The organism is Streptomyces sp. NPDC048258, from assembly GCF_043201995.1.
In the GTDB taxonomy this organism is placed as follows: domain Bacteria; phylum Actinomycetota; class Actinomycetes; order Streptomycetales; family Streptomycetaceae; genus Streptomyces.
The window spans coordinates 225,606-337,218 of record NZ_JBICZH010000004.1 but is presented as its reverse complement, the minus strand read 5'-3'; the positions used below and the strand labels follow the sequence as shown (position 1 = coordinate 337,218).

Below are 111,613 nucleotides of genomic sequence, written 5' to 3'. Positions count from 1 at the left end.
GGCTGTCCAACCAGGAGATCGCAGGCCATCTGGTGCTGGCGGAGCAGACGGTCAAGACGCACATCGGGCGGGTGCTGGGCAAGCTCGACCTGCGGGACCGGGCCCAGGCCGTGATCTTCGCGTACGAGGCGGGGCTGGTCCGCCCGGGCGACGCCGGCTGACCCTCTTCTCCTCCACCCCCTACCGGGGTATGACGTCCGGGTTGGCTCCCCGGTCCGACGTCTCCGCGGGTACCTCCTTCCTACCTTCCTCCTCGTCACGAGGAGAGGAGAAGGGGCATGCGCCGCTTCGGAAGGACGATGGTCACGGCCGCGCTGGCGCTGGCCGTCGTCGGGGGGACCGCGGGATGGGCCTCCGGCGACAGCCAGCGGGCGGTCACCGGGCCGCCGCCCGGCACCGCCGCCTGGCGGGCCGATACGGCGTCCGGCCGGGCGCTGCCCGACCCGGCGAGCGCGACACCGCGCGAGGTGGCCCGGTTCTTCGCCGGGCTGGACGAGGCCGCGCGGCGGGAACTCGTACGCTCCCACCCGCTGGTCGTGGGCAACCTGGACGGGGCGCCGCTCCGCCTGCGGTACGAGGCCAACCGGATCGCCGTCGCCGCCACGGGTGAGGCCCGCTACGCCTCGCTCGGTGCGCCGGACCGGCAGATCCTGGCCTTCGACCCGCGCGGCCGGGGCCAGGTCGCCGAGGTGTTCGGGGAACTGGAGCACGCGGCGCACGTCTCCGTGATCGTGCCGGGCTCGGACAACGACGCCACCCACCACGACGCCCGGCGCAAGCCCGCCACCGGTCCGGCCGGGATGGCCCGGGCGCTGCGCGCCGCGGCCGGCGACTCCACCGCGGTGATCGCCTGGACCGGATACACCACCCCGGTCGGGGTCGGCCTGGACGCGGCCGACGGCCGGCTGGCCGAGGCCGGGGCGGTCCGCCTGGCCCGGTTCACCGCGGGGCTCGACGCGGTCGGCGCGCCCGATCCGGTGCTGTTCTGCCACAGCTACGGCTCGGTGGTCTGCGGGCTGGCGGCCCGGCACACGGACGCCGTCGACGTCGTGGCCTTCGGCTCCCCCGGCATGCGCGCCGGCACCGCGGCCGGGCTGCGCACCGGTGCCCGGGTGTGGGCGGCCCGGGGGCCCTCCGACTGGATCGCCGACGTGCCGAACGTCGAGTTCGCCGGGATCGGCCACGGCGCCGACCCCACCTCCGCGGCATTCGGCGCCCGCCGGGTGCCCGCCGCCGACGTGCAGGGCCACACCGGCTACTTCGCGCCCGGCACCCGGTCCCTGGCGGCCTTCGCCGCGATCGCGAACGGAGAGCTCCGATGACGATGCCGCGCACGCTCACGACGCTGAAGCGGACCGCCGACCGGATCGAGCGGCAGACCCCCGCCCACCGCGACCGCGCGGTCGACGGGCTGCGCGCCCTGGCGCTGCTGGCCGTGCCGACCGGACACTGGCTGCTCGGCGGGTTCACCCTCGACTCCGACGGCGGCCTGCACAACGCCAGCCCGCTGTCGGCCTTCGGCGGGCTGGCCCCGGCGAGCTGGGTGCTCCAGATGCTCGGCATCTTCTTCCTGGTCGGCGGGTACGCCTCGGTGCTCTCCTTCCAGCGCCGCAAGGGGTCGGTGGGCACGTGGCTGAAGGGCCGCGTCGTGCGGCTGGGGCGGCCCGTGCTCGGGGTGACGGCGGTGTGGGCGCTGGCCGCGCCGGTGCTGTACGCGGCCGGGGTGCCGGAGGCGACGCTGCGGACCGGGGCGACGCTGGTGATCCAGCCGCTGTGGTTCGTCGGGGTGTACGTGGTGGTCACCGCGCTGACCCCGTACTGCGTGAAGGCGGCGCGCCGCCTCGGTGGCTGGGCGGCGGCTCCGCTGATCGGGTCGGTCTCCGTGGTGGACTTCCTGCGGTACGGACCACTCGCCGACTCGGTGCCGTCGTGGCTGTCCCTGCTCAACATCCTGCCGGGGTGGCTGTTCGCGTACCAGCTGGGCGTGAGCTGGGGCGAGGGGCGGATCGGGCGGCGCGGAGCCCGGCTGCTGCTGGTCGGCGGGACGGTGCTGTTCGCGGCGCTGTTGGTGGTCTTCCACTATCCGGCGTCGATGGTGGGTGTGCCGGGTGCGGCGCGGACCAACTCCCACCCGCCGTCGCTGCTCGTACTGGCCCTGGCGGCGGCCCAGTCGGGCGCGGCGATCCTGCTGCGCGACCGGCTGGCGCGGCTGCTGGCCCGGCCTGCTCTCTGGGCGCCGGTGGTCGTGATCAACCTGTGTGCGATGACGATCCTGTGCTGGCACCAGACGGCCATGCTGGCCGCGGCCGTTCCCGGCTCGTTCGTGGGTGAGCTGGCGGGGCTGACGACGGCGCCGGACAGTCTGGGCTGGATCGCGGCGCGGCTGGCGTGGATGCCGGTGTTCGCGGCGCTGCTGGTGGGCATCGCCCGGTACGCGCGGCGGTTCGAGGGTCCGCCGGTGGAGGGCCGCAGGGCCACGGCGGTGCGGCGGACCGTGGCGGGGCTGCTCGCGGCGGGGTTCGCGGTGTTCGCGCTGGGCCTGGCGTAAGCACCGGAGTACGACGAGAGCGCCGCTCCCCGGTGGGAGCGGCGCTCTCGTCGCGTACGGGCGCCAGGCCGGTCAGGACCTCAGGCGATCGAGGCCGCCACGATCGCGGCCACGGCGAGGTTGCAGGAGGCGGTGACCCAGACCGCGGGGTGGGGCTCCGGGTCGACGACGATCGCGCCAAGCTTGCCCGGGGTCACCAGGTCGAGCACCAGGAAGGCCACCGCCATCAGGACCAGGCCGAGCACCCCGAAGGCCGCGGTGGAGAGCAGGCCCTTGCCGAAGTCGTCGTAGGTGGTCCAGATCGAGGTGAAGACGATGCCGCCAATGCCGAGCAGCGCGGAACTGAGCAGGAGGGCGGCATTGCGGTTGCGCTCCTCCCAGATCTGCTTCGGAAGCTTCCCGGGCGTCAGCACGTCCACGAGGACGATGCCGAGGATGAGCAGCACCAGGCCGAGGGCGCCGAAGGCGCTGGTGCGGCCAAGACCGTTGATGATGTCGCTCATTGAGAAGCCTGTCTCCGCGTGGGTGGGAAAGGATGTGCCGTGGGGAGGCCGAATCTATCTCACGGCTTTGGCGCAGACCATGGGGAGGCCAGGAAATGGCAAAGGTCAGGGCCGCGCGGCCAGCCGAGGCGGAGGCGTTGACGGCGCTGGTGATGCGGTCCAAGGCGTACTGGGGGTACGGGCCGGAGTTCCTGGCCTCCTGCGCGGAGGAACTGCGGATCCGACCCGGTGACGTGACGGCCCGCCGGATCGTGGTGGCCGAGGACGGGCGGGGGACGGTGCTCGGGCTCGCCTCCCTGGACGGTTCCGCCCCGCTCGCCTCACTGGGGCTGCTGTTCGTGGAACCCTCGGCCATCGGCCGGGGTGTGGGGCGGCTGCTGTACCGGGACGCGCTGCGCCGGGCCGTGGAGCTGGGGGTGCGACGGCTGGTGATCGAGGCCGATCCGCACGCCGCCGGGTTCTACCGGGCGATGGGGGCTGTGGCGGGGGTGGCAGGGGTGTCAGGGGTGTCAGGGGTGGCCGCGCCGGGTGGCCCCGAGGCGCTGGTGCGATTCGAGGTGGCTCCCGTCCCGCTCGCCGGCTGGGCGCGGGCGTGGACCGGGGGCGGGCGGGCCGTGCACGTGGGCAACGTCGCCGAGTTCAACGCGCAGTTCGCCGACGCCTCCCTGGACCGGGAGCAGCGGGCCGCGCACGACTACGCCTGTCTGGCCGCCTTCTACAGCCCGGAACCGGCGGTGCTGGTGCTGCCCCGGGCGGTGCCGCGGGGCTGGACCGAGCTGGTCTGCCGCCAGCTCGGCTGGGCGGAGGTGGAGGTGTACGACGGCCTGGTGGAGCGGGGACCGGGCCTGTCGGATGCCGTACGGGCCCGGCCGGCGCTGGCCGCGCTGCTGACCGGGGCCGGGCTGCCCCTCGTACCGTGGGGGCGGACGCGGCCGTTCGGACTGCTGGCGGACCGGCCGTGGCGGGAAGGGGAGCTGCGGTACGAGTCGAAGTCCGCGGCGCACGAGCTGTTCGCCCGGATCCTGGCGGGCGGCGGCCATCCCGGGATCGTGCTGCCCGCGCAGTGGCGGGCCGGCTCCCGGTGGGCGGCGGTCCGCCTCGTCGCGGCCCGGGCCAAGGCGGGCGAGAGCACGGTTCTGAAATCGGAGCACGGTGTCGGGGGTTCGGGCACCACCGTGCTCACGCCCGGTGAGGTCCGGGCGGCGGGCGGGGCCCGCGCCGTCCTGCGGCGGCTGCCGCGCGGGCCGCTGCTGGTGGAGGAGTTCATCGGCAGCCCCGCGGACGGCCACGACCCGGCGGGGGACGACGGCCCGCGGGACCTCACGTACGACGGGTTCGTGGACGCCGAGGGCCGGTTGCACGAGGCCGGCGCGGCGCTCATGGACGTGCGGGACGGCTGCTACCGGGGGGCGACGGCGGGCCCCGGGGCGGTGCCCGGGTGGGCCGAGAAGCCGCTGCTGGCCTTCGGGGAGGCGGTGGGCCGGGAGTTGGCGGCCTCCGGCTACCGGGGCTGGTTCGACGTGGACTTCGTCACCGACGGCACGGGGCGGCTCGCGCCGACCGAGACGAACCTGCGGCTCACCGGGCCGTCGATCGCCTTCATGGTGGCGGCCCGGCTCGACGCGCTGCGCGGCGCGGGTCACCTCGTACGGATCGCCGACCGGGTGGAGCTGGGCGCCCGCCTGCCCGAGGCGCAACTGGACGAGCTGTGCGCGGCCCTGGCCCGGGACTGCGCGGAGCTCGGGGCGGTGTTCGTCCCCGCGATCCCGACGGGCGCCTTCGATCCGGCGCCCTGGCTGGGCGTGCTGGTGGGTGCGCACAGCAGGGAGGTGCTGGACGCGGCCGAGGCGCTGGTGCGGGCGCGGGCCCTGGCGGTCGGGGCCGGGTTCGGCCCGCCGGAGCCCGAGCCGGAGCGTCGGCCCGAGCGCGGACCGGTCAGTCGTGGAAGTCGAAGGGATCGGCCGGTTTGCTGACGACGTAGGCGGCGGCGATGACGCCCGCGATCATCAGGGGGATGTTGAAGGCGTAGACGAGCGCGGCCTGCCGCGGCCAGTCCTGTTTGGCGGCCAGCCGGTAGAAGTTGTCCTGCGGCCACCAGGCCAACAGCAGGTAGGCCACCGCCAGATGGGCGGCCGCGGTGAGGCGGCGGTCCCGGCGCTGGCGCAGCATCCGGGCGCGGCCGCCGAACAGGAAGACCACCCCGACGCCGAAGGCGACGCACTCGAACAGGTAGAGGACGGAGAAGAGGAACGCCCAGGGCTGCGGCACGCCGGAGACGTCGGTCGATCCGGGCCAGAGGAGGTTCGTGAGGATCAGGGCGACGAAGCCCAGTGCCACTCCCCCGCAGCCGCCCGCGCAGGAGGCCGGGACTTCGCCGCTGCCCGTGGCGGCCCCGTACTTGCCGGACCCGGACTTGCTCCCGGCGCGACGCGCCGCGGCGGAGACGGGCAGGATGGGCAGCGGCAGCGCGGCCCGGTCCTCCTGGCCCGCCCGGTTGCGGGGCAGGGTGCGCAGCCGGATCACGGTGCGCGGAGTCTCCTCCTTGAGCACCTTCCCCGCCAGGTGGTCGCGCAGCTCCTCGATGTCCGGCAGCGAAGCGCCCGGGGGCCACGACGGTCCGCCGGGCGGCGGTGCCACGTACGCGACGAGCCGCCGCGGTCCGCGGAGGTCGTCGACCCCGTTCACGATCACCGCGCCGACGCCCTCGTGGCCGCGGATCGCGGATTCGATGGCGTACGGGTCGATCGTGCGGCCGTCGGACAGGGTGATCCGGTCCCGCATCCGGCCGTCGAACTCCAGCAGCCCGTCCTCGCGGAGCAGGCCGAGATCGCCGGTGGGTATCGCGTCACCGCCGTCCTGCGGGACGAGGCGGATCTCCCGGTCGCGCACCTCTACGCGGCAGCCGGGAAACGGGGTGCCGAGCAGGGAGACCTCTTCCGGGTCGTCGAGCGGGCCGGGCAGCTGCGGCAGTTCGAACCAGGTGCCGGTGCCCGCGGTTTCCGCGAGGCCGTAGACGTTGAGTACCCGCGCACCGGGCCGGAGCCGGATCTGCAGGGTCGCCTGCTCGTCGAGGTAGAGCCGGTCGCCCGAGACGGCGAGCAGCCGCAGCGACCGGAACGCGGGGTCTGTCGCGCGGCGCGCCTTCGGGATGCCGGCCCGCGGCTCCGCGTCCGGGGTCAGCAGACCGACGGCGCCGGCCGGATCGGTGTGCAGGACGGTGACGCGCTCGGTCTCGACCGCCGCGGGAATGTCCTCCGCCGTCCAGGGGGAGCGCGGGGAGAGGACGAGGGCGCCGCCCGAGCACAAGGCCCGGGTCCAGCCCGCGGCGAAGGCGGTGACATCCGGCCTGGCCGTGATCAGGTGCCGGTCCTGCGGGGTCAGCCGGGCCACCTCGGCCCAGCCCTCGTAGGCGGCGAGCAGCAGACCGTGGCCGACGCGGACGGCACGCGGCTCGGCCGCCCCGGTGAACAGGACGGCCGCGGTGCGGCCGGGTGCCGGGGCCGTCGGCGGCTCGGCGGGCTGTTCGGCGATCGCGGCGGCCTCCGCACCGAGCCGGATCACCCGCAGGCCGCTGCCGTTGTCGAGGGCCGCCTGGTGGGCGCCGTGGGTGAGCAGGACGAAGGGCTGGGCCGCGGTGAGCTGCCGCTGCCCGGTGCGCGGGGTCTCGACGTCGATGACGGTGTAGACCCCGCCGGCTTTGAGGACGGCGAGGAGGGCGACGACCAACTCGGCCTGCCGGGCGGTGCCGACGGCGACGAGGCCGCCGGGCGGCAGTCCGGAGGCGAGCAGACGGTGCGCCAGCCGGTTGGCCCGCGTGTCGAGTTGCCCGTAGGTGAGGCTCTCCGAGCCGAGGACGAGCGCGGGGGCCCCTGGGGTGTCGCGCGCCCACTGCTCGAAGCGGTGCAGGACGGTGTCGGTGGTGCTCTTGCCGAAGCGTACGGACTCGGATCCCTGCGTCATGGACCGATGATGCCACCGGGCACCGACAGTGGACGAGAGACGTGAAAATCCCTCATATGGACGGGAGTTGGAGACCGGGAGAGCGGGGTCCGACCGAAAGCTTGACCTCGACCTTGGTTGAGGTCCTAGCGTTTCGGCCATGGACATGGAAGTCACCGCTTGGACATCGCTGCACAGCGCGATCAACGCGCAGCAGGACCGTCGCCCGATCTCCCGGGCGAGCCTGCGCCGGGTCGCCGCCTTCGCCCGCCCGCACCGCCGCGGGCTCACCCTCTTCCTGCTGCTCAGCGTGGTCACCGCGCTGCTGGCGGTGGCCACCCCGGTGCTCGCCAGCCGTGTCGTCGACGCCATCGTGGGCGGCCGGGACAGCGGCACGGTCACCCGTCTCGCCCTCCTCATCGCGCTGATCGCGGTCGCCGAGGCGGGCCTGGGACTGCTGACCCGCCGGCTGTCGGCCACCCTCGGGGAGGGGCTGATCCTCGACCTGCGGACGGCGGTCTTCGACCACGTGCAGCGGATGCCGGTCGCCTTCTTCACCCGGACCCGGACCGGGGCCCTGGTCAGCCGCCTCAACAACGATGTGATCGGCGCCCAGCGGGCGTTCAGCAACACCCTGTCCGGGGTGGCCGCCAACACCGTGACCCTGCTGCTGACCCTCGCCGTGATGCTGAGCATCTCCTGGCAGATCACCCTGCTGGCGCTGGTGCTGCTGCCGGTGTTCGTCCTGCCGGCCCGCCGGATGGGGGCGCGGATGGCGGCCATGCAGCGGGAGGCCTCGGCGCTGAACGCCGCGATGGGGACCCAGATGACCGAGCGGTTCTCCGCTCCCGGCGCGACCCTGGTCAAGCTGTTCGGGCGGCCCGCCGACGAGTCCGCGGAGTTCGCGGCCCGGGCGGCCCGGGTGCGGGACATCGGGATCCGCACGGCGATGGCCCAGTCGGCCTTCATCACCGCCCTCACCCTGGTCTCGGCGCTGGCCCTCGCCCTGGTCTACGGGCTCGGCGGGTACTACGCCCTGCGCGGGACCCTGGACGCCGGCTCCGTCGTCGCCCTCGCTCTCCTCCTGACCCGGCTCTACGCTCCGCTGACCGCGCTCGCCGGCGCCCGCGTCGAGGTGATGAGCGCGCTGGTGAGCTTCGAGCGGGTCTTCGAGATCCTCGACCTGAAGCCGCTCATCACGCAGAAGCCCGACGCCCGCACGGTGCCGGACGGGCCGGTGTCCGTGGAGTTCGACCGGGTCTCCTTCGGCTACCCGTCCGCCGACAAGGTCTCGCTCGCCTCCCTGGAGGAGGTCGCCGCCCTCGACGCCCGGGGCGGAACGCAGGTGCTGCACGAGGTGTCGTTCCGCGCCGAGCCCGGCCGGATGATCGCGCTGGTCGGCTCGTCCGGCGCCGGCAAGTCGACCATCGCGCAGCTGCTGCCGCGGCTGTACGACGCCGACGCGGGCGCCGTCCGGATCGGCGGGGTCGACGTACGGGACCTCACGGCCGACTCGATCCGCGAGACGCTCGGCATGGTCACCCAGGACGGGCACCTCTTCCACGAGTCGGTCCGCGCCAACCTGCTGCTGGCCCGGCCCGGAGCCTCCGAGGAGGAGATCTGGGAGGCCTTGCGACGGTCCCGTCTGGACGGTCTCGTCGCCTCGCTGCCGGACGGGCTGGACACGGTCGTCGGGGAGCGCGGCTACCGCCTGTCGGGCGGGGAGCGGCAGCGGCTGACCATCGCGCGGCTGTTGCTGGCCCGGCAGCGGGTGGTGATCCTCGACGAGGCCACCGCGCACCTGGACTCCACCTCGGAGGCCGCGGTGCAGGAGGCGCTGGGAGAAGCCCTGGCGGGGCGGACCGCGGTGGTGATCGCGCACCGGCTGTCGACCGTACAGGCGGCGGATCTGATCCTGGTGGTCGAGGACGGCCGGATCGTGGAACGCGGCACGCACACCGAGCTGCTGGCGGCGGGCGGCCGGTACGAGGAGCTGTACCGCACCCAGTTCGCGGCGGCGGACACGCCCGCCGACGTGGCGTCGGGCGGCGCGGCCCCGGTGTCGGGAGCATGATGCTGTGATGGACATCAAGCTGGAACTCGTCGCCGTCCCCGTCACCGATGTCGACCGGGCCAAGGCCTTCTACGAGAAGCTCGGCTTCAACGCCGACCACGACGTCACCGTCAGCGAGGACATCCGCTTCGTCCAGCTGACCCCGCCGGGATCGGCCTGTTCGATCGCGATCGGCAAGGGGCTGACCCGGATGACCCCGGGATCGCTGGACAACATGCAGGTCGTCGTCACCGACATCGAGGAGGCGTACGAGGACCTGCGCGGCCGGGGCGTCGAGGTGACGGAGATCCAGGACCTCCCCTGGGGCTCCTTCGTCTACTTCTCCGACCCGGACGGCAACGGCTGGGCGGTCCAGCAGACCACGCCCCGCAAGGCGGCCGACTAGCTTGTTGACCTTCAAGTGGGATGAAAGTCGACAATCACACGCATGGACGGCACATCTGAACCTGAACTGATGAGCATCAGCGCGTTCGCCCGGCGGGTCGGACTCGCGCCGAGCGCCCTGCGCTTCTACGACGACTGCCGCGTGCTCCTGCCCGCTCACGTGGACGGCGCCACCGGCTACCGCTTCTACTCCCCCGCGCAGGAGCCGCGGGCCGGGCTCCTGCGCGGTCTGCGGGAGGCGGGGCTGTCCCTGGCGGACGTGGTCGCCGTACTCGACGGGCCGCCGGACCGGGCCCGGGAGGTACTGGAGCGGCACCGGGCGGCGGCCCGCGAGCGCGGCCGGGCCGCCGACGCGGCGATCGGGGCGGTGCTCGGCTCGCTGCCGGGAGGGCCGCCCGTCACCGAGTTCACCCTCGGCGGGGCCGAACTGGCCGGCGCGGTCCGGCAGGTCGCACCCGCCGCCGGGCGCGATCCCGACCACCCCGTACTGGGCTGTGTACTCGTGGAGTTCGAGGAGGACGAGGTCCGGTTCGTGGCCACCGACCGCTACCGGCTCTCGCTGCGCACCCTGCGGCCCGCCGCCCTGACCGGCCCCGCGGGCCGGCTGCTGATCGACGCGGACACGCTGGTCGGCCTCGGGCCGTGGGCCGCCCGGGCCGCCGAGGTGACATTGGTCGCGGGGCCCGCCGGTACCCCGCTCACGCTGCGGCACCCGGGCGGCGCCCGCGAAGTGGCGGTGACCGCCGGGGAGTACCCCGCCTACCGGGACATGCTCGGCGCGATGACGGCTCCCCGGCACCGGGTGGTCGTGGACCGGGCCGCGCTGCTCGCCGCCCTGGACCGCTGCGGGGACACCCCGGCCGTCGCCGTCGAACTGGGCCGGGACCGGCTGCTGGTGGCGGACACCGCCCTGCCCGCGCTGCGCGCGGAGGACGAGCCGGTGCGCATCGGCTTCGACCCGGCGGTGCTCGCCCCCGCCCTGGAGGCGAGCGTCGGGCCCGACGTCCTGCTGGAGGTCTCGGCGCCGCCGCAGCCGGTCCTGGTCCGCTCCGCCGACCAGGGCAGCTTCACCACACTCGTCATGCCCGTCGCGCTCCCGCCCGCGCACCGATCCTGAAGGACACCCACCGTGAATCCGGACCAGAACGTCGTCCAGCTGTGCACCCAGGGCATGGCCGCCGAGACCGAGGGGCGGAACGCCGAAGCCATGGGCCTCTTCCGCCAGGCGTGGGACACCGCGGGCGACGACTACGAGGCCTGCGTCGCCGCGCACTACCTCGCCCGGCACCAGCCGACGCCCGAGGCCACCCTCCGGTGGAACCTGACCTGCCTGGAACTCGCCGACCGGGTGGGCGACGAGAGGGTACGCGGCTTCTACCCCTCCCTGCACGGCACGATCGGCCGCGCCCATCTCGGCCTCGGGCGGCCGGCCGAAGCCCGGCCCCACTTCGAGGCGGCCGCCGACCGGCTGGCCGACGTACCGCCCGGCCCGTACGCCGACTGGCTGCGGCTGTGCGTCGCGCGCGGCCTGCGCGCCACCGACCCGGAGCCCGGCTCCGACGCCGACCCCCTGCGGCCGCTGCTGGCCCGCCTGTGCGAACGGGCCGATCTGGAGGCCCTGAGCCTGCTGCTGCCCCCGTACACCGGCAACCTCCGCCGTCCCGAGGACGAGGAGCGGCTCACCGCCGCCCTGCGCATGCTGCACGCCGAGCGGCGTCTCCCCGATGCCGATCAGGCGGTCCTGAGCGAGGTGATCGGCCTGCGGGCGAAGGCCTGACCCCGCGCCGCTCAGCTCTCCACGGCGACGGTGGCGGCGGCCGCGTGGTGGTGGTCGAGCTCCCAGGAGTGGTGCTTGAACTCGTGGCGGAAGTCGGCGTGGTCCTCCCACTGGCGGGCGATGCCGCGCAGGACGTCCCAGTTGTGCTCCACCGACTGGTCGATGACGCGGCGCGTGGCCGGCTCGGCCGACTCCCGCTTCTCGATGAGGCCCTTGACGGCGGAGGCCTCCAGGACGGCGTTGCGCAGCGCGCGCAGCGCACGGGAGGTGTCGTCCATCCCGAAGCCGTACTCGCTGCCCGTCTCCGCGTCGAACAGCGGGGTGAGCCGCGCCTCGATGAAGGCGGTGATCCGCTCGAAGTGCTGCGCGTCCATCGGGGGCTCCTTCTCCTGCCGGACCACGATGCGGTACCCGGCGTCTCCAGTGCTTCAGCTGTGCACCGCCATTATCCAGCAGCCCCTTGTCCACGTCGGGACCGGCGTGGGACACCGGGACAGCGGCCCCAACTCCCCGCTCACCGTGGCGTTTTCCCGATGATCTATGTTGAGGGCCGCCACGGGGAAGGGATGTGACAGGTGGACGACAGTTCATGGCTGACGGAACGCTTCGAGGAGCACCGCTCCCATCTGAGAGCGGTGTCCTACCGGATGCTCGGCTCGCTCAGCGAGGCCGATGACGCCGTCCAGGAAGCGTGGCTGCGCCTCAACCGCTCGGACACCGGCGACATCGAGAACCTCGGAGGCTGGCTGACCACGGTCGTGGCGCGCGTGTGCCTGAACATGCTGCGCGCCCGCGAGTCCCGGCGCGAGGACTCCATGGAGACGTATGCCACCGACCCGGTCGTCAGCCGCGAGGACACCGTCGACCCCGAGCAGGAGGCCGTGCTGGCCGACTCGGTCGGGCTGGCACTGCTGGTGGTGCTCGACAAGCTGACGCCGGCCGAGCGGCTCGCGTTCGTGCTGCACGACCTGTTCGCGGTGCCGTTCGACGAGATCGCCCCGATGATCGACCGCTCCCCGGCCGCGACCCGGCAGCTCGCGAGCCGTGCCCGCCGCCGGGTGAAGGGGACGCCGCTGGTACCCCAAGCCGATCTGAGCCGCCAGCGCCGCGTCGTGGACGCCTTCCTGGCCGCGACCCGCGGCGGGAACTTCGACGCGCTGGTCGCGCTGCTCGACCCGGACGTGGTGCTGCGGGCCGACAAGGCCGTCGTACCCACCCCCGCCCCCCTCCTCATCACCGGCGCCGTCACCGTCGCCAAGGGCGCGATGGCGGCCATGCAGCGGGCGCGGTCCACGCAGCCGGCTCTGGTCGACGGCGTCGTGGGCCTGGCGATGGCTCCGCTGGGACGGCTGTTCCTGGTGCTCTCCTTCACGATCGAGGACGGACTGATCACCGGGATCGACGTGATCGCGGAACCGGATCGCCTGAGCGAGCTCGAGATCGCCGCTCTCGACGCCTGACCGGTCGAGGACCATCGCGGTGTCCGCCTCCGCCCTTGAGGCACGAGGCGGGCACCGCCCGCCGCCCGCCGCCCGCCGCCTGCGGCTTGCGGCTTGCCGCCGGCCGTGCCTACGGGGCGAGTACGTCCAGCTCCTCCAGGGCGCCCACCGCGATCTGCCGGGTCAGCGCCTCGGCGCGGGCCGCGTCGCCCTCCCGTACCGCCTCGGCCACCTGGACATGCAGGGTGACCGCCGCCGGGTCGGGATCGTGGAACATCACCGCGTGCTCGGTACGCCCGGTCAGCACCTCGGCGACCACGTCCCCGAGGCGGGCGAACATCTCGTTGCCGGAGGCGTTCAGTACGACGCGGTGGAAGGCGATGTCGTGGCGCAGATAGCCGTCGAGCTGGTGGCCCCGTGAGGTGCTGACCATGCCGAGGGCCGTCTCGGTGAGCTCGGCGCACTGCTCGGGGGTGGCCCGGACCGCCGCGAGCCCGGCCGCGACCGGCTCGATCGCGGACCTCAGCACGGTGAGGGAGCGCAGCTGGCGGGGACGGTCCGCGCCGGCCAGCCGCCAGCGGATGACACGCGGGTCGTAGACGTTCCACTCGTCGGTGGGGCGCACGGTGACCCCGACCCGCCGACGGGACTCGACCAGGTGCATCGACTCCAGCACGCGGACGACCTCGCGCACCACCGTGCGGGAGGCGTCGAAGCGTTCGGCGATCTCGTCCGTGCGCAGCACGCTGCCCGGCGGGTACTCCCCCGCCGTGATCGCGAGCCCGAGGGTGTCCAGCACGTGGGAGTGGAGCCCCTGTCCAGGACTGCCGTCGGTGGTCATGGCGTAAGCGTACGGTGACGCCCAGGCGAACAAAAGATGCGACGTTTCCCGCCAAGCCCTTGAATAAGTACTACTTAATGCGCTTCAGTGGTGCCCGCACGGACCGACGTCGACGAGGACAGCGAGGTAGGCGTGAGCACCCAGCGCGTCATTGTGGTGATGGGCGTGGCCGGCACGGGCAAGACGACCGTGGGGCGGCTGCTCGCGGAGGCGCTGACCCTTCCGTACGCCGAGGGCGACTTCTACCATCCCGCGGCCAACGTCGCGAAGATGTCGGCCGGCATCCCGCTGGACGACGCGGACCGGTGGCCGTGGCTCGACGCCGTCGGCGACTGGATCCGCGGCCGGGCCGGGCTCGGCGGCGGCGTGGTCTCGGCCTCGGCGCTCAAGCGCGTCTACCGCGACCGGCTGCGCGCCGCGGCCCCCAGGGCGGTGTTCGTCCACCTGACCGGTGAACGCCCGCTGATCGAGCGGCGGATGGCGGAGCGCACGGGCCACTTCATGCCCGCCACCCTGCTGGACTCGCAGTTCGCCACGCTGGAACCGCTCCAGGAGGACGAGGCCGGCGTCGTCGTCGACGTGTCCGGTTCCCCCGGAGAAATCACCGAACGGGCGCTGATCGCCCTGCGTCGGCTCCCCATACCCGAGACACCCGAGAACTGAGGAAACGTCACCGTGACCAGTCTCAGCGCCGAGACTCTGGCAGCGGCCGGCACCGGACCGATCACCTCGGCCGGAAACGCCCAGCTGGGGATCGCCGTCCTCGCGGGCATCGCCGTCATCGTCCTGCTCATCACCCGCCTCAAGCTGCACGCCTTCCTGGCGCTGACGGTCGGCTCGCTGGCCCTGGGGGTCTTCGCCGGCGCGCCCCCGGCCAAGACGATCTCCAGCTTCACCGCCGGACTCGGCGCCACGGTCGCCGGTGTGGGCGTACTCATCGCGCTCGGTGCCATCCTCGGCAGACTGCTGGCGGACTCGGGCGGCGCGGACGAGATCGTCGACACGATCCTCGCCCGGGCCAAGGGCCGGGCCATGCCGTGGGCCATGGTGCTGATCGCCTCCGTGATCGGGCTGCCGCTCTTCTTCGAGGTCGGCATCGTCCTGCTGATCCCGGTGGTGCTGCTGGTGGCCAAGCGCGGCAACTACTCCCTGATGCGGATCGGCATCCCGGCGCTGGCAGGCCTGTCCGTGATGCACGGACTGATCCCGCCCCACCCCGGGCCGCTCGTCGCCATCGACGCGCTCCACGCGAACCTGGGCGTCACCCTCGCCCTCGGTGTGCTCGTCGCCGTCCCGACCGTGATCATCGCCGGGCCGCTGTTCTCCAGGTACGCGGCGCGGTGGGTGGACATCCCGGCACCCGAGAACATGATCGTGCAGCAGCCTCCGGCGGGGCCGGAGCACCGTCCCCGGTTCGGGGCCACCGTCTTCACCGTGCTGCTGCCGGTGGTGCTGATGCTGGTCAAGGCCTTGGTCGACATCGTTGTCAACGACCCCGCCGACCCGGTGCAGCGCGTCACCGACGTCGCGGGCTCCCCGCTGATCGCGCTGCTCGCGGCGGTGCTGGTGGGCATGTTCACCCTGGGCCGGGCGGCGGGCTTCACCAAGGAGCGCCTGTCCACGACGGTCGAGAAGTCCCTGGCCCCGATCGCCGGCATCCTGCTGATCGTCGGTGCGGGAGGCGGCTTCAAGCAGACCCTGATCGACGCCGGTGTCGGCCAGATGATCCTGGAGGTGTCGAAGGACTGGGCCGTTCCCACCCTGTTGCTGGCCTGGCTGATCGCCGTCGCCATCCGCCTCGCCACGGGCTCGGCGACGGTGGCGACGATCTCGGCGGCCGGACTGGTGACCCCGCTGGCCGCCGGCATGTCCACCACCGGGACGGCACTGCTGGTCCTCGCCATCGGAGCGGGCTCGCTGTTCTTCAGCCACGTCAACGACGCCGGATTCTGGCTCGTCAAGGAGTACTTCGGAATGACCGTCGGCCAGACCCTGAAGACCTGGTCGGTGATGGAGACCATCATCTCGGTGGTCGGCCTGGGCTTCGTCCTGCTGCTGTCACTGGTCCTGTAGGTCGACGGCCCTGTACGTCAACAGTCGACGGCCATGTACGTCGACGGCCTGCAGGTCAGCGCTCGTCGCCGAGCTGCGCCGCCGCCAGGGCGAGGCCGGTCGCCGCGGTGGCGCAGCGCCCGGCGAGGGTCGCCACCTCGGCGCGCAGGGCTTCGGACCGGGGCCCCCGCCAGGCCGGTGCGGCGGTCGTCGCGCGCAGCCGTACCGCGTGGGAGCGCAGCGCCGTGGCGTGGCCTCGCAGAGTGGCGGCCCGGTGCGGGTGGGCGTGCGGGCGGACGTGCGGGTGCGGCGCCCACGGCCGGAGCGCCGGCCGACGTTGAACGCGAGGAACGGACTGCGGCGCCTTCCCCGCGTCGCCGGCGGGCAGTCCCGGCCCGCGGTCGCAGAAGGCCCAGAAGGCGGCGCCCAGTCCGAGGAGAGGTTCGGCCGGCACGGCCCGGCCGGTGGCGACCTGCCAGCCGGCGTGGTCGTTGAACGGATTCGCGTCGGTCAGGGCCTTCCACGCCAGGATGTCGGCGAAGGCCGGGGCCAGCAGGGAGAAGGCGTGCTCGGCTCCCCGGTCGCGCATGATTCCGCGGAACAGGCGGACGGCCTCCGCCTGCCGGCCCTCCTCGACGGCCCTGAGGACCGCGGCCGCGCCGGGATCCCGCAGGAGTTCGGGGCGGGCCGCGCTCGCGGCCCGGATCCGGATCCGGAGCCCGCACACGGCGACGCTGACGGCGAGGCTCTCGCGGCCCGCCAGCATCCCCGCCAGCCGCCCGGCCCGCGCCACTCCCCGGCCGCGCGGGGCCCAGCCGAGGCCCGCCGGGTCCGTGAGCGTACGCAGCAGGGTGCGCCAGCCGACCCGGCGGTGGCCTCCCCGGGTGAGCGCGGCGGCGGGCAGTCGGCCGCCGAGGGCGAGGCCGGAGGCGTAGCGGGCGGCCTCGCCGACCGCGTCGGCGCACGCGGCGAGTTCGCGGCACAGGTCGTCGAGCAGGTCGACGTCCGCGTCGCTCGACGCGGAGGTCGCGGCGTCGGGCATGGCGTCCTCTCGTGTGGGGGGTGTGGGGGGTGTGGGGCGTCAGCGGCGGGTGAGGGTGAGCCGGATGCCGTGCGGGGCCAGCGTCGCGGGCAGCGGTCCCACCGGGTCCAGGACCGGTCGGCCGCTCGCGACCCGGTGGTCCCGCAGCACCTCGGCGCAGAACGCCGCCGTGAGCAACAGGCCCAACTGGTCGCCCGGGCACCGGGAGCCGCCGTGGCCGAAGGGCGCCATGCGGGTGTCCTGGTCCGCGGCCGGGTTCTTCCACCTGCCCGGCACGAACACGTGCGCGGCCGGTACCCGTTCGGGGTCTCGCTGGTGGAACGCGGCGGGCAGCAGTACGGAGGTACCGGCCGGATAGCGCACGCCCCGCCACTCGGTCTCGGTCCGGGTGACCCGGATCAGGTCGGGCACCACCGGGTACAGGCGCAGGGATTCCCGTACGCAGGCCCGCAGCCTGGGCAGTTCGCCCCGGGCCGCGCCCCCGGCCGCTTCGGCGGCGGCGGTGTCCTGTTCGGCCGGGTGCGCTCCCAGCAGGAGCAGGGTCCGCAGCAGTGTGGCGGGGAGGGAGTCCAGGGCCAGCAGCCACTGGTGCGCCTGGCCGGAGGGGTCCGGGACGCCGGCCGGTCCGGCGTGGCGGGCGGCCAGGCCCAGGAGGGTGTGCGCGTCGGCCTGCCGGGCGTACTCCTGGATGCGGCGGCCGGCCCGGGCCCTGCTCTTGGTGCGCGACTGCCCGAGCCAGCCCGCGAGCTCCTCGTCGGCGGCGGCCGCGTCACCGAGGACGATCCGGCGGGCGGCGCGGCCCACGGCGTACCGGGCGCGGGCGAGTTCGAGGGTGCCGGAGGCGGTCAGATGCCGGGCCTCTTCGGCGACGGTCTGCAGGAAGGGCTCGCAGGAGGGGTGTACGGGGACGCCGGCGGCCAGTACGTCGGTGGCGGTCTGCCGCTGCTCCGAGCCGGGTTCGGCGTGGGCGCAGCCGAGGCCGGCGGTCTGCGGCGGGTCCGCCGCGAGGACGCTCAGGGGTTCGGCGTAGAACCGGCACACGTCCGCGGGGGCGAGGAGGACGAGAATCTCCGTGCCGGACCGGTCCCGTACGAGCAGGGGCGCGTCGCCGTGGCGGGCCCGCAGGGCGCGCAGGACGGCGGCGGAGGCGCGCGCCGTGCCGGGGCGGGCCCGGGCGGGGACGAAGCCGCGGACGAGGGCGACGGTGCGCGGAAACGATTCTTTTACGGTGCTCCGCCGGCCGGGAGCTTCCGCGCCGAGGCCTCGCACGCCCGGCCCGCGGTCCGCGAGGGGGGTTCCGCCCCGGGGCGTGCGACCGGATCTCCCGGCGGCCGGGCGGGGCCACGGGTAACCGGCGGTCGGCGCGGCGATCACACGGGCATCGCCCGGCGCGGGACGCACCGGCAGCCCGGTCCGCTCCGCGAGAGCCCGTACCCGGGCCCTGAGCCCGTCGAGGGCGGCCCCTTGGACCGTACGCATCCGGGTACCTCCGCAGCTGGGACGACAACGGTCGGTGACATCGGCTTCACCGTACGTCGCCCCCGCGGACCCCGCGCTCCGAGCGCTACGGCAGGGCGAAGGCGGCGGCGCGGAAGGCGGTGCGCAGGGTGGTGTCGCGGGTGGTCGGGAGGAGGAGGGCCCAGCGGCGGTGGCGCGGGGAGATCCACAGGGCCGGGCCGCCGGGCGCCGGGGCCGGGTGGGTCCAGACGCCGTGCGGGGCCGGGTGCCACAGGAGGCCGCGGGCCGGGGTCAGTTCGCCGGTGCGGATGCGCAGGGACTCGGTGGTCCATGCGCGGGTGATGCCCGCAGGCCCGCCCGGGGCGCCCGGGCCGTCCGGGTCCACCGGGTCCACCGGGTCCACCGGGTCCACCGGGTCCACCGGGGAAAGAAGGTGGCGCAGGAAGCGGACGAGGTCGGCGAGCGGCGCGCGGAGGGTGTCGTCGGCGAACCGGGTGCGGGTCATGCCCAGGGGGTGCCAGACGCGGGTGGCGGCGAATTCGGCGAGGGGGCTGCCGGAGAGGTGCTCGGCGAGGCGGGTGAGGGTGAGGGCGGCCGTCCCGTCTGTGTGCGTGAGCAGGTGGTGGGCGGTGGTCCCGGCGGGGGTTCCGGCGGCGGCCTCGTCCCCGTAGGCGGCGAGCGGTGTGTGCAGCCGCAGCGCGCCCTCCTCGACGAGGCTCCCGATGGCGGGCCACAGGGCGAGGACGGCGACGAGCCCGCCGACGTCGAGGTCCGCGGCTCCGGGGTCCCCCTGGTCCCCGGAGTCCGAGGCCGCCTCGACGCCCTCGGCGCCGCCGACGGCCCAGACCGCCCCGGGATCGGCGGACCCCACGAGGGCCCGGATGTCGTCGGCCTGGTCGCTCAGGAGCGTCATGGTTCCTCACATTAACGAGCCCGCCGCGCCTCCCCCGGCGCGTCGGGCCACAGTCGGCGGGCCCGCCACCCGAATGCCCGGGCCGGTGCCCGGAGGGTCGGGCTTGAGACGCCCGAAAGGGCGGGGCGCTCCGTCCTGCGCCCCGCCCCCTCGACCGGCCGGCTAGTTCTTGTCGGGGCGGTCGGTCACGCGCAGGGTGTTCAGCAGGGGCTTGCCGAATCCGGTGTGCGTGACGAAGCGGACGTTGAGCACCCCGTCCGTCACCGTGACCGTGTATGTACGGGTCAGGGCCGTGTACGTGCCCGCCTCCAGCGAGATGTCCAGGGAGGGCAGGACCTGCGTGCCCTCGGCCAGGACGTCGAAGACGCGCTTGTTCGGCTTGGTGGAGGAGAGCTCCGCGAAGCCCAGCTCCACCGTGTACGTCCCGTTGGGCACGTTGTCGAAGCGGTACTCGTACATGCCCTCACGGGCGTTGCGCAGCAGCCTCTGGTCGTCCGTACCGGCGATGGTGCGGCCGGTGGACTGGACGGACGTGTTGCCCTGGTAGCCGTAGGAGCCGGCCGTGTACTTGCGGTCCGGGGACCAGCCGTCGCCCAGCGTGTCCGTGCTCGCGTATCCGGAGCCCGCGTCCAGGGCGACCTGGTAGCGCGGGACGACCAACTTGACCGGGACGGTGAGCACGGGGGTCCGGCCGCTCGCCGACGAGATCTTCAGGTCCGCGGTCAGGACCGTCCCCGGGGTCAGTCCGGCCGTGTCCACCGCGAGGGTGAGAGAGGTCCTGCCCCCTGTCGGAAGACTGCCGCTCCCCGGTGTGGCCGTCAGCCAGGCCGCGTCCTCGGCCACCGTGAAGGCCGTACCGAGTCCGGGGTTGGTCAGGTCCAGGGTCCGGGTCCGCTGCTGGTCCGCCGGGAGGACGACCTCCACGGAGGGCCGCGAGGCCGTGACCCTGCCGGTGCGCAGCGACTGCGTCACCGTCGTGACGTCGGCCGCCTTGACGTCGACCGTCGCCTGCGCGGATTCATAACTCGGAGCGGCGAGGGAGACGGCCCGCGAGCCGGACGGGCTCTGGACCACGTAGCCGCCGTCCGCCGCGGTGGTCGCGGAGACCGCCGTGTCGCCCGTGCCGACGGTCACCGTGGCGCCCGCGACGCCGTTGCCGTCGTTGGCGTCGAGGACCCGGCCCGCCACCACACCGCTCCTGGTGGTGCGGAAGGCGATGGACAGGCCGTCCGTGATGACCGGGGTGTTGAAGGAGTACTTGAAGGCGTCGGTGCCGGTGGCGTTCTCCACGCCGACCGTGGCCGTGGAACCGCCCTTGATGCCGGTGCCGCCCGTCCCCTTGTAGGAGTACGAGACGGTGCCGTCCTCGCCGATCGCCGCCGCGAAGGAGAACTTCTCGGCCTGCGCCGACCAGTGGGACACCTCGCGCCACTCGATCACGTAGGCGCGGTGCGGGGCGGTGCCGGTGACCGCGGTGAAGACGCCGGATCCGCTGCCCGCCGCGCCGACGACCAGGTCGTCCCAGAAGGGGTAGAGCGCGGCGTTGGGGGTGGCCGCGCTCGGCAGGTCCCCGTTGACGTCGGCGGTGTTGTTGCCGCCGAAGCTGACGGTGCCGTTCGTGCCGATCCAGGCCTGGCCGTACGTCTTGCCGTACAGCGGCAGCGGGAAGGGGAGGTCGACGCGCTCGGTGGTGTTGTCGCCGGTCAGCGCGAGCTGCCGGGTGCCCTGGGTGTACGGGCGGCCGTTCGCGGTGGCGCAGGCGTAGCCGTAGCCGTCGGTGCGCTCGGGCAGGGTGACGGCGACGGTGGTGTCGCCGGCGACGGTGGCCTTGGCCGTGCCGCCGGTGACGCAGCGGGAGGCGTGGGTGGCGTTCACGTCGTAGGTGCCGTGCGGCAGGGTGACCTCGAAGCGGCCCTGCGCGTCGGTGGTCGCGGTCACCGGGGTGTCCGCGATGGTGACGGAGGCGCCCGCGGCGGGTCCGGTGGCGGCGGAGACCGTACCGGTGAGCTTGCCGGAAGGGGCCTGGGTGAGGGTGAAGTCGCCGGTGGCGGTGGCGTTCTCGGTGACCGCCACGGTCGCGCTCTGCGGCCCGTAGCCGAACTTGGCGGCGGTCAGGCTGTAGTCGCCCACCGACAGGGCGGCGAACTTGTAGGTGCCGTCGGCCGCGGTGGTCGTCGTACGGTCGATCGGGCCGTCGGCGGTCACCTTGGCGCCCGCGACGGGCTCGCCGCCGGAGCGGACGGTGCCGGCGAGCGCGCCGATCGCGCCGCGCGGGGCGGCGTTCACGGCGGCGAGCGCGTCGAGCCTGCCCTCGCCGAAGACGTTGTTGTCGGCGGCGCTGCCGCCGCACTGGCCGCTGTCGGTGTCCTGGGCGGTGCCGTCCAGGAGCGATTCGGTCTGCGCGATGTCGCCTTCGAGGGCGGGCGCGGCGGACCAGAGCAGGGCCACGGCCGCGGCGGTGTGCGGCGAGGCCATGGAGGTGCCGGAGAAGGCCTCGTACCCGCCGCCGGGGACGGAGGAGCGCACGTTCACGCCGGGGGCGGCGATGTTCGGCTTGATGACACCGCCGGGACCGGCGCCGCGCGAGGAGAACGACGCGATGGCGTTGTTGATGTCGAAGGCGCCGGAGCTGTAGGAGCTCGCGTAGTCACCGGGTGAGCCGCTGGTGGCGCAGCCGGGCCCGGAGTTGCCGTTGGAGAAGGCCGGGAAGATGCCGGCGGCCCGCCAGGTGTCGACGATCTGCTGGTACCAGTCGTCGTGCGCGGCGCTGCCCCAGGAGTTGTTCACGATGTGCGGGGCGAGGTCGGGGCGCGGGTTCTGGCCGCTCGGATCGGTCGGGGCGACGATCCACTGGCCGGAGGCGAGCAGGGAGGCCTCGGAGCAGGAGTTGGTCTCGCAGCCCTTGGCGGCGATCCACTTGGCACCCGGGGCGACGCCGATCTTGTTGGCGCCGCCGTCGTCGCCGACCATCGTGCCCATCGTGTGGGTGCCGTGGTCGTTGTTGTCGCAAGGAGCCGCCGCGGGGCAGACTCCCGCCGGGTCGAACCAGTTGTAGGCGTGGGTGTAGGTGCCGTCCGCGTTCTTGCCGCGGTACTGGTTGGTGACGGCCGGGTGGGTGTGGTCCACCCCGCTGTCGATGTTGGCGACGACGATGCCCTCGCCGCGCACTCCGGCCTGCTCCCAGACCTGGGGCGCCTTGATGCGGTCGATGTTCCACTCGACGGCGTCGGCCGCGGCCTGCTCCCGCTTGCCCTCGGCGGGTTTGGGCAGGTCGACCTTGTCGTCGGCGTCGATCCGGGACACCTCGGGGCGCTGCGCGAGGGTGCCGGCGAGCTTCTCGCCGCCGACGACGCGGACGGCGTTCACGATCCAGTACGAGGTGTATTCGGCCTTGGCGCCGTCGAGGGCCTTGACCAGCTCGGCCTGGCTGCGCGCGGCGTGGTCCTTCTTGGCCTTCAGCACCGTCTCGGCCTTGGCGGCGCGGGTCTGCTGCTTCGCCGCGGCGCTGAGGTCGGCGGCGCTGTCGAGGTAGACCCAGAAGACGGCCTTGGCGGAGTCGTCGAGCTGGCCGCGGAGCTTCGGTTCGATCTTGCGCTCGGCCGCGCTCGGGGTGGGGCCGGGGTCGGGCGCGGCGGCGGCGACGCCCGCGCCGAGGGGGAGTAGCAGGACCGAGGTGAGGGCGGCGAGCGCCGCGCGTAAGGGTCGCCTGTCGGGTTGGGCCACGTGTTGTCTCCTCGTACACCGGGTGCGGGTTGTGCGGGAAAGACGTGCGGGATGTGCGCGGGTCATGGTGATTCAGTGCCATGTTCATTACAAGAGGGCCTAATGAGCCGCGCACCGGGCCGCGCCCCGCGTCCGCTGGCCCTTCCCCGCCGCCGGGGCCAGCCTGAAGGCATGACCACACCCGCCGAACCGCCCGAGCCGGGCGTCCCGCTCGCGTCCGCGCGGGGCCGCTGGATCCTGCTGACCACCGTGCTCGGGTCGAGCATGGCCCTGTTGGACTCGACGGTGGTCAATGTCGCCCTCCCGCGCATCGGGGAGGACCTGGGCGCCGATCTCGCCGTGCTCCAGTGGACGGTGAACGCCTATCTGCTGACCCTGGCCGGACTGATCCTGGTCGGCGGCGCGCTCGGCGACCGCTTCGGGCGCCGGCGGGTCTTCGTGATCGGCGTCGTGTGGTTCGCGGTGGGCTCGCTGCTGTGCGGAATCGCGCCCAACGCCGGAGTCCTGATCGGCGCCCGGGCCCTGCAGGGCATCGGCGGGGCCCTGCTGACCCCCGGCTCCCTCGCGCTGATCCAGGGCTCGATCCGCGCCGGCGACCGGGGCCGGGCGGTGGGCCTGTGGTCGGGGCTGGGCGGGGTCGGGGCGGCCGTGGGGCCGTTCCTCGGCGGCTGGCTGGTGGACGGGCCCGGCTGGCGCTGGGTGTTCCTGCTGAACGTGCCGCTGGCCGCGCTGTGCGTCCCGGTCGCGCTGCGCCACGTACCCGAGTCCCGGGACCCGCACGCGCGCGGACGGTTCGACGTGCTCGGCGCGGTGCTGGGCGCGGGGTCGCTGGCGCTGCTCACGTACGCGCTGATCGAAGCGGGGTCGGCTGCCGCGCCGGTGACCGCCGTGGGCGGCGTACTGCTGGGCGTCGCGTTCGTCTACGTCGAGCGGCGGCGGGCCGATCCGATGGTGCCGCCGTCGATCTTCGCCTCGCGGCAGTTCACGGCCGTCAATCTGGTCACCCTGTGCGTCTACGCGGCCTTCTCCGGCTTCTTCTTCCTCGTCGTGCTCCAGCTCCAGGTGGTGTCCGGGTACTCCGCGCTGGCCGCCGGGGCCGCGCTGCTGCCGACGACCGTGCTGATGCTGCTGCTGTCGGCCCGCTCGGGGGAGTTCGGGGAGCGGATCGGCCCGAGGATCCCGCTGACGGTGGGGCCGTTGCTGTGCGCCGCCGGGACGCTGCTGACGCTGCGCGTGGGGCCGAACGCCTCGTACGCGGCGGACGTGCTGCCCGCGATGGTGGTGATGGGCATGGGCATGGTGACCCTCGTGGCCCCGCTGACGGCGACCGTACTGGCCTCGGTGGACCCGGGCCGGGCGGGGCTGGCGAGCGGCATCAACAACGCCGCGGCGCGGGCGGCCGGGCTGCTCGCGGTGGCGGCGCTGCCGCTGCTGGCCGGGATGGGGCCCGAGGCCTACCGCTCGGCGGAAGAGTTCGACGCGGCCTTCGACCGGGCCATGCCCTGGTGCGCGGGGGTGCTGGTGGTCGGGGCGGCCTTGGCCTGGGCGACCGTACGGACCCCCGTGCCCGGCGCGCCGCACCCGCAGTGCCGCACCCAGTGCGCGATGACCTCTCCGCCGCTCGAACCCCCGCGGGAGGAGAGCACACCTTGACTGAAAATTCAGTCAATGCCACAGTGCCGTCACCTCTCCTTCCCCCTCCTTCGGAGGTTCGCATGAATCCCAGCCGCAGAACGGTGCTGCGATCGGCGGGTGCCGGCGCCGCCGGACTGGCCCTCGGGACCCTCGCGCCACCTCCCACGCAGGCCGCCGCCCGACGGATGACCGTGCCGCCCGACGACGTGCGGCACGTGCGGACCTGGATGGCCTGGCCCTCCAGCCGCGCGATCTGGGGCCGCGACCTCGCCGGGGTCCAGCAGGACATCGCCCTGATCGCCCGCACCGTCGCCCGCTACGAGCCGGTGCTGATGTGCGCGGCGGACGAGAGCTCGGCCGCCACCGCCCGGGCACGCTGCGGCTCCGCCGTCACCGTCATCTCCTCGATCCCGGTCGACGACCTCTGGATGCGGGACACCGGCGCGGTCTTCCGCCGCGACGGCGCCGGGGCGGTGGACTCGATCGGCCTGAACTTCAACGGCTGGGGCGCCAAGCAGACCCACCGCAAGGACGCCGAGGTGGCCCGGCTGCTCGCCGCCCACGAGTCCCTGCCCTTCACCGTCGCCGATTTCGTGGGCGAGGGCGGCGCCGTGGAGACCGACGGCGACGGGACCCTGATGGCCACCGAGAGCAGCCTGGTCAACAAGAACCGCAATCCCGGACTGAGCCGCGCCCAGGTCGAGGCCGAGGTGCTCGCCGCCTACGGCGCGGACAAGATGATCTGGGCACCCGGGATCAAGGGCCAGGACATCACCGACGACCACATCGACGTGACCTCCCGCTTCGTGCGCCCCGGCGTCGTGATGGTCCAGGTGCCGCCCGCCGACCGCACCGACATCTGGGCGAAGGACGCCCGCGAGCAGCTCGCCATCCTGTCCGCGACCACCGACGCCAAGGGGCGCCGGCTCCAGGTCATCCGGGTGGACGGACCGCGGACCCTGCGCTCGGACAACCCCGACTTCGTCGACTCGTACCTGAACTTCCACCTCGTCAACGGCGCTGTGATCACTTCCCAGTTCGGCGACGAGGCCAGGGACGCGGGAGCCCGGCAGGCGCTGGCCGCCGCGTTTCCCGGGCGCGCCGTCGTGCAGCTCGACGTGGACCGCCTGATGGGCGGCGGCGGGGGCATCCACTGCTCGACGATGCAGCAGCCGGCCGCGCGGTGACGTAACGCCATGTGCTGGAGCGCCACGGCCGACCTGACGGCGGGCACGGTCGTCACCGCCGTCGGACTCGTGTGCGTGGTGCTCGCGGCACGCGCGCGGCGGGCCCGCGACCTGCCCGTCGCCGTGCTGCCCCTGCTGCTGGGCGCGCACCAGCTGATGGAGGCCGCCGCCTGGAATTCGGGCGGCGGCTGCTCCCCCGCCGCCACCGCCTGGGCGGTGATCGCCCTGCCCCTGCCGGCCGTGTGGGTGCCGGTCGGGGTGCTGTGCGCGGCCGCGCCCGCGGTCCGGCGCCGTCTGTGGGCGCCGGTGGCCGTCGGCCTCGCCACCGGCGCGGTCCTCTCGTACGCCCTCGCGACCCGGCCGGTCACCGCGGAGCTCCGCGGACGCACGGTCGGCTACGGCGTGGACGTCCCGTACGCGCCGCTCGTCGTGGCGGGCTACCTCTTCGCCACCCTCGGCGCCCTGCTGCTCGCGGGCGACCGGCGGCTGCGGCTGCTCGGGGCCGTGATGGCCGCCGGGGCCGTGCTCTGCGCGGCGCTCTGGAGGCTTGAATTCGCCTCCACCTGGTGCGCGTTCGCCGCCGTCGCATCCTTGCTGATCCTGGGCTGGGCGGGCCGCCCGGAGGCCGCGGGCTCTGTGACGCGACCGGCTTGAAGTTACCAAGTTACCTAGAGGTATGTAGTGACTTCACACGCACGTAGCAGTAGAACTCGTTCTCATTCAGCCAAGAGTGAGGAACGTCACATGAGTGAGAACGGCGTGCCCAGCAACGGTCCCAATGGATTCTCCCGTCGCGGATTCCTCGCAAGAACAGGTTCTATTATGGGGGCGGTGGCCCTCTCCGCTCACGTCACCTCCGCTTCCGCGGCACAGGCCGCCACCACCACCGCCCCGATCGGCGACGGAGCCCGCGTCCCGGTCCTGGTGATCGGCACCGGATACGGCGGATCCGTCGCCGCCCTGCGCCTGGCCCAGGCCGGCGTCGACGTGCACATGGTCGAGATGGGCATGGCCTGGGACACCCCCGGCAGCGACGGCAAGATCTTCGCCCACACCACCAATCCGGACTACCGCTCCTACTGGCTGCGCACCAAGACCAAGGCGCCGCTCAGCAACTTCCTCGGATTCCCGATCGACAAGACCGTCCCCAAGTACACGGGCATCCTCGACGCCGAGGAGATGGGCGGCATCATCGTCTACCAGGGCCGCGGGGTCGGCGGCGGCTCGCTCGTCAACGGCGGCATGGCCGTCACCCCGAAGCGGCAGAACTTCAGCTCCGTACTGCCCTCGGTGAACGCCGACGAGATGTACGACACCTACTACCCCCGGGCCAATGCCGGACTCGGCGTCGGCCTCATCGATCCGGCCTGGTTCGACACCGTCGCCTGCTACCAGTACGCCCGCGTCGGCCGCAAGCACGCCCAGCGCTCCGGCTTCCCCTTCGTCTTCGTCCCCGATGTATACGACTGGGACTACATGAAGCAGGAGGCGGCCGGCACCGTCCCCAAGTCCGCGGTCGACGGCGAGATCCTCTACGGGAACAACTACGGCAAGAAATCGCTCCAGCAGACCTACATCGCGGCGGCCAGGGCCACCGGCAAGGTCACCATCTCCCCCCTCCACCAGGTCACCTCGGTCGCCCCGGCATCCGGCGGCGGCTACACCGTCAGCATCAGCCAGCTCACCACCGACGGCGCCGTCACGGCGACCAAGACCGTCACCTCCGACCGGGTGTTCTTCGCGGCCGGCAGCGTCGGCACCAGCAAGCTGCTCGTCAGACTGAAGGCCACCGGCGTCCTGCCGCTCCTGAACGACGAGATCGGCAAGGGCTGGGGCGACAACGGCAACGTCATGTGCGGCCGCGCCAACCACATGTGGGACGCGACGGGCAAGGTGCAGGCCTCGATCCCCTGCGGCGGCATCGACAACTGGGACGCGGGCGGCGCCTTCGCCGAGGTGGCGCCGCTCCCGACGGGGATCGAGACCTACGCGTCCTTCTACCTCTCCATCACGAAGAACCCGCACCGCGCCCGGTTCTCCTGGAACGCGGCGGCCGGCAAGGTCGAACTCGACTGGCAGACGGCGTGGAAGCAGCCGTCCATCGACATGGCCAAGACCATCTTCGACAAGATCAACTCGAAGGAGGGGACGATCTACCGGACCGACCTCTTCGGCACCAACAAGATCTGGGGCGACCACCTCACCTACCACCCGCTCGGCGGCGCCGTGCTGAACAAGGCCACCGACAACTACGGGCGCCTGCACGGCTACACCGGCCTGTACGTGATCGACGGCGCGCTCATCCCCGGCAACACCAGCGTCAACCCGTTCGTCACCATCACGGCCCTCGCCGAGCGCAACATCGAGAAGATCATCGCCACCGACCTCTAGTGCTGTGACCGGCAAGGTTCACCGGGTCGCGGCGCCCAGCACGGCACCTCGCCGCGTTGTCGGACCGCGCAAGTACGTCCAGTACGAGCCGCGGCCCTCCGCCTTGCGATGCACCGCACCTGGGGGCACCTCCCAGCGGTAGCTGGGGGAGCCGCGCCCCGGCAAACCTTTCCGGCCACAGCACCAGGTCGGCACACCGAAGCCGGGGCCGATCGGATCCACCGAGCGGCCCCGGGTCCATGTCAGTGACCCGGCAGCACGCACACGCTGTCGAGGCCGAGCACGTGGTTGAGCCGGCCGAAGGCCAGCCAGGACCCGATGCTCATCGTCAGTTCCACGATCTCCAACTGGCTGTAGTGCGCGGTCATCCGGTCCCAGAACTCGTCGTCGAGTCCGTGGTGGTCGAGGGTGTACCGCTCGGCGTACTCCGCCGCCAGCCGGGTGCGGTCGTCGAAGGCTTTCGTCGTGCGCCACTCGGTGACCGCGTCGGAGAACTCCTCCTCGACCTTCTCCCCCTCCCGTTCGGTGCGCCAGTCCAGGCAGAAGACGCACCCGTTGATCTGCGCGACGCGCAGCCGGGCGGCCTCGAACTCGCGCAGGCCGAGGGTGGTGTGGGCGTACACCGACAGGGAGAAGTTGGCGGCGGCCATGCCGATGCCGGGGACCATGTCGCCCCACACGTACTCGATCGGGTGCTGGCCTTCGGGGATGTCGATCCTCATGACTGTTTCCTTCCGAGTTTGCCTACGGCGGGGCGCAGCGGGATGTCGAGGGCGTCGTAGAGGCCGGGTTCCGCCTCGGTCAGCCAGTCGATGGCGCTCACCAGGCGCCCGACGGCGGTGGCGTTGCCGCCGGCGGAGCGGTTCTCGCCCTCGTCGGTGGCCTCGATGGTGACCTCGATGCGGGGGCGGCCTTCGATGACGACCCGGTGGGCGCCGTCGCCGCCGACGGGCGGCGACGGCCAGTCCGGAGCGCAGGAGGCGTGGATGCGGGTGACGTGCTCGATGACGATGCGGGGCTCGCCCTCGACGATGCCCTGCACCTCGAAGCGGATCGCCCCCTGCGTGCCGGCCTCGAACGCGCCCATCGTCCTGGTGGTCACGGTGGTGTCGAGCGCGCGCCGGTCCGACGTCTCGCGGATCTCGTCGAGTTCGACGCCGAGGGCCCGGGCCATCATGCGGATCTGGCCGCCCCACACCATGGTCGGGACCGAGGGCATGAGCATCATCGGCTCGTAGTCCATGGGATGGCCCATGCCGACGAGGTGGCGGACGGAGTCCGGCTGGTCGTAGGTGGAGTAGTCGAAGATCTCCTGGCAGCGGATGACGTCGACGGTGGTGCCGAGTCCGCTGAGCAGGAGCGGGAGTACGTCGTTGCCCCAGCCGGGGTCGACGCCGGAGGCGAACAGCGAGCCGCCGCCCTCCGCGATGGCGGCCAGCACCGGATCACGGAACTCCGGCGGGGCGCTGCGGTGGTCGTACAGCGGGTACAGCGCGGGGCTGACGACGACCGCGCCGGACCGGATCGCCCGGGTGATGTCGATGAGGGCGTCGTCGGGGCGGACGTCCCCGGAGGCCGCGTACACCACGGCCTGCGGGCGGGCGGCCAGTACGGCCTCGATGTCGTCGGTGGCCTCGACCCCCAACGGATGGCCGAGACGGCCGAGTTCACCCGCGTCGCGGCCGACCTTGGCTGGATTGTGGACGATGACTGCGGCGAGCTTCAGCGCGGGATGGGCCTCGACGGCGCGGATGGCCAAACGGCCGACGTTGCCGGTACCCCAGACAACCGTGGAAATCATGCGCGGAGGGTAGCTACAGGACCTGCACCTTTCCAGAGTCGTGCGGCCCGGAAGGTTACTGGTTGTCGGCGCCCAGCACGAACAGGAGGTAGACGAAGAAGGCGAAGAGGTGGCCGACGAACAAGTAGGCGATCAGCCGGATCACCAGACCGCGCGGGAACTTCGATTCGATGCGCGCCCGGATGGTCACGGGGTTCTCTCCTTGGGACATGCGTACCGCTCCTCTGCTATCGGTGGTGCGTGGAGGTGGTGGTTCCGCCCAGACACAGCCCGGCGAGGCTGCTCTGCAGCAGGGTGTGGACGAACAGCAGGTCGGCTCCGCCCCCGGAGGCCGCACCGATCCGGTGCGGGGTGAGCGAGTCGAAGTGCGCGCTGTCCCCCGGCTCCAGCAGGTACTCGGCATCCCCCAGGTGCAGCCGCAGCCGCCCGCCCAGGACGTACAGCCACTCCTCGCCGGGATGTACGCGGACCAGCTCGCCCTGACTGCGGCCCTGCGGGACGTGCACGCGCAGCGCCTGCATCCCGCGCCCGGAGCCCCCCGCCTGCCAGTACGTCCACCCGTCGGCCTCCCGGGCGCCCGGACCCCCGGCCCGTACGATGGGATCGGCCACGGCGGGGGTCTCGCCGAGCAGCTCGGAGACGGTCGTACCGTAGGTGCGGGCGAGCGCGAGCAGCAGCGGCAGCGAGGGCTGACGCCGGCCGGTCTCCAGCCGGGACAGGTGGGCGGGCGAGAGCCGGGCCCGGGCCGCGGCGGCCTCCAGGGTGAGTCCGGCGCGGCGGCGCAGGTCCCGCAGTTGCGGAGCCACGGCGGGCAGCTCGTCGGCGGGGACGGCTTCGGGGTGAGCCGCGTCTTCGGGGCCGGGGGCAGGACCGGGTTTCATGCCCCGATTGAGTCAGAATCTTGCCTTCGTGGCAATGCGTCTTGCCTCTGAGGCAAATTCATCCTGAGCCGCCCTGTTCCAGCACCGTCTCCACCGTGTCGGCCTGGTCCGCGCTCTTGTCCGGGCGGTGCCTGAGCACCCGCGCGAAGCGCAGCGCGATCCCGGCCGGGTAGCGCGGGGAGCGCTGCAGGCCGTCGTACGCGATCTCCACGACCAGTTCCGGCCGTACCCGGACGGTGAAGCCGTCGTCCGAGGTCGCGAGCGCGCGCAGCGCCTCGGTCTGCCAGCGCAGCATCTCGTCGGTGAGCCCCTTGAAGGTCTTGCCGAGCATGGCGTACGTCCCGTCGGCGGCCCGCGCTCCCAGGTGCAGGTTGGACAGCAGCCCGGTGCGCCGTCCGTGGCCCCATTCGGCGGCGAGGACGACCAGGTCCAGGGTGTGCACGGGCTTCACCTTGAGCCAATTCTTGCCGCGCCGGCCGGCCGCGTAGGCGGAGCCGAGGCCCTTGACCAGCACCCCCTCGTGGCCGCGGCGCAGGGCCTCGGCCCAGAACTCCTCGGCCTCGGCGGCCTGCGCCCGCACGTCCTCGACCGCGAGTCGGCGGACCCGGGCGTGCTCGGGCACGAGTGCGGCGAGGGCCTCGTACCGCTCGCGGACCGGGAGGTCGAGCAGGACGTGGTCACCGGTGACCAGGACGTCGAAAAAATAGGGGACCACCGCGAGCGTCCGCCGGGCGGCCTCCACGTCGACGCGGGAGCCGACCCGGCTCGCGATCTCCTGGAAGGGGACCGGGCGGCCGTCCGCGGCCCGGCCGATGACCTCTCCGTCGAGGATGAACCGTTCCCCCGGCAGCGACCGGGCCAGCTCGGCCACTTCCGGCAGCCGGTCGGTGATCTCGTCCAGGGAGCGCGTGTACACCCGTACCTCGTCCCCCTCGCGGTGGACCTGGACCCGGATCCCGTCGAGCTTCTCCTCCACCGCGCAGGGGCCGAGCGCGGCCAGGGCCTCGGCGACCGACTTGGCCGTGGCCGCCAGCATGGGCTGCACGGGCTGCCCGACGCGCAAGGTGACGTCCCGCAGCACCTGCGCCCCCTCGGCGAGGACGGCAGCGGCCACCCGGGGCAGCGACCCGTCGAGCATCACGGCCCGGCGCAGGTCGGCGGCCGGTACTCCGGCGGCCGCGGCCACGCCTTCCAGGGCCACCGCGTCGAGGGCTCCCTGGCGCACCTCCCCGGACAGCAGGCTGCGCAGGAACCGCTGCTCGGCCCCGGTCGCCGCGCCGAGCAGCCCGTGCAGGATCCGGCGGCGGCGCTCCTGCGATCCCGCGCCCGCGACGGTCGCCAGCTCCGTGACCGCCTCGTCGACGGCGCGGACGGTCAGGGTGGGCTCCGGCGCCGGTTCCACGTCCTGCGCGAGGGCGCGCCAGCCGATGCCCGGACGGCCCTGCGGGAGGCGCCCGGCCAGGTAGGAGATCACCAGCGCGGCCTCCTCCGGGGGCGCGGCGGCGAAGAGCTCCGCGAGCAGGGCGGTCTTCCGGGACCGGGCGGAGGTGTCGGCGACCTCCCGGGACACGCGCGCGACCTCGGCCAGCAGCATGCCGCCATCCTCCCGCCGGGCGGCCCGCCCCGCAGATCGGGAGGGCCTGCCCGCCGCGGACGGCGGGTGCGTCGGGCCGCCGCATACAGCGGGTGCGGTACGGGGGGCGGCCCGTGTACTCCTCGGGAAGGTGGTGACATCCCCCTGCGGGCGCTCGGGCGCGGGGCACCTGGCGATTAGGGTTCCCGTATGAAGCTCCGACTGCCCAGGCGCCGCCGGGACCGGCTGCTCGCCGGCGCCGCCGCGCTCGTCGTCGTCGCGGGAGCCGGGCCGTCGTTGGCGGCGGCCGCGGCCGTCGCCGGCGACGCGCCGACCGTGCACCGCCAGGACACCGTGCTGGACATGCCCGACGCCGCGATCGACACCTCTTACTTCACGGCCGGCGGTGGGGACGGCGGGGGGAAGAAACGTCCCGCTGTGCTCCTCGGGCACGGTTTCGGCGGCAGCAAGGACGATGTGCGCGCGCAGGCCGAGCGGTTGGCCCGCGACGGGTACGCCGTCCTGACCTGGTCGGCGCGCGGCTTCGGCCGCTCCGGGGGCCGAGTCGGGCTGAACGACCCGGAGTACGAGGTCAAGGACGTCTCCCGGCTCATCGACTGGCTCGCCACCCGGCCCGAGGTGCAGCTCGACGCGGACGGCGATCCGCGCGTCGGCGTGTCCGGCGCCTCCTACGGCGGCGCGGTCTCCCTGCTCGCCGCCGGGTACGACCGGCGGGTGGACGCGATCGCACCGCAGATCACCTACTGGAACCTGGCCGACTCCCTCTTCCCGAACGGTGTCTTCAAGAAGCTCTGGGCGGGTGTCTTCTTCACCACCGGCTCCGCCGGCGGCATGCAGCCCGCCCCGCGGGAACCGCAGGCTCCCGATCCGCTCGCCGCCCCCGGCTGCGGGCGGTTCCAGCCCGAGCTCTGCTCCATGTACGAGCGGGTCGCGGTCGCCGGGAAGCCCGACGCCGAGGCCCGCGCACTGCTGGAGCAGCGCAGTCCGTCGGCCGTCGGGGCCCGCATCAAGGTGCCGGCCCTCATCGTGCAGGGCCAGGACGACTCCCTCTTCCCGCTCGACCAGGCCGACGCCATGGCCAAGGCGATCGCGGCGAACGGCGCGCCCGTGTCCGTGGACTGGGCAGCCGGCGGGCACGACGGCGGCATGCGCGAGGCAGGCCGGGCCGAGGCCCGGGTCACGTCCTGGTTCGACCGCTACCTCAAGGGGGACGAGGGCGCGGACACCGGCCCGGCGTTCCGCGTCTCGCGCTCCGGCGGCATCGACTCCACCGACGGCCAGGTGCAGCTGCGCGGCGCGAGCGGCGAGCGGTACCCCGGACTCACCTCCGGCCCGGAGCGGTTCGCGCTGACCGGGCGCGAGCAGACCTTCGCCAATCCGGCGGGCGGCGCACCCCCCGCCCTGTCCTCGCTGCCCGGCATCGGCGGACAGCTCGCCGCCCTCGGAGCCGGGCTCTCGCTGGACTTCCCGGGGCAGAACGCCCGCTTCGAGTCGCAGCCGCTGGCCGAGGACCTACGGATCACCGGGACGCCGACCGTCACCCTGAAGGTGAGGTCGACGGCTGCGGACGGTTCGGCCGTGCTGTTCGGCAAGGTGTACGACGTCGGGCCCGACGGCCGCCAGCAGGTGCTGCCGAGTCAGCTGGTCGCCCCGGTGCGGGTGGAGGACGCGCAGCAGGGCAGGTCCGTCGAACTGAGGCTGCCCGCGATCGACCACTCCGTCGAGGCCGGGCACCGGCTGCGGCTGGTGGTCGCGGCGACCGATCTCGGCTACGCGACCCCGGCCGCGCCGGCCACCTACACCGTCTCGGCGGAGAGCCCCCTGGCCGTCCCCGTCGCCGCGGACGTACGCACCGCCTCGGCCGGGCTGCCCGCCTGGACGTGGTGGCTGCCGCTGGGCGCGGCGGCGCTGGCCGCGGCGCTGCTGGGGATCCGGCGGACCGGCCGGGGGCCCGTGGGGGTGCGGGGCGGCGTACCGGAGCCGGAGGCCGCGCTGGCCGACGTACCGCTGGAGATCACCGGACTGACGAAGCGGTACGCGAAGGCGGAGGACCGGTACGCGGTGCGGGACCTGTCGTTCCGGGTGGAGAAGGGGCAGGTGCTCGGGCTGCTCGGGCCCAACGGCGCCGGGAAGACCACCACCCTGCGGATGCTGATGGGGCTGATCTCGCCGGACGCCGGGGAGATCCGGGTGTTCGGGCACGCGGTGCGGGCCGGGGCGCCGGTGCTGTCGCGGGTCGGGGCCTTCGTGGAGGGCGCGGGATTCCTGCCGCACCTGACGGGCCGGGCGAACCTGGAGCTGTACTGGCAGGCCACCGGCCGACCGGCCGGGGACTCGCACATGGCGGAGGCCCTGGAGATCGCTGGGCTCGGCGACGCGCTGGAGCGCGCGGTGCGCACGTACTCGCAGGGCATGCGGCAGCGCCTGGCGATCGCGCAGGCCATGCTCGGGATGCCGGACCTGCTGATCCTCGACGAGCCGACGAACGGTCTGGACCCGCCGCAGATCCGGGAGATGCGGGACGTGATGATCCGCTACGCGGCGGGCGGGCGGACGGTCATCGTCTCCAGCCACCTGCTGTCGGAGGTGGAGCAGTCCTGTACGCACCTGGTGGTCATGGACCGCGGCAGGCTGGTGCAGGCGGGCGAGGTCGCGGAGATCACAGGCGGCGGGGACACCCTGCTGGTGACGCTCGCGGAGCCGGTGGACGAGACGGCCGTCGAGAAGGTCGCGGCGCTGGAGGGAGTGGGTTCCGTGGTGGCCGCCGATGACGGGCTCCTCGTACGGCTCGAAGGCGCGACGGCCGCCGGGCTGATCGCCGAACTCGTACGGCTGGAGGTGCCGGTGGCCGGAGTGGGACCGCACCGCCGGCTCGAGGACGCGTTCCTCACCCTGATCGGAGGTTCGGCATGAGCACGGTGAAGGCGGACGTCGTACAGGGGGGCGCGGGCGCGCAGGAGGTGGCCGCGGGCTACCGGGCGAGCCGTACGCTGCCGCTGCGCGTGGAGGCGCTGCGGCAGTGGCGCCGACGGCGGACGCTGGTGATGGGCGGGGTGCTGGCCGCGCTGCCCTTCATCCTGATCATCGCGTTCGCGGTGGGCGGCGGGCCCGGCAGCCGCAGCGGCGGAGACGGCCGGATCACCCTCATCGACACGGCGACGGCCTCGGGCGCGAACTTCGCCGCCACGTGTCTGTTCGTCTCCGCGGGCTTCCTGCTGGTGGTGCCGGTGGCGCTGTTCTGCGGGGACACGGTCGCCTCGGAGGCGAGCTGGTCCTCGCTGCGCTATCTGCTGGCCTCGCCGGTACCGCGGGCGCGGTTGCTGTGGAGCAAGCTGGTGGTGGCGCTCGGCTTCAGCCTGGCGGCGATGGTGCTGCTGCCGGTGGTCGCGCTGGCGGCGGGCACGGCCGCGTACGGGTGGGGGCCGCTGAAGCTTCCGACGGGTGGCGCGCTGCCCGTCGCGGACACGGTGCCGCGGCTCGCGCTGGCGGTCGCCTTCGTCTTCGTGTCGCAGCTGGTGACGGCGGGGCTGGCGTTCTGGCTGTCCACGCGGACGGACGCGCCGCTGGGCGCGGTGGGCGGCGCGGTGGGGCTGACGATCGTCGGGAACGTGCTGGACGCGGTCACCGCGCTCGGGTCGTGGCGCGAGTTCCTGCCGGCGCACTGGCAGTTCGCGTGGGCGGACGCCTTGCAGCCTCAGCTGGAGTGGGGCGGGATGGTCAAGGGGGCGGCGGTGTCGGTGTCGTACGCGCTGGTGCTGTTCGCCCTCGCCTTCCGGGGGTTCTCCCGCAAGGACATCACCTCCTGAGCGGAGACGCTCCGAGCGGAAGAACCCCGGAAGGGTTCAGGACAGTACACGGACGGGTGAGCCGTCGAGGAACGCCTGGATGTCCTCGACGGCTTCGCCGTAGTACGTGGCGTAGTTGGCCCGGGTCACGTAGCCGAGGTGCGGGGTCGCCAGCAGGCGCGGGGCGGTGCGCAGGGGGTGCGCAGCGGGCAGCGGCTCGACGTCGAACACGTCGATGCCCGCGCCCGCGATCCGGCCCGCGTGCAGGGCTTCGAGGAGCGCCGGCTGGTCAACGATCGCCGCTCGGGAGGTGTTGACCAGGTAGGCGGTCGGCCGCATCAGGGCCAGCTCGGCGGCGCCGATCAGGCCGCGGGTGCGCTCGCCGAGGGCGAGGTGGACGGAGACGAAGTCGCTGCTCGCCAGCAGCTCCTCCTTGGACGGCGCGAGCAGTACTCCGGCCGCTTCGGCCCGCTCCTTGGTGAGGTTCCGGCTGCAGGCCACGACCTCCATGCCGAAGGCGAGTCCGATCTGGGCGACCCGGCTGCCGATCTTTCCGAGGCCGAGCAGGCCGAGACGGCGCCCGTGCAGGTCGGCGCCGACGGTCTGCTGCCAAGGGCCGCCGTCGCGCAGGGCGGTGCTCTCCTGGACGAGGCCGCGCGCCAGGCCCAGCAGCAGGGCCCAGGTCAGTTCCACGGGCGGGGTGGAGGAGCTCGCGGTGCCGCAGACGGTGACGCCGTTGCGGGTGGCCGCGGCGTAATCGATGACCGAGTTGCGCATGCCGGAGGCGACGAGGAGGCGCAGGCGGGGCAGCCGGTCGAGGAGCGAGGCGGGGAACGGGACCCGCTCGCGCAGGGTGATGACGATGTCGAAGTCGGCCAGGCGTGCGGCGAGTACGTCCTCGTCGTCGGTGTGGTCGGGGAAGCTCACGACCTCGACCCGGCCGGCGAGGGGCGACCAGTCGGCGGCGGTCGGGCCCGCGCCCTGGAAGTCGTCGAGGAGGGCGCAGCGCAGCAGTTCACCGGTCACGTGCTCACCGGTGACGCGTTCACCGGTTACGGGCTCACCGGTGACGCGTTCACCGGTTACGGGCTCACCGGCTGCGGGCTCACCGGTCACGCTTGCACCGCTCGTGCTGTCACCGGTCATGCGGCGACGCCCGGTGCGATCGCGTCGATCTCGGCGAGGAGTTCGGCCTCCAGCGGGCGGTCGGCGACGGCCGCGTTGGCGCGTACCTGTTCGGCCGAGGTGGCTCCCGCGATGACGGAGGCGCAGCCGGGCTGGGCGGAGAGCCAGCCGATGGCGAGTTCGAGGACGCTGCGGCCGTGCTTCTCGGCGAGGGCGGCCAGCGCTTCGACCACGTCGAGCCGTTCCTCGGTGAGGTACGCGGCGCGGCCTTCGAGGCGGGAGCCGGGCGGGACGGGTGCGCCCCGGCGGATCTTGCCGGTCAGGAGGCCGTTGGCGAGCGGGAAGTACGGGAGCACCCCGACGCCGTAGTGCAGGGCGGCCGGAACGAGCTCGCGCTCGGCCGACCGCTCCAGCAGCGACCACTGGTTCTGCGCGGACACGAAGGGCACCGAGCCGGTCTCGCGGGCGACGTGGGCGGCTTCGGCGAGCTGCCAGCCGGTGAGGTTGGAGTGGCCGATGTAGCGGACCTTGCCCTCGGCGACGAGCTCGGTGAGCGCGGCCAGGGTCTCGGCGATGGGGGTGGCCGGGTCGGGGCTGTGCAGCTGGTAGAGGTCGATGTGGTCGGTGCCGAGGCGGCGCAGGGACTCCTCGACGGCGCGCCGGATGTAGGCGCGGCCGCCGCGGGAGCCGGCGGCGGGCCCGTACTTCATGTCCATGCCGGCGAAACCGAACTTGGTGGCGAGGACGACCTGGTCCCGGCGGCCCTTGAGGGCCTGCCCGAGGTGGCTCTCGGAGCCGCCGAGGCCGCCGTAGATGTCGGCGGTGTCGAGGAGGGTGATGCCCGCGTCGAGGGCGGCGTCGACGACGGCCCGGGTGGCCTGGGCGTCGAGCCGGCCGCCGAAGTTGTTGCAGCCGAGCCCGACGGCGGAGACCTGAAGACCCGAACTGCCCAGGGAGAGATGGCGCATGCGTTTCCTGCCTCCGCGTTGGTGCGATGCCTGACCGGCCGTCGGATCAGTGTAGAAGGCACCGGCCGGGCGTCGTTCGCGGACGAGGATCCTCCGTCACTGCAGGGTGACGACCGTGGGGCGGCCGAGGTCGGGCTGGTCGCGCAGCGGCAGTTCGGTGCCGGGACGCTCCAGTTCGAGCACGATGATCTCGTTGGTCCCGTTCGCGCCGGTGCGCCAGAGGGGGCCGGGGGCGTAGAGGGTGCGCTGCGGGCCGCGCGGGGTGTCGTGGTGGCCGAGGAGGAAGCCGTTCAGCCAGACCAGGCCGGTGCCCCAGCCGGACATGTCCAGGAATGCGTCGCCCGGTGCGCCGGTGAGGGTGTGCGTGAAGCGGTGGAAGAGCGGGCGGCCCGCGTCGGTCTCGGTGGGGGCTTCAGCGGGGGTTTCGACGGGAGTTGCGGCGGGGGCTGTGGCGGGGGCTTCGCTGGCGTGGGTGTCCGCGGCGAAGTCGAGTCCGGTGAGGTCCGTGAACGGCAGCGGGCGGATCTCCCACTCGAACAGCAACTGGTGGCCGTGGCGTACCCCGCGCCAGATGCCCTTGCGGTCGTCGAGGAGCGGCCCGTAATTCACCCGGCCCTGGGCCCGCACGAGGATGTCGAGGACCACTCCGGCCTCGCCGACGGGCAGGTCCAGCCCCTCGTCGGGGGCGTTGCGGTCGAGGACACCCAGCGGACTTCCGTCGGCGAAGACGTACGCGCGGTCGCCGAGGCCGTCGATCTTGACGGGCATGGCGGGGCGCGGCCCGGTGATGGTGGTGCGGTAGTGGATCATCCCGTGGCTCTGGCCGAGCCGCTCCATCGGCTCGGGAGCGGGGCGCAGCACCAGGGGGCCGCCGAGGAGTTCGAGGGCGGCCAGCAGCGGCGCGGTGCCCGCGGGGGTGGCGAGGGCGGGGGTGATGCGCGGCTGCGGCTCGGGCAGCGGCCCGTCGGGCAGCGGCACGTACTTGCCGATGACCTCGCGGAACGCGTGGAACTTGGGGGTGAGTTCGCCGGCCTCGCCGATGGGCGCGTCGTAGTCGTAGCTGGTGACGGTGGGCTGGTAGCCGGGCTCTCCGGGGCGGGAGCCGGTGTGGTTGGCCCCGGCCCAGAAGCCGAAGTTGGTACCGCCGTGGGCCATGTAGAGGTTGACGGAGGCGCCGGTGGCGAGGAGTTCGTCGAGCGCGTCGGCGGCGTCCTCGACGGCGCGGACGTGGTGGTCCTCGCCCCAGTGGTCGAACCAGCCGATCCAGAACTCCATCGCGGCGAGCGGGCCGGTCCGCTGGTAGCGGCGCAGGACGTCGAGGCGTTCGGCGGGCCGGGCGCCGAAAGTGGCGGTGGCGAGCCGGCCGGGGAGCATGCCGCCCTGGAGCATGGCGTCCTCGGGGCCGTCTGCGGTGAACAGCAGGCAGTCGACGCCGCGTTCGACGAGGGACTGCTCCACGTGGGCCCGGTAGCGGGTGTCGTTGCCGTACGAGCCGTACTCGTTCTCGATCTGTACGGCGACCACCGGGCCGCCGCGGCTCGCCAGCAGGGGCAGCAGTTCGGGGACGACGAGGTCGAACCAGCCGTCCACCTCGGCCTGGAAGCGCGGGTCGGAGCAGCGCAGGTGGAGGCCGTCGACGGCGAGGAGGCGGGCGGGCAGGCCGCCGAAGTCCCATTCGGCGCAGATGTAGGGGCCGGGGCGGACGATGGCGTCGAGGCCGAGGTCCTGGGCGGTGCGCAGGAAGCGGCCGAGGTCGCGCCAGCCGGTGAAGTCGGCCTTGCCGGGGGCGGTCTCGTGGAAGTTCCAGGGAACGTAGGTGTCCACGGTGTTCGCGCCCATCGCGCGCAGCCGCTTCAGCCGGTCCTCCCACAGGTCCGGATGGATCCTGAAGTAGTGCAGGGCCCCCGAGACGATGCGGTGGGGTAGGTCTGCGCGCCGGAATCCGTCCTGGTCGTGCGTGAGCATGCGCTGACTCCCGAGAGAGGTCGAGATGCTGCCGTGAGGTGCGGGACTCCGCCGAATATATGAACGCGTCGACCACGCCGTCAATGACCGGTTGATCGGAATCGATCGAATCGATCGGATCGATTCCCTATGATGGCTCCGCAACGCGTACCAGCAGACCGCACACGCCTACCGCACACGGCCGGACACCGCACATGGCCGGCTACCGCGCACGTCGGCCGCAGACCGGCCCGCAGACCGCAGGGGGACACCTTGAGACCACACGTAGACCAGCGCCAGGCACAGGTGCTCGCGCTCGTCCGGGAGCGGGGCAGCGTGCGCGTGGCGGATCTGGCCCAGGAGCTCGGCGTCTCCCCCGTCACCCTGCGGCGGGACATCGAGGCGATGGCGGCGAGGGGCGAGATCCAGCGGATGCACGGGGTGATCAGCCGGGTGGAGGCGGGACGGACCGCGGCCGGCGGCCGGCCGGGCACGGCCGGGACCGCGACGTCGGGCGGGGCGGGTGCGGGTGCTGCGGCAGGCGGCGGCGGCGAAGGTCTGGTGATCGGGATGGTGGTCCCCACGACCGAGTACTACTACGCCGATGTCGTACGGGGGGCCCGCGCGGCCGTGGAGGCCCGGGGCGCGCGGCTGACGGTGGGGCTGACCCGGTATCTGCCCGGCGAGGACCGGACGCAGGCGGACCGGCTGCTGTCCACCGGCGCGCACGGGCTGCTGCTGACCCCGAACTGGGAGACCGGGGCGCCCGGGCCCGGGGAAGGCGTCTGGACGACGGAACTCCCGGTTCCGACCGTGCTGGTGGAGCGGTGGGCGCCGCCGGGGCATCCGGCGGCGGGGTTGGACCGGGTGTCCTCCGACCACGCGCACGGCGCGGCCCGGGCGGTGCAACACCTGGTGGGGCTGGGGCACCGGCGGATCGCGCTCGCCAGCCGGTCCACGCCGACCACGGCGCGGCTTCGGGCCGGGTACGAGGCCGCCGTGGCCGCGCTCGGGCTGGAGCCCGCGCCTCCGTGGCCGCCGGCCGGGCCGGGCCCGCTCTCGGACGCGGACCTGTTCGCCCGGACGCTGGACTACCTGTGCGACGCGGTGACGGCGGGCGGCGTGACCGCGGCCCTGATCCACAGCGACACCGACGCGATCATGCTGATCCCGCGGCTCCAGGCGCGCGGTGTGCGGGTCCCCGAGGACCTGGCCGTGATCACGTACGACGACGAGGTGGCCGGAATGGCCGATGTGCCGCTGTCGGCAGTCGCACCGGCCAAGCACGAGGTGGGCGCCCGCGCGGCGGCCCTCCTCCTGGACCGCCTGTCGTCCGGGGCCCCGGAGGAGCCCCCGCGACAGCACCTGGACCTGCTCCCCCGCCTGACCATCCGCCCGTAGCAGTCCCAGCGGCCCACCGAACCGATCACTTCGATCGAATGCCGCACTCACCCCTGCCGGGAGGGCGCCGCACAAGACGCGGTGGCCGCCTGCCCGGGCCGCCCGGGCCTAATTCGCCTGAACTGCCGCGGCGCCGGCCGCCACCAGTCGCGCCAAGTACTCGCGGCCCCCTGCGAGCTGACCGGGCAGGTCGGCGGCCTCGGGGTGCCAGCGCTTCTCGTACTCCCAGCACAGCCAGCCGTCGCGCGGTGCGGTGGCCACCGCCTGGGCCAGCGGCAGCACTCCGGCGCCGAGCCCGAGCGGGGTGAGCTCGCGCGCCGACGCCACGTCCTTCACCTGTATGTAGCCCAGGTGCGCGGCCAGGGCCTGCCGCGACCGCTCCGGCGTCTCGCCCCCCAGCCAGGTGTGCAGTACGTCCCACAGCGCGCCCGCGCCCGGATGCGCGACCCGGTCCAGGGCCCGGGCGGCGGCCGCCGCGGTGCCATGGGAGTCGTGGGTCTCCAGCAGGATCCGCACACCGTTCCGCTCGGCGAAGGGCGCCGCGGCCCGGAGCCTGCGCACGGCGTTGGCGTCGGCGTCCGCCTCGGACAGGTCGCCGCCGCCCGGGAAGACCCGTACGTAGGGCGCTCGGAGGTCGGCGGCGAGCCGGACCAGCGCGCGCAGTTCGGCGAGGACCGGCTCGTCCGCACCGGCGGCGGCCACCTTGGCGTAGCCGGCGACTCCGAGGACCGCGACCCCCGCGGCGGTGAGGGTCCGCAAGCCCGCCGCGCGCTCGGCTGCCGGACTGTCGGCGTGCAGTGGCTCCTCGGGATGGGCGCGCAGCTCCAGGCCGTCGAACCCGTGGGCGGCCGCGAGGGCTGCGCTGCGTTCGAGCGGTGTTCCGGGCAGGCCGAGCGTGGAGAAGGCGTACTTCACGGGTGGCTCCCTTCGACCGGGGCCGGTGCGGTGGAGGCGCGCACCATCAGCTCGGTGGGCAGGGTGGTGATGCCGCCCGGAGGCAGCGGCCTGCGCCCGGTGACCAGGTGGGCGGCGAGTATGCCCGCCTCGCGCAGGGGCACCCGGACGGTGGTGAGGGCGGGGGCGGTGTCCGCGCAGAAGGGCAGGTCGTCGAAACCGGCGACGGACACGTCCTCGGGAATCCGTATCCCGGCCTCGCGCAGGGCGGCGGCGACACCGGTGGCGACGGTGTCGTTGGCCGCGGCGATCGCGGTGAAGGGTGCGCCGCGGCGCAGCAGTTCGCGGGTGGCGTCGTAGCCGGCGGAGCGTGCGAAACCGGCGTGAAGGGTGAGGTCGGCGCAGGCCTCGGGCAAGCCGGGGTCGTGCCGCAGCAGCGCGGCGCGGTGCCCGGCGAGCCGCTCGCGGGTGGTGCTCAGGCCGGGAGGGCCCGCGATGTAGGCGATGCGCCGATGCCCGAGCGTCAGCAGGTGCTCGGCGAGGCGGAAGGCGCCGCCGTGGTCGTCGAACATCACGGTGGCGACGGGCAGCGCGGCGGGCAGGGTCAGCGGAGGCCGACCGCACAGGACCACCGGGGCCCCGGTGGCGGCCATCCGCGCGACGCGGGCCGCGAGTGCCGAGGTGTGCTCCGGATCCTCGGCGGCGCCGCCGGTGAGGACGACACCGCCGGCCCGCTGCCCCTCCAGCAGCGCGAGGTAGGCCAGTTCGGCCGCGGGGTCCCCCTCGGTGTTGCAGACGACCGCGAGGCGCCGGGCGTCCCCCCGGCCGGTGGGCGCGAGGGCGCTCTGCAGGGAGCCCGCGAGGATCCCGAAGAAGCTGTCCGCGACGTCGTGCACGAGGACGCCGACGAGGTCGGAGGTGGCGGCCGCGAGTGCGCGGGCGGGGCCGTTGGCGATGTAGCCGAGCTCCTCGACGGCCTGCTCGACACGGGTCCTGGTGCCGCCGGCCACCGGATATCCGCCGTTGAGTACGCGCGAGACCGTGGCGGGCGACACTCCCGCGTGCGCCGCGACCTCGGCGAGAGTCACCGCCATGATGCACCCCTCCTTCTCTTGATCCCGGGTCATCGTCTCATCCGGTGCGTGGACCTCCATACTCCCGGATTGTGAAAGCGCTTTCCATCACCCGAACGGGTGTTGCACCGACGGCGACCGCAGCCCTAGCCTGAATGAAGTGAAAGCGCTTTCTATCGAGCGAGGGGGACACCGTGGAACGCAGGACGATCAAGATCGCCATGAACGGCGTGACCGGACGCATGGGGTACCGCCAGCACCTGGTAAGGTCACTGCTCGCCCTGCGCGAGCAGGGCGGACTTCAGCTGGGAGACGGCACGGCGCTGTGGCCGGAGCCGGTGCTCGTGGGACGCCGGGAGCCGGCCCTGCGGGCCGTCGCCGAACAGCACGGCCTCGAGCACTTCAGCACCGACCTGGCGGCGGTGCTGGCCGATCCGGAGGTCGCGATCTACTTCGACGCCCAGGTCACCGGCGCCCGTGAGGCGGCGGTCCGGCAGGCCATAGCGGCCGGCAAGCACGTGTACTGCGAGAAGCCGACCGCCCTGACCTTCGAGTCCTCGCTGGAGCTGGCCCGGTTGGCCGCGGCAGCCGGGATCAAGCACGGCGTGGTGCAGGACAAGCTGTTCCTGCCCGGGCTGTTGAAGCTGAGACGGCTGATCGAGGGCGGCTTCTTCGGCGAGATCCTCTCCGTGCGCGGGGAGTTCGGGTACTGGGTGTTCGAGGGCGACTGGCAGCCCGCCCAGCGGCCCTCGTGGAACTACCGCACACAGGATGGCGGGGGCATCGTCGCCGACATGTTCCCGCACTGGGAGTACCTGCTCCACGAGCTGTTCGGCCGGGTCCGCTCGGTGCAGGCCCTCACCCGCACCCACATCGCCCGCAGATGGGACGAGCAGGGCAAGCCGTACGAGGCGACGGCCGATGACGCCGCGTACGGAATCTTCGAGCTGGAGGGCGGCGCCGTAGCCCAGATCAACTCTTCGTGGGCGGTGCGCGTCCACCGTGACGAGCTCGTCGAGTTCCAGGTCGACGGTACGCACGGGTCGGCCGTCGCCGGACTGCGGGGCTGTCGCATCCAGCACCGCGGGGCGACGCCCAAACCCGTATGGCATCCGGACCTGCCGCAGACCGGGGAATTCCGCTCCCAGTGGCAGGAGGTACCGGACAACGCCCCCGCCGACAACGGCTTCAAGGCCCAGTGGGAGCTCTTCCTGCGGCATGTCGTCCTGGACGAGCCCTGGCAGTGGGACCTGCTGGCCGGGGCACGCGGGGTGCAGCTCGCCGATCTCGGTCTGCGCTCCTCGGCCGAGGGCCGGCGGCTGCCGGTGCCGGAGGTGGTCCTGTGAGCATCCGGCTTCCCTCGGCGGACGGCGGGTACCGCCTGCACCGGCCGAACACCGATCCGTTCGCACCGCTGAGCTGCGGCCCTGCCCGCAGCCGGAGGTTCTACTCGGCCGCGCATGTCGTCGCCGATCCGCAGGCCCCGCCGGGCGCGGCCGGGCCCGCGGTCGACTGGGAATCCACGCTGGCCTTCCGGCGCCGATTGTGGGCTCAGGGCCTCGGGGTCGCCGAGGCCATGGACACCGCGCAGCGCGGGATGGGCCTGGACTGGCCGACGGCCGCGGAGCTGATCCGCCGTTCGGCGGCCGAGGCCCGGGCGGTGGGCGGCCGGATCGTCTGCGGTGCGGGCACCGACCAGCTGCCCGGCGACGGGACCCGGCACTCCCTTGCCGCGATCACCGCCGCGTACGAGGAACAGCTCGCGCACACCGAGGCGTGCGGGGCGGCGGCGGTCCTGATGGCCTCCCGGGCGCTGGCCGCCTCGGCCCGGAGACCCGATGACTACCTGGAGGTGTACGGGAGCCTGCTCCGGCAGAGCACGCGGCCGGTCGTACTGCACTGGCTCGGGCCGATGTTCGACCCGGAGCTGGCCGGCTACTGGGGCCATCACGACCTCGACGCGGCCGCGGAGGTCTTCTTGAAGATCATCGCCGAATGTCCGGAGAAGGTGGACGGGGTCAAGGTCTCGCTGCTGGACGCGGAGCGGGAGGTGGACATCCGGCGGCGGTTGCCGGCCGGGGTGCGCTGCTACACGGGCGACGACCACCACTACCCGGAACTGATCGCCGGGGACGGCGAGCTGGCCAGCGACGCACTGCTGGGCATCTTCGATCCGATCGCCCCGGTCGCGGCGCGGGCGGCGCTCGCCCTCGACCGGGGGGACCTCGTGGGCTTCCGGGAGCTGTTGGATCCCACGGTCCCCCTGTCGAGACACCTCTTCGCCCCGCCGACCCGCTTCTACAAGACCGGGGTGGTCCTGCTCGCATGGCTGGCCGGGTACCAGGAGCACTTCCGGATGGTGGGCGGCCTGGAGACGGCGCGGTCCGTGCCCCATCTGGCGACCGCGTACGAACTGGCCGACGGGCTGGGGCTGTTCCCGGATCCGGAGCTCGCCGAGGACCGGATGCGCGGACTGCTCGCGACGTACGGGGTGGCGTCATGAGCCCGGCCCCGGTCCCGGTCCCGGCCCCGGTCCCGGCACCCGCAATCGCACTCGCACCCGCACCGACCCCCGCCCCCACCCGGTTCAGCCTCAACCAGGAGACCATCCGCCAGTGGTCGCTGCCCGAGCTGGTCGCCGGGTGCACCGCGGCCGGGGTGGGGGCGGTCGGGCTGTGGCGGGATCCGGTGCGGAACTTCGGGGTGCGGGAGACGGCCGAGCTGGTCTCCGGGGCGGGGCTGCGCGTCAGCTCGCTCTGCCGGGGCGGCTTCTTCACCGCCGCCGACCCGGACGGGCGGGCGGCCGCACTCGACGACAACCGCCGGGCCGTGGAGGAGGCGGCCGAACTGGGCGCGGACACGCTGGTCCTGGTCTCGGGCGGGCTGCCCGACGGCGACCGGGATCTGGCGGGGGCACGTGCGCGGATAGCCGGGGTCCTCGGCGAGCTGACACCGTGGGCCGCCGCCCACGGGGTGCGGCTGGGGATCGAGCCGTTGCATCCGATGTTCGCTTCGGACCGCTGCGTGGTCTCCACCCTCGGCCAGGCCCTGGACCTCGCCGAGCAGTTCCCGGCGGAGCAGGTGGGGGTGGTGGCCGACTCGTACCACCTGTGGTGGGACGAGCGGCTGCCCGCCGATCTGCTCCGGGCCGGTGAGGGCGGGCGCCTCGTGTCCGTCCAGGTGGCCGACTGGGTGACTCCGCTCCCTGAGGGCGTCCTGCTGGGTCGCGGGCAGCTCGGGGACGGCTCCATCGACCTGCGGGGCTTCCGCCGGCAGGCCGACGCGGCCGGCTACCGGGGCCCGGTGGAGGTGGAGATATTCAACCCCGGGCTGTGGGCCCGGGACGGCGCGGAGGTGCTCCGGGAGGTGATCGACCGCTACCGCGAGCACGTCGACTGACAGGTCGGCTCGGCTCAGCCCTCGTAGTCGTACTTCATCCCGATGCCCAGGGTGCCCTGGGTCGGGAGGAGTCCGGCGCCGACGATGTCGAGGACGGGCGGGAGGAGGAGTTCGGCGAGCCGGGCCACTTCCTGCGGGGTCAGCGCGGACCACGGGGCGGCCGCGAGTTCGTCGGTGAGCTTCTCGACGGCCGTGCGCAGCGCCAGCCCCGCCGCGGTGGCCGCGCCGTCCTGGGCCAGCAGACCCCCGGCGGCGAGGCGGTCGCGGGCGGCGCTCCACTCGGCCGCGGGCCACTCGCGGTTCGCGAACGCCTCGGCGGGGGCGGCTCCCGCGCCGGAGTGCAGGACCAGGGACTCGACCGGGTCGAGGTGGTGGGCCTGAAGGGCGGTGATGTGGCCGTCGCCGCGGTGCTCGCGCAGGATCGTGGCGGCGTGCCAGAGCACGGCGTGCGGCGTCTCGGGCCAGGGCAGCGCCGCGTTGGCGGCGGCCAGCGGGCGTCCCGCGGTGTCGGCGGCCTCGGCGGCGCGGCGGGCCAGGCGCGCCGCCTCGGCCAGGTCCGGGGAAGCGGTGCGCTCGCCCAGCAGGGCCTGCAGGGCTCGGTCGATGGCGGCGGCGCGGGCTGCGAGGACCCGGGCCGGCGGGGCGGGCTGCCAGGAGTGGGCTACGTAGCGCCGCACCATGCTCGGGCTGAAGGTGTAGAACAGGGCGTTCACGAGCTCCGCGTCGGCCGGGCCGAGCGGGGCGGCCCGGAAGGCGAAGTACAAGGGCCACCGCTCGTCCGTGGCGTAGCCGAGGCCGGCGGCCTCCTCGTAGCTCTCGGGGGCGAAGTAGACGAGGGCGTGGACGGGTTCCAGCAGCTGCCACAGCTGCCGGACCGTGCCCAGACCGTGCGCACCGCTGTACGTCATGTCGCTTACCCCCAGGGTCAGTTGATGCCGAGCACGGCAGGCGGGTCAGCATAGATCACGAGCCGGTGGGAGGTATGGCCGAAGGGTGACATAACGTGCCCCCATGGATCAGGAGCACATAGCCGGGGATGGCGAAGGCGCAGGCAGGCGGCGGTTTCTCGCGATCGCGACGGGCGCCGCGACGGCGGCCGGGCTCGGGACCGTGGCGGGCTGCGCGAGCGGGGGCGGCGGCAGCGGCGGGCAGGGCGGGAACCCGGCCGACGGGACCGCGGCGGCCGGGAAGCCGTCGGAGGCGGGGCCCGGCGCGTTCGACGTCAAGGCCGAGAACGCCCGGCCCGGTCACGCCGACTGGCCGGTGACCAAGGCCGGACCGGCCCGGGCCATCGAGGGCTTCGCGGACCGGGTCAGCGTCCTGCCCGGCGAGCCCTTCGGGCTGTACGTGTCCACCACCGCACCCCGGTTCACCGTCTCCGCCTACCGGATGGGCTGGTACGGCGGAGCCCGGGCCCGGCTGGTGTGGCGTTCCGAGGCCCTGCCCGGGGCGCGGCAGCCCGAGCACACGGTGGACTCCGGTACGCGGATGGTCCGCACCCGGTGGGCCCGTACCACCACGGTCGACACCAAGGGCTGGCCCGAGGGCTGCTACCTGCTGCGGCTCGACGCGCAGGGCGGCGAGGGCCAGCGCTTCGTGCCGGTCACCGTCCGGTCTGCGGCAACCGCAGGCCGTACGGTCGTGGTCAACGCGGTGGCGACCTGGCAGGCCTACAACCGGTGGGGCGGCTACGGCAGCTACGACGGGCCCAGCGGCGGCTACGCGGCGCGCTCCCTCTCGGTGACCTTCGACCGGCCGTACGAGTACGACGACGGCGCGGGCCTGTTCCTGGTGTACGAGGCCCCGCTGATCGCGCTCGCCGAACGGGTCGGCATACCCCTGGCCTACACGACGACCACCGACGTGGCCCGGGAGAAGCGGCTGCTGGAGGGGGCCGCGGCGGTGCTCTCGCTCGGGCACGACGAGTACTGGTCGCCCGAGCAGCGGGCGCACGTCGCAGCCGCCCGCGACGCGGGCACGAACATCGCGGTCCTGGGCGCGAACTGCTGCTTCCGCCGCATCCGGCTGGAGGCCTCGGAGCTGGGCCCGGACCGCACGGTGGTCTGCTACAAGTCCTCCTACGACCAGGATCCCGGGTTCAAGCGGGGCCATCCGGCGACCGTGGACTTCCGCTCCGCGCCCGGCGCGGACCCGGAGAGCTCGCTGCTCGGCGTGATCTACGACGGCTACCCGGTGGACGCCCCGTACGTGGTGACGAATCCCGGCCACTGGCTCTTCGAGGGCACCGGCGCCAAGGCGGGCGACCGCTTCGAGCACCTGGTGGGGGTGGAGTACGACAAGGTCAACACCGGGTTCCCGACGCCGCGGCCGATCGAGATCCTGGCCCACTCCCCCGTGGTGTGCGAGGGCCGGCCCAGCCACCAGGACACGGCGTACTACACGGTGCCGAGCGGGGCGGGGGTCTTCGCGACCGGCACGATGCGGTGGGTGGAGGCCCTGGACGCGAAGGGTGACGGCCGCGGCGGCGCGAACCACGGCCTGGACGCGCGCTGCGGCGCGCTGACGAATCGGGTGACGGAGAACCTGCTGCGGGTGTTCGCCGCGGGCCCGGCCGGCCGGACGCACCCGGCGCAGGACAACGTCAAGGCGGTGTACGGGGGTTCGTGAGCGTTCGTGAGCGACGGATGCCGGGCGCGCCGACCGGGCGAGGCCGCCGAGGGCGACCTGCGGTCGACGCCCGGTATGCGGTGGACTTCGTCCGGAACCGGTGCTTAGGATCGTGGACGCGGCATCGCGTGTCGGTCACCGGCTGGGTGAGGCATGGAGGTGTCCGCGACGTGCCTTTCGGAGGCATTCACCCATGTCAGTCGCACTGAATCACACGATCGTCCACTCCCGTGACAACCGGGAGTCCGCCGAATTCCTGGCGCACATCCTCGGCCTCGAGATCGGGACCGAATGGGGACCCTTCATCCCCGTCGAGACCGCCAACGGCGTCACCTTGGACTTCGCGACCATCCCGGCCGAGTCCATCACCGTGCAGCACTACGCGTTCCTCCTCTCCGAGGAAGAGTTCGACGTGGCGTTCGGAAAGATCCGGGCGGCGGGGGTCGCGTACTTCGCCGATCCGCACGGGAAGCACCCCGGCGAGATCAACCACAACGACGGCGGCCGCGGTGTCTACTTCACGGACCCGGCCGGCCACGGGATGGAGATCATCACCCGTCCGTACGGCTATCAGGAGGACGGGGCCGAATAGGCCCTCGGTCATGCCCGCCGGGGCGTGACAGCGGAGCGCCCCCCGCGGCAAACAGCGACGCCCAGGTGAGAGCAGAGCTCCCGCCTGGGCGTGCGACCACGCTGTTCGACATGGCAGGGGCGGCAGGATTCGAACCTGCGGCCTTCGGTTTTGGAGACCGGCGCTCTGACCAGCTGAGCTACACCCCTTCGGTGGGACCAACGATGACACGGCTCGGGCCGAAGATCCACCAAATTCTTCGATCAACCGGGTGGAAGTTTCTCGGCCCTGTGGACGCCGGATTCCTGCAGCCAGTCGATCAACGCGTCATTCCTGCTGGTCAGAGCGATATCGAGCGAGGTCGTCCCGCCGCGGCCCCTCCAGTCGACGTCCGTCCCTTGAGACAACCGACATGGGGCGGTGGACAGTTGCCCGCCGCGTCGTCTCGGGGCCGGGCGTGGCGGCGACGGGGAGCGGGGTGGGGCTGCACGGGTGGGGCTGGTGGGTGGCGTCAGGCCGGGGTGGGGAGGATCGTGGACTGGGTGATCGGTGGATCAGGAGGTCTCCCCATGCCCGGAGGCCGAGCACCGGCCCGGGTGCCGCGGCGGCCCCGGCTGCGAGGCGCCCTCGCCACGGTCGCACTCCTCGGCCCCCTGCTCCTGGGCGCGGGGCCCGACGGATCCGGCGAGACCGTCTCCCTCGCCGGAAACGAGCCCGGCCAGCGGCTCGACGTGACCCTGGTACGGGTGGTCGACCCCGCGAGCCCGGCCGACCCAGAGGGCCCGGCGGCCGACGCCTCGACCCGGTTGCTCGCCGCGCGGTTCCGGCTGGAGAACACCGGGACCGTCGAGTACAACGACTCCCCCGCACCGGCCGCCCACCTGCTGGACACCGCCGGGAAGCGGTTCGCCGGCCTCAACACCGCCACGACCGCCGGGCCCTCCTTCCCTGACACCGTGACACTCGGCCCCGGCGGCTCCGCCGAGGGCTTCGTCACCTTCCGGCTCCCGAAGGACGCCGGCCCGGCGGCCGTCCAGTTCGCCCTCAACGGTGGCCTCGCCGACGACGTCGGCCAGTGGAGCCTGCCTTGACGGGTCCGAGTTCCGGCCGCCCCCTTGACCACTCTGGTCCAGACCAATAGTTTCCGGCATGCACCGCGCACGCGCTCACGCCCCGCTCCCGCATCCGTAAAGGAAGCCCATGCGCCGCAGCATGCTCGGCAGGCTGGCCGTCGCCGCCTGCTCCCTCTCCCTGCTGACCGCCTTCGCACCCGCTGCCACCGCCGACGCGGACGCCGATGCGACGGGCGGCCACGGCCGCTCGTACCGGAAGGTCGGCTACTTCACCCAATGGGGCGTCTACGGGCGGGACTTCCAGGTCCAGGACCTTGAGTCGAACGGCTCCGCCGGCAAGCTCACCCACATCAACTACGCCTTCGGCAACGTCAGTCCGGAGGGCAAGTGCTTCGCCGGGAACGTACCCGGAGAGGCCGACGCCTGGGCGGACTACGTCCGGCCCCTCGACGCCGAGAACTCCGTCGACGGGGTCGCCGACACCTGGGACCAGCCGCTCGCCGGCAACTTCAACCAGCTGCGCGAGCTCAAGGCCCGGCACCCCGGCCTCAAGGTGCTGATCTCGCTGGGCGGTTGGAGCTGGTCCACACACTTCTCGGACGCCGCGCTGACCCCCGCCTCCCGCAAGGCCTTCGTCGAGTCCTGCATCGACCTGTACATCAAGGGCAATCTGCCGCAGGACGGCACCCGAGGCGGCGCGGGCGCGGCCGCCGGCCTGTTCGACGGCATCGACCTAGACTGGGAGTGGCCGGGCTCCGCCGGTGACACCGACACGAAGTTCCGGCCCGAGGACAAGCAGAACTTCGCCGCGCTCGTCAAGGAGTTCCGCACGCAGCTCGACGCGTACGCGCGGAGCCAGAACAAGAAGCAGGACAAGGACAAGGACAAGGACAAGGACAAGAAGTCGGCGTACGAGCTGACGGCCTTCGTCCCGACGGCCCCCGCCAAGATCGACGCGGGTTTCGACGTCCGTCGGATCATGCGCGACCTCGACTTCGTGACCCTCCAGGGCTACGACTTCCACGTCTCCGGCGAGCCCACCACCGCCCAGCAGTCCGCGCTCCGCGCCCGGGGCGACTTCAGCGTCGACGGCACGGTGGAGGCCTGGCGGCGGCGCGGCGCGCCCGCGCACAAACTGGTCATGGGCATGCCGTTCTACGGGCAGGGCTGGACGGGCGTCAGCGGCGGCGGGGACGGCATGGGGCAGCCCGCCACGGGCCCCGCGCCCGCCACCTGGTCCGCCGGCTACGAGGACTACAAGGCCCTCAAGAAGCTGGCCGACTCGGGGACCTACACGGTCTACCGCGACCGGCGGGGCGGGCACGCCTGGCTGTTCGACGGCGCTACGCTCTGGACCTACGACGACCCGCAGGTGCTGCGCGCCAAGACCGGCTACATCCGCGAACAGGGCCTGGGCGGCGCGATGTTCTGGTCGCTGGACGCGGACACCGCCGACGGCGAGCTCATGACGGCCGTCGACCGCGGCCTGCGCGGCCGCTGACCGACGCCCCCGCCCCGCCTCGCCCCACCGACCGACGCCCCGCCCGCCCCACCGACCGGCGCCGCCGGGCCGCGGAATTCGACCCGGCCCGGCGGCGCCCTCCACGTACGCTCGCGCCTCATGGACAACTCGACGGTACGGGCGGTCAACCGCCTCACGACGCGCTGGGCCGCGCAGGTCCCGGCCGGGGACGCGGGCACGGTGTTCACCGCGGCCGGGGTCTGGCCGCTGCTCGCCCTGCTCGCGGACGGTTCGGGCGAGCAGGTCCCGGCCGGGGACGCGGGCACGGTGTTCACCGCGGCCGGGGTCTGGCCGCTGCTCGCCCTGCTCGCGGACGGTTCGGGCGGCCCGGCCCGCGCCGAACTGGCGGAGGCCCTGGGCATACCCGCCGAGGCCGCGGCCGAGGGCGCCCGGGACCTGCTGGCCGGGCTGGCCGGCGTACGGGGCCTCGAGGCGGCCACTGGGCTGTGGACCAAGGCCGGGCTCCCGCTCAGGGAGAGCTGGTCGGCGAAACTCCCGGCCGGCGCCCGGGGCCTCCTGACGGGAGACGAGGACACCGACCGCAAGACGCTGGACGGGTGGGCCTCGGACCGGACGGGCGGCCTGATCGACCGCATGCCGGTCGCTCTGCCGCAGGGTGCCGAGGAGGTCAAGCTGGTGCTGGCCTCGGCGCTCGTGCTGAGGCTGCGGTGGGAGGAGCCCTTCCGGGAGGTGCCCGGCCGGGCCGGCCAAGGCCCGTGGTCGGGGCGGAACCTCGGACGGCTGTCGCGCACCACCGCTTCGCTGGACGAGGTCCGCGTGGCTCAGGGCACGGCCGGGGCCGTCACCGTCCTGGAATTGGCCGGCACCGAGGACGTGGACGTGCACCTGCTCCTCGGTGGACCGGCGGCCCCGGCCGGCGGGGTACTGGGGACCGGCATCGCGGCCGTCACCGGTACCGTCCCGTCCGTGACCGGCAGTTCCCTCCCCGACGGAGATCCGGGTCCCGGCCTGACGATCCGCACGGAGGACTCGTTCCGCCCGCAGCCCCTGTTGCGCATCGACACCGTCGCGTTCTCCCTGCGCGCCGAACACGATCTGCTGGACCACGCCCCGCTGTTCGGGCTGGGGACCGCCGGCGACGCGGACTACGGGCATTTCCCCGGCATCAGTCCGCAGCCCCTGGCGATCGGCTCGGCCCAACAGTCCGTGCTGGCCCGCTTCCACGCGGCGGGGTTCGAGGCCGCGGCCGTCACCGCCATCGGGCCGAGAGCCGGTGGCGCCGCGCCCCGCACGAAGTACCGCGCCCGCCGGGCCGAAGTCCGATTCGACCGGCCCTTCGGGTTCCTCGCCGTCCACCGGAGCTCCCGGCTGGTGCTGGCCGCGGGCTGGGTCGCCGAGCCCGATACGGTCGCCGGATGACTTCAGAGACGATCACCGCGGCCGGTGCGGGCACCTGGCAGCTGGGCGACCTGACCATCAACCGGATCGGCTTCGGCGCGATGCGGCTGACGCAGCTCGCCGACGGCTCCCCCAGCGACCGTGAGCGGGTGACCGGTGTGCTGCGCCGTGCCGTCGAACTCGGCGTGAACCACATCGACACCGCCGCCTTCTACTTCTCCCCGCTGCGCTCCGCGAACGAACTGATCAACCGGGCGCTCGCCCCGTACGCCGACGACCTCGTCATCACCACCAAGGTCGGGCCCGGCCGCGACGCGGCCGGGGAGTGGTGGTGGGCCGAGCCGGGCCGGCTGCGCGGGCAGGTGGAGGAGAACCTGCGCCAGCTGGGCCGGGACCACCTGGACGTGGTCAACCTGCGTGTCCCGCGCCGCGAGACGACCGGGTCGATCGCCGAGCACTTCGGGGCGCTCGCCGAGCTCCGCACGGCCGGGCTGATACGGCACCTGGGCATCTCCAACGCCCGGCCCGACCACCTCGCCGAGGCGCAGGCCATCGCTCCCGTGGTGTGCGTGCAGAACCCGTACGGGATCGGGTCCCCGGCCGAGGACCACGCCTTCCTGGACGCGTGCGGGGAGCAGGGCGTCGCCTTCGTGCCGTTCTTCGCGATCGCGGGCGCCGCGAAAGAGGCGGGGGTCACCGCCGAGGACAGCCCCCGGGTACGCGCCGTGGCCGAGGCCCACGGGGTGTCGGCGGCCCAGCTGCGCCTGGCGTGGACGCTGAACCGCGGTCCGCACGTCCTGGCGATCCCGGGCACGGGGAACCCGGACCACCTCGTCGAGAACATCGCCGCGGGGTCCGTGCGTCTCACCGCCGAGGAGATGGCGCTGCTCGACTCCCTGTGATCCGGCGGTGTTCGGCCGCCAGCGCCGCCGTCTCCGTGAAGGCGGGGACGCGCCCGGTGCCCCCGCGGCCGGAGACGGACAGGGAGGCGGCCGCCACGCCGTAGGCCACCGCGTCCGCGAGGCTGTCGCCGAGGGCGAGCCGGGCGGTGGTGGTGCCGGTGAGGCAGTCGCCGGCTCCGGTCGCGTCGACCGGAGCCGGGTTCACGGGCACGGGCTCGTACCGGGCGCCCGTACCGTCGTCCAGCAGCAGCCGGTCGGCGCCCGCCGTGACCACGACCGTAGGGGCGCCGAGCGCGCGGTAGCGGGCGGCGGCGGTGCGCGGGTCGCCGGTGCCGACGAGGGCGAGCGCGTCGGCCGGGCACGAGGTCTTGAGCAGCCCGGTCAGCGGGGCGACGGCGGCCAGCAGTTCCCGGGCACGGTCCCGGCCGGTCAGCCGGGGACGGAAGTTGGGATCGTACGAGAGGTGCCCGCCGGCCACGTGCACTAGGTGCGCGGCGGCCAGTACGGCGTCGTGGCTGCTCGGTGACAGGGCGCCGGTGACGCCGCTGGTGACGAGTGCCGTGGAGGCGGTCAGCAGGTCGTGCCAGGACGCGACGTGCGCGGGCGAGAGGGTGGAGCCGGCGCTCCGGGTGCGCCAGTAGACGAACTCCCGGTCGCCCTCGGTGTCGGCGGACAGCAGGTAGGCGCCGTTGGGGCGCGGGGCGCGGCGTACGTGGGAGACGTCCACGCCGAGTTCGGCGGCGCGGCGCAGCAGCGGGATGCTGAGCTCGTCGTCGCCGACGACCGCGAGCAGGGCGGTGCGGGCTCCGGCCGCGGCGGCGGCCGCCGCCGCGTTCAGGGCGTCGCCGGAGTAGGAGATGCGGGCCGTGGTGCCGTCGGCGGCCTCGCGCAGGGCGGCCGCGGCGTGGATCTCCACCAGCACCTCGCCGAGCACGAGGACGTCGTACCCCCCGGTCACCGCAGGTCCCGCGCGGTGGAGCCGGCGCTGTGGCCGCGGCACGGACGGGCCAGCTCGGCGAATACGGCGGCCAGTTCGGCCGGGTCGGCCGGCAGCCCGCTGCCGATGCCGACGGCGGTCGCGCCGGCGGCGAGCCAGTCGGGGACCTCTCCGGGCCGGATCCCGCCGGTCGGGATGATCAGGCCCTCGGGGAGGACGGCCCTGAGGGAGCGGATGAACCGCGGGCCTCCGACGTGCGCCGGGAACAGCTTGGCGGCGCCGCCGGCCCGGACGGCGGCGGCGATCTCGCCGGGGGTGAACCCGCCCTCGATGAAGATGGCTTCGCGGCGCCCGGCGACCTTGCGCACTTCGGGGGCGGGGTGGGGGGAGACCAGGAATCCGGCGCCCGCGTCCAGGGCGGTCTCGGCCTGCGCGGTGGTGGTCACCGTGCCGACGCCGATGAGGGCGGGGCGGCCGTACGCGTCGGTGAGCGGGGCGGTCCGGGTGACGGCGTCCGCCCAGCCGGGGGTGGAGGTGGTCAGCTCGACCGCGCGGCAGCCGGCGGCGAGCAGGGCGGTGGTGTGGCGGACGGCCTCGTCGGCGTCGGAGTCGCGCAGCACCGGCAGCAGGCGCTGGGCGGCTATCACCGCGTACGGGTGGCAGGACAGGGGACAGGACAAGGGACCCTCCCGTTCGTTCCACGTAGTGGAACGAGGTATCGTGTACCGGAACCGTGTGGTCTAGACCCTATCCGGACCGGGAGTTCTCGTGTCAACGGAAGATGTGGAAGTAGCCCCGAGCGAGGCGTCCGACGGCGCGCGCGGCGGCCGGACCTCCGCCGCCGGATCCGCGCTGGAGAAGTCCCTGCGCATCCTGGAGGCGGTGGCCGCGCCCGGCGGGCCGCACCGGCTCGCCGAGGTGACGGCGGCGGCCGCCGTGCCCAAGTCCAGCACCTTCCGGATCCTCGCCTCGCTGATCGACCAGGGCTTCGTGCGCCAGGAGGCCGACAGCCGGTACGGGGTGGGCCCGCGGCTTCGCGGGCTGTCCGCGCTGGTCAGCGGCGGGGAGCCGGCGAGCATCGGGCGCGTCCTCGACGAGTTGCGGCAGGCGGTCGGCGGGCAGACGGTCCATCTGGCCCTGCACAGCGGGGAGACCATCACCTACATCCGGAAGCTGGAGGGCGAGCAGCCCTACCGGACGGCCTCCCGGGTCGGCATGCGCATGCCGCTGCACACGACCGCGATCGGCAAGAGCATCCTGGCGCACCTGCCCGTCGAGGAGGTGCGGGAGCTGATCGCCGCCACCGGACTGCCGCCCAGGACGCCGAAGTCGGTCACCACCGCACGGGCCCTGCACGCGGAGCTGGCGGCGGCCCGCGCCCGGGGCTTCGCGCTGGACGACGAGGAGAACGAGCCCACGATCCGCTGCATCGGAGCCGCGATCCTCGGAGCGGACGGCCGGCCGGTCGGCGGGGTCAGCGTCACCACCGTCACCTTCCTGGTCTCCCGGGAGGAGATCGAGTCGTACGCGCCCGCCCTGCGCGCGGCTACGGAGGCGCTGGCTCCGCTGCTGTGAACCGCAGCGGAGCCGGCGCCTCCGGTGACCACGCATCCGGTGACCACGCATCCGGTGACCGCGCGCTCCGATGGTCAGCACCCGACGGCGATCAGCACCCCTCGGCTGTCGGCGCCGACAGCGGTCAGCGCCCTGCCGCCGACACGGACTCCCGCGCCGGCTCGGCCCCGGCGGCCGCCCCGCCGCGCAGGGCGAGTGCCACCCCCACCGCCACGGCGACGGCCAGCCCGGCCGCCGCGGTCAGCGTCGCCGCGTCCGGTGAGGTCAGCACCTGCCCCCGCAGGGCCTGCCAGGTGACCAGGGCCACCAGGGCGGCGTAACCCGCCCCCGCCACCAGGACGAGCCGCGTGCGCACCGCCGCGCGGGCCGCCCAGCCGTACCGCCCGGCCGCGAAGGTCAGCGCGAGCGCCAGCAGCGGCAGCACCTGGAGGGCGTGCATCCCGACGAAGTGGGCGATCCGCAGGTCGCCGCCGGTGGCGGCCCAGCCGGTGACCGGCAGGTGCGGCCCGCCGTCCGGGACGCCGACGCTGTGCGCGCCGACGGTGTCGGTGATCTGCGCCGCCAGCTGGGTCTCGGTGGGCTGGACCATCAGGAAGCCGAGCGCGAGCCCGGCGAGCCCGAGGACCGAACCGACCCGAACGGCCCAGGCGGTGGCCCGGTCGGCGAGCGGCTGGCGCCACAGCACCACCGCGATCAGCAGCGTGGCCAGCCACAGCACGACGACCGTCGCCCCCATCACGCCGAACAGGGCGCTGTCGAGCGGGGTTTCCTGGTTGAAGTGGCTGCGCTTCCCCCGCACCACCTGACCGACGATCACCGCCATCTCGATGACGCTCGCCGCCGCGGTCACCGTGCCCGCCCACCAGCCGGTCCGCCGGCCGCGCGTGAGCAGCGAGTGCATCCAGGCCAACGTCAGCCCGTAGAGGGCGAAGGAGACCGAGAACTTGAACGGCTTGTGCCAGATCGGGGATCCGACCAGCACGCGGTCGTCCACGATCAGCCCGACCCCCGAGACCAGCGTGAGCACTCCCATGGCCGCCGCGAAGACGAGCAGCGGCCGGTGCCATCCTTCGATGTGGTTCCGCATCTGCAACCCCCCTGATGGATAGCGGTACTATCCGGTATCCGATAGTGCCACTGTCCATAATCCAGCCCGGCCACGCAAGCCCCTGGACCGAACGAAGGAGAGAATTCACCTTGCGCATGGGAGAGTTGAGCCGGTCGACCGGTGTTCCGGTGCCCACCATCAAGTTCTATCTCCGCGAAGGCCTGCTGCCCGCCGGGAAGTTGACCAGCCCCAATCAGGCCCATTACGGCGAAGAGCACGTCCGGCGCCTGCACTTGATCCGCGCCCTCACCGATGTCGGCGGCCTGCCGCTCGCCTCCGTCGGCAAGGTGGTGGAGGCGGTGGAGGACCGCGGCCGGCCGGTGCACGACCTGCTCGGCGCGGCCGCCAGTACGGTCGACCCCGACTTCACACCGGCCGCCGACCCGGTGAGCGGCGAACGCGCCCGGGCCGTGGTCGAGGACCTGATCGCGCGGCGCGGCTGGCGGGTGCCGGCGGACCACCCCTCGGCGCGCGCCCTGGCCGCCGCCGCGGCCTCCCTGCTGACGGTCGGACACGGGGACTATCTGGACTTCCTGGACGAGTTCGCGGCCGCCGCCGAGCGGATCGCGGACTCCGACCTGACCTTCGTCGCGCGCGGGAAGAGCCCGGAGGACATGGTGGAGCGGGTGGTCGTGGGCACCGTACTGGGAGATGCCATGCTGGCGGCGTTGCGCCGACTGGCCCAGGGTGACTCCTCGGCCAGGCGCTACCCGCGGCCTTCCGTTCCGGAGGAGGCCGCGGAATCCTCTTGCGACAAGAATTCCGGATAAGTGTTATCGAGGCCCCTCTCGACGGTCTCCCAGGCATTGGGCATCATCGACCGCCGGTACGGACAGGGAACATCACATGAGCACTCAGCACACGGCAGCGCTGGTCGCGGCGGCCCGCGCGGGCGATCCCCGCGCGCAGGACGACCTCGTCGGCGCCTATCTGCCGCTCGTCTACAACATCGTCGGGCGGGCCCTGAACGGGTCCTGCGACGTGGACGACGTGGTGCAGGACACGATGCTGCGGGCCCTCGACGGGCTGGGCGGCCTGCGCGCGGACGAAAGCTTCCGGTCCTGGCTGGTGGCGATCGCGATGAACCGCGTACGGGCGCACTGGCAGGCCCGGCAGAGCGGCTTCGGTGAGAGCACCCTGGAGGCGGCCGGTGAGGTCGCGGACCCGGGGGCCGACTTCGTCGACCTCACCGTCGTACGCCTGCAGCTGGCGGGCCAGCGCCGCGAGACGGCCCGCGCCACGCGCTGGCTGGAGCCCGACGACCGGGCGCTGCTGTCGTTGTGGTGGCTGGAGTGCGCCGGGGAGCTGACCCGGGCCGAGGTGGCCGCCGCGCTGGAGCTGCCTCCTCAGCACACCGCCGTTCGGGTGCAGCGGATGAAGGCGCAGCTGGAATCGGCGCGGGTGGTGGAACGGGCCCTGGGCGCCCAGCCGGTGTGCGAGGAGCTGCGGGCGGTCGTGGCGGGCTGGGACGGTCGGCCCTCGGCGCTGTGGCGCAAGCGGATAGCCCGGCACGCGCGTGAATGCGTACGGTGCTCCGGCCTGTGGAGCGGTCTGGTTCCGGCGGAGGGGCTGCTGGCCGGGCTGGCCCTCGTACCCGTCTCGGCGGCCCTGCTGGCAGGGGTGCGCTCGGCCGGGGCGGCCGACTTCGCCCTCGCGGGCTCCGCCCACGCCGATGGCGCCGGCGCGGACTTCTCCGACACGGTGGCCCACCTCGCCGCGGACGGGGCGTCTTCGGCAGGCGGCCGGGGCGCGCTGCGCAGGCGCAAGCAGAGCCGCCGCCGGGTGATCGGCGGCGCCGTGCTCGCCGCCTGCGTCGCGGGCGGCGGGCTGGTGTACCTCGGCACGCTCCCCGGTTCCGGCGGTGCGAAGGCGGACGGCGCCACTCCCCCGCCCCCGCTGGCCGCGCTCTCGGCGACCGAGCCCGCGCTCCCCTCCGAGTCGCCCTCGCCCTCCGCGTCCCCCTCGCCGTCCGCCTCCCCGTCGCCGTCGGCCTCCGCCTCGCCGAGCCCGTCCGCGAGCCCCACGAAGAGCCGCAGCAGCTCACCGACCCCGCGGACCTCCGCGCCGGCGCCGGCCCCCGCCCCGCAGGGCGTCGCGGGCCAGGTCGTGGCCCTGGTCAACACCGAGAGGGCGGCGGCCGGCTGCGGCCCGCTGAAGGAGGACCCGCAGCTGCGGGCTGCCGCCCAGGGGCATTCCGACGACATGGCGAGCCGGGACTTCTTCTCGCACACCAACCCCGACGGCGCGGACCCGGGCGCGCGGACGACCGCTGCCGGGTACCGCTGGTCGACGTACGGGGAGAACATCGCGAAGGGCCAGCAGACTCCGCAGTCGGTCATGGACTCCTGGATGAAGAGCCCGGGACACCGCGCGAACATCCTCAACTGCTCCTTCAAGGACATCGGCGTCGGCATCCACCAGGGCGCGGGCGGTCCCTGGTGGACGCAGAACTTCGGGGCACGGTAGCCGCAGACGCCGCTCGACATCGGCCGGAGCCGCTCCCCGCCTTTCCCGCACCTGCATCAAAATGGGGGCAGGATAGGAGCTGGAGGCAAACCGGCCGATCAGAGGGGTGGGGGTGACGACGCACATGGCGAGGAAGGACCTCCGTCCGCACCAGCGCGAGGCCGTTGACGCCGTGGTGCGCGCACTGGAGCTGCCCGCCGGGGGCCGGGTGCCCGAGAGCGGGCTGCGCACCCAGGTGATCATGGCCACCGGTTCGGGGAAGTCCCTCGTCGCCGTCCGTTCGGCCGAGGAGCTGCGGGCCGGGCGGGTGCTGGTGCTGGTGCCCTCCCTGGACCTGCTGGTGCAGACCGTCGCGGCGTGGCGGGAGGGCGGCCGTAGCGGGCGGTCGCTGGCCGTGTGCTCGCTGCGCGGGGAGGACGCGGGTGTGCCCACGACCACCGATCCGGCCGAACTGGCCCGCTGGGGCGCCCCGTCGGTGGACCGGTTGACGGTGTTCGCCACGTACGCCTCGCTGGGCCTGGGCACCCTCGAGCGCGCGCATCTCGCCGGGCTCCCGGGCTGGGACCTGATCGTGGTCGACGAGGCGCACCGGACGTCGGGCCGGATCGGCAAACCCTGGGCCGTGGTGCACGACAACGCGCGGATCCCCGCCGTGCGCCGGCTCTACCTGACGGCCACGCCCCGCGTCTGGCAGGACGGCGAGGAAACGCCCGACGAGGGTGACGGTCCGCGGCGGCGCGGCGAACTCGTGGCGTCCATGGAGGACGATCCGCGGGGGCCGTTCGGCGCGCGCTGCTACACGCTGTCCCTGTCCGAGGCCATCGACCGCGGCATCTGCGCCCCGTACCGGGTGGTGTGCGTCGACGTCACCGATCCGCAGTTCCGGGCGGCCGTGCTGCTGGGCCGGGACGGCCGTTCGGACGCGGTGCGCGGGGCGCGGCTGGCGGCGCTGCAGACGGCGCTGGTGAAGGCGGCCGCCCACGAGGGGTTCCGGCGCACGCTCGTCTTCCACCACCTGACCAAGGAGGCCGAGGCCTTCGCGGCCGGGCTCCCGGCGGTGGCGACGCGGCTGCGGCTCACGAGCCGCCGGCCGCACCCGGTGTACCCCCGTACCGTCTGGGCGGACTGGCTGTGCGGGCAGCACACGGCGGCCCACCGGCGGCGGGTGCTGGGCGCGTTCGCGGACGGCCGGGTCGCCGAGAAGGCCTTCCTCGGCAGTGTCCGCGTGCTGGGCGAGGGCGTGGACACGAAGGAGTGCGACTCCGTCTACTGGGCCGACGTACGGGGTTCCATGCCCGACCTGGTGCAGGCGGTCGGGCGGGCGCTGCGGATCCGGCCCGGCGAGGGAAAGGTCGCCTCCCTGGTGGTGCCCGTACTGCTGGGACCGGACGAGACGCCGGAGACGATGCTCACCTCGCGGGCGTACGGGGACCTCGCGCGGCTGCTGGAGGCGCTGCGGGCGCACGACTCGCGCCTGGTCGAGTCCCTGGCCCAGCCGCAGGCGCCGAGCCGGGCGGCCGCCCCGGCGGCGGCCTCGGGCGCGCGGACCGGTGCGCAGGCGCTGCTGAGCTTCTCCGCCCCCCGGGATCCGGCGCTGCTGGCCGCGTTCGTCCGGCTGCGCGTGCTGAATCCGGAGCACGAGCACTGGCGGCGCGGTGTCGAGGCCGCCCGGATCTACGCCGCCACGGCCGGGGACCTGAAGGTTCCGTTCGGCTTCAAGGTGCCGGCGGGCGACGGGGCGTGGCCGCCCGGTCTGGCCCGGTTCCCGCTGGGCCAGTGGATCGCGGACGCGCGGCGCACGTACCGCCGGGGCGCGCTCGGCCGCGAGCGGGTGGCGCGGCTCGACGAACTCGGCATGGTGTGGAGCCACTTCGACGTGGCCTTCGAGGAGGGGCTCGCGGTGGCCCGCGCCTGGGCGGCGGAGCACGGCCATCTGCTGCCGCCGGTGGACGCCACCTGGCGCGGCGCCCCGGTCGGGGTGTGGGTCAAGAACCAGCGGGCCGCGGCCCGCCGCGAGGGGCCGGGGGCCCTGTCCGCGGAGCGGCGGGAAGCCCTGGAGGCGATCGACGCGTCCTGGTGTCCCGCCTGGGAGATCTCCTGGCAGCGCGCCTTCCACCTTAACCGGGTCCATCTCGACGCGGGGGGCGGGCTGCCCCTGGCGCCCGGCGAGGTGCTGGTCCAGGGCGAGGACCTGGGCGGGTGGGTCCGTACCCAGCGGCTGAGCTGGGAGCGGCTGTCCTGGGCGCAGCGCTGGCTGCTGGAGCACACCCTCGGGATGACCCCGGCGGCGGAGGCGGAACGTCCGCCGCCGCGCCGCAGCCATGCCGCCGCGTGGGCGGACCACCTGGAGGCGGCCCGGCGGTTCCACGCCCGCGAACGGCACCTCACGGTCCCCCGCACCCATGTGGAACCGGTCGGCGACCAGGAACTGCGCCTGGGTTCCTGGATCGCCAACCAGCGCTCCCGCGCCGCCTCCCTCACCCCCGAGCGGGTCGAGGCCCTGAACGCACTGGACATGCGCTGGTAGGCGGAGCGGGAGCCGCTCAGTGGTGGAAGCCGGACCGGGGTTCGGCGGCGGGCACGGGCGGCGGCGCGGCCGTGAGGTGTTCCACGGCCGTGCGCAGGTCGGCGACGAGCAGGGCGATCTGATCGCGGGTCACGCCGTGCCGGACGAGGACGCGCTGGATGACCGTGTCGTCGCGGTCGGCCGGCAGCGGGTACGAGGGCACCTGCCAGCCGCGCATCCGCAGCCGGTCCGAGAGGTCGTAGAGGCTGAAGCCCGCGCCTGCCGGGTCGGTGAGCGTGTAGGAGACGGCGGGAAGGGCGCCCCGGCCGTCGTAGAGGAGGGTGAAGGGGCCCATCGCGGCGATCTCGGAGGCCAGGTACTGGGCGGTGTCGGCGCAGGCCTGCTGCACGCGGCGGTAGCCGCCCCGGCCGAGGCGCAGGAACAGGTAGTACTGGGCGATGACCTCGCCGCCTGGGCGGGAGAAGTTGAGGGCGAAGGTGGGCATGTCGCCGCCCAGGTAGTCCACGCTGAAGACGAGGTCGGCGGGCAGCAGGTCGGCGGTGCGCCAGACGATCCAGCCGACGCCGAGGGGCGCGAGTCCGTACTTGTGGCCCGAGGTGTTGACGGAGGCGACGCGCGGGAGCCGGAAGTCCCACACCACGTCGGGGTGGAGGAAGGGGGCGACGAAGCCGCCGCTGGCGCCGTCCACGTGGATGGGGACGTCCCAGCCGTGCTCCGCCTGGATCCGGTCCAGTTCGGCGGCGATGTCGGCGACGGGCTCGTAGTCACAGGTGTAGGTGACGCCGAGGATGGCGACGACGCCGATGGTGTTCTCGTCGACGTACTGGGCGAGCTGATGGGGCCGCAGGCCGGTGGCGCCGGGTTCCAGGGGGACCTGACGCAGCTCGACGTCGAAGTAGCGGGCGAACTTGTCCCAGCAGATCTGGACCGGGCCGCACACCAGGTTGGGCCGGTCGGTGGGGAGTCCCTGGGCCTGTCGGCGGGCGCGCCAGCGCCATTTGAGGGCAAGGCCGCCGAGCATGGCGGCCTCGCTGGAGCCGGTGGTGGAGCAGCCGGCCGAGGCGGCGCCGGCGGGGGCGTTCCACAGGTCGGCCAGGATGTGGACGCAGCGGGCCTCGATCTCGGCTGTCTGCGGGTACTCGTCCTTGTCGATCATGTTCTTGTCGAGGCACTCGTTCATCAGGCGGTGCACGCCGTCGTCGGACCACGTGGTGCAGAAGGTGGCCAGGTTCTGCGCGGCGTTTCCGTCCAACAGGAGTTCGTTGTGGATGAGTTGGTAGACGACCTCGGTGGACGAGTGGTCGTCGGGGATCCGGTACTTGGGGAGTACCTGGCCGCTCAGGGCGGACGCGAACACGTCCGTGTCGGCATCGCGGGCGGCTGCGTCCTTCGTCTCATGAAGAGCCATATCGGGACTATAGGGGAGTCACGGACATATACCCCTGATATAGCGCGCAGCTTCCGGCCGACTCCGTGATGTGACCGCCCCCATAGCCATCCGGCCGAACCGGAAGAATTACTGACGGGTAGCATTTACACAGCAAAACTTCCCGCCATGGCCACCGGAGCCGCTCCGGACGAGAAGATCCCCCCATTCGTTCTAAACGAAACTTGTCCACTGATGTCCGGATAGCGGTCAACTGCCCCTGGCGCCCTGATAGTTCTTCGGGCATGAACAAGATCACCCGTCGGCAGGCCTTGGGCACCACTGCCGGCGCACTCACCGCCCTCGGCCTGGCGGGCGTCACCGCGCACGCGGCCACCACCGACTCCCGGGCCGCCACCACACCCGTCGGCCCGGTCGACGAGGTGTACCAGGGCCGACGCATCCGGATAACCGCCGGCACGGGCGGCGGCCACCACGGCGGCCACCACCCCTCCGGTCTGCCCACCGTCCGGATAGACGGCCGCGAGCTGCACGTGATGCGGAACGCCGACGGCACCTGGATCAGCGTCGTCAACCACTACGAGACCTTTGCGGACCCGACCTCGCTGGCCAGAGCCGCCGTGCGCGAGCTCCAGGGCGCCGAGCTCGCCCCGTTCGCACCGATGGGAGGCACGGCATGACCGTCCGCAAGAACCAGGCCGCGCTCACTCCCGAGGAGAAGCGCGCCTTCACCAACGCGCTGCTGGAGCTGAAGCGCACCGGCCGCTACGACCGGTTCGTCACCACCCACAACGGCTTCATCATGAGCGACACCGATTCGGCCGACCGGGTGGGGCACCGCTCGCCCTCCTTTCTTCCCTGGCACCGCCGCTTTCTGCTCGAGTTCGAGGCGGCTCTGCAGGCTGTGGACGCGAGCGTTTCGCTCCCGTACTGGGACTGGACGGCCGACCGCACCACCCGATCCTCCCTCTGGGCCGCCGACTTCCTCGGCGGTACCGGCCGGGCCCGCGACGGACAGGTCCTCGACGGCCCGTTCGCGTACGCGACGGGCAAGTGGAACATAGCCGTACGGGTGGACGGGCGCGCCTACCTGCGCCGGGCGCTCGGCGCGGGCGTCGCCGAGCTGCCGACCAAGGCGGAGGTGGAGGCCGTACTCGCGATGCCCGTGTACGACACGGCCCCCTGGAACAGCTCCTCGAACGGCGGCTTCCGCAACAACCTGGAGGGCTGGCGCGGAGCCAACCTGCACAACCGGGTGCACGTGTGGGTCGGCGGTCAGATGGCCACCGGCGTCTCCCCCAACGACCCGGTGTTCTGGATGCACCACGCGTACGTGGACAAGCTGTGGGCCGAGTGGCAGGCCCGCCACCCCCGGTCCACCTACCTGCCCGCGGCCGGCACCCCGAACGTCGTGGACCTGAACGACACGATGCGGCCGTGGAACGACGTGACCCCGGCGGACATGCTGGACCACCGCAAGTTCTACACCTTCGACACCGAGCCGGCCGCCGCCGCCAGCCAGCGGTAGTGCAGTTCGGGGCGGCCGACCTGGCCGTACCGGGGAGTGCGGTCCGCGCGGCCGGTGTCCACCAGGTGCTCCAGGTACCGGCGGGCGGTGATCCGGGAGATCCCGGCCGCCTCGGCCGCCCCCGCCGCGGTCAGCCCCTCGGCCGCCGCCCGCAGCAGGGCGGCGACCCGGTCCAGGGTCGGCGCGCTCAGCCCCTTGGGAAGCTCCGCCGGGCGGGGTGCGCGCAGGGCCGCCATCGCGCGGTCCACGTCGTCCTGGCCGGCCGCCTCCCCCGCCGTCGCACGGAACTCGGCGTAGCGCAGGAGCCGTTCGCGCAGGGTCGGGAAGGCGAAGGGCTTCAGCACGTACTGGACCACCCCGAGCGAAACGCTCTCGCGGACCACGGCCAGGTCGCGCGCCGAGGTCACCGCGATCACGTCGACGGGATGCCCGGCGGCCCGCAGCCCGCGCGCGAAGCGCAGGCCGTTCCCGTCGGGCAGGCCGAGGTCGAGCAGCAGCAGGTCGACGCGGGTCCGCTCCAGGGCCCGGGTGGCCTCGGCGAGCGAGTGGACGGTGCCGACGGCGGTGAAGCCGGGGACCCGGCCGACGTAGAGCGCGTGCGCGTCGGCGGCGACGGGGTCGTCCTCGACGATCAGGACCCGCACCTCGGGCGCGCTCACGGTCGCGGCTCCGGCCGCAGCTCCGGTCGCGGCTCCGGTCGCACGGGGAGCCGTACGGTGAACTCGGCTCCCCCCTCCGGCGGCTGGGCCGCCTCCGCGGTGCCGCCGTGGCGCTGCGCCACCTGCCGTACGAGGGCCAGGCCCAGGCCCCGCCCCTCGCCCTTGCCGGACCAGCCGCGCCGGAACACGTCCACCCCTTCGGGCAGCCCCGGGCCGCTGTCGGTCACGCGCAGCAGCAGCCCGTCGGCGCCGGAGCGCACCGTGACCGCGATCCGCCCGCCCGGGACGCCGGTGAGCGCGTCCATGGCGTTGTCCACGAGATTGCCGACCACGGTGACCAGGTCCCGGGCCGGCGGGGTCCCGGGCCCGCCGTCGACGGCCGTGCTGTCGGGGGTGACGACCAGCTCGACACCCCGCTCGTGCGCCTGGGCGGCCTTGCCGAGCAGCAGCGCCACGAGCACCGGCTCCCCGACCGCGGTGACCACCTCGTCGGTGAGCGCCTGTGCCAGTTCCAGTTCGGCGGTGGCGAACTCCACCGCCTCCTGCGCGCGGCCCAGCTCGATGAGCGAGACCACCGTGTGGAGCCGGTTCGCCGCCTCGTGGGCCTGCGACCGCAGGGCCTGGGTGAAACCGCGTTCGTGATCCAACTCCCCCGCCAGCACCTGGAGTTCGGTGTGGTCGCGCAGAGTGACCACGGTGCCCCGGCGGCCGCCGCCCGCGACGGGCGAGCTGTTGACGACGAGGACCCGGTCGGCGGTCAGGTGCACCTCGTCCACCCGGGGCCGGTCGGCGAGCAGCGCCCCGGTGAGCGGCGCGGGCAGTCCCAGGTCGGCGACGCCGGTGCCCGTCATCGCGTCCCGCAGGCCCAGCAGTTCACGTCCGGCGTCGTTGATCAGGGTGATCCTGCGCTGGCCGTCGAGCATCAGCAGCCCCTCGCGAACCCCGTGCAGGGCCGCCTGGTGGTAGTCGTACATCCGGCTGAGCTCGGCCGCGTTCATCCCGTGGGTGTGGCGGCGCAGCCGGGCGTTGACTATGTACGTGCCCGCCCCGCCGAGGGCGAGGGCCGCGGCGGCGACCCAGGCGAGCGCGGAGAGCTGGGAGGCGAGCCGCGCGCTGATCGCGCGCACGGTGATCCCGGCGCTGACCATGCCGACGACGCGGCCGTCGTCGGTGAGCGGGGTGACCACGCGGATCGAGGGGCCGAGGGTGCCGGTGTAGGTCTCGCTGAAGGTCTCGCCGCGCAGGGCGCGGGCCGTGTTCCCCATGAAGCGCTCGCCGATCCGGCGCGGGTCGGGGTGGGTCCAGCGCCGGCCGGCCGGATCCATGATCGTCACGAAGTCCACCCCGGAGTCGACCCGGACCCGCTCCGCGTACGGCTGGAGCCTGGTCGTGGGATCGATGCCGCGCACGGCCTCCCGTACGGCCTCCTGGACCGACGGGGAGTCCGCGACGGCGCGGGCCACGGCCCCGGCCTGGCGCCGGGCGGCCTCCTCGGCCTGGCCGCGCGCGGTGGCGTACGCGAAGACGGCGCATCCGGCGACGACCACGGCGACCAGCAGCACCTGCATGGCGAAGAGCTGGCCGGCGAGGCTGCGCGGCGGCCGGGGCAAACGGAACATGGCGCTCAGTGTGCACCGGCTCATGAACTCAATGAACGCAAGGGTGACCGGGGTCACAGCGCCGGGTGATGGTCCTCCCGGGACGTATTCACCACAGGAGGCATCGTGGCCGCCAGGCGCGACAGAACGCACTATCTCTACATCGCGGTGATCGCCGCGGTGCTCCTCGGCATCGCCGTCGGTTTCGCCGCCCCCGGCGTGGCCGTGGAGCTCAAGCCGCTGGGCACCGGCTTCGTGAACCTCATCAAGATGATGATCTCGCCCGTGATCTTCTGCACGATCGTGCTGGGGATCGGCTCGGTCCGCAAGGCCGCCAAGGTGGGGGCGGTGGGCGGGCTCGCCCTCGGCTACTTCATGGTGATGTCCACGGTGGCCCTCGCCATCGGCCTGCTGGTGGGGAACCTGCTGGACCCGGGCAGCGGTCTGCACCTGACCGAGGCGGCCAAGCACGCCGGCGAGGCGCAGGCCAAGGCGGGCGGGGCCAAGAGCACGCCCGAGTTCCTGCTGGGGATCATTCCGACCACGCTGGTGTCCGCCTTCACCGGGGGCGAGGTGCTCCAGACGCTGCTGGTGGCGCTGCTGTGCGGGTTCGCGCTCCAGGCGATGGGCACGGCGGGCGAACCCGTGCTGCGCGGGATCGGGCACGTGCAGAAGCTGGTGTTCAGGATCCTGGCGATGATCATGTGGGCGGCCCCGGTGGGCGCCTTCGGGGCGATCGCGGCGGTGGTCGGCGCGACCGGCATCGACGCGCTGAAGTCCCTCGCGGTCATCATGATCGGCTTCTACGCGACCTGTCTGATCTTCGTGTTCGTGGTGCTGGGCACCCTGCTGCGGGTGTGCACGGGGGTCAGCGTGTTCGCCCTGCTGCGCTACCTGGGCCGGGAGTTCCTGCTGATCCTGTCCACGTCCTCCTCGGAGTCGGCGCTGCCGCGGCTGATCGCGAAGATGGAGCACCTGGGGGTGTCGCGCCCGGTCACCGGGATCACCGTGCCGACCGGGTACTCCTTCAACCTGGACGGGACCGCGATCTACCTGACGATGTCCTCGCTCTTCGTCGCGGAGGCGATGGGCAAGCCGCTCGCGCTGGGCGAGCAGATCTCGCTGCTGCTGTTCATGATCATCGCCTCGAAGGGAGCGGCCGGGGTGACCGGCGCCGGCCTGGCCACGCTCGCCGGCGGACTCCAGTCGCACCGGCCGGAACTGGTGGACGGGGTCGGCCTGATCGTGGGCATCGACCGGTTCATGAGCGAGGCGCGGGCGCTGACCAACTTCGCGGGCAACGCGGTCGCCACGGTGCTCATCGGGACGTGGACGAAGGAGTTCGACCACGCACGGGCCGCCGAAGTACTGGCCGGACGGCTGCCGTTCGACGAGACCACGCTGGTCGACGACGCGCACGGCGAGCCGGCGGGCGCCATGCCGTCCCAGGCGGCCGGCGACAAGGACCGCGTACCGGTGTAGCCGGTACGCCTGTACGGGCTACCGGTGCAGCCGGTACGCCCGCACGGGCCGGCCGGGCAGGGCTCGCCCCCACGGTGCCCAGCCCGGTCGGCCCCGACTACTCCCGGTAGGGGCTATTTTCAGCCACACCCCGGAGAATGCGCGTGCTGTAAAAGGTACTTCCATACCGGGGCACGCGTCTGACATCTTGCGTCCACCACTCGTTTCGTACGGCCCGGTAGGTGCCATCCGCACCACCGGGTCATCGGAGGACGCATTGATACCCCACATATCCGGCCGACCTCGACGTACCCTCGTGCTGGCCGCCACCCTTGGCGCCGCACTTGCTTTCGGGGCCCCCGCCGCGCTCGCCGGCACCGCCCCCGTCTCCCCCTCCGCCCCCGCTTCCGCCCCGGCGGCCGCGGCGGCGCCCCGGGCCGCGGCCCCGACTTCCCAGAGTGCGACCTGGGTTGCCGGCACCCGTGCCTACCTCGTGATCACCGCCCCCGGTGACAGCTCGGCGGTACGCGCCGCCGTCGCCGCCAACGGCGGTACGGTCTTCGCGAACTACGACGCGATCGGCGTCATCGTCGCCCACTCCGCCTCCGGCTCCTTCGCCACCACCATGCGCGGTGTGAGCGGGGTCCAGCAGGTCGGTGCCACCCGCACCTCGGACGTGCCGGCGGACGCCTACAACCCGGCGCTGCCCGCCAACCCGGCGCAGGCCACGACCCCGTCGGGCGAGCCGGTCCGTGCCGACATGACCCAGATCAAGGCCGACCAGGCCTGGGCCGTCACCACCGGCTCCCCGTCCGTCAAGGTCGGCATCCTGGACACCGGTGTGGACGACCAGCACCAGGACCTGGCGCCGAACTTCAACGCGGCGGACTCCGCGTCCTGTGCGTACGGCAAGGCCGACACCCGCACCGGCTCCTGGCGCGACGTGGGCACCCACGGCACGCACGTGGCCGGTACGGTCGCGGCCGCCAAGAACGGCAAGGGCGTCATCGGCGTGGCCCCGAGCGTGAAGATCTCCTCGGTGCGCATCGCCGAGCCGGGCTCCTCGCTGTTCTTCGCCGAGAACACCGTCTGCGGCTTCATGTGGGCGGGCGACCACGGCTTCAAGGTCACCAACAACAGCTACTACACCGACCCGTGGCAGTTCAACTGCCCGGACAACGCCGACCAGGCCGCGATCATCGAGGGCGTCAAGCGCGCCCAGGAGTACGCGGAGGGCAAGGGTTCGCTGCAGGTCGCGGCGGCCGGCAACTCCAACATCGACCTGGCCAACAAGCGGACCGACACCGAAAGCCCGAACGACTCGACGCCGGTCACCCGCACCATCACCAACGCCTGCCTGGACATCCCGACCGAGCTCCCGGGCGTGGTCACGGTCTCGGCGATGGGCACCACCGCGAAGGCCTCGTACTCCAACTTCGGCCTGAACGTCATCGACGTCACGGCCCCCGGCGGAGACGCCACCGGCATCTACAGCACCCAGCCGGGCGGCAAGTACGGCACCATGAGCGGCACCTCGATGGCCTCCCCGCACGTGGCCGGTGTGGCCGCGCTGCTGGCGAGCACCAACCCGGGCATCACCCCGGCGCAGCTGCGCGACAAGCTGGCCACCCAGGCCAACGACGTCGCCTGCCCGTCGGACAGCCGCTGCACCGGCACCACCGCCAAGAACGGCTTCTTCGGCGAGGGCCAGGTCGACGCGCTCAAGGCGGTGGGCTCCACCCCGCCGCCCGGCAAGTACTTCGAGAACCTCGGTGACTTCGCCATCGGCGACAACACCACCGTGGAGAGCCCGATCACCGTCAGCGGGGTGACCGGCAACGCCCCGGCCACCCTCAAGGTGGGCGTGAACATCGTGCACACCTACATCGGTGACCTGAAGGTGGACCTCATCGCCCCCGACGGCACCGTGTACACCGTGCACAACCGCGCCGGCGGGAGCACCGACAACATCAACCAGGTCTACACCGTCAACGCCTCCGCGGAGGTCGCGAACGGCACCTGGAAGCTCCGGGTGAACGACAACGCCGGCGGCGACATCGGCAAGATCGACTCCTGGAACCTCACCTTCTAGAAGTTCTGGCCGTACGGGGCCGTCGGGGAGCGGTGCACCTGCTCCCCGACGGCCTCCGTCGGTTCCGCGGCCAGGTACCCGCGAGCGGGAACTAGTGCTGTGACCGGCAAGGTTTGCCGGCCACAGCACTAGCGCGTGCGCAGGACACAATCCCCGCAGAAGCCGCCGCCCGGCACCTGGTAGTATAGGCAGCAGCTGCGCCGTACGAAGGCCACGCCGAGGCCGTCCTCGTGGACGAAGGTGCCGGTGCCGGCCAGGGCTCCGCCGTCGGCGAGCAGGGCGGCCGCCAGGTCGACGGCCTTGCCGGCCGGAACCCGGTCGATCAGCACCCGGAGTGCCCCGACCAGCCCCGAGGCGGCGTTGCCGCGCAGGACCTTGGGCGAGACCCCGTACCGCTCCCGCAGGCCCGCGTCGAGCAGGGCCAGGTTTCCCAGCACGCTCTCCCCGAGCTCCTCGGCCGGCAGCTCCCCCGGCTCGGGCAGCCACAGCTCCAGTGATCCCGCGCCGGGCAGCCGCCACCACACCCGGTCGGCGGCCAGGTCCGGCACCCGGCCGGCCAGGGCCGCACACCCCAGCCCGATCGACCACAGCCGCGAGGCGATCCCGAGCTGCGCGGTGGAGGCGGCCACGCGCCCCGGCCCGCTGCCGATCCGCCGCCCCACCTCGGCGGTGTACGGCGCCAGGTGCTCCCCGTACAGGGCGGTCAGCGGCCGGAAGCCCGGGCCGGGCGGCTCCTTCCCGTACGGCACGCTGAAGAAGGGCCCCACGGAGGCCAGTTGCCGCAATGCGTCGTCCACGTCAGGCCTCAGGCGGGATCCGGGGTCGCCCCGTCGAGGATCTCCATGTAGTGCGGGTTGCGCATGATGCCCAGCACGTTGCCGAACGGATCGGTGACGGCCGCCGTGACGAAGCCGCCGTCACCGTGCGCGGTCACGGGCTGGTACTCCTCGGCGCCCAGGTCCAGCAGCCGCTGCCGGACCGCCGGCAGGTCGTCGACCACCCAGTACGCCACCGCGCCGCCCGGCTCCTTGGCCGCGCCCGGCGGGGCGTAGCCGCGGTCGATGATGCCCAGCTCGTGCTGGTAGTCGCCGATGCGGAACTCCGCGTACCCGGGCCGCTCGAAGTACGGGGCGATCCCGAGCAGCTCCGTGTACCAGGCTTTGGCCGCCTCCAGGTCGTCCGCCCAGAAACTGATCGTCGCGAGCCCTCGCAGCATGCGTGTCCTCCAGGTCGGGGTATCAGCCCGACTGTACGACGGCCCCCGCGGCCCCGTCCCCGAGTCGCATCTTCCCGGCCCGGCGGACCGCCGGGCCCATCGCGTACGAGGCGGCCAGCAGGATCGCGCCGAGCAGCAGCCAGCCGGGGATCCCCCACACCAGGAGCAGCCCGGTCAGCACCAGCGGACCGGCGGTCCGGGCCACGGGCACCCCGGTGCCGAAGAACCCCTGGTACTGGCCCATCCGGTCCGCTGGGGCCAGCGAGAAGCCGATCTGCCAGGACCCGGCGGACTGCCGCATCTCGGCGTCCACCTGGAGCACCGCGCCCACCACCAGCAGCGCTGCCGCCGCCCCGCCCGACCCGGGCAGCGCGGAGACGGCGAACACCACGCACGAGGCGGCCATGACCAGCCCGGACACCCGCACCGCCCGCCGCGCGCTGTCGAGGTCGGTGACCGGGCGGGCCATGCGCACCTGGAACAGCATCACGGCGACGGTGTTCAGCACGAACAGTGCCGACACCAGCCAGCCGGGGGCGTGCGTGCGCTCCACGATCCAGAGCGGGATCGCGAGGCTGAGCAGCGGCATCCGCAGCAGCAGGATCGCGTTCAGCAGCGTGACCAGCGCGTACGGCCGGTCGCGGAGCACGGCCAGCCGGGGCTCCCCGGCCGCCCTCCCCGCCACCGGCGCCACCGCGGGCAGTCGCAGCAGCACGGCGGCACACACCAGGAAGCTCACCCCGTCCAGCACGAACACCGCGAGGTAGGCCCGCTCGGTGTCCGCGCCGAGGGCGAGGCCGCCGAGCGCGGCGCCCAGCGCCAGTCCGCCGTTGAGCATGGACTGGAGGTGGGCCAGCACCCCGGTCCGCCGCTCCGGCGGGACCAGGCCCGCGAGCAGTGCCTGCCGGGAGGCCGCCAGCCCGCACTGGGCGGTGGCGTACACGACGACGGCGATCAGGAAGGCCCAGAAGGACCGGATGAAGAGGAAGGCGAAGACCGAGACCGCGGTGGCCACCGCGAGGGCCGCCGACGTGCCCCGGGGCCCCCGCCGGTCGGCGAGCGCCCCGAGCGGCACGCCGGCGACGGAGCCGATGGCCCAGGCGATGGTCAGTCCGAGGCCGATCTGCGCCGGCGAGAGGCCGACCACTCGGGTGAAGTAGAGCGCCGAACACACGTAGTAGGCGCCGTCTCCGACGGAGTTGCCCAGCTGGGCCGCGGCCAGCCGGCGCGGCGCCCCGGGCGGGGGCAGGAACCGTATCGTCACCGGGCCATTGGACCAGCCGAACGGCCCACGCCACTGGGCCATTCAGGGCTTTGTACTGCGGACCAATCGCCCTGCGGGTCAGAGGCCGGCGAGGAACTCCAGCAGCACCCGGTTGAAGGCCTCGGGCTGCTCCACGCCCGGCAGGTGCCCGGCCCGCTCGATGACGGCGAGCACCGAGTGCGGCATCAGCGCGTGCAGGGCCTCGGCCTCCGCGACCGGGGTGTATACGTCGTCCGCGCCGACGACCACCAGGCAGGGCTCGGCCGCCCCGGCGAGCAAGGGCCGGTAGTCGGGGCGCTCCGCCCGGCCGCGCAGGGCGGCGGCCGCGCCCTCGGGATCGGTGGCCCGCATCATGGCGCTCACCCACGCGGCGGCCTCCGGCATGCCGGTCACGTTGTAGGGCGCCAGCATCTTGTCGATGACTTCTTCGGCGTACGGCCCCATGCCTTCGGCGAGCAGCCTGTCGGCGAGCTCGCGGCGGTGCTTCGCGCCCTCCTCGGACTCCGGCACGGGGCTGGTGTCGGAGAGTACGAGGGCCCTTACCAGACCCGGGTGGCGCAGTCGCACCTCCATGGCGATCTGCCCGCCCATGGACACACCGCCGACGACCACCTGTTCGATTCCCAGACGGGCGAGGAGGGCGGCGATGTCGTCGGCGAGATCAGCGAGCAGGGCCTTGCCGGCCAGCACCGGGCTTTCCCCGTATCCCCGCAGGTCAGGGGTGATCACGCGGTATCCGGCGGCCGTCAGCGCGGCCGTCTGGGGGGCCCACATCGTGCGGTTGAACGGATGCCCGTGGATCAGGATTACGGGCGCTCCGCCGCGGGGACCCAAGTCGTCGAAAAAGAGGTTCACGCCATTGCCAAATTGGGGGTTCATGAGAGGACATTAAGGGGCTACATTGAGCCACTCGCGTTCACCTGACAGCCCGTTGCCTTTCACCCGTGTTTTGCACGGGGGGCGACGTCAGGGACGCAGACTGTGCAACCACCCCACCGCCCAGAAGGACCGAAGGCTCCGTGCCCGTACCCATACTCCTCGCCGGCCGCACCGTGCGGCTCGAGCCCCTCGCCCCCCACCACACCGAGGCTCTGGCCGTGGCCGGGGCCGAGGATCGTACGACTTACGCCTTCACTCCCGTACCCCACGGCGTGCAGGCGTCCCACGAGTACATCGACCGTGCCCTCGCCGATCAGGCGGCGGGTCGATCGGTCCCGTTCGCGGTGGTCAGAGCCACCGACGGGCGGGTCGTCGGTTCGACCCGGTTCCTGGAACTCGACTACTGGCAGGGGCCCCTCGTGTGGCCCGCCGTGCCCGGCGTCCCGTTCGGCGATCCGGCGACGGCGATCCCCGATGCCGCCGAGATCGGCAATACCTGGCTGTCCCCGAGCGCCCAGGGCACCGGCATCAACACCGAGGCGAAGCTGCTCATGCTCCGCCATGCCTTCGAGACCTGGGGCGTCCGGCGCATCTCGCTGCGCGCGGACGCCCGCAACGGCCGCTCGCGCGCCGCGATGGAACGTCTCGGCTTCACCTGCGAGGGGGTCCGCCGGGCCCATTCGCGGGGGCTCGACGGCGCGGTCCGCAGTACGGCCTTCTACTCGATCCTCGACGAGGAGTGGCCTGCCGTGCGGTCGATCATCGAGCTGAGGCTGTCGGCCGGCGCGCAGCGCAAGCGGCGCCGCAAGACCCTGATTCCGGCGTAACGGTCCTGCGGAGGCCCTCCCCCGGCCTTCCCGGCGTCAGCCGAGGAAGGCCGGGGCGAGGGCCGATGCCATCAGCCGGGCGGGGGCGCCGCTCCCGTCGGCCGGTACGGCGTACAGGTCGGCGCCGAAGTCACCCGGCAGCGAGTAGACGACGGTCCGGGCGTCCGTCCACACCACCTGGTCGTCCACGCTGCGCTCCTCGGCGAGCGGGGTTTCCGCCCCGGAGGCCAGGTCCAGCGCGTACAGCCGCCACGGCGCCTCGGCCGGCAGGTCCGGCACCCGCTTCTTGAACACCAACCGCGTCCCGTCGGGCGACAGGGAGGGGCACTCGACGTTCTCCCGCAGGGTGGTCACCGTCCGCCCGGCCAGGTCGCCGCGGACCAGGTGGGTGCGGCCGCCGGTGGCCAGCGTCGCGTAGAAGGTCCGCTCGTCGGCGGCGAAGGTGACCCCCCAGAAGTTCACGTCGGCGCTGCGGTACGGCTTGCCGTCCTTGAGGATCGTGAAGTCCTCCAGCGAGGCGTCGAGCCTGCCCGTGCGCAGGTCGAGCACCGAGGTCCGGGTGGAGAAGTTCGTACCGGCGTAACTGTCCCCGCCGACGAAGACGGTCCAGGCGGCGAGGTGGCCGCCGGGCGAGACCCGGGCGCGGGTGGGGATGCCGGCCAGCGCGTGCGCGGAGACCTCCTTGAGACCGGCGTCGAGGACGACGGCCCGGTAGCCGTCCTGGATCCCGCTCTTGTCGGCCTGGAGGCAGATTCCGGCGCCCGCGGCGGCGTGGAAGCGCAGGCAGCTCACCCCGGACGCGGTACGGGCCCCCTCGGGAGCGGCGGCCGGGACGGTGGCGAGTTCGTCGCGGTGCGGGCCCCAGGCCATGTTCCGGAACACGATCCGCCGGCCGCCCCCGGCTGGGGCGAGGGAGACCGCGCCCCGGGTGATCTGCGGGCCGCCCGCCTGCGTCTGGTTCTTCTCGTCGGCCCGGGAGGAGGCCCGCAGGAAGGAGTACACGGCCACGGCGGCGAGCAGGACGACGAAGGCGGCGAGGACCAGGATCCGGCGCTGGAGGGTCATGGGGGCCTTTCTCTCGTACGGCGGGGGTATCGGCCGGCGGCGGGGACCGGTCGGGGGATCAGTCGGCGGCGGGGCGCAGCCGGACGCACAGCGCGACGGCGGCCGCGAGCAGGACGGCGGCGACGGCGAGCGCCGGGCGCGGACCCCAGAAGGTCCAGGCGGCGCCGAAGCCGAGGGCGGCGGCGAAGCGGGCGAGGGCCTGGCCGGTCTGGACGAGGGCGAGGCCGCCGCCGCGGTGCTCCGCGGGCACGGCCGCGGCGGCCGCGGCCATCAGGACCCCGTCGGTGGCGGCGTAGAAGCCGCCGTGCAGCAGCAGGACCGCGTACGGCAGCCAGGGGTGGTGGCCTCCGGCGAGGAGCAGCCCGTACGCGAGCAGCAGCGCGAGGTGGCCCCCGAGGAAGACGCGCGTTCGGCCGATCCGGTCGGCGAGCCGCCCGAGCGGCAGGGCGAGCAGGAAGAAGGCGGCGGCGGTGCCCAGCGGCAGCAGGGCGAACCAGCGGTCGGCGATCCCGGTGGCGCGCTGGAGCAGCAGGAAGACGAAGCCGTCGCTCACCGTGCACAGGCCGAGCAGCAGCGCGCAGAGGCCGGTCCGGCGCAGGTCGCGGCCACGCAGCAGCCCGAGGGAGGCGCGCAAGGAGACCCGCTCGTCGGTGCTGTCGGTGCTGTCGGCGCCGGCCGCGGGCCGGGCGGGGGCGGGGCGCCCGGGGACGAAGAGCACGAGGACGAGGACCCCGAGCGCGGCGACGCAGGCGCTGACGGTGAAGACGGCGTCGTAGCCGTCGGCGGCCCCGCGCAGGATGAGGAAGGCGAGGATCGGGCCGATCAGCGCGCCCGCGGTGTCCATCGCCCGGTGCACGCCGAAGGCCCGGCCGCGGTCCTCGGGGGCGGCGGCGAGGGAGATCAGCGCGTCGCGCGGGGCGGTGCGCAGGCCCTTGCCGGTACGGTCGAGGGCGAGGACGGCGCCGATGGCGGGCAGGGTGTGCGCGAGCAGCAGCAGCGGCTTGCACAGGGCCGAGAGGGCGTAGCCGGTTCCGGCGAGGGCCTTGTGGCGGCCGAAGCGGTCGCCGAGGTGGCCGCCGGCGAGCCGGACCAGTGCGCTGACCCCGTTGTAGAGGCCGTCGAGCAGGCCGAATCCGAGCGGGGAGAGCCCGAGTCCGGCGACGAGGTAGAGCGGGAGCACGGCGGCGACCATCTCGGAGGAGACGTCGGTGATGAGGCTGACCGTGCCGAGGGCGAGCACCGTGGGCGCGAGCGCGGCGCGCCGCCCGGGCCGGGTGCCCGGGGCGGCGGCCGACGGCTCGGGGGTCACGGCGGGCGCGGGGGTACCGCGGCTGTCCGCGACGTACATGGTCAGGAAGCCCAGATCCCCGTGATGTCCTTGGCGCCGGCGGCGTTCCCGGCGTGGGTGGTCAGGCCGGCCAGGCCCTCCAGGGTGCGGAGCATGTCGTAGTGGTTGTAGGTGGTGCTCGAGGTGCTGCCGGGGGTCACGGGCTGGCCGTAGAGCACGGTCGGGATCTTGTTTCCGGCGAGCCGGTTGTCCTCGTCGAAGGTGACGACGAGGAGGCTGTTGTGGGTCTTGGCCCAGTCCGCGTAGGCCTTGAGCTTGTTCTTGAGCCAGGTGTCGCCGGTGCCGACGGAGCAGTCGTGCATGTCGTTGCAGAGGTTCGGGACGACGAAGGACACCTTGGGGAGGGTGGTGAAGTCGGTCGGGAACTGCGTCATGGTCTTCGCGGTGCTGGTGGGCACGTTGGAGAAGGCGAACCAGGGGTTGTGCTTGCGGGCGTAGTTGCCGCTGCTGCACGTGGTGGAGCCCTGGCTGGGCAGGGTCTCGTTGTAGCTGGCCCAGCTCTTGCCCGCGGCTATCAGCTCGGAGGCGATGTTGGGCGCGGAGCTGAAGCCGGGGGTGTAGCAGCTGTCTCCGGTGACGCCCTGGTTCGAGCCGGAGAAGAGCTGCAGGTAGTTGGGCTGGCTGGGGTGGGTGATGCCGTAGGACCGGGTGAGGTTGGCACCCCCGGCCTTCAGGGAGTTGATGTACGGGGCGCTGGAGCTGCCGATGACCTGGCTGTAGGCGTGGTTCTCGAAGACCACGACGACGACGTGGTCGGGGGCGGGCAGCGCGGCCGCGTGCGCGGGCTGGGCGACGCCGATGCCCGCCCACAGGGCCGCGGCGGCGGCGGTGATGCCGAATGCGGTGGCGAGAGCGGTCCCACGACGGGACTTTGGCAGGGTCATGCCAAGCACGGGTTACCTCCGGGCGGGGTGCGGGGGTTCTGGGGGCGGCGCGCAGGCACCATACCCAGCGGCATGTGCATGGGCCAGGGACGTTCGGAGAACAGAACCGGAACTCGGCGGGCCGTTCCGGCGTCGGGCAACGGCCTTCCCTAGAGCACCCCAAGAGAAGGAAAAATCCGGAACCCTGGCATGCTTTCGTTCATCTTTCGAACGGAAGAACCGACCGCCAGACCACCCGCCCCTCGGGGCAGCACCAGCCGGAGAGCCACCGCACATGTCGTACGCACCCGAGGGGCAGCAGTACCAGCCGCCGTACCGGCCGGAAGGGCAGAACCCGCAGCAGCCCTACGGCGACCAGTACGGGCGGCGGCAGTACGGACAGCAGTCGAACGAGCCCCACGGCGGGCAGCAGCCGTACGGTCAACCCCAGCAGCCGTACGGGCAGGAGCCGTACGAGCCGCAGGAGCCCTACGGGCAGGAGCCGGAGTACGAGCCCCGGCGCAAGTCCCGGGTGCGGCGCTGGGTGATCGCGGGAGTCTCCGTTCTCGCGCTCGCGGGCATAGCGGCGGGCGTGATGTACCACTTCGAGATACCCCCGTTCACCGACAAGGGCGCCGCGGTGTCCTTCGGAAAGCCGCCCGCCGGCGACGGCAAGAAGAAGGACGCCGCCCCGCAGCCGGCGAGCTCCAAGATGCTCATGCCCACCGGCCCGGACGCCAAGTTCAGCAACACGATGACCCTGCCCGACGGGACGCACGTCGCCGTCACCACGCTGGAAGGCAAGAAGTCCGGCTTCAAGGGCAAGGTGTGGGTCTGGGCGCCCAAGGAGTACAACGACCCGAAGTTCGCCAAGAGCGGCTTCCCGGTCATGATCGCCCTGCCGGGCGGCGCGGGTTACCCGAGCAACTACTGGATGGGCACCGACCTGGGCCTCCAGTCCAGCATCTCCAAGTGGTACGCCGAGGGGAAGAGCAAGCCCTTCATCCTGGCCATGCCGGTGCTCAACCCGGCGCCGGACGACAAGGGCATCTACTGGGACGGCTCCGACATACCCGACCAGCCCAAGATGGGCACCTGGCTGACCGAGGACGTCCCCGACCTGATGAAGGCGAACTTCCGCACGGTCAAGTCCCGTGACGGCTGGGCCTTCATGGGCTCCTCCACCGGCGGCTTCGCCGGTCTGAAGGCCGTCCTGAAGCACCCGGACAAGTTCAAGGCCGTGATCGCCTCCGGCCCGGACATCGTCCCGGACTCCTCCCTGTGGAAGGGCCACGACAAGGAGAAGGCCGAGAACAACCCGGAGATCCTGGCGAAGCAGCTCATCGACCGCAAGGGTCCGGACGTCTACCTCGCCTTCCAGGTCGGGGACAGCGAGAACAACAAGAAGACCCTGCCGGACGTGCAGAAGTTCATCGCCACCTTCGGGAACAAGGGGCCGGTGCACACCGACCTGAGGGTCATCAAGGGCGGCCAGCACAACGCCAAGACCTATGTCCCGAACATGGGTGAGGGACCGATCCAGTTCATCAGCAAGGTCATGGAAGGACCCGTCGAGTAACGGGCGACGCGTCCGCCTCCTCTTCCCCGGGCTCCAGGTCCTCGCGCTCCGGCCCGCCGAACACCTTCGGCGGGCCGTTGCCGTTCCAGGGCGCCCAGCCCGGCTCCCCGTGCACCGCGAAGCGCACCCAGGCCGCGTGCATCTCCTCGGCCAGCGCCTGCGGGGCGTCCGGCCCGGCCAGCCTGGACGCCTCGGGCACGTCGAGCGTGTCGAACACGAAGCCCAGCTCGAGGGCGTGACAGGCACCGAGGCCCGGGACGCCGGAGGACCATGCGAACTCGTACAGGAAGCTCGGCGCCGCCCGCCGCGCCCCGGCGAGCCGGCGCAGCGGATCGCGCAGCAGCCGGTCGGTGAGCAGCTGCCCCGCGAGATCGGCGGGTCCCGCTCCGGGCAGGGCGGCGCGCAGCGCCCGTACGGCGGCCCGGTCCTTGCCGCTGCGGAACCGAGCCAGCTCCACGGCGAGCGGGCCCATCTGGTCCAGCACCCGCATCGCGCCGGTGGGGGCGAGCCAGAGCCGGTACTCCTCGGTGGTCCACCCCAGCAGCAGCGGTACGCCGGACCGGCACGCGGCGTCGAGCGGGTCGCCGGGAACCGTGTCCGGGTCGGTGACCAGGCCGAAGGCGGGGCCGCCGGCGAGCGGGCTCGATCTGCGCAGGACGGCCGCCTGCGCGGTGAGCAGGGTGGGCAGGCCGGTGGCGCCGAAGGCCGCGGCGGTGGCGTCCGTCTTCAGCAGCGAGGCCATCCGCCGGACCATGGCACGCACCCGGTCGCGGGGAAGCGTCTCGGGGGCTCCGCTCTGCAGGATCGCCCGGGCGAAGAGCCCGGCGGCACGGGGGGCGGCGAGCAGGGAGCCGATGCTGATCGCCCCGGCGGACTCGCCGAACACGGTGACGCGGGCGGGGTCGCCGCCGAAGGCCTCGATGTTGTCCCGGACCCACTCCAGCGCGGCGATCTGGTCCAGCAGGCCCCGGTTGGCGGGCGCGTCGGGGAAGAGCCCGTAGCCGAGGACCCCGAGGCGGTAGTTGAAGGAGACGAGCACGACCCCGTCACGGGCGAAGGCGGAGCCGTCGTAGACGGGGACGGCCGAGGAGCCCCGGGTGAGCGCCCCGCCGTGGATCCACACCATGACGGGCAGCCGGGCCCCGGGGGACGGGTCGGGGGTCCACACGTTGACGTTCAGGCAGTCGTCCCCGGCGATCTCCGGGTCGGTCAGCAGGGCCGCGAACTTCGGCGGGTAGGGCACCTTGGGCGCGGTGGGCCCGTACGCACCGGCGTCGCGGACGCCGTCCCAGGCCTCCGGGGGCGCGGGCGCCGCGAAGCGCAGGGCGCCGACGGGCTGGGCCGCGTAGGGGATCCCCCGGAAGACGGCGGTGCCGCCCGTCCCGGTCCGGCCCTCGACCACGCCGTACGCGGTCCTGGCCCGGGGCCGGCCGCCGGCCGCTGCGCTCATCTCGTCCTCCTGGATCCGGTGCTCGGCGCACGGTCGCACAGCCGTCCATCGGGTGACAAGGCGTGACCGTGCCCGCGCCCGGCCCGGTTGGACGGGCATGCGATCCCTGCGTATCCACCACACCATGCCCGTCCTGCTGCTGGCGGCCGCCGCGCTCGCCGTCGGCGCGTCGGCCCGGGCGGCCGGGCCGGATTTCCAGTACGTCGGCCAGGACGACCGGGTCCACCGGCTCGGCGCCACCCCGGGCTGCGTCGAAGCGGATGGCGGCGGCGCCCGGGCCGTCACCAACGGGACCCGGCGGACCGCGACCCTCTACCGCGACCCCGGGTGCACGGGCCGGGCGGTCGCGGTCCTGCGGCCGGGAACGGTCACCCAGGTGCGGCCGTACTTCGCCTCCGTGCGCTTCGCCGTCACCGGGTAGGCCCAGCGGCCGTGACCCCTCGGCCGGCGCCGCGTTGTATGCCATGTCAAATGCCGCAGATTCTGCGGCGCCCCATATCTCACGAGGAGATCTTGATGTCGCGTATCGCGAAGGCATTCGCCATCACCGCTGTCGCCGGTAGCGCCCTGGCCACCGGTGCGGGTCTGGCCGTCGCCGATGCCGGAGCGCACGGTGCGGCGGTCGGCTCCCCCGGTGTCCTGTCGGGCAACCTGCTCCAGGTTCCGGTGCACGTCCCGGTCAACGTCTGCGGCAACACCGTCAACGTGATCGCTCTGCTGAACCCGGCGTTCGGCAACACCTGCGTCAACGCGTCGGGCCACGACGACAAGCACCACACCGAGGGCGGGGACTACGGCCACTGATCGTCGGCCGCTGATCGCCTGATCGGCCTCTGATCGGCTGAAGGGCCCCCGCCTCCGGGCGGGGGCCCTTTCCCGCGTCATTCGTAGCGGTAGAGGCCCTGGTGGCCGAACATCTGGCGCGGGGTGACGTCCCACGGCGGCATCGGCTCGTCGAGGGCGATCACCCGGCCGCGCTGGAGGTCGCCGGGCGCGGGCGGTACGGCGGGCAGGTAGCCGGAGCGCGGGTGCTTCCGCTGCCAGCGGTCCCAGACCAGGTCCACGAAGGCGTGGTGCAGCCAGAAGGCCGGGTCGTTGGGCGCCGTGCCGCCCGTCATGTGGCCGCCGATCCACTGGTGGACCTTGTTGTGATTGCGCCAGCGCTCGCTCTTGGGGGCGGCCCAGCCCTCCAGCTTGTTGCGGAAGCCGTCGACGGTGGAGTTCCAGGGCGAGATGTCGTAGGTCGGGTCGTCGATCGCCCACTGGAGTTCGGCCGGGGTGGGCAGCGCGATCGGGTTCTGCGGCCGGCCGAGGTTGCGGGTGAGGAAGGCGGACTCCGTGATGCCCACCGTCACGGTCCAGTTGCCCTTGTCGTAGGCGAACGGCCCGGTCATCACCTTGCGGTCGCCCGCCCGCCCCGTGCCGCCGAGGAAGTCGTCGGCCCAGAGGGAGGAGACCGGGCTCGTGTCGGTGGTCCAGTCCCAGTACGGGATGGACACACCCGGGTCGACCGCCCGCAGCTGCTTCTCGAACTCCAGCAGATAGCACCGGTGCCACGGGAAGAAGGACGGGGACATGTGCCCGACGCGCAGCTTGCGGTCGCGGTCGGGCACGAAGTACTTGTCGTGGGTGCGCACGAGGGCGTCGTAGACGCCGTTGCGCTTGAGCTCCAGTACGGCCGCCGTGAACCGCTTCTTCTGGGCGCTCGTCAGGTTCTTCTGGTTCTGCCGGGTGTACAACGCGGGGCTCCTCCCGTCAGCCGTGGTGCGGGGCGGCGGCCAACGCCAGCTGGGCCGTGCCCAGTTCGTCGACGGCCGCGCGGGCCAGTTCCAGCGGCGTCCCGAAGGACTGGAAGTGGTTGACCCCGCTGAGGTAACTGCCGTCGGCCCGCCGCATGACGTGCAGCGGGCGTCCGTCGATACGGATCCCGGCCTGGTCTACGGCGATGTGCCGGCCCCGGTACGTCTCCTCCGCGAGCGGGGCCGGCGTGAGCGTCTGCCGGGGGCGGCGGGCGCGCAGTACGGGAGCCAGGGCCGCGGCCGTACCGGCGAGCACGGCCGCGGCGAAGGCCGTACGGAGCAACGCGCGGCGGGTGGGAAGGGCGGCGGGTGCTGCGGACATTGGTCTCCCTCGCTCGATGGCCGACGGCTACGGGTCTAACGCGGCGCGGCGGGCGAGGTCACTCTTGAGGGTGCTTGTAGAAGAGCGTGGTGGGGTGCAAGCGGCCGGCCGGGTCGGTGGCGTAGTCGGGGATGGTGCCGACCTCCGTCCAGCCCGCTCGCCGGTAGACGTTCTCGGCGCCGCTGCCCGTCTCGGTGTCCAGGAACAGCAGCACCACGCCGGCACGGGCGGCGGCCGCCTCGGCCTCGGTGAGCAGGGCGCGTGCGGTGCCGCGGCCGCGGGCCGCCGGGTGGACCATGAGCTTGCGCAGCTCGGCGCGGTGGCGGCCGTTGGGCTTGGACTCCCGGTACCAGCTGATGGTGCCGTCGATGCGGCCGTCGCCGCCGGTGCGCGAGACCCACAGGGCGAGGGAGCCCTCCTCGACGGCGGGCAGCAGGGAATCCCACCAGGCGGCGGCGCCCTCGTGGTCGAGGTCGGCGAGGAAGCCGAGCGAGGAGCCGGTGGCGACCACGTCGAGGAGCAGGGCGGCGAGTTCGTCGCGGTGGGCGCGCAGTTCCGTGGCGGTGAGCGGGGTGATGGCGGCCGTCATACGGCCGAGCATAGGGATCAGGCGGCGACGCGCCGCAGGCGGGGCAGGTGGGGTACGGGGGCAACCCGTCGAGGGTGCCGGAGCACGTGCCGCCCGCGCATCGGCCGTCCGGCCACCCCACCGGGACCAGGCCGGAACGAGGCCGGGGCCGGGATGGCCCTGCCCCGGCCCGGGTACCGCCTACGGCGCCGGGAGTTCGGCGAAGTCCGCGACCAGGCCGCGGTGGTGGCCCGCCGTGCCGAGTGCGAGCGAGTCGGCCTTGGCCCGCTTGAGGTACAGGTGGGCCGGGTGTTCCCAGGTCATGCCGATGCCGCCGTGGAGCTGGACGCACTCCTCGGCGGCCCGGACGGCCACGCCCGCGCAGTAGGCCTGGGCGACGGCGACCGTGAGGGGCGCGTCGGGGGACGCGGTGGCGAGGGCGTCGGCCGCGGCCCTGGCCGCCGCGCGCGCCGAGGCGACGTCGAGCCAGAGCCGCGCGAGGCGGTGCTTGAGGGACTGGAAGGAGCCGACGGGCCGGTTGAACTGGTGGCGGACCCGGAGGTACCCGACGGTCTCCGTCAGGCACCACTCGGCGATGCCGAGCTGCTCGGAGGCGAGCAGCCCGGCTCCGGAGAGCAGGGCTCCGGCGACGGCGGCCCGGGCCGTGGCGGGGTCGGCGAGCCGGGTGCCGGCGGCCGCGTCGAGGGTGACGGTGGCCAGCGGGCGGGTCAGGTCCAGCGGGACCTGCGGGGTCAGCGCCGCCGAGGCGGCCGGGACGGCGTACAGCCCGGTGTCGGCGAGGACCAGCAGCACATCGGCGGCCACCGCGTCCGCGACGGAGGTGACCGTGCCGGTCAGGGTCCCGTCGCCGGCGTCCCGGACCGCGGTCGGCAGGGGGCCGCCGGGGGCGAGGGTCAGCGGCACGGCCGGTACGCACACCTGCCGCCCCGAGGCCAGTTCCCGCAGCAGCGGGGCGACGTCCTCGGCGTCGCAGCCGAGCAGGATCTCCGTCGCGAGCACGGCGCTGGTCAGGTACGGGACCGGAGCCACGGCCCGGCCCAGCTCCTCCAGGACCACGGCCGCCTCGCGGTGGCTCGCGCCCTGGCCGCCGAGCTTCTCGGGTACGAGGAGTCCGGCCGCGCCGATCCCGGCGGCGAGGGGCTGCCACAGGTCGGGGTCGTGGGGCCGGTCGGTCTCGATCCGGGCGAGGACCCGCTCCGGGTCGCAGCGGGCGGCGAGGAGGGACCGTACGGCCGCGCGGAGTTCTTCCTCGGCCTCGGAGTAGAGGAGACCCATCGGTGCAGTCATCGGGCGAGGTCCTTCCAGGCCAGGTCCTTGTCGTCGCGCGGCTCGGGGGGCAGGCCGAGTACGCGTTCGGCGACGATGTTCAGGAGGATTTCGCTGGTGCCGCCCTCGATGCTGTTGCCCTTGGCGCGCAGGTAGCGGTAGCCGGCGTCGCGGCCGGTGAAGTCGACGAGTTCGGGGCGGCGCATGGTCCAGTCCTCGTACGACAGGCCCTCTTCGGCGAGGAGTTCGACCTCCAGCCCGCTGATCTCCTGGTTGAGGCGGGCGAAGGTGAGCTTCATCCCGGATCCCTCGGGGCCGGGCTGGCCGACGGCGAGCTGCTGGTGCAGCCGTTCCCCGGTGAGGCGGGCGACCTCGGCCTCGACCCACAGCTCCAGCAGCCGCTGGTGGAGGGCGTGGGTGCGCAGTTCGGGGCGTTCGCGCCAGGCGGCGGCCACCGGCGCGATCATGCCGCCCTCGCGCGGGATGCGCATGCCGCCGATGGAGACGCGCTCGTTCATCAGGGTGGTGCGGGCGACCGCCCAGCCGTCACCGACGGCCCCGAGGCGGTGGGCGTCGGGGATCCGGACGCCGGTGAGGAAGACCTCGTTGAACTCGGCCTCGCCGGTGATCTGGCGCAGCGGCCGGACCTCGACGCCGGGGGCGTGCATGTCGCAGAGGAAGTAGGTGATGCCCTGGTGCTTGGGCAGCGCCGGGTCGGTGCGGGCGATCAGGATGGCCCAGCGGGCGGTGTGGGCGCTGGAGGTCCACACCTTCTGGCCGTCGACCACCCACTCGCCGGAGTCCTCGTCGAGGACGGCGCGGGTGCCGAGCGCGGCGAGGTCGGAGCCCGCGCCGGGTTCGCTGAAGAGCTGGCACCAGACCTCCTCGCCGATCCACAGGGGGCGCAGGAAGCGGTGCTTCTGCTCCTCGGTGCCGTACGCCAGGATCGTGGGCGCGGCCATGCCGAGGCCGATGCCGATCCGGCGCGGGTCGTTGTCGGGGGCTCCGGCGGCCTCCAGCTCGGCGTCGACGACGGTCTGGAGGGAGCGGGGCGCGCCGAGGCCGCCCAGACCCTCGGGGTAGTGGACCCAGGCGAGTCCGGCGTCGAAGCGGGCGCGCAGGAAGTCGGTGCGCGGGGTGGTCGCGGGCGGGTGGGCGGCGAGCAGGTCCCGGACCCGGGCGCGCAGTCCTTCCGCGGTGAGGGCCTTGCCGGTCATCGGAGACCTCCGTCCAGGGCCGGTACGACGACCAGCCGGCCGGTGGTGGTCCCGTCGGCGAGGCGCTGCACGGCGTCGGCGGCCTCCGCGAGCGGGACCCGTTCGCTGACCAGCGGTTTCACGGTGCCCTCGGCGGCGAGCCGGGTGAGCTCGGCGTGGCAGGCGAGGATGGCGGCCGGTTCCTTGGTGGCGTACAGCCCCCAGTGCAGGCCGAGGACGGCGTAGTTCTTCACCAGCGCGTGGTTGAGCGCGGGGGTGGGGATCGTGCCGCTCGCGAAGCCGACGACGACGATCCGGCCCTCGAAGGCCACGCATTTGGCGGAGGCGGTGTAGGCGTCCCCGCCGACCGGGTCGTAGACGACGTCGGCGCCGCGTCCGCCGGTGAACTCCTTGACGCGGGAGACGATGTCCTCCGTCGTACGGTCGATGACCAGGTCGCAGCCGAGTTCCTCGGCGGTGCGCGCCTTGGCCTTGCCGCCGACGACCCCGATGACGGTGGCGCCGGCGGCCTTGCCGAGCTGGACGGCGGCGCTGCCGACCCCGCCGGCGGCGGCGTGCACGAGGAGGATCTCGCCGCTCTGCAGGCGGGCCCGGCGGTGCAGACCGAACCAGCCGGTCTGGTAGCCGATGTGCAGGGCGGCCGCCTCGGCGTCGTCGAGGGTGTCGGGGGCGGGGAGCAGGGCGCGCGCGGGCGCGGTGACGTACTCGGCGAAACCGCCGTGCGGCAGGCTCGGGTTGGCGATGACGCGGCGGCCGTCCTCGGTCTCGCCGCAGATCTCCACGCCGGGGGTGAAGGGCAGAGGCGGGCGGATCTGGTACTGCCCGCGGACGAGCAGCGCGTCGGGGAAGTTGACGTTGGCGGCGAGCACCCGGAGCTTCACCTCGCCCTCGCCGGGGACCGGTTCGGGAACCTCTTCGAGGCGCATGGCCTCATGGGGTTCGCCGGGGGTATGTACGCGCCATGCCTGCATCCGGGGCCTCCAGCCGCCGCGAGGAACCATGCTCCGCGGGCATACTAAGCGGTCGCTTGCCCTTCTGTGAACCACGGGGACACGCGGGAGGGCAAGCGGTCGATCCGGGGGCGCGGAGTTAGCATCAACGGGCAGATGCCATAGGGCATATGACACGACCATCGGGGGGACCAGGACCATGAACAGAATCCGTAGGAGAAGCGTGACGGCCGCGGCGGGGGCCGCCGTCGTCCTCGCGGGGCTGATCACCGCCGCCGGACCGGCCGCGGCGGCCGGCACGACGGCGTGCAGCCCGGCCATCGAGCTCCTGCCCGCCCTGCCGGGACTGAGCGGGGGCACCGTGGCGGGCTTCGGCGCGGGCGGACTCGTGGTCGGCGAGAGCGGCGGCCGGCCCGCCTACTGGACCGGCGCCGAGCACACGGTCCACGCCGTCCCGCTGCCCGCCGGCTTCGACCGGGGCAGCGTCAAGGCCGTCAGCGCCAAGGGCCTGATGGTGGGCACGGCAACCCGCGACGCGGACCGCGCCAGGGTCTCCTTCACCCACCAGACGGGCGCCGCGACCTCCGAGGCGCTCACCGCGCCCGTCGCCGAGGGGTACGGCGTGGACATCGACGTCAACGAGTCGGGCCGGGTCGTCGCCGTGGACCAGGGCGTCGCCAAGGAGTGGGTGAACGGCAAGGTCGTGCGCGAACTGCCGGTTCCCGCGGACGCGATCCCCGGCACCAAGGCCGTCTCGCTGAGCGGCATCAACAAGCGCGGCGACATCGTCGGCACGGCCACCGGCTCCTTCTACGACGCCGACAACGACATCGAGGTCACCAAGACCTTCCCGGTGGTCTGGCCCGCGGGGGGCGGCTACCCGCCCTACAGCCTCCAGGTGTGGAACGGCTACCACTACTCGTTCTCCACGATCGGCAGGGACATCGACGACCGCGGCCGGGTGGTCGGCGTGGAGGACTACCACTACCGCAACGACCCGAAGCTGACCCCGGCCGTCTGGAAGAAGCCCTACGACGCCCTGCCCGCGGACCCGGGCCGGCTGGCCGGCTACCGGAACCTGGAGCTCTCGGGCAGCAGCCCGACCACGAACGTGGCCGTCGGCACCGCCACCACCTTCGAGGAGAGCTGGCCCAGCTCCTTCCAGGCCGTCTACTGGCCCGGCACGGGGGCTCCGCTGGCGCTCCCCTTCCCGGCGGGCGGCCCGGGTGCCGTGCCGCTCAGCCGCGCCTTCGCCGCCACCGACGACGACCGGGTCGGCGGCACCGTCGTCGACCGGGATACCCAGGCGAGCAGCGCCGTGATCTGGACCTGCGCGAGCAAGCAGGCGTACACGCCGAAGAGTTGACCCCGTCGGGGGCATGGTGATCTGAGCGCCCGCGCGCTATCGATGCCCCATGACGGACGACAACCGGCGCGGCCTGCCCGCGCCACCACCGCTCGGCGCCGCCGCCCTGCCTCCCGGTACGTACGCGGGGCAGGTGGTCCTCGTGACCGGCGGCGGCACCGGGCTGGGCAAGGCCATCGCCGCCGAGTTCGCACGGCTCGGAGCCGATCTGGTGATCGCGAGCCGCCGCGCCGAGCAGCTCAAGGCGGCGCGGGAGGAACTGGCGGCCGTACCCGGCGCGGGCCGGGTGACGGCCGCCGTCTGCGACATCCGGGACCCCGAGCGGGTCGCGGAGGTGTTCGACGCGGCGCAGGCCGCGCTCGGGCTGCCGGACGTCCTGGTCAACAACGCGGCCGCCAACTTCCCCTCACCGGCGGAGGACTTGTCCCCCAACGCCTGGCGGGGTGGACATCACGCTGACCGGCACGTGGTTCATGACCCGTGAGTTCGGCCGCCGCCACCTGGCGGCGGGCACCCCCGGTTCGATCGTGAACATCGGCGCCTCGTACGCCTGGACGGGCGGGCCGGGTTTCGCGCACAGCGCGGCCGCCAAGGCGGGCGTGAAGAACCTGGTGGAGACCCTCGCCGTCGAGTGGGGCCCGTACGGCATCCAGATCAACGGGCTCGTCCCGGGGCTGTTCCCGCACACCGACATGACCGAGGACATCCGGGGCGGCCTGGAGCGCGCCGCACCCGCCGCCGACGCCCGGGATGCCCGGCAGCCCGCCCTCCGCGTGGGCGCCCCGCGCGAACTGGGCTGGGCCGCGACCTTCCTGGCCTCGCCCTACGCCCGGTTCGTCACCGGCCACACACTGGTGGTCGACGGCGCGAACTGGCAGCGCCGGGCACTGGTCAATCCCGAGGTCGTGCCGGTGCGGGAGCAGCTGGGCCGCGGGCCGTTCGGCACGGCCCAGGTTCCGGACAGGGCCTAGCCTCCGGTGAAGTCCGGCGGGCGGCGGGCCGCCTTGGCCGCGTAGCCCTCGCGGCAGTCGTCCGAGGTGAGGGTGAGGGCGGCCGTCATCGCGACGCGGTCGAGGGCCGCGGGGAGGGCCGCGTCCGCGTAGGCGTCGACCGCGCGTTTGATCCCCTGGACGGCGAGGGGGGCGTTCGCGGCGATCTCCGCCGTCAGGGTCCGCGCGGCGGACTCCAGCTCCTCGACGGGGACGACCAGTTGGGCCAGGTTCAGCCGCTGCGCCGTCGCCGCGTCGATGCGCCGGCCGGTCAGGGCCAGGTACTTGGCCCAGCCCGCGCCGCTCTCGCGGGCGATGCGGAGGTCGCCCCCCGCGTCCACCGCCACCCCCAGCCGCGCCTCCGGCAGGGCGAAGACGGCGTCCTCGGCCACCACCCTGATGTCGGCCATCAGCGCCAGTTCGAAGCCGAAGCCGAGGCAGTAGCCCTGTACGGCGGCCACCACCGGCTGCGGGAGGCGGGAGAGGACCGCGAACCGCTCGTGGACCCAGCGGATGCCCTCGTAGTAGTTGCGGGTCCGCTCGGCGGCGGTGCCGCCGGTGATCGCGCCGCCGGGGGCGGTCACGTCGATGCCCGCGCAGAAGGCCCGGCCCTCGGCGCGCAGCAGCACCGCCCGCACCGAGGGGTCGAAGCGGACGCGGTCCGCGAGCAGGCCCAGCTGGCGGGTGGACTCCCAGCTCCAGCCGTTGAGCTTGTCCGGCCGGCACAGGGTGAGGACCGCGATCCCGTCCGCTGCCTCCAGTCGGATCCGCTCCTCACCCTCCGCGATGTCCGTGGCTACGGTGTCGATCACCCTGGCCTGCACCCCCGTTGGAATCTGACGGACCGTCAGCCTACGGGGACTCCGGTCAGCGGGGGAAGACCTCGAACGGGACCGCCGGACGGCCGCCGAACCGGGCCGCCGCCTGCTGGGCGTTGCCGGTGAGGAAGGTACGGACGTAGTCCTCGGGGTCCTGGTCCGTCAGCACCTCGATGTACGCCTTGTGCTCCAGCAGGGACTTGACCGAACGCTCCAGGCCCGGGCCGGCGTCGGCCGCGTCCGTCGGCGTGCTGGTTCCGGCCACCGCGACCCAGCGCACCCCGTTCCACGGCTCCAGGCCCCGCTCGGTGAGCAGTTCGGGGAAGATCCACCGGTTGCCGGCGTCTCCGGCCGCGTCCAGGACGGCCCGGCCGACGGCCTTGTGATCGGGGGTGTTCCAGTAGCCGCCGCCCTCCGCGGCGCCCCAGGTGTCCCGGTGGTTGAGGGTGACGACCAGCTCGGGGCGGTGCCGGCGGATGGCCGCCGCGATGTCCCGGCGCAGGTCGAGCCCGTACTCGATGATGCCGTCCTGGTAGTCGAGGAACTCCACCTCGGACACCCCGACGACGGCCGCGCTCGCCCGCTGCTCCGCCTCGCGCAGCGCGGCGCAGTCGGCGGGAGCGGTGGTGTCGATACCCGCCTCGCCGCGCGTGGCGAGGAGGTAGACGACCTCGCGGCCGCCGTCGGTCCAGTCCGCGATCGCGGCCGCGCAGCCGTACTCCAGGTCGTCCGGGTGGGCGACGACGGCGAGGGCGCGCTGCCAGTCGGTGGGCATGGGCTGCAAGGGGGCGGGCTGATCATGCTGTTCGGTCATGAGTCGCACCCTAAGGGCTGTCCCGTAATCCCCGGTGGATCAGCGCACGGCGTCAGATGCGGTGCATCGCAAGGCGGAGGGGCGCCCCCGTACTGGGCGTATTCGGGCGTTCCGACAACGCAGCGAGGTGCCGTAGCCGGCGTCGTGCGCCCGCCGGGGATTACGGGACAGCCCTTAGGCGAACGGCCGGCGCGGGCGGGGCGGTTGAGCCGCGCCGGGCTCAGGCGTCGCCCTGTACGAGGGCCAGCAGCCGGTCCAGGACGCGCGGGCCGCCCGCGCGGACTCCGTCGTGCTCGAACTCGTCCGTCACCCAGGTCCGCAGGCCCCGGATCGCGCGGGCGGTCTCCAGGGAGTGCGCGGTGTCGACGTACATGTCGTCGTGGTAGACGGCCGCGGCCACCGGCACCTCGTTGGCGGCGAGCCGGTCCGGGTCGTAGAGGGGCTCCCAGCCGGTACGGGCGGCCAGCAGTTCGGCGGTCTCGCGCAGCGGGGCGAGCGAGGGGTCGGCGGTGAAGTGCCAGGGGTGGATGGTCTCGCCGGTGAAGAGGAGGGGTTCGTCGCCCGCGAGGGCCTTGGCGGCGTCGAAGCGCGGGTGGCCCGCGCGCACCCGCTCGGCGGCCCAGGCCGTGGGGGCGGCCGGGTCCTGGGCGTAGATCGACTCGTGGACCAGGGCGTAGAGGGGATGTCCGGCGAAGGAGAGGTGCGCCCGGGCGCCCTCCAGGAAGGCGTCGGAGAGGGCGGGGCCGGCGGCGGCCGGGACGAAGGCGTCCTCAAGGAGGTAGTGCAGCTGGTGGCTGCCGTCACCGGAGCCGAGCATCAGGCCGAGGGACTGGAACGCCTCGACGGTGAGGCGGTAGCCGCCGGGGAGTTCGGCCGGGCGCTCCGCGAGGTGGGCCGCGATCCGGCGGGCGCGCTCCACGTCCATCGGGTAACGCTCGTAGTGCGCCAGGTTCTTGCGCTCGATGCGGGGGTACGAGGCCTCGTACACCTCGTCGGCGGTGGCCGTCAGGGACGGGAGGCCGCCGGTGATCAGGGCGGCGGTGAGGCCCTCGGGGGCGGTGGAGAGGTAGCGGGTCGCGCAGAATCCGCCGAAGCTCTGGCCGAGCACGGTCCAGGGGGCGCCGCCGGTCAGGCCGGGGCGGATGGCCTCGGCGTCGCGCACGATGGAGTCGGACCGGAAGCGGGCGAGGTACTCGGCCTGCTGCGCGGGGGTGCCGCGCAGGGGCAGGGTCTGCCGGTTCACCGGGGTGGAACGGCCGGTTCCGCGCTGGTCGAGCAGGAGTACGCGGTAGTCGGCCAGCGCCCGCTCCAGCCACGCCTGCCGGCCGGTGAAGCGCCGGGCTCCGAAGCCGGGTCCGCCCTCCAGGTACAGCAGCCACGGCAGGCTCGCCGGGTCCTTGCCGGAGGCGACCACCTCGCGGGCGTACAGCTCGATCTGCTCGCCGTCCGGGCGCGCGTGGTCCAGGGGGACGGTGAACCGGTGGTCGGTGAGGACCGTTCCGGGCTGGCGGTAGCTGTGCTCGATGGTCACGGAGGGCCCCTGGGGTACGAGGTGCGGGAGCCCCGTGCCCCGGCCGGGTGCGGCCGGGGCACGGGTGCGACGTTCCGCCCGATACTAGTACGGGGTCCAGCAGGGGCCCGGGGCTTACGGGAACTCGACGACCGAGCGGAGCACCTCGCCGCGCTCCATCCGGGCGAAGGCCTCTTCGACCCCGTCGAGGGGGATGGTCTCGGAGACGAAGGCGTCCAGGTCGAGACGGCCCTGCAGGTAGAGGTCGACGAGCATCGGGAAGTCGCGCTCGGGCAGGCAGTCCCCGTACCAGGAGGACTTCAGGGCCCCGCCGCGGCCGAAGACGTCCAGCAGCGGGAGTTCGAGCCTCATCTCCGGGGTCGGCACGCCGACCAGGACCACGGTCCCGGCCAGGTCGCGGGCGTAGAAGGCCTGCCGATAGGTCTCGGGGCGCCCGACCGCCTCGATCACCACGTCGGCGCCGTTCCCGTCCGTCAGGGCCTGGATGGCCTGGACCACGTCTTCCTTGCGGCCGTTGACGGTGTGCGTCGCGCCCAGCCCGCGCGCCCACTCCAGCTTCCGCTCGTCGAGGTCGACCGCGATGATCCGGGACGCGCCCGCGAGCCGGGCACCGGCCACGGCCGCGTTGCCCACTCCCCCGCAGCCGATGACGGCGACGGAGTCGCCCCGGCCGACGTTGCCGGTGTTCAGGGCGGCGCCGAGGCCGGCCATCACCCCGCAGCCGAGGAGTCCGGCGGCCGCCGGCGCCGCGGCCGGGTCCACCTTGGTGCACTGGCCGGCGGCGACCAGGGTCTTCTCGGCGAAGGCGCCGATGCCGAGCGCCGGGGAGAGCGGGGTGCCGTCCTCCAGCGTCATGGGCTGGGTGGCGTTGTGCGTGGCGAAGCAGTACCAGGGGCGTCCGCGCCGGCAGGCCCGGCAGGTCCCGCACACCGCACGCCAGTTGAGGACGACGAAGTCGCCGGGGGCCACGGAGGTGACGTCCGGGCCGACCGATTCCACGATCCCGGCGGCCTCGTGGCCGAGCAGGAAGGGGAACTCGTCGTTGATGCCGCCCTCGCGGTAGTGCAGGTCGGTGTGGCAGACCCCGCAGGCCTGCACCTTGACCAGGGCCTCGCCGGGTCCCGGGTCGGGCACGAGGACCGTCGTCGTCTCCACCGGTGCGCCCTTGCTCCGGGCGATGACCCCTCGTACGCGATGCGTCACGTCCTACCCCGTTCTGCTCTCGTCGGCTCCCGTCCGAACGTACACGGGCGCGGCGCGGTACGGGAGTTGCCTCACTCCACGGCGCCGGATCCAGCCAGTTCCGGCGGTACGGACTCCCGCAGGGCCGCGCCGAAGGCGGCCACGGCCGGGTGGGCACCGGATCCGCTGCGGAAGGCGAGGTTGGTACGGCGCTGCATCACCAGCCGGGTGAGGCGCACGCCCGGTCCGGCGGGGCCGGTGACCCCGAGCTGCGGTACGACGGCCACGCCCTGACCCGCCGCCACCAGGGCGAGCACGGTGGCGAACTCGTCGACCTGGTGACGGACCCGCGGGGTGAAACCGGCCGCCTGGCAGGCCCGTACGGTCATGGCGTGGCAGAGGGTGCCGGGGGTCGCGGTGATCCAGGGGGCGTCCGCGTAGGTGCGCAGGGCAGCGCCCTGGTCGGTGCCGGGCGGCGGTTCGGGCGTCTCCCCGGCGGGCGCGGCCAGGTACATCGCCTCCCCGTACAGCGGCTCGGTGGCCAGCCCGGGCTCCTCGGCGGCGGGCACGAAGTCGTAGGCGTGGACCAGGGCCACGTCCAGGTCCCCGGCCCGCAGGGCGTGCCCGACCGCCGCCGGGTCGGTCTCGCAGACCATCGGCTCCAGCCCCGGGTGGCGCCGGGCCAGGGCGGTCAGGGCCGCCGGGACGATGGCCCGGGTGGCGGTGGGAAAGGCCCCGATGCGCAGGGCGCCGGCCAGGCCGCTGCGTGCTTCGGCCAGGTCGGCCTCGGCCTGCTCCAGCCGTTCGAGCACGGCCTCGGCGTGGTGCACCAGGTTCTGCCCGGCCGGGGTGAGGCGGACGCGGCGGCCGGTGCGCTCCAGCAGGGGCAGCCCGGCTTCGCGTTCGAGGACGCCGAGTTGCTGGGATACCGCCGAAGGGCTGAAGGCGAGGGCTTCGGCGACGGCGGCGATGGTCCCGCGGCGGGCCAGTTCGCGCAGCAGGCGCAGGCGTCGTACGTCGAGCATCGGCTCAGCTTACGGGTCACGTAAGAAACGCGAACTGGATTCGAGGCTCGGGGCGGGTCAGGCTCGACGGCATGACACTGGACATGACGCCGGAGACGGCACGTGACATCACCGAAGCCCTCTCCCTGCACGGGATCCACGTACCGCTCGTCACCCCCTTCACCCGTACCGGGGAGATCGCCGCCGAGGCCCTGGAGGCGCTCGCCCACGAGGTGCTCGACGCGGGCGCCACCGGGATCGTCGCCCTCGGCACCACCGCCGAGACGGCCACGCTCGACGGGGCGGAGCGCGACCTCGTCACGGGCGTCTGCGCCCGGGTCTGCGAGGAGCGGGGCGCGCTGCTGACCGTGGGCGCCGGGGCGAGCGGGACCCGGGCCGCCGAGGATTCGCTGGCCCGGCTGGCCCGGTGGCCGCAGGCGCGGGCCGCGCTGGTGACCGTGCCCTCGTTCGTACGGCCCTCGGCGGCGGGCGTGGCGGCGCATTTCGCACGGCTGGCCGAGGTGAGTCCCGTACCGCTGATCGTCTATCACATCCCGTACCGGACGGGGCAGCCGCTGGACGCCGCCGCACTGCGGGCGCTCGGCTCGCTCGCGGGGGTCGCGGGAGTGAAGTACGCGGCCGGCGGCATCGGGCCGGACACGGTGGAGCTCCTCGGTGACCTCCCGGCCGGGTTCGAGGTGCTGGCCGGCGACGACGCGTACCTCTCGCCGCTGCTGGCGCTGGGCGCGGCGGGCGGGATCCTGGCCTCGGCGCATCTGGCGACGGCCCGGTTCGCGGAGCTGGCCGCGGCCTGGCGGGCGGGTGACGTGGCGCGGGCGCGGCCCCTGGGGCACGCCCTGGCCCGGATGTCGGCGGCGGCTTTCGCCGAGCCCAATCCGGCGGTCGTCAAGGGCGTGCTGCACGCCCAGGGGCGGATCCCCACGCCCGACGTACGGCTCCCCCTGCTCCCGGCCTCCGAGGGCGCGGTGGCGGCCACCCTGGGGCGGCTGGCGGAGCTCTGACGGCCGGGGGCCGGGCGCCGCCACTCGGGGAGAACAGTGCCGGAAAGCGTCCATGATGGGCGATTCGCCGCCAACGGGCGTGTCGCCCGAATCCGGCCCACGGAGAGTGGACTTGCCCCTATTCGGCGCCCGGTCCTCACCGGGTCCGCGACCCGTGATGTGAGTCACTCGGAAACCGCCAACATCATTTCCACCGGAAGGCCGATTCCCTTTTCCCGAAAAGAAAGTTGCCTCATGCGCGAAGGGGTCGCCAAGGTCATTTTCGGGACGGAAAGCAGGAAGTCGATCTACCGGTGGAATTCGGGCCTTGTTCCGGCCCGGCGAGCTCGCCTACGGTCACCCTCATTCCCGGTGGTCCGCTGCCGAAACCGGCCACCCCCGGGGCCTCTCCGTCCCCCCACGTGAGGAATTCCGCCATGCCCGCTAAGGGAAAGCACCGTCGGCCGAAGCACCACCCGATCACCCGCAAGCTGGCCATCGCCGGCACGGGCGGCGCGGCGCTCGCCCTCCCGCTGATCAGCACGACCACCGCCGGGGCGGCGGAGACGGCTGTCGCTCCCGCGGCCCATTCCGTGGCGGCCGCCGCTCCCACGACCTATTCCGTGGTAGTCGGCGACACCCTTTCCAAGATCGCGGCGGAGCATTCCCTTAGCGGCGGCTGGGAGCAGCTGTACGCGGCGAACAAGAGCGCCGTCGGCGCCGACCCGTCGATCATTCGGCCCGGCCTCAAGCTGACCCTCACCGCCCAGGCGAAGAGCGAGGCCGCCAAACCCGCCACCACCTACCCGAACAATCTCGACGGCTGGATCCGCGAGTCGCTGGACGTGATGGCCAAGCACGGCATTCCCGGCAGCTACAACGGAATTCACCGCAATGTGATGCGCGAGTCCTCGGGCAATCCCCTCGCCATCAACAACTGGGACATCAACGCGCAGAACGGGATCCCGTCCAAGGGCCTGCTCCAGGTCATCGACCCGACGTTCCGCGCCTATCACGTGCCCGGGACCTCGCAGGACTCCTACGACCCGGTCGCCAACATCACGGCCGCCTGCAACTACGCGGCCGCCCGCTACGGTTCGATCGACAACGTCAACGGGCCCTACTAGGTCCTGTTCGACGGGCCCCGCCGGAAAAGGGGCCCAGAGCCGGCCCTGGCGGCGGGCGGCGCGGACGGCACCGCGATGTCGGCCACGGTCGCCCCGTCCACCGCCGCGTTGAGGACGTCGGCCTCCCGCGCCGCACGCTTCCCGCCGCTTCCCCGGCAGATGCGCGTGTACGGACACCGGCAGTACACATGTCACCGACTCGCAGGGGCTACGAGGCGCGTGAGCGGGCCCCGGCCCGGGCCCGGAGCAGGGTGCGCAGGGGGGCGGCCAGGCCGTAGCCGGTGTCCCGGCTCAGGGCGGTGATTCCCGCGCGTTCCACGGCGGTGAGCTGGTGCGCCATCAGCTCCGTCATCGTCTTGATCACGGGTCGCAGCCCGGGTTCGGCGAGTTCGAGGATGCCGTCGGTGGCGTCGAGGGCGGCCCGGGCGCGCCGGGTCTCGTCGGCGAGGAGCGCGCGTACGGCGGGGGTGTCGCGGGCCTGTTCGAGGTCGGCGCGGGTCACGGAATGCTCGTCGAGGCGGGCGCGCGGGATGCACAGGCGGCCGTCCGCGAGGTCCCCGGCGAGGTCCGCGAGGAAGTCGACCCGCTGGGCGGCGTCGACGAACCGCCGCCACCCCGCGGCCTGTTCGGGGTCGGGTCCGCCCTGGTACTGGAGGCCGGTGAAGACCAGCACCCCCGGCCAGGCGTAGGCGTCGAGGTAGGCCTGGAAGTCCTCCTCGGCGGCGAAGCCGTCGAAGCCGGCCTCGGCGGTGGCGGCGCCTTCGAGGAACCGGGAGACCCAGTGCGCGGGCAGGGCGCGCGCGTGCACGGCGTGGGCGTAGGCGCGCAGCAGGGGGTCGGGGCTGTCCCCGGATGTGAGCGCCGCCTCGACCCGGCCGGTCAACGCGGCCAGGTTGGCGGCCCGTTGCGGCGGAGTGCCGGTCTCGGCCACGTCGTCGACCAGGTTCATGAAGGCGAGGCCGGCGGCGAGCCAGGGCACCAGGGGCGGCGCGGCGAGCAGGCGCAGCGCGAGGTACGGTGCGGGTTCGCGGCGGAGCACCCGGCGGGCGGCGTGGGTGTAGTCGTCCCGCAGCCGGGTGCCGGAGATCCCGGCGGCCGTGAGTGTGGTGCGCCAGCTCGGCATGGTGGTCGTGCTCCCTCGAAACGTTTCTCCGCGCGTGTACGGAGATCAGGATCGCAGGCCCCGAGCCGCGGCCTACGAGCGGTAGACCTTCCTGACCTTGCCGTCGGTGCCGGCCAGGACATAGCCGCCCTGGCCGTACTCGTCGCTGAGGTAGGGCCGCATGGACGGGCTCTGGTCCATCATCCAGGGCTCGACGATGACGTAGCGGGAGGTCGGGTTCGCCACGCCCAGGTCCTGCTTGGCCTGTTCCAGGAGGGCGGGCAGGGTGTCCCATTCGACCTTGGCCATGTCGATGAGCGGGGCGCGGTCCTTGACGGTGCCGGCGGGGCCGGTGCGGGTGACCCCGCCGTCGCGGTACTGCCAGGAGTCGACGGTCCTGGCTCCGGGGGCGGTGGGGACGTCGGCAATGACGTAGGCGTCGTAGATCCGCAGGTTCACGTACGTGGTGGTACCGGTCTGTTGTTTCAGGGCCGCCACGGCGGTCCGGATGTTGGCGGGAGTGAGCAGGCTGCCCTGGGGGGGCGGCACCCTTGCTCGCGCCCGCCTCGGGGCCGGGGGTCGAGGCGGTCGAGGGGGCGGCGGGGACCCCGCCGCCGGAGGGGGCGACGCTGCTGACGGTGCCGCCGGGGCGGCCGGTGCCAACCTTCGCGTCGCCGCCGGAGGCGTTGCCGTCCGGCAGCAACCTGACGATCCCGACCGTCCCGGCCACGAGGACCGCCGCGAGGGCGGCGCCGAGCAGGACCGGGCGCCTGCGCGGGGTCGCCGCCGGGAGGGGCGCGGTGGCCGCGTAGGGGTGAGGCACCGGGCCGAACGGCGGCGGTGTGGGCGGCCCGTACTGCCCCACGACCGGCGGAGCCGCAGGGGCCGCGTGGGCCGCCGGGGCCGTGGCGAGAGCGGTGCTCGCGTCCCGGAGCAGCTGTTCCAGTCGCGCCGCGTCGGGCCGCGCGGCCGGGTCCCGTACGAGGAGCCGTTCCAGTACGGGCGCCAGCGGGCCGGAGCGTACGGGCGCCGGGATCGGCTCGTCGAGGACGGCGACCACCGTGGCCAGGCTGGTGGCGCGGCGCAGCGGATGGACCCCCTCCGCGGCCACGTACAGCAGCATGCCCAGCGACCACAGGTCGGAGGCGGCCAGGCCCTCCTCACCGCGGACCCGCTCGGGCGCGATGTACTCCGGCGAGCCGATCAGCACGCCGGTCGAGGTGAGCCCGGTGGATCCGTGCAGGGCCGCGATGCCGAAGTCGGTGAGCACGGCCGATCCGTCGGACCGCAGCAGCACGTTGGCCGGTTTCACGTCCCGGTGCAGGACCCCTTCGGCGTGTGCGGCGCGCAGTGCGGACAGGAGGTCGAGGCCGAGCCGGAGCACGTCCGCCACCGGCAGCGGGCCGGACGCCAGCCGGTCGTGCAGGGAACCACCCTTGACCAGTTCCATCACGATCCACGGATGGCCGTCCGAACCCTCGGCGGGCTCCACGATGTGGTGGATCGTCACCACGTGCGGGTGGGCGAGGCGGGCCAGCGCCCGGGCCTCACGGACGGCCCGTTCGCGCAGTTGGCCGGTGAGACCGGGCTGGGCGGCGGCGGTCGCCGGGTCCGGCGGGCGCACCTCCTTGAGCGCGACCTCGCGGTGCAGTGCGATGTCGCGGGCGCGCCAGACCGTGCCCATGCCGCCGCTGCCCAGGGGCGCCACCAGCTCGAAGCGCCCGTCGATCAGCTGTCTGCCGGCCTCACTCGTGTCCATGGCCGGTCATCGTAAGGGGCGCGGGTGTCAGCAGCGTCGGCGGTCCACCGTGAGGCTGCCCTGCACGGCGGTGACCGTACGGTCGTAGCACCCGCCGGGGGCCTGGGACCCGTACAGGCGGGAGCGGGCGGTGGTGGTGGCGACCGCGTGCCGCTGGTCGCGCGGGACGTTCGCGGTGTAGGTGGCGTCACCCGTGTACCGGTCGTCGAGCCGGGAGGCGTCGACCTTCCGCCCGCCGCGCAGGGTGACGGTGTCCGCGCGGTCGCCGAGCGAGAGGACGGTGCGCAGCCGGTCGCCGGCGCCGAGGGTGGTCTCGCCGTCCATCGTGTACGTGCGCGCGGTACGGGTGCTGGTGGCCCCCCGGGTCACGGTCTCCTCGTCGGTCCAGGTGGCGGTGAGGGCGTCGCGGTTCTCGCCGTCGGTCCAGCGGTGGACGGAGGTGTTGCGCACGGCGCGGGTGACGGTGGTGGTGACCCGCCCGTGGGAGGTGTCCAGGTGCCCGGCGACGGTCAGCCGGTGTCCGCCCTCGGTGTCGAGGCGGTGCTCGGCGCCGGGGGTGGGGGCGGCGGGGGTCCAGCGGGAGGAGTTGGCCGGATCGCTCTGCTCGTGCTTGGTCAGGGCGCCGGTGACGACCTCGCGGGCCTCGTCCTGCCACAGCAGCAGGTTGGTCGGGGTGCTCCAGCCGCTCTGCCCGGCCGGCACCCCGGCCACGGACACCTCGATCCGGTGCGGGCGGCCGTCGTTGAGGAGTGCGGCGAAGGGGGTGAGGTCGTACACGAGCGGCTGGACGTCGAAGGCGCGGGGGCCGGGGGTGACGTACCAGAGGAAGGGGTTGGACCAGCCGCCGGTCCAGACGGTGGGGAAGGGCGCGGCGATGCCGGCGAGCTGCCCGTCCACGGAGACGCGGACCTCGCGGTAGGGGCCGTCGGCCGCCTTGCAGGAGTACGGGGCGGCGTCCGGGGTGGTCATGTACCAGTACTCCTCGCAACCGCCGCCCGAGCCGGTGGCGTACACCTCGGCGAGGAGGCGCTCGGTGTTGCGCGGGGTGGTGACGTCCGGGGAGGTGAGGGCGAGGACGCGGTCGGGGGTCTCGGTGGGGCCGGTGGGGCCGGTGCGGCCTTCGGCGGCGTAGAAGGTGAGGGTGACCTTGACGTCGATGACGCCGGTGTAGGTGTCGTTGACGACGTTGCCGATGAGCATCTCGACGGGCTGCGGGCGGGCGAGGGTGTCGCGGTAGCGGGTGACGTCCTTCTCGACGGACCAGGTGATGCCGTCGGGCGAGGGCTGCGGGGTGGAGGTGCGCAGGATCTCGACGCCGCCGAGGGAGAGGTGGCCGAGGCGGTCGTACTGGCGGCCCTTGACCTTGCCTTCGAGGCGGAGGACCACCTTGGCCCAGTGGTCGGCGCCGCAGCCCCGGGGCGGGGTGTAGCTGCCCTGGTACGGGGTGAAGTCGCGGAACTGCGCCTCGGCGAGGGTCACCTCGCAGGAGCGGGTCCCGGGCCGGGTGACGGGCGGGGCGGGGGTGAGGGGGTCGTGCCAGTCGGTGCCGAACTCGGCGGGCGGCGTCGGGCCCGCGGGCGCGGGGGCCTGGGCGGGTGCCTGCCCGGGTGCCTGCCCGGGTGCCTGCCCGGGTGCCTGCCCGGGTGCCTGCCCGGGTGCCTGCCCGGGTGCCTGCCCGGGTGCCTGCCCGGGTGCCTGCCCGGGTGCCTGGGCGGATGCCTGGGTGGTGGCCGCCGGGGTTGCGCCGTGCGCGGGTCCCGCGGCGGCGAGGGTGGCCGCGGCCAGCGCGATCGCGCCGAGCACGCCCGTGATCCTGTGTCGTCTCATGGGCCCGCAGTGAAACCCGGCCCGCCCGGCCGGCACCAGGGCCGGTGCGCCGGCCCTGGCGTGAAATCGCCGGTCAGGCCGGGAGGACGACGACGCCGTCGGCGTCCGCGTGGACCGTGTCCCCGGGACGGAAGGTGGTCCCGCCGATCGTGACGGGCTCGTCCACCGCGCCCGCGCCGGTCTTGCCGCTCTTACGGGGCACGGTGCCCAGTGCCATGACCCCGAGGTCGAGTCCGCCGAGGGCCACGCTGTCGCGGACCGCGCCGTTGATGATCAGGCCGGCCCAGCCGTTGCGCGCGGCGGCGCCGGCGAGGAGGTCGCCGACGAGGGCGGTGCGCAGCGAGCCGCCGCCGTCCACGACGAGGACGGCGCCCTCACCGGGCCCGTGGACGAGCTCGCGCAGCAGCGCGTTGTCCTCGTGGCAGGAGAGGGTCCGTACCGGGCCGGCGAACAGCCGGCGGCCGCCCAGCAGGCGGAACTGCGTGGCGCAGATGCCGAGGTCCTCGCCGTGCTCGTCGTACATGTCCGCCGTGGGGACGGGGGTGACGCTCATGTCGCTGGAATTCCTCGCTGCTCGATCCGGTGCGCCCTGGGCTCTGGGGGTGTCTTGCCGGTCAGGCCGGATCAGGGAGCGGCGTCTGGTGCCGTGCATCGCAAGGCCGAGGAGGGAGTCGACGCGGAGCGTCGGCGACCGACGAGAACGCGGCGAGGCGCGGTGCCAGACGCCGCGAGCCCGGCCTGATCGGCAAGACACCCCCTAGCGTTTGAGGGCACGGTACCGCTTGAGCAGTGCGGTGATCTTCTCAGGATCCGCGTTGCCGTTCAGCTCGGCGAGGAGGTCGTCGGGACAGAGTTCGTAGAGGTCGCCCCACCAACGGCCGCCCTTGGTCTTCCAGATCCGGTAGCCGCCCGGGACCCCGCGTGCGACGTATGCGCGCCGGCTCATGACCCGCCGTCACCTCCGCCCGTGTGTCGAACACTCAGTCGCGCGAATTGCCGAAGACAAGACGGTAGCCGATCAGCAGGACCAGCGAGCCGGCGATGGCGGAGCCCCAGGTGGCGAGGTCGAAGAACTGGGTCTGGATCGGCCGGTCCAGGAACTTCGCCGAGAGCCAGCCGCCGATGAAGGCGCCGGCGACGCCGATGAGGGTGGTGCCGATCAGGCCGCCGGGGTCCCGGCCGGGCAGCAGGACCTTGGCGATGCCTCCGGCCAGCAGTCCCAGGATGATCCAGCCGACGATCCCCATGCCCGTTCACTCCGTTTCGGTTGTCCGATGTTCTCCAGGGAGGACGCGGCCGGGGCCGAAACGGTTCTCCGGCCGCCGGTCGGCCGCGCGGCTCACGCCGCCACGCGGCTGACCGGCCCGGTCGGCGAGGTCGGCGAGGCTGGCGCGGCCGGCGCGGCCGGCCGGTCAGGGGCGGTGGGCACGGGCCGGGCGGGGGGCGCCGAGGGCGTACGGGTCAGCAGCAGCACGCCGCGCGCCGCGGCGAAGCCTCCCGCCAGCGCGAGCAGCACTCCCAGCGCGCCGCCCTGTAGGCGTTCGCCGAGCAGGACCATGCCGATCGCCGCCGCGGCCAGCGGGTTGGCCAGGTTCACCACGGCCAGCGGGGCGCCGAGCCCGCCGCGGTAGGCCCGCTGGGACAGGAGCATCCCGCCGACCGCGAACACCACGACGAGCAGGGCCACGGCGACGACCCGGACGCTGAGCAGGGATCCGCCGCGCCCGCCCGCCACGGCCACGGTCTGGGTCAGGGCGGAGGCGGCGGCGGAGGCCAGTCCGGAGGCCGTGGCGTGCCGCAGCCCCGAGCGCGGGTCCTTGACGGCGGTCAGCAGCAGGATCACGGTGGCCGTGGCCCCGGAGACGGCGAGTGCCTCCGCCAGGCTGAGGGTGTCGTCGGGGGCCGGCCCGGAGGCCGGGAGCAGCAGCAGGCCCAGGCCCGCGACCGTGGCCAGGGTGCCCCGCCATTCGGTGGCCGCCACCCGGCGGCCGGCTCCGCGCGCCCCGAGCGGGACGGCGGCCACGAGGGTGAGCGCGCCGAGCGGCTGGACCAGGGTGAGCGGTCCGTACCGCAGGGCCGCCGCGTGCAGCAGCGCCGCAGCGGCGTTCAGCCCGGCCGACCACCACCAGGCGCCGGAGCCGAGCAGGGCCCTGGCGCTGCGTGCGACGGCGGCGCGGGCGAGCCGCTCCTGGGCGACGGCGGCGGCCGCGTAGGTCACGGCCGAGGCGAGGCAGAGGACGACGGCGAGGGCGGTGGCGTTCACCGCTCGGCTCCTGCGGGGACGGGCGCGGCGGCCGGGCCGTCGACGGTATGCGTTCCTGGAGCGGCGGCCGGGCCGTCGGCGGTACGCGTTCCTGGGGCGGCGGCCGGGGCGGGGGCGGTCCGCGGGCCGGGCAGCCCGCGTCCGGCGCCCGCATCGGCATCGGCATCCCCATCGTCGCCGGCACCGGCGTCCGGCCGCGGGACCAGCAGCAGGGCGGCCCCGAGCAGGACGGTCGCGACGATCGCGTCGAGCCAGTAGTGATTGGCCGTGCCGACGACCACGAGCAGGGTCAGCAGGGGGTGCAGCAGCCACAGGACCCGCCACCGGGACTTCGTGGCGGCGATCATGCCGAGCGCGAGCATCAGCGCCCACCCGAAGTGCAGGGAGGGCATCGCCGCGAACTGGTTGGCCATGGTGTCGGTGGCGGGCGCGGCCCCGTAGACGGTGGGTCCGTAGACCTGTCCGGTGTCGATCAGGTCCGCGGCGCCCAGCATCCGCGGGGGCGCGAGCGGGAAGCCGAGGTGCAGGGCGAGGGCGGCTCCGGTGAGCACGGCGAGGACGCGGCGGGCCCACAGGTAGTGGGCGGGGCGGCGTAGGTAGAGCCAGACCAGGAAGAGCGCGGTCGCCGGGAAGTGGACGGCCGCGTAGTACGTGTTGGCGGTGTGTACGAGGGCGTCGCCGTGCAGCAGCAGCCGCTGCACCGCGCCCTCGCCGGGCAGGTGCAGGGCGCGCTCGGCGTCCCAGATCCGCGCGGCGTTGCGGAAGGCCTCTTCCGTGCGTCCGGTCGAGAGCGTCCGGCCCGCCTTGTAGACCGTGAACAGTCCCGCGACGAGCAGCAGCTCGCGTATGAGGCGGCGGCGCGCGGCTCGCCGTGCGGCCGCCGCCCCGGCGGGTGTGGTGTGGGAGGTCATCCCCCGGTCTCGCTTCCTGCTCGCACAGATCGACACGCCAGTGTATCGATACATTCGCGTATCGATACGCCGGTGTACCGATACGCTCGCGTTCCCGTACACTTCTCGTACGGGAACATGCCGCCGAGTCGCCCCTGAGGAGAGCCGCACCCCCATGACGTCGACGCCGACCACCGCGCGCCGCTCCAAGATCACCCCGGAGCGGGAGCAGGAGTTCTACGAGGCCGTCCTGGAGCAGCTGCGCGAGCACGGCTACGAGGCCCTGACCATGGAGGGCATCGCCGCCCGGGCGAGCTGCGGCAAGTCCACGCTCTACCGGCAGTGGAAGACCAAGCCCCAGCTCGTCGCTGCCGCCCTGCGGGCGAACCGGCAGGGCACCCTCGTCGCGGTGGACACCGGGACGCTGGCGGGCGACCTGCGCGAGGCGGCTCGGATCGCGGCCTGCACCTCGGGCCGCGACACGCGGCTGATGCAGGCCCTCGGGCACGCCGTGCTCAGTGACGAGGAGCTGCAGGCCGCCCTGCGCGAGGCGCTGGTGGAGCCGGAGCTGGCCGCCTTCGACACGATGGTGGAGCGGGCGGTGGAGCGCGGCGAGATCGCCGCGGACCACCCGGCCGTGGAGTTCCTGCCGGCGCAGCTGATGGGTGTGCTCCGCATCCGGCCGGTGCTCGAAGGCCGGTACGCCGACGCCGACTACCTGGTCCGGTTCGTCGACGCGGTCATGCTCCCGTCCCTGGGCCTCACACCGCCGGGAAGCCCCGGCACCCCCTGAACCGGCGGGCCGCCGTCCCGATGACCGGACGGTGACCTGCCCGCGCTGCCTCGTGGGGACGGCGGCAGCGCGCCACCCGGACCGGGCGGCGGTCACTCACTCGAGGAGTGACCGCCGTCCGATCTGAGCGGTCCTCGGTCGCACTCGGTCCGTCGTCAGCGGACTGCGCCCATGGTGCGGGTGAACTCCTCCGGGTTGGCGTCGAAGCCCTGCAGGCGGGCGTCGAGGGACCAGGCTCCCGCGGCGTCGCGGGTGAACACCGCCACCGTGGCGGCGGTGGCGGACGGGACGGCGTCGAAGTCGCCCTGGGCGAGGTCGGTGTGCCCCTCGCGGATCCGGACCCCCGTACCGGCGATATCGGCGAAGGTCGCGCGCCGCCCACCGGTGTCCTGAATGAGCACCCCGACCACCACGCGGCGCAACTCCAGTGCCATCCGGTCGAGTTCGAGGGTCATCACCTCGTCGAAGCCGAAGCCCTGGCCCGTGTGGCTGTCCCGGTTCAGGGTGATGGTGCCGTCGGGTGACCGGCTGCCGAAGTGGACCAGGTGCACCGGGACCCCGTGCAGGTCCGCGGCGCCGTACACCGCGGCCACGATGTCGAGGTCGTGCGCAGGCCGTTCGGCGGGACTGGGGTCCCACCGCAGCGCGACCTCGACCTTGGCCAGACCCTTGCGTACTCCGGTCACCGAACTCCCCCTTCGCTTACGGGTATTGCCCGGCCATGCTCCCACGTGTCCCCCGCTGCGGTCCGAACGACCGTACGTTCCCGGCCAGTCCGCTCACGCTCCGAGGTCGACGCGTACGGTCTCCACCCAGGCCGGGGGCGCGGGCGCGTCCGCCCCGACCAGCGCGGCGATCAGCCGGCAGGACGGCGTCTCGTCCGGCCACGGCGTGTACCCGTCGGTCAGCACGACCACGACGTTCGGCCGGTCGGGCAGGGCCAGCGCGGCGCTGATGCCGACGCGCATGTCCGTGCCCCCGCCGCCGGCCAGGGTCACCTCGCCCGCGCTGCGCACCCGGGTCACGGCGTGCACGTCGGCGTCGCAGGCCAGGACGGCGACCCGGTTGCCGCCGACCCCCACCTCCCGCAGGACACCGGTGACTTCGGCGAGCGCGGCCGCGAGGTCGTCCGCGCCCATCGATCCCGAGGTGTCGATGACGATCGCGACCCGCGGCAGCGGCCTGCGCAGGCTGGGCAGCACCACCCGGCCGCCGAGCGCGGGAGTGCGGCGCGAGGGGCGGCGGTACGTGTAGTCCACCGCGCCGGCCGCCCAGGCGGCGGCCTCGCGGACCGCTCCCGACAGGGCCTGGCGCCAGTCGACGGAGGGCTCCAGCAGTTCCTCGGCCCACCGGGCCCAGCCCTCGGGGACCGTGCCCCGGGTGCGCTGGTGGGACCGTACGGCCTGGGCGGTCTGGCGGCGCAGCGCCTCCGCCTCCACCGGGCCGACCCGGGCGGGGCCGCCGTCCTCGCCCAGCTCCCAGGGCATGGGCGTGCCGTGCGCGCCGGATCCGCAGTCCACCCCGTGCGCCGGGGACGTTCCGCACCGTGCGGGGATCGCGGGCAGGTAGGTCTCGAACAGGCCGCCCGTGGGCAGGCCGAAGAGAGCGGGCTCCATCCGGCCCGCGGGCAGCGTCAGCCCGTCGGCGAGCAGGTCGTCGTTGATCTCGCAGTCCTGGGCGATGTTGACGCGGACCGGATCACGCTGGTCGGCGGCGGGTAGCCGCTCGGCCCGGCCGTGGTGGTCGCGCAGCAGGTGGGCCACCTCGTGGATCCACACCCCGGCCAGTTCGGCGACCGGGGTCGCGTCGACGAAGGCGGGCGAGACGTAACAGCGCCAGTGCCGGTCCACACCCATGGTGCGGACGCCCTCCGAGGGGACGACCGTCAGGGCGTACAGGGCGGAGGCGAGGTACGGGCGGGCCTCGGCGGCCTTGTAGCGGGCCGCCAGGAGCTTCGCGCGGTCCAGGCGCACGGCCGGGCTCGCCGGGCTCAGCCGCCGCCCGGCAGGGAGCCGGACAGCTGGAGCAGTTCCACGAAGGCGTCGATGCCGGCGGGTACCGGCCAGTCGAGGTCGCGCATCGCGGCGAGGTCGGCGGCGGCGCGGGCGGCGACGTCGGGCACGCCCGCGTCCACGGCCTTGGCCAGCACCGTCCAGCCCGCCTCCCAGCGGGGGCGGGTGAGCTCGCTCTGCACGGCCGCGACCACGGCGATGAGGAAGGCCAGCTGCCGGTCGCCGCGCTCGGGCAGGGCGAAGGCGTCCGGGTCGGCCAGCACCCGGTCCGGGTCGGGCAGGTCGAGGTGTTCGAGGTACGAGAGCAGTTCGATCCCGGCGGCTTCGCCGACGGCGCCGGTTAGCGCGGCGGCCAGGGCCTCCCGGCCCGTCGAGGCCGCGTACCCGGTGGCCAGCAGCCGCAGGGCCATCTCCCAGGTGCGCGGGGAGGGCCAGCCGCGGCCGCGGGAGGCGGCCTCGGCGGGCATGTGGTGGACCAGGCCCGGCCGGGCGGTGAGGAAGCCGGAGACCGCGCCACGGGCGCGGGCGGCCGAGCCGGAGGCCTTGGCGGGATCGACGGCCGGGATCGCCACCTCGGGCCAGGTGCCGGCCATGCCCCGGGCCACGGTGCGCGGGTTGTGCGTCCAGTCGAGGTGGACGAAGCGGTTGGCCAGCGGGGGGCTGAGGTGCCAGCCGTCGGCCGCGCTGGCGGGCGGATTGGCCGCGGCGACGATCCGTACCGCCGGGGGGAGTTCGAGACTGCCGACCCGGCGTTCCAGGACCACGCGCAGCAGCGCCGCCTGCACGGCGGGCGGGGCGGAGGACAGCTCGTCGAAGAACAGCAGCCCGTGGCCGGTCCGGGCGAGGCGTACCGCCCAGTCCGGCGGGGCCATCGGAACGCCGGTGGTGGCGGGATCGTCGCCGACGATGGGCAGCCCGGAGAAGTCGGACGGCTCGTGGACGCTGGCGATGACGGTCTCCAGCTCCACCCCGAGCGCGGTCGCGAGCTGCCGCATGCCGGCGGACTTGCCGATGCCGGGCTCACCCCACAGCAGGACGGGCTGATTGGCCGTCACGGCCAGGGCCAGCGCCTCCAGTTGGGGGTCGGTGGCGGGTTCGCTCCGGGTGGCGCTCAGCCGCTTGCCCAGGGCGTCGGCGGCGGCCAGTGCCCGGGAGGGCTGCGGCTGGGCACTCATGCGTCGTCGTCCTCGTCTTCCTCGCGGTATTCCATGTACTCGTCGAACCAGTCGGCGCCGATGCCGGGGAACTCCTCGTCGACGCGCTGCCGCAGGAAGTCCAGGTCGGTGCGCTTGTAGCGGTGGATCTCCTGGGACAGCGACAGTTCCATCTCGTCGATGACGTCGATCCGGGCACCGGCCGCCAGCAGGGCCCTGACCAGGTCCGGCGAGCCGCCCCAGTGCACCGCCGACAGCAGCGGGGTGCGCTCGTGCTTGTCCCGCGCCTCAAGGTCGAGGCCGGCCGCGAGCAGCCGGGGCAGCAGCACGTCGTGGTCGAGCAGGTGGAGTTCGTGCAGCAGGCCGCGTCCGCGGGCGTCCCGGATCCGGGGGTCCGTGCCCGCGTCCAGCAGCGCCACCACACCCGGGGTGTCCCCGTGCTGGGCGCGCAGGAACAGCTCCCGCCGCTGGTCGCGCAGGGCGCGGGGCAGCCGGCCCTCACCCGTGGTCCAGGTCTGCTGCACGGCGAAGCAGCCGGAGACCGCACCGCCGAACGCCCGCATGGCGCGCTCCCGTTGCTGCTCCTCGGCGGTGTGCGGCAGGTCGAGTACGCCGCCCCGCGAGCGCACCTCGTGCCATTCGCCGCGGCAGCGCACCCGGACGGGCCCGGCCTCGGCGGGGCCGGGCGGTCCCACGGCCGGTCCGGAGCCGGGGAACAGGGCGGCGGCGACCAGCGGGTGCAGCTCCCGCGGGGTGATCCGGCCGGTGCGCACCAGTTCGAGGTCGGGCAGTCGCCGCCAGATGTACCGCGGCAGCTGCGGCACGGCGCGTGCCTCGTCCATCTCGATGAACCGGGCCCGCAGCCGGCCGGGACCGTCGGGCTCCAGCAGGAGGTGGCTGCGCCAGTCGGCCGCGATCCGGTACGTGTCACCCACCCCGCCCGCCACGAGCCGCCCCACCTCCGGCACGAGCCGGGTGAGGTCGATCGGCATCCGCCCGAACAGGGCCTCCGGGTCCAGCGGACGCTGGTACGACTGCGGGGCGGGCACGGTCAGGTCGCACTCGATGCCCGCGGCCTCGTACGCCGCGGCGATGTCCCCCCGCGCGTGCAGCAGGTCGATCCGCTCGGCGCGGCCCTGCGGGTCGCCGAAGCGCTCGCCCAGCTCGGCCGCGCATCTGGCGT

Annotated in this window: 100 protein-coding genes, 1 tRNA gene and 2 pseudogenes (2 of these 103 only partly in view); 45 read left to right on the top strand and 58 right to left on the bottom strand. The window is 73.6% G+C overall.

Annotation, left to right across the window (positions count from 1 at the left end):
* The 3 genes from ACGFYQ_RS12185 to ACGFYQ_RS12175 all read left to right on the top strand — a co-directional run.
* A protein-coding gene (locus tag ACGFYQ_RS12185; RefSeq protein WP_388553414.1) for a response regulator crosses the window boundary here: on the top strand, positions 1-161 show its end. Its footprint begins 520 nt before the window's first position; only the last 161 of its 681 coding nucleotides appear in the window; its start codon lies beyond the left edge, outside the window; it ends in the stop codon at positions 159-161.
* Positions 162-278: 117 nt separating this feature from the next.
* Positions 279-1,322 carry an alpha/beta hydrolase gene (locus tag ACGFYQ_RS12180; protein WP_393742719.1) on the top strand — a complete coding sequence of 348 codons (1,044 nt, stop codon included), beginning with the start codon at positions 279-281 and terminating at the stop codon, positions 1,320-1,322.
* 2 nt (positions 1,323-1,324) lie between these two features.
* Positions 1,325-2,548: an acyltransferase gene (locus tag ACGFYQ_RS12175; protein ID WP_393743271.1), complete on the top strand. Its 1,224-nt coding sequence runs from the start codon at positions 1,325-1,327 to the stop codon at positions 2,546-2,548.
* A gap of 80 nt (positions 2,549-2,628) precedes the next feature.
* On the opposite strand, the gene ACGFYQ_RS12170 is transcribed toward ACGFYQ_RS12175, so the two are convergent.
* A complete protein-coding gene (locus ACGFYQ_RS12170) occupies positions 2,629-3,051 on the bottom strand; it encodes a DUF350 domain-containing protein (protein WP_328929280.1) in 423 nt (140 codons plus the stop codon).
* 95 nt (positions 3,052-3,146) lie between these two features.
* Between ACGFYQ_RS12170 and ACGFYQ_RS12165 the strand changes: the two genes are divergently transcribed.
* A complete protein-coding gene (locus ACGFYQ_RS12165) occupies positions 3,147-5,024 on the top strand; it encodes a GNAT family N-acetyltransferase (protein ID WP_393742716.1) in 1,878 nt (625 codons plus the stop codon).
* Here ACGFYQ_RS12165 and ACGFYQ_RS12160 read toward each other — a convergent pair.
* On the bottom strand, positions 4,987-7,011 hold the full coding sequence (locus ACGFYQ_RS12160; RefSeq protein ID WP_393742714.1) for an AMP-binding protein: 2,025 nt from the start codon (positions 7,009-7,011) through the stop codon (positions 4,987-4,989). The genes ACGFYQ_RS12165 and ACGFYQ_RS12160 overlap by 38 nt on opposite strands.
* Positions 7,012-7,150: 139 nt before the next feature.
* Here ACGFYQ_RS12160 and ACGFYQ_RS12155 point away from each other — a divergent pair, with 139 nt between their 5' ends.
* From ACGFYQ_RS12155 to ACGFYQ_RS12140, 4 genes are read left to right on the top strand one after another with little or no spacing between them, the layout of a single operon-like run.
* Positions 7,151-9,064, top strand: a complete 1,914-nt coding sequence (locus ACGFYQ_RS12155; RefSeq protein ID WP_393742712.1) for an ABC transporter ATP-binding protein — start codon at positions 7,151-7,153, stop codon at positions 9,062-9,064.
* A 7-nt stretch (positions 9,065-9,071) separates the two neighbouring features.
* Positions 9,072-9,449, top strand: a complete 378-nt coding sequence (locus ACGFYQ_RS12150) for a VOC family protein (protein WP_393742710.1) — start codon at positions 9,072-9,074, stop codon at positions 9,447-9,449.
* Between the two features lie 42 nt (positions 9,450-9,491).
* Positions 9,492-10,565, top strand: a complete 1,074-nt coding sequence (locus ACGFYQ_RS12145) for a MerR family transcriptional regulator (RefSeq protein WP_393742708.1) — start codon at positions 9,492-9,494, stop codon at positions 10,563-10,565.
* A gap of 12 nt (positions 10,566-10,577) precedes the next feature.
* Positions 10,578-11,225, top strand: coding sequence for a hypothetical protein (locus tag ACGFYQ_RS12140; protein ID WP_393742707.1), 648 nt, complete (start codon positions 10,578-10,580; stop codon positions 11,223-11,225).
* An 11-nt stretch (positions 11,226-11,236) separates the two neighbouring features.
* Here the strand turns inward: ACGFYQ_RS12140 and ACGFYQ_RS12135 are convergent, their stop codons facing one another.
* Entirely contained in the window at positions 11,237-11,599 is a 363-nt protein-coding gene (locus ACGFYQ_RS12135) for a hypothetical protein (RefSeq protein ID WP_393742705.1), read from the bottom strand.
* Between the two features lie 201 nt (positions 11,600-11,800).
* Here ACGFYQ_RS12135 and ACGFYQ_RS12130 point away from each other — a divergent pair, with 201 nt between their 5' ends.
* The gene (locus tag ACGFYQ_RS12130; protein ID WP_393742703.1) at positions 11,801-12,685 is read left to right on the top strand and encodes a sigma-70 family RNA polymerase sigma factor; all 885 of its coding nucleotides are present in this window, start codon (positions 11,801-11,803) and stop codon (positions 12,683-12,685) included.
* Positions 12,686-12,794: 109 nt separating this feature from the next.
* Here ACGFYQ_RS12130 and ACGFYQ_RS12125 read toward each other — a convergent pair whose 3' ends face one another.
* Positions 12,795-13,505: a FadR/GntR family transcriptional regulator gene (locus ACGFYQ_RS12125; RefSeq protein WP_393742701.1), complete on the bottom strand. Its 711-nt coding sequence runs from the start codon at positions 13,503-13,505 to the stop codon at positions 12,795-12,797.
* 132 nt (positions 13,506-13,637) lie between these two features.
* Between ACGFYQ_RS12125 and ACGFYQ_RS12120 the strand changes: the two genes are divergently transcribed.
* Positions 13,638-14,168 carry a gluconokinase gene (locus ACGFYQ_RS12120; protein ID WP_393743269.1) on the top strand — a complete coding sequence of 177 codons (531 nt, stop codon included), beginning with the start codon at positions 13,638-13,640 and terminating at the stop codon, positions 14,166-14,168.
* Between the two features lie 12 nt (positions 14,169-14,180).
* On the top strand, positions 14,181-15,578 hold the full coding sequence (locus ACGFYQ_RS12115; protein WP_393742699.1) for a gluconate:H+ symporter: 1,398 nt from the start codon (positions 14,181-14,183) through the stop codon (positions 15,576-15,578).
* 55 nt (positions 15,579-15,633) lie between these two features.
* Here the strand turns inward: ACGFYQ_RS12115 and ACGFYQ_RS12110 are convergent, their stop codons facing one another.
* The 4 genes from ACGFYQ_RS12110 to ACGFYQ_RS12095 all read right to left on the bottom strand — a co-directional run bounded on the left by ACGFYQ_RS12110 (position 15,634) and on the right by ACGFYQ_RS12095 (position 22,693).
* Entirely contained in the window at positions 15,634-16,599 is a 966-nt protein-coding gene (locus ACGFYQ_RS12110) for a hypothetical protein (protein WP_393742697.1), read from the bottom strand.
* Between the two features lie 39 nt (positions 16,600-16,638).
* The gene (locus tag ACGFYQ_RS12105; protein ID WP_393742695.1) at positions 16,639-18,078 is read right to left on the bottom strand and encodes a cytochrome P450; all 1,440 of its coding nucleotides are present in this window, start codon (positions 18,076-18,078) and stop codon (positions 16,639-16,641) included.
* Positions 18,079-18,163: 85 nt separating this feature from the next.
* On the bottom strand, positions 18,164-18,970 hold the full coding sequence (locus ACGFYQ_RS12100) for a hypothetical protein (RefSeq protein ID WP_393742693.1): 807 nt from the start codon (positions 18,968-18,970) through the stop codon (positions 18,164-18,166).
* Positions 18,971-19,132: 162 nt separating this feature from the next.
* Positions 19,133-22,693 carry a S8 family serine peptidase gene (locus ACGFYQ_RS12095; protein ID WP_393742691.1) on the bottom strand — a complete coding sequence of 1,187 codons (3,561 nt, stop codon included), beginning with the start codon at positions 22,691-22,693 and terminating at the stop codon, positions 19,133-19,135.
* Positions 22,694-22,864: 171 nt separating this feature from the next.
* Here ACGFYQ_RS12095 and ACGFYQ_RS12090 point away from each other — a divergent pair, with 171 nt between their 5' ends.
* From ACGFYQ_RS12090 to ACGFYQ_RS12075, 4 genes are all read left to right on the top strand, one after another.
* The gene (locus tag ACGFYQ_RS12090) at positions 22,865-24,346 is read left to right on the top strand and encodes an MFS transporter (protein WP_393742689.1); all 1,482 of its coding nucleotides are present in this window, start codon (positions 22,865-22,867) and stop codon (positions 24,344-24,346) included.
* Positions 24,347-24,408: 62 nt separating this feature from the next.
* Entirely contained in the window at positions 24,409-25,515 is a 1,107-nt protein-coding gene (locus tag ACGFYQ_RS12085) for an agmatine/peptidylarginine deiminase (RefSeq protein ID WP_393742687.1), read from the top strand.
* Positions 25,516-25,524: 9 nt separating this feature from the next.
* Entirely contained in the window at positions 25,525-26,169 is a 645-nt protein-coding gene (locus tag ACGFYQ_RS12080) for a DUF6629 family protein (RefSeq protein ID WP_393742685.1), read from the top strand.
* Between the two features lie 90 nt (positions 26,170-26,259).
* Positions 26,260-27,906: a GMC oxidoreductase gene (locus ACGFYQ_RS12075; protein ID WP_393742683.1), complete on the top strand. Its 1,647-nt coding sequence runs from the start codon at positions 26,260-26,262 to the stop codon at positions 27,904-27,906.
* Between the two features lie 242 nt (positions 27,907-28,148).
* Here the strand turns inward: ACGFYQ_RS12075 and ACGFYQ_RS12070 are convergent, their stop codons facing one another.
* From ACGFYQ_RS12070 to ACGFYQ_RS12050, 5 genes are read right to left on the bottom strand one after another with little or no spacing between them, the layout of a single operon-like run.
* Complete coding sequence (locus ACGFYQ_RS12070) at positions 28,149-28,628, bottom strand: carboxymuconolactone decarboxylase family protein (RefSeq protein WP_393742681.1); 480 nt, start codon at positions 28,626-28,628, stop codon at positions 28,149-28,151.
* Positions 28,625-29,707: a dihydrodipicolinate reductase gene (locus tag ACGFYQ_RS12065; protein ID WP_393742679.1), complete on the bottom strand. Its 1,083-nt coding sequence runs from the start codon at positions 29,705-29,707 to the stop codon at positions 28,625-28,627. Before ACGFYQ_RS12065 ends, ACGFYQ_RS12070 begins: the two co-directional genes overlap by 4 nt.
* Before the next feature lie 55 nt (positions 29,708-29,762).
* Positions 29,763-29,918 (bottom strand): DUF6126 family protein, encoded by a 156-nt coding sequence (locus tag ACGFYQ_RS12060; RefSeq protein ID WP_393742677.1) that lies wholly within the window; start codon positions 29,916-29,918, stop codon positions 29,763-29,765.
* A 16-nt stretch (positions 29,919-29,934) separates the two neighbouring features.
* Positions 29,935-30,588, bottom strand: a complete 654-nt coding sequence (locus ACGFYQ_RS12055) for a helix-turn-helix domain-containing protein (RefSeq protein ID WP_393742675.1) — start codon at positions 30,586-30,588, stop codon at positions 29,935-29,937.
* A gap of 58 nt (positions 30,589-30,646) precedes the next feature.
* Positions 30,647-32,182, bottom strand: a complete 1,536-nt coding sequence (locus ACGFYQ_RS12050; protein ID WP_393742673.1) for an ATP-dependent DNA ligase — start codon at positions 32,180-32,182, stop codon at positions 30,647-30,649.
* A 189-nt stretch (positions 32,183-32,371) separates the two neighbouring features.
* On the opposite strand from ACGFYQ_RS12050, the gene ACGFYQ_RS12045 reads away from it, so the two are divergent.
* Together ACGFYQ_RS12045 and ACGFYQ_RS12040 are read left to right on the top strand one after the other, a co-directional pair.
* Complete coding sequence (locus tag ACGFYQ_RS12045) at positions 32,372-35,095, top strand: alpha/beta fold hydrolase (protein WP_393742671.1); 2,724 nt, start codon at positions 32,372-32,374, stop codon at positions 35,093-35,095.
* Complete coding sequence (locus ACGFYQ_RS12040; RefSeq protein ID WP_393742669.1) at positions 35,092-35,988, top strand: ABC transporter permease; 897 nt, start codon at positions 35,092-35,094, stop codon at positions 35,986-35,988. The genes ACGFYQ_RS12045 and ACGFYQ_RS12040 overlap by 4 nt, the downstream gene beginning before the upstream one ends.
* Positions 35,989-36,024: 36 nt before the next feature.
* Here ACGFYQ_RS12040 and ACGFYQ_RS12035 read toward each other — a convergent pair whose 3' ends face one another.
* The 3 genes from ACGFYQ_RS12035 to ACGFYQ_RS12025 form a co-directional block, all read right to left on the bottom strand.
* A complete protein-coding gene (locus ACGFYQ_RS12035; protein WP_393743267.1) occupies positions 36,025-36,978 on the bottom strand; it encodes a D-2-hydroxyacid dehydrogenase family protein in 954 nt (317 codons plus the stop codon).
* A 131-nt stretch (positions 36,979-37,109) separates the two neighbouring features.
* Positions 37,110-38,060, bottom strand: coding sequence for an aldo/keto reductase (locus ACGFYQ_RS12030; RefSeq protein ID WP_393742667.1), 951 nt, complete (start codon positions 38,058-38,060; stop codon positions 37,110-37,112).
* Between the two features lie 96 nt (positions 38,061-38,156).
* On the bottom strand, positions 38,157-40,025 hold the full coding sequence (locus ACGFYQ_RS12025; RefSeq protein ID WP_393742665.1) for a beta-galactosidase family protein: 1,869 nt from the start codon (positions 40,023-40,025) through the stop codon (positions 38,157-38,159).
* A 252-nt stretch (positions 40,026-40,277) separates the two neighbouring features.
* Between ACGFYQ_RS12025 and ACGFYQ_RS12020 the strand changes: the two genes are divergently transcribed.
* Positions 40,278-41,405: a substrate-binding domain-containing protein gene (locus ACGFYQ_RS12020; protein ID WP_393742663.1), complete on the top strand. Its 1,128-nt coding sequence runs from the start codon at positions 40,278-40,280 to the stop codon at positions 41,403-41,405.
* Between the two features lie 108 nt (positions 41,406-41,513).
* On the opposite strand, the gene ACGFYQ_RS12015 is transcribed toward ACGFYQ_RS12020, so the two are convergent.
* Both ACGFYQ_RS12015 and ACGFYQ_RS12010 read right to left on the bottom strand, forming a co-directional pair.
* Complete coding sequence (locus ACGFYQ_RS12015; protein WP_393742661.1) at positions 41,514-42,320, bottom strand: sugar phosphate isomerase/epimerase family protein; 807 nt, start codon at positions 42,318-42,320, stop codon at positions 41,514-41,516.
* A complete protein-coding gene (locus ACGFYQ_RS12010; protein ID WP_393742659.1) occupies positions 42,317-43,393 on the bottom strand; it encodes a LacI family DNA-binding transcriptional regulator in 1,077 nt (358 codons plus the stop codon). Before ACGFYQ_RS12010 ends, ACGFYQ_RS12015 begins: the two co-directional genes overlap by 4 nt.
* Positions 43,394-43,593: 200 nt before the next feature.
* On the opposite strand from ACGFYQ_RS12010, the gene ACGFYQ_RS12005 reads away from it, so the two are divergent.
* From ACGFYQ_RS12005 to ACGFYQ_RS11995, 3 genes are read left to right on the top strand one after another with little or no spacing between them, the layout of a single operon-like run.
* Positions 43,594-44,718 carry a Gfo/Idh/MocA family protein gene (locus tag ACGFYQ_RS12005; RefSeq protein ID WP_393743265.1) on the top strand — a complete coding sequence of 375 codons (1,125 nt, stop codon included), beginning with the start codon at positions 43,594-43,596 and terminating at the stop codon, positions 44,716-44,718.
* Positions 44,715-45,875, top strand: a complete 1,161-nt coding sequence (locus tag ACGFYQ_RS12000; RefSeq protein ID WP_393742657.1) for a dihydrodipicolinate synthase family protein — start codon at positions 44,715-44,717, stop codon at positions 45,873-45,875. The genes ACGFYQ_RS12005 and ACGFYQ_RS12000 overlap by 4 nt, the downstream gene beginning before the upstream one ends.
* Complete coding sequence (locus ACGFYQ_RS11995; protein WP_393742655.1) at positions 45,872-46,771, top strand: sugar phosphate isomerase/epimerase family protein; 900 nt, start codon at positions 45,872-45,874, stop codon at positions 46,769-46,771. Before ACGFYQ_RS12000 ends, ACGFYQ_RS11995 begins: the two co-directional genes overlap by 4 nt.
* Positions 46,772-46,785: 14 nt before the next feature.
* On the opposite strand, the gene ACGFYQ_RS11990 is transcribed toward ACGFYQ_RS11995, so the two are convergent.
* Positions 46,786-47,679, bottom strand: a complete 894-nt coding sequence (locus tag ACGFYQ_RS11990) for a hypothetical protein (protein WP_393742653.1) — start codon at positions 47,677-47,679, stop codon at positions 46,786-46,788.
* A 103-nt stretch (positions 47,680-47,782) separates the two neighbouring features.
* Here ACGFYQ_RS11990 and ACGFYQ_RS11985 point away from each other — a divergent pair, with 103 nt between their 5' ends.
* Together ACGFYQ_RS11985 and ACGFYQ_RS11980 are read left to right on the top strand one after the other, a co-directional pair.
* Positions 47,783-49,399, top strand: a complete 1,617-nt coding sequence (locus ACGFYQ_RS11985; protein WP_393742651.1) for a N,N-dimethylformamidase beta subunit family domain-containing protein — start codon at positions 47,783-47,785, stop codon at positions 49,397-49,399.
* 193 nt (positions 49,400-49,592) lie between these two features.
* On the top strand, positions 49,593-49,991 hold the full coding sequence (locus tag ACGFYQ_RS11980) for a VOC family protein (RefSeq protein ID WP_393742649.1): 399 nt from the start codon (positions 49,593-49,595) through the stop codon (positions 49,989-49,991).
* A gap of 111 nt (positions 49,992-50,102) precedes the next feature.
* Here the strand turns inward: ACGFYQ_RS11980 and ACGFYQ_RS11975 are convergent.
* Positions 50,103-50,179: transfer RNA gene (locus ACGFYQ_RS11975), tRNA-Trp, on the bottom strand.
* 360 nt (positions 50,180-50,539) lie between these two features.
* Between ACGFYQ_RS11975 and ACGFYQ_RS11970 the strand changes: the two genes are divergently transcribed.
* From ACGFYQ_RS11970 to ACGFYQ_RS11955, 4 genes are all read left to right on the top strand, one after another.
* Positions 50,540-51,061: a hypothetical protein gene (locus ACGFYQ_RS11970; protein WP_393742647.1), complete on the top strand. Its 522-nt coding sequence runs from the start codon at positions 50,540-50,542 to the stop codon at positions 51,059-51,061.
* 109 nt (positions 51,062-51,170) lie between these two features.
* Positions 51,171-52,544, top strand: coding sequence for a glycoside hydrolase family 18 protein (locus ACGFYQ_RS11965; protein WP_393742645.1), 1,374 nt, complete (start codon positions 51,171-51,173; stop codon positions 52,542-52,544).
* Positions 52,545-52,664: 120 nt separating this feature from the next.
* Positions 52,665-53,945, top strand: coding sequence for a serpin family protein (locus ACGFYQ_RS11960; RefSeq protein ID WP_393742643.1), 1,281 nt, complete (start codon positions 52,665-52,667; stop codon positions 53,943-53,945).
* Positions 53,942-54,826 carry an aldo/keto reductase gene (locus ACGFYQ_RS11955; protein WP_393742641.1) on the top strand — a complete coding sequence of 295 codons (885 nt, stop codon included), beginning with the start codon at positions 53,942-53,944 and terminating at the stop codon, positions 54,824-54,826. The genes ACGFYQ_RS11960 and ACGFYQ_RS11955 overlap by 4 nt, the downstream gene beginning before the upstream one ends.
* On the opposite strand, the gene ACGFYQ_RS11950 is transcribed toward ACGFYQ_RS11955, so the two are convergent.
* Together ACGFYQ_RS11950 and ACGFYQ_RS11945 are read right to left on the bottom strand one after the other, a co-directional pair.
* A complete protein-coding gene (locus ACGFYQ_RS11950; RefSeq protein ID WP_393742639.1) occupies positions 54,789-55,784 on the bottom strand; it encodes a PfkB family carbohydrate kinase in 996 nt (331 codons plus the stop codon). The genes ACGFYQ_RS11955 and ACGFYQ_RS11950 overlap by 38 nt on opposite strands.
* The gene (locus ACGFYQ_RS11945) at positions 55,781-56,443 is read right to left on the bottom strand and encodes a bifunctional 4-hydroxy-2-oxoglutarate aldolase/2-dehydro-3-deoxy-phosphogluconate aldolase (protein WP_393742637.1); all 663 of its coding nucleotides are present in this window, start codon (positions 56,441-56,443) and stop codon (positions 55,781-55,783) included. The genes ACGFYQ_RS11950 and ACGFYQ_RS11945 overlap by 4 nt, the downstream gene beginning before the upstream one ends.
* 88 nt (positions 56,444-56,531) lie before the next feature.
* Between ACGFYQ_RS11945 and ACGFYQ_RS11940 the strand changes: the two genes are divergently transcribed.
* Positions 56,532-57,338 (top strand): IclR family transcriptional regulator, encoded by an 807-nt coding sequence (locus ACGFYQ_RS11940; protein ID WP_393742635.1) that lies wholly within the window; start codon positions 56,532-56,534, stop codon positions 57,336-57,338.
* 124 nt (positions 57,339-57,462) lie between these two features.
* Here ACGFYQ_RS11940 and ACGFYQ_RS11935 read toward each other — a convergent pair whose 3' ends face one another.
* Positions 57,463-58,425, bottom strand: a complete 963-nt coding sequence (locus ACGFYQ_RS11935; RefSeq protein ID WP_393742633.1) for a hypothetical protein — start codon at positions 58,423-58,425, stop codon at positions 57,463-57,465.
* A gap of 116 nt (positions 58,426-58,541) precedes the next feature.
* On the opposite strand from ACGFYQ_RS11935, the gene ACGFYQ_RS11930 reads away from it, so the two are divergent.
* From ACGFYQ_RS11930 to ACGFYQ_RS11920, 3 genes are all read left to right on the top strand, one after another.
* Positions 58,542-59,216 (top strand): MerR family transcriptional regulator, encoded by a 675-nt coding sequence (locus tag ACGFYQ_RS11930; protein ID WP_393742631.1) that lies wholly within the window; start codon positions 58,542-58,544, stop codon positions 59,214-59,216.
* Positions 59,217-59,292: 76 nt separating this feature from the next.
* Positions 59,293-60,912: a sigma-70 family RNA polymerase sigma factor gene (locus ACGFYQ_RS11925; RefSeq protein ID WP_393742629.1), complete on the top strand. Its 1,620-nt coding sequence runs from the start codon at positions 59,293-59,295 to the stop codon at positions 60,910-60,912.
* A 112-nt stretch (positions 60,913-61,024) separates the two neighbouring features.
* Positions 61,025-63,439: a Helicase associated domain protein gene (locus tag ACGFYQ_RS11920; protein WP_393742627.1), complete on the top strand. Its 2,415-nt coding sequence runs from the start codon at positions 61,025-61,027 to the stop codon at positions 63,437-63,439.
* 16 nt (positions 63,440-63,455) lie between these two features.
* On the opposite strand, the gene ACGFYQ_RS11915 is transcribed toward ACGFYQ_RS11920, so the two are convergent.
* Positions 63,456-64,847 carry a glutamate decarboxylase gene (locus ACGFYQ_RS11915; protein WP_393742625.1) on the bottom strand — a complete coding sequence of 464 codons (1,392 nt, stop codon included), beginning with the start codon at positions 64,845-64,847 and terminating at the stop codon, positions 63,456-63,458.
* Between the two features lie 263 nt (positions 64,848-65,110).
* Here ACGFYQ_RS11915 and ACGFYQ_RS11910 point away from each other — a divergent pair, with 263 nt between their 5' ends.
* Both ACGFYQ_RS11910 and ACGFYQ_RS11905 read left to right on the top strand, forming a co-directional pair.
* Positions 65,111-65,506: a tyrosinase cofactor gene (locus ACGFYQ_RS11910; protein ID WP_393742623.1), complete on the top strand. Its 396-nt coding sequence runs from the start codon at positions 65,111-65,113 to the stop codon at positions 65,504-65,506.
* Entirely contained in the window at positions 65,503-66,354 is an 852-nt protein-coding gene (locus ACGFYQ_RS11905; RefSeq protein ID WP_393742621.1) for a tyrosinase family protein, read from the top strand. Before ACGFYQ_RS11910 ends, ACGFYQ_RS11905 begins: the two co-directional genes overlap by 4 nt.
* On the opposite strand, the gene ACGFYQ_RS11900 is transcribed toward ACGFYQ_RS11905, so the two are convergent.
* Together ACGFYQ_RS11900 and ACGFYQ_RS11895 are read right to left on the bottom strand one after the other, a co-directional pair.
* Positions 66,309-67,013, bottom strand: coding sequence for a response regulator (locus tag ACGFYQ_RS11900; RefSeq protein ID WP_393742619.1), 705 nt, complete (start codon positions 67,011-67,013; stop codon positions 66,309-66,311). The two genes, ACGFYQ_RS11905 and ACGFYQ_RS11900, sit on opposite strands and share 46 nt — an antisense overlap.
* Positions 67,010-68,632, bottom strand: coding sequence for an ATP-binding protein (locus ACGFYQ_RS11895; RefSeq protein ID WP_393742617.1), 1,623 nt, complete (start codon positions 68,630-68,632; stop codon positions 67,010-67,012). The genes ACGFYQ_RS11900 and ACGFYQ_RS11895 overlap by 4 nt, the downstream gene beginning before the upstream one ends.
* Positions 68,633-68,737: 105 nt before the next feature.
* Between ACGFYQ_RS11895 and ACGFYQ_RS11890 the strand changes: the two genes are divergently transcribed.
* Positions 68,738-70,093, top strand: coding sequence for a cation:dicarboxylate symporter family transporter (locus tag ACGFYQ_RS11890; RefSeq protein WP_393742615.1), 1,356 nt, complete (start codon positions 68,738-68,740; stop codon positions 70,091-70,093).
* Between the two features lie 295 nt (positions 70,094-70,388).
* Positions 70,389-72,164 carry a S8 family serine peptidase gene (locus ACGFYQ_RS11885; RefSeq protein ID WP_393742613.1) on the top strand — a complete coding sequence of 592 codons (1,776 nt, stop codon included), beginning with the start codon at positions 70,389-70,391 and terminating at the stop codon, positions 72,162-72,164.
* A gap of 128 nt (positions 72,165-72,292) precedes the next feature.
* Here the strand turns inward: ACGFYQ_RS11885 and ACGFYQ_RS11880 are convergent, their stop codons facing one another.
* The 4 genes from ACGFYQ_RS11880 to ACGFYQ_RS11865 all read right to left on the bottom strand — a co-directional run bounded on the left by ACGFYQ_RS11880 (position 72,293) and on the right by ACGFYQ_RS11865 (position 75,523).
* Entirely contained in the window at positions 72,293-72,961 is a 669-nt protein-coding gene (locus ACGFYQ_RS11880; protein ID WP_393742611.1) for a (2Fe-2S)-binding protein, read from the bottom strand.
* Positions 72,962-72,969: 8 nt separating this feature from the next.
* Complete coding sequence (locus tag ACGFYQ_RS11875) at positions 72,970-73,380, bottom strand: VOC family protein (RefSeq protein WP_393742609.1); 411 nt, start codon at positions 73,378-73,380, stop codon at positions 72,970-72,972.
* Between the two features lie 22 nt (positions 73,381-73,402).
* Positions 73,403-74,644, bottom strand: coding sequence for an MFS transporter (locus ACGFYQ_RS11870; RefSeq protein ID WP_393742607.1), 1,242 nt, complete (start codon positions 74,642-74,644; stop codon positions 73,403-73,405).
* Between the two features lie 78 nt (positions 74,645-74,722).
* Positions 74,723-75,523, bottom strand: a complete 801-nt coding sequence (locus tag ACGFYQ_RS11865) for an alpha/beta fold hydrolase (protein WP_393742605.1) — start codon at positions 75,521-75,523, stop codon at positions 74,723-74,725.
* Between the two features lie 140 nt (positions 75,524-75,663).
* Here ACGFYQ_RS11865 and ACGFYQ_RS11860 point away from each other — a divergent pair, with 140 nt between their 5' ends.
* A complete protein-coding gene (locus tag ACGFYQ_RS11860; RefSeq protein WP_393742603.1) occupies positions 75,664-76,350 on the top strand; it encodes a GNAT family N-acetyltransferase in 687 nt (228 codons plus the stop codon).
* A gap of 36 nt (positions 76,351-76,386) precedes the next feature.
* Here the strand turns inward: ACGFYQ_RS11860 and ACGFYQ_RS11855 are convergent, their stop codons facing one another.
* From ACGFYQ_RS11855 to ACGFYQ_RS11845, 3 genes are read right to left on the bottom strand one after another with little or no spacing between them, the layout of a single operon-like run.
* A complete protein-coding gene (locus ACGFYQ_RS11855) occupies positions 76,387-77,415 on the bottom strand; it encodes a TolB family protein (protein ID WP_393742601.1) in 1,029 nt (342 codons plus the stop codon).
* A gap of 58 nt (positions 77,416-77,473) precedes the next feature.
* A complete protein-coding gene (locus tag ACGFYQ_RS11850; RefSeq protein ID WP_393742599.1) occupies positions 77,474-78,763 on the bottom strand; it encodes an MFS transporter in 1,290 nt (429 codons plus the stop codon).
* A gap of 2 nt (positions 78,764-78,765) precedes the next feature.
* Positions 78,766-79,647, bottom strand: coding sequence for an alkaline phosphatase family protein (locus tag ACGFYQ_RS11845; protein WP_393742597.1), 882 nt, complete (start codon positions 79,645-79,647; stop codon positions 78,766-78,768).
* A 274-nt stretch (positions 79,648-79,921) separates the two neighbouring features.
* Here ACGFYQ_RS11845 and ACGFYQ_RS11840 point away from each other — a divergent pair, with 274 nt between their 5' ends.
* Positions 79,922-81,205 (top strand): alpha/beta hydrolase, encoded by a 1,284-nt coding sequence (locus tag ACGFYQ_RS11840; protein WP_393742595.1) that lies wholly within the window; start codon positions 79,922-79,924, stop codon positions 81,203-81,205.
* On the opposite strand, the gene ACGFYQ_RS11835 is transcribed toward ACGFYQ_RS11840, so the two are convergent.
* Positions 81,183-82,655 (bottom strand): carboxylesterase/lipase family protein, encoded by a 1,473-nt coding sequence (locus ACGFYQ_RS11835; RefSeq protein ID WP_393742593.1) that lies wholly within the window; start codon positions 82,653-82,655, stop codon positions 81,183-81,185. The genes ACGFYQ_RS11840 and ACGFYQ_RS11835 overlap by 23 nt on opposite strands.
* 97 nt (positions 82,656-82,752) lie before the next feature.
* Here ACGFYQ_RS11835 and ACGFYQ_RS11830 point away from each other — a divergent pair, with 97 nt between their 5' ends.
* Both ACGFYQ_RS11830 and ACGFYQ_RS11825 read left to right on the top strand, forming a co-directional pair.
* Positions 82,753-83,076, top strand: coding sequence for a hypothetical protein (locus ACGFYQ_RS11830; protein WP_393742591.1), 324 nt, complete (start codon positions 82,753-82,755; stop codon positions 83,074-83,076).
* A gap of 95 nt (positions 83,077-83,171) precedes the next feature.
* Entirely contained in the window at positions 83,172-83,459 is a 288-nt protein-coding gene (locus ACGFYQ_RS11825; RefSeq protein WP_393742589.1) for a chaplin, read from the top strand.
* A gap of 77 nt (positions 83,460-83,536) precedes the next feature.
* On the opposite strand, the gene ACGFYQ_RS11820 is transcribed toward ACGFYQ_RS11825, so the two are convergent.
* The 6 genes from ACGFYQ_RS11820 to ACGFYQ_RS11795 all read right to left on the bottom strand — a co-directional run bounded on the left by ACGFYQ_RS11820 (position 83,537) and on the right by ACGFYQ_RS11795 (position 88,819).
* Positions 83,537-84,394: a tyrosinase family protein gene (locus tag ACGFYQ_RS11820; protein WP_393742587.1), complete on the bottom strand. Its 858-nt coding sequence runs from the start codon at positions 84,392-84,394 to the stop codon at positions 83,537-83,539.
* 16 nt (positions 84,395-84,410) lie between these two features.
* Positions 84,411-84,776: a tyrosinase family oxidase copper chaperone gene (locus ACGFYQ_RS11815; RefSeq protein ID WP_393742585.1), complete on the bottom strand. Its 366-nt coding sequence runs from the start codon at positions 84,774-84,776 to the stop codon at positions 84,411-84,413.
* A 58-nt stretch (positions 84,777-84,834) separates the two neighbouring features.
* Complete coding sequence (locus ACGFYQ_RS11810) at positions 84,835-85,365, bottom strand: GNAT family N-acetyltransferase (protein WP_393742583.1); 531 nt, start codon at positions 85,363-85,365, stop codon at positions 84,835-84,837.
* Positions 85,366-85,545: 180 nt separating this feature from the next.
* Positions 85,546-86,652, bottom strand: a complete 1,107-nt coding sequence (locus ACGFYQ_RS11805; RefSeq protein WP_393742581.1) for an acyl-CoA dehydrogenase family protein — start codon at positions 86,650-86,652, stop codon at positions 85,546-85,548.
* Positions 86,649-87,848, bottom strand: coding sequence for an acyl-CoA dehydrogenase family protein (locus ACGFYQ_RS11800; RefSeq protein WP_393742579.1), 1,200 nt, complete (start codon positions 87,846-87,848; stop codon positions 86,649-86,651). The genes ACGFYQ_RS11805 and ACGFYQ_RS11800 overlap by 4 nt, the downstream gene beginning before the upstream one ends.
* Complete coding sequence (locus ACGFYQ_RS11795; RefSeq protein ID WP_393742577.1) at positions 87,845-88,819, bottom strand: NADPH:quinone oxidoreductase family protein; 975 nt, start codon at positions 88,817-88,819, stop codon at positions 87,845-87,847. Before ACGFYQ_RS11795 ends, ACGFYQ_RS11800 begins: the two co-directional genes overlap by 4 nt.
* 178 nt (positions 88,820-88,997) lie before the next feature.
* On the opposite strand from ACGFYQ_RS11795, the gene ACGFYQ_RS11790 reads away from it, so the two are divergent.
* From ACGFYQ_RS11790 to ACGFYQ_RS11780, 3 genes are read left to right on the top strand one after another with little or no spacing between them, the layout of a single operon-like run.
* On the top strand, positions 88,998-90,164 hold the full coding sequence (locus ACGFYQ_RS11790) for a hypothetical protein (RefSeq protein WP_393742575.1): 1,167 nt from the start codon (positions 88,998-89,000) through the stop codon (positions 90,162-90,164).
* Between the two features lie 49 nt (positions 90,165-90,213).
* Complete coding sequence (locus ACGFYQ_RS11785) at positions 90,214-90,648, top strand: SDR family NAD(P)-dependent oxidoreductase (protein ID WP_393742573.1); 435 nt, start codon at positions 90,214-90,216, stop codon at positions 90,646-90,648.
* Entirely contained in the window at positions 90,608-91,135 is a 528-nt protein-coding gene (locus tag ACGFYQ_RS11780; RefSeq protein ID WP_393742571.1) for an SDR family oxidoreductase, read from the top strand. Before ACGFYQ_RS11785 ends, ACGFYQ_RS11780 begins: the two co-directional genes overlap by 41 nt.
* On the opposite strand, the gene ACGFYQ_RS11775 is transcribed toward ACGFYQ_RS11780, so the two are convergent.
* The 5 genes from ACGFYQ_RS11775 to ACGFYQ_RS11755 all read right to left on the bottom strand — a co-directional run bounded on the left by ACGFYQ_RS11775 (position 91,132) and on the right by ACGFYQ_RS11755 (position 96,523).
* Positions 91,132-91,965 carry an enoyl-CoA hydratase/isomerase family protein gene (locus ACGFYQ_RS11775; protein ID WP_393742569.1) on the bottom strand — a complete coding sequence of 278 codons (834 nt, stop codon included), beginning with the start codon at positions 91,963-91,965 and terminating at the stop codon, positions 91,132-91,134. The two genes, ACGFYQ_RS11780 and ACGFYQ_RS11775, sit on opposite strands and share 4 nt — an antisense overlap.
* Positions 91,966-92,020: 55 nt before the next feature.
* Positions 92,021-92,785, bottom strand: coding sequence for a PIG-L deacetylase family protein (locus ACGFYQ_RS11770; protein ID WP_393742567.1), 765 nt, complete (start codon positions 92,783-92,785; stop codon positions 92,021-92,023).
* 220 nt (positions 92,786-93,005) lie between these two features.
* Positions 93,006-94,310, bottom strand: coding sequence for an alpha/beta fold hydrolase (locus ACGFYQ_RS11765; RefSeq protein ID WP_393743264.1), 1,305 nt, complete (start codon positions 94,308-94,310; stop codon positions 93,006-93,008).
* Positions 94,311-94,430: 120 nt separating this feature from the next.
* On the bottom strand, positions 94,431-95,519 hold the full coding sequence (locus tag ACGFYQ_RS11760; RefSeq protein ID WP_393742565.1) for an S-(hydroxymethyl)mycothiol dehydrogenase: 1,089 nt from the start codon (positions 95,517-95,519) through the stop codon (positions 94,431-94,433).
* A 71-nt stretch (positions 95,520-95,590) separates the two neighbouring features.
* Positions 95,591-96,523: a LysR substrate-binding domain-containing protein gene (locus tag ACGFYQ_RS11755; RefSeq protein ID WP_393742562.1), complete on the bottom strand. Its 933-nt coding sequence runs from the start codon at positions 96,521-96,523 to the stop codon at positions 95,591-95,593.
* A gap of 71 nt (positions 96,524-96,594) precedes the next feature.
* Between ACGFYQ_RS11755 and ACGFYQ_RS11750 the strand changes: the two genes are divergently transcribed.
* A complete protein-coding gene (locus ACGFYQ_RS11750) occupies positions 96,595-97,524 on the top strand; it encodes a dihydrodipicolinate synthase family protein (RefSeq protein ID WP_393742560.1) in 930 nt (309 codons plus the stop codon).
* Between the two features lie 416 nt (positions 97,525-97,940).
* Positions 97,941-98,630, top strand: a complete 690-nt coding sequence (locus ACGFYQ_RS11745) for a transglycosylase SLT domain-containing protein (RefSeq protein ID WP_393742558.1) — start codon at positions 97,941-97,943, stop codon at positions 98,628-98,630.
* Positions 98,631-98,838: 208 nt separating this feature from the next.
* Here the strand turns inward: ACGFYQ_RS11745 and ACGFYQ_RS11740 are convergent, their stop codons facing one another.
* From ACGFYQ_RS11740 to ACGFYQ_RS11700, 9 genes and pseudogenes are all read right to left on the bottom strand, one after another.
* A complete protein-coding gene (locus ACGFYQ_RS11740) occupies positions 98,839-99,753 on the bottom strand; it encodes a squalene/phytoene synthase family protein (protein ID WP_393742556.1) in 915 nt (304 codons plus the stop codon).
* A gap of 72 nt (positions 99,754-99,825) precedes the next feature.
* A complete protein-coding gene (locus ACGFYQ_RS11735; RefSeq protein WP_393742554.1) occupies positions 99,826-100,281 on the bottom strand; it encodes a hypothetical protein in 456 nt (151 codons plus the stop codon).
* Positions 100,282-100,729: 448 nt separating this feature from the next.
* Positions 100,730-101,416 (bottom strand): annotated as a pseudogene (locus ACGFYQ_RS11730) (serine/threonine-protein kinase); the annotation flags it as partial.
* Between the two features lie 102 nt (positions 101,417-101,518).
* Positions 101,519-103,051 (bottom strand): annotated as a pseudogene (locus tag ACGFYQ_RS11725) (peptide-N4-asparagine amidase); the annotation flags it as partial.
* A 340-nt stretch (positions 103,052-103,391) separates the two neighbouring features.
* Positions 103,392-103,871 (bottom strand): ribonuclease E activity regulator RraA, encoded by a 480-nt coding sequence (rraA, locus tag ACGFYQ_RS11720; protein WP_393742552.1) that lies wholly within the window; start codon positions 103,869-103,871, stop codon positions 103,392-103,394.
* A 204-nt stretch (positions 103,872-104,075) separates the two neighbouring features.
* Complete coding sequence (locus ACGFYQ_RS11715; protein WP_393742550.1) at positions 104,076-104,264, bottom strand: hypothetical protein; 189 nt, start codon at positions 104,262-104,264, stop codon at positions 104,076-104,078.
* Positions 104,265-104,298: 34 nt separating this feature from the next.
* Positions 104,299-104,565: a GlsB/YeaQ/YmgE family stress response membrane protein gene (locus ACGFYQ_RS11710; RefSeq protein ID WP_393742548.1), complete on the bottom strand. Its 267-nt coding sequence runs from the start codon at positions 104,563-104,565 to the stop codon at positions 104,299-104,301.
* A 92-nt stretch (positions 104,566-104,657) separates the two neighbouring features.
* A complete protein-coding gene (locus tag ACGFYQ_RS11705; RefSeq protein WP_393742546.1) occupies positions 104,658-105,581 on the bottom strand; it encodes a hypothetical protein in 924 nt (307 codons plus the stop codon).
* Positions 105,578-106,492, bottom strand: coding sequence for a phosphatase PAP2 family protein (locus tag ACGFYQ_RS11700; RefSeq protein WP_393742544.1), 915 nt, complete (start codon positions 106,490-106,492; stop codon positions 105,578-105,580). The genes ACGFYQ_RS11705 and ACGFYQ_RS11700 overlap by 4 nt, the downstream gene beginning before the upstream one ends.
* 154 nt (positions 106,493-106,646) lie before the next feature.
* On the opposite strand from ACGFYQ_RS11700, the gene ACGFYQ_RS11695 reads away from it, so the two are divergent.
* Positions 106,647-107,264 (top strand): TetR/AcrR family transcriptional regulator, encoded by a 618-nt coding sequence (locus ACGFYQ_RS11695; RefSeq protein WP_393742542.1) that lies wholly within the window; start codon positions 106,647-106,649, stop codon positions 107,262-107,264.
* A 155-nt stretch (positions 107,265-107,419) separates the two neighbouring features.
* Here the strand turns inward: ACGFYQ_RS11695 and ACGFYQ_RS11690 are convergent, their stop codons facing one another.
* The 4 genes from ACGFYQ_RS11690 to ACGFYQ_RS11675 all read right to left on the bottom strand — a co-directional run.
* Positions 107,420-107,950, bottom strand: coding sequence for a TerD family protein (locus tag ACGFYQ_RS11690; RefSeq protein ID WP_393742539.1), 531 nt, complete (start codon positions 107,948-107,950; stop codon positions 107,420-107,422).
* Positions 107,951-108,043: 93 nt separating this feature from the next.
* Entirely contained in the window at positions 108,044-109,237 is a 1,194-nt protein-coding gene (locus ACGFYQ_RS11685; RefSeq protein WP_393742537.1) for a VWA-like domain-containing protein, read from the bottom strand.
* 17 nt (positions 109,238-109,254) lie between these two features.
* Positions 109,255-110,451 carry an AAA family ATPase gene (locus tag ACGFYQ_RS11680; protein WP_393742535.1) on the bottom strand — a complete coding sequence of 399 codons (1,197 nt, stop codon included), beginning with the start codon at positions 110,449-110,451 and terminating at the stop codon, positions 109,255-109,257.
* On the bottom strand, positions 110,448-111,613 hold the 3' portion of the coding sequence (locus ACGFYQ_RS11675; protein ID WP_393742533.1) for an ankyrin repeat domain-containing protein. 496 nt of this gene lie beyond the right edge of the window; only the last 1,166 of its 1,662 coding nucleotides appear in the window; the start codon falls outside the window, past its right edge; it ends in the stop codon at positions 110,448-110,450. The genes ACGFYQ_RS11680 and ACGFYQ_RS11675 overlap by 4 nt, the downstream gene beginning before the upstream one ends.

Bases quoted from the DNA above. Each gene is read 5' to 3' on its own strand.
- ACGFYQ_RS12180 (WP_393742719.1), top strand. From the start codon at position 279: ATGCGCCGCTTCGGAAGGACGATGGTCACGGCCGCGCTGGCGCTGGCC.
- ACGFYQ_RS12175 (WP_393743271.1), top strand. From the start codon at position 1,325: ATGCCGCGCACGCTCACGACGCTGAAGCGGACCGCCGACCGGATCGAG.
- ACGFYQ_RS12170 (WP_328929280.1), bottom strand. From the start codon at position 3,051: ATGAGCGACATCATCAACGGTCTTGGCCGCACCAGCGCCTTCGGCGCC.
- ACGFYQ_RS12165 (WP_393742716.1), top strand. From the start codon at position 3,147: ATGGCAAAGGTCAGGGCCGCGCGGCCAGCCGAGGCGGAGGCGTTGACG.
- ACGFYQ_RS12160 (WP_393742714.1), bottom strand. From the start codon at position 7,011: ATGACGCAGGGATCCGAGTCCGTACGCTTCGGCAAGAGCACCACCGAC.
- ACGFYQ_RS12155 (WP_393742712.1), top strand. From the start codon at position 7,151: ATGGACATGGAAGTCACCGCTTGGACATCGCTGCACAGCGCGATCAAC.
- ACGFYQ_RS12150 (WP_393742710.1), top strand. From the start codon at position 9,072: ATGGACATCAAGCTGGAACTCGTCGCCGTCCCCGTCACCGATGTCGAC.
- ACGFYQ_RS12145 (WP_393742708.1), top strand. From the start codon at position 9,492: ATGGACGGCACATCTGAACCTGAACTGATGAGCATCAGCGCGTTCGCC.
- ACGFYQ_RS12135 (WP_393742705.1), bottom strand. From the start codon at position 11,599: ATGGACGCGCAGCACTTCGAGCGGATCACCGCCTTCATCGAGGCGCGG.
- ACGFYQ_RS12125 (WP_393742701.1), bottom strand. From the start codon at position 13,505: ATGACCACCGACGGCAGTCCTGGACAGGGGCTCCACTCCCACGTGCTG.
- ACGFYQ_RS12110 (WP_393742697.1), bottom strand. From the start codon at position 16,599: ATGCCCGACGCCGCGACCTCCGCGTCGAGCGACGCGGACGTCGACCTG.
- ACGFYQ_RS12105 (WP_393742695.1), bottom strand. From the start codon at position 18,078: ATGCGTACGGTCCAAGGGGCCGCCCTCGACGGGCTCAGGGCCCGGGTA.
- ACGFYQ_RS12100 (WP_393742693.1), bottom strand. From the start codon at position 18,970: ATGACGCTCCTGAGCGACCAGGCCGACGACATCCGGGCCCTCGTGGGG.
- ACGFYQ_RS12090 (WP_393742689.1), top strand. From the start codon at position 22,865: ATGACCACACCCGCCGAACCGCCCGAGCCGGGCGTCCCGCTCGCGTCC.
- ACGFYQ_RS12085 (WP_393742687.1), top strand. From the start codon at position 24,409: ATGAATCCCAGCCGCAGAACGGTGCTGCGATCGGCGGGTGCCGGCGCC.
- ACGFYQ_RS12080 (WP_393742685.1), top strand. From the start codon at position 25,525: ATGTGCTGGAGCGCCACGGCCGACCTGACGGCGGGCACGGTCGTCACC.
- ACGFYQ_RS12075 (WP_393742683.1), top strand. From the start codon at position 26,260: ATGAGTGAGAACGGCGTGCCCAGCAACGGTCCCAATGGATTCTCCCGT.
- ACGFYQ_RS12070 (WP_393742681.1), bottom strand. From the start codon at position 28,628: ATGAGGATCGACATCCCCGAAGGCCAGCACCCGATCGAGTACGTGTGG.
- ACGFYQ_RS12065 (WP_393742679.1), bottom strand. From the start codon at position 29,707: ATGATTTCCACGGTTGTCTGGGGTACCGGCAACGTCGGCCGTTTGGCC.
- ACGFYQ_RS12060 (WP_393742677.1), bottom strand. From the start codon at position 29,918: ATGTCCCAAGGAGAGAACCCCGTGACCATCCGGGCGCGCATCGAATCG.
- ACGFYQ_RS12055 (WP_393742675.1), bottom strand. From the start codon at position 30,588: ATGAAACCCGGTCCTGCCCCCGGCCCCGAAGACGCGGCTCACCCCGAA.
- ACGFYQ_RS12050 (WP_393742673.1), bottom strand. From the start codon at position 32,182: ATGCTGCTGGCCGAGGTCGCGCGCGTGTCCCGGGAGGTCGCCGACACC.
- ACGFYQ_RS12045 (WP_393742671.1), top strand. From the start codon at position 32,372: ATGAAGCTCCGACTGCCCAGGCGCCGCCGGGACCGGCTGCTCGCCGGC.
- ACGFYQ_RS12040 (WP_393742669.1), top strand. From the start codon at position 35,092: ATGAGCACGGTGAAGGCGGACGTCGTACAGGGGGGCGCGGGCGCGCAG.
- ACGFYQ_RS12030 (WP_393742667.1), bottom strand. From the start codon at position 38,060: ATGCGCCATCTCTCCCTGGGCAGTTCGGGTCTTCAGGTCTCCGCCGTC.
- ACGFYQ_RS12025 (WP_393742665.1), bottom strand. From the start codon at position 40,025: ATGCTCACGCACGACCAGGACGGATTCCGGCGCGCAGACCTACCCCAC.
- ACGFYQ_RS12010 (WP_393742659.1), bottom strand. From the start codon at position 43,393: ATGGCGGTGACTCTCGCCGAGGTCGCGGCGCACGCGGGAGTGTCGCCC.
- ACGFYQ_RS12005 (WP_393743265.1), top strand. From the start codon at position 43,594: ATGAACGGCGTGACCGGACGCATGGGGTACCGCCAGCACCTGGTAAGG.
- ACGFYQ_RS11995 (WP_393742655.1), top strand. From the start codon at position 45,872: ATGAGCCCGGCCCCGGTCCCGGTCCCGGCCCCGGTCCCGGCACCCGCA.
- ACGFYQ_RS11990 (WP_393742653.1), bottom strand. From the start codon at position 47,679: ATGACGTACAGCGGTGCGCACGGTCTGGGCACGGTCCGGCAGCTGTGG.
- ACGFYQ_RS11985 (WP_393742651.1), top strand. From the start codon at position 47,783: ATGGATCAGGAGCACATAGCCGGGGATGGCGAAGGCGCAGGCAGGCGG.
- ACGFYQ_RS11980 (WP_393742649.1), top strand. From the start codon at position 49,593: ATGTCAGTCGCACTGAATCACACGATCGTCCACTCCCGTGACAACCGG.
- ACGFYQ_RS11970 (WP_393742647.1), top strand. From the start codon at position 50,540: ATGCCCGGAGGCCGAGCACCGGCCCGGGTGCCGCGGCGGCCCCGGCTG.
- ACGFYQ_RS11965 (WP_393742645.1), top strand. From the start codon at position 51,171: ATGCGCCGCAGCATGCTCGGCAGGCTGGCCGTCGCCGCCTGCTCCCTC.
- ACGFYQ_RS11960 (WP_393742643.1), top strand. From the start codon at position 52,665: ATGGACAACTCGACGGTACGGGCGGTCAACCGCCTCACGACGCGCTGG.
- ACGFYQ_RS11955 (WP_393742641.1), top strand. From the start codon at position 53,942: ATGACTTCAGAGACGATCACCGCGGCCGGTGCGGGCACCTGGCAGCTG.
- ACGFYQ_RS11935 (WP_393742633.1), bottom strand. From the start codon at position 58,425: ATGCGGAACCACATCGAAGGATGGCACCGGCCGCTGCTCGTCTTCGCG.
- ACGFYQ_RS11930 (WP_393742631.1), top strand. From the start codon at position 58,542: ATGGGAGAGTTGAGCCGGTCGACCGGTGTTCCGGTGCCCACCATCAAG.
- ACGFYQ_RS11925 (WP_393742629.1), top strand. From the start codon at position 59,293: ATGAGCACTCAGCACACGGCAGCGCTGGTCGCGGCGGCCCGCGCGGGC.
- ACGFYQ_RS11915 (WP_393742625.1), bottom strand. From the start codon at position 64,847: ATGGCTCTTCATGAGACGAAGGACGCAGCCGCCCGCGATGCCGACACG.
- ACGFYQ_RS11910 (WP_393742623.1), top strand. From the start codon at position 65,111: ATGAACAAGATCACCCGTCGGCAGGCCTTGGGCACCACTGCCGGCGCA.
- ACGFYQ_RS11905 (WP_393742621.1), top strand. From the start codon at position 65,503: ATGACCGTCCGCAAGAACCAGGCCGCGCTCACTCCCGAGGAGAAGCGC.
- ACGFYQ_RS11895 (WP_393742617.1), bottom strand. From the start codon at position 68,632: ATGTTCCGTTTGCCCCGGCCGCCGCGCAGCCTCGCCGGCCAGCTCTTC.
- ACGFYQ_RS11875 (WP_393742609.1), bottom strand. From the start codon at position 73,380: ATGCTGCGAGGGCTCGCGACGATCAGTTTCTGGGCGGACGACCTGGAG.
- ACGFYQ_RS11865 (WP_393742605.1), bottom strand. From the start codon at position 75,523: ATGAACCCCCAATTTGGCAATGGCGTGAACCTCTTTTTCGACGACTTG.
- ACGFYQ_RS11855 (WP_393742601.1), bottom strand. From the start codon at position 77,415: ATGACCCTCCAGCGCCGGATCCTGGTCCTCGCCGCCTTCGTCGTCCTG.
- ACGFYQ_RS11850 (WP_393742599.1), bottom strand. From the start codon at position 78,763: ATGTACGTCGCGGACAGCCGCGGTACCCCCGCGCCCGCCGTGACCCCC.
- ACGFYQ_RS11845 (WP_393742597.1), bottom strand. From the start codon at position 79,647: ATGACCCTGCCAAAGTCCCGTCGTGGGACCGCTCTCGCCACCGCATTC.
- ACGFYQ_RS11840 (WP_393742595.1), top strand. From the start codon at position 79,922: ATGTCGTACGCACCCGAGGGGCAGCAGTACCAGCCGCCGTACCGGCCG.
- ACGFYQ_RS11835 (WP_393742593.1), bottom strand. From the start codon at position 82,655: ATGAGCGCAGCGGCCGGCGGCCGGCCCCGGGCCAGGACCGCGTACGGC.
- ACGFYQ_RS11830 (WP_393742591.1), top strand. From the start codon at position 82,753: ATGCGATCCCTGCGTATCCACCACACCATGCCCGTCCTGCTGCTGGCG.
- ACGFYQ_RS11825 (WP_393742589.1), top strand. From the start codon at position 83,172: ATGTCGCGTATCGCGAAGGCATTCGCCATCACCGCTGTCGCCGGTAGC.
- ACGFYQ_RS11815 (WP_393742585.1), bottom strand. From the start codon at position 84,776: ATGTCCGCAGCACCCGCCGCCCTTCCCACCCGCCGCGCGTTGCTCCGT.
- ACGFYQ_RS11810 (WP_393742583.1), bottom strand. From the start codon at position 85,365: ATGACGGCCGCCATCACCCCGCTCACCGCCACGGAACTGCGCGCCCAC.
- ACGFYQ_RS11805 (WP_393742581.1), bottom strand. From the start codon at position 86,652: ATGACTGCACCGATGGGTCTCCTCTACTCCGAGGCCGAGGAAGAACTC.
- ACGFYQ_RS11800 (WP_393742579.1), bottom strand. From the start codon at position 87,848: ATGACCGGCAAGGCCCTCACCGCGGAAGGACTGCGCGCCCGGGTCCGG.
- ACGFYQ_RS11795 (WP_393742577.1), bottom strand. From the start codon at position 88,819: ATGCAGGCATGGCGCGTACATACCCCCGGCGAACCCCATGAGGCCATG.
- ACGFYQ_RS11790 (WP_393742575.1), top strand. From the start codon at position 88,998: ATGAACAGAATCCGTAGGAGAAGCGTGACGGCCGCGGCGGGGGCCGCC.
- ACGFYQ_RS11785 (WP_393742573.1), top strand. From the start codon at position 90,214: ATGACGGACGACAACCGGCGCGGCCTGCCCGCGCCACCACCGCTCGGC.
- ACGFYQ_RS11770 (WP_393742567.1), bottom strand. From the start codon at position 92,785: ATGACCGAACAGCATGATCAGCCCGCCCCCTTGCAGCCCATGCCCACC.
- ACGFYQ_RS11755 (WP_393742562.1), bottom strand. From the start codon at position 96,523: ATGCTCGACGTACGACGCCTGCGCCTGCTGCGCGAACTGGCCCGCCGC.
- ACGFYQ_RS11750 (WP_393742560.1), top strand. From the start codon at position 96,595: ATGACACTGGACATGACGCCGGAGACGGCACGTGACATCACCGAAGCC.
- ACGFYQ_RS11745 (WP_393742558.1), top strand. From the start codon at position 97,941: ATGCCCGCTAAGGGAAAGCACCGTCGGCCGAAGCACCACCCGATCACC.
- ACGFYQ_RS11740 (WP_393742556.1), bottom strand. From the start codon at position 99,753: ATGCCGAGCTGGCGCACCACACTCACGGCCGCCGGGATCTCCGGCACC.
- rraA (WP_393742552.1), bottom strand. From the start codon at position 103,871: ATGAGCGTCACCCCCGTCCCCACGGCGGACATGTACGACGAGCACGGC.
- ACGFYQ_RS11715 (WP_393742550.1), bottom strand. From the start codon at position 104,264: ATGAGCCGGCGCGCATACGTCGCACGCGGGGTCCCGGGCGGCTACCGG.
- ACGFYQ_RS11710 (WP_393742548.1), bottom strand. From the start codon at position 104,565: ATGGGGATCGTCGGCTGGATCATCCTGGGACTGCTGGCCGGAGGCATC.
- ACGFYQ_RS11700 (WP_393742544.1), bottom strand. From the start codon at position 106,492: ATGACCTCCCACACCACACCCGCCGGGGCGGCGGCCGCACGGCGAGCC.
- ACGFYQ_RS11695 (WP_393742542.1), top strand. From the start codon at position 106,647: ATGACGTCGACGCCGACCACCGCGCGCCGCTCCAAGATCACCCCGGAG.
- ACGFYQ_RS11680 (WP_393742535.1), bottom strand. From the start codon at position 110,451: ATGAGTGCCCAGCCGCAGCCCTCCCGGGCACTGGCCGCCGCCGACGCC.